Genomic DNA, 115,343 nt, shown 5'->3' with positions numbered 1-115,343 from the left:
GCAACAAACAGCAATAGGCCAGAACCAGAATGCCAATGGTATTATAAGGCGTTATCGGCAACCACGGCTGGTTCCACGCCAGGATAAGCCCCACGGCAACCACAACACCGGGAATGGTGTTGGGCATCAGGGTTAAAAAATCGAGGATGCGCGATGAAACCGTGCGCTGACGCACCACGACATAGGCGGTCATGGTGCCCAATATGCCGGTAATTAACGCAGCACCCAGCCCCAGTAACAGGCTGGTGCCCAGGGCTTCCATCGCGCCGCCGGAATTGGCAAAAATTTCGGCGAAATTATCGGTCGAAAAGTTATCTGCCGCCAATCCGCCGGAAATGGTCCGGGTGGAGGCCGTTAAAACCACCGACAGGATTGGCATTGCCGCGCTCAAAAAGCCAATCACGGCAAAAAATACCACCACCGGTATCCGCCATGCGCCCAGTTCAGCCGGTCGCATGGCTCCGGGTTTGCCCGAAACGGTTTGAAAATCGCGGCGCGAAACAATGCGGTTTTGCACCATAAATGCCACCATCGCGATTAAAACCAGAATAACCGACAATAACGACGCACCGGGCAAATCAATTGGATAATCCGACAGGCGTTGTTCAATGCCAGTCACCAGCACCAAAAAACCGCTGCGCGCCGCCAGGGCCGCCGGGGTGCCAAATTCTTCAATCGCCATGGCAAAAACCAGAAGCAGACTGGCGGCAATAGCAGGCGTGGTCAGCGGCAGCGTAATGCGCCAAAAGGACCGCATCGGCGGGCAGCCCGCCACACGGGCCGCCTCAAGGTAGCGCCCGCCAATGGACGCCACCATGCGCGACACAGCAAAATAAACAACGGGAAAAACATTCAGCGTCATAACAAACACGACGCCCCAGAATGAAAAAAGAAAACCGCCGAAATTAATGCCGGTTATCTGTTCCAGATAGCCGCGTGGCTGCAACGCCATGATCCAGCCAAGGGCGGCAATATAGGGCGGGATGGTAAAGGGCACCAGAAACACCACATCCCACAGCCCGGCAAAGGGAATGCGAAACAGGCCGCGTAAAACCCCCAAAGGCACGGCGACAAGGGCCGAAACCAGCACCACGCTGCCACCCAGCATCAAGGTGTTCAGCGTCCAGTGGAACAGATGTTTGTCAAACAGGGTTTCAACAAACCGCGAAAACGGGTTGGCAAAAATGCCCCGTGCAATATCGGGAAAAACAGCCTGCAAAATGACAAAAAGCAGCGGAAACGCCACCAATACGGCCAAAACAGGGGCAACGGCGGCAAATATCATGCCGCCGTTGCCAAATACCCGTGCTGTAAGATGTTTCAGGCGCACAACAGGCCTTTATTCCATGCCAAAAGTTTTGGCGAAGTGATCGAGAACCGCTTTACGGTCGGTTTTCGGATCGACTTCCAGAATTTTCAGATCAGCAATCAAAGGGCGATCTGCTTTGACATCGGAACGGGCCGGCATCAACTGGGTTTTTGCCACCAAGGCTTGACCGGCATCGGACAAAACATAATCGATGAATTTTTTAGCTTCGTCCTGATGGGCCGATGTTTTCAAAATCATCATCGGGCGCGGGGCAATCACGGTGCCACTTTTCGGGAACACTACTTCGATTGACTCACCCTTGGCCGCCTGCGCCAGACCAATATAATCAACCGCACCAAAAACAACGGCCTTGGCACCCTGCAAAACCGGGTTCAACGCCTGGGCATTGGCACCAGGAACAATCATTTTGTTTGCCGCCAAACCATCAAACAGTTTCCAGCCCAGATCCGGCTGTGATGTCAGCGCGGCGACCAGTTCATAGGCCGAGCCGGACTGTGCCGGGTCGGGCATCGTGATCAGATCTTTATATTCCGGCTTGGTCAGATCGGTCCAGTCTTCGGGTTTCGGCGTGCCACTTTTCGGGTTCCAGGCAATCGCCAGGGCCGAAATGCCCTGTGCCACATACCCCGGACCTTTCAGAAAGTCGGGAACGTTTTTGGCGTTGGCACTGGTGTAATCGAGCAGCATGTCTTTTTTGGCAAAGCTGGTCGCGGTTTTCCACGATGCCGAAACAACCACATCGGCCATCGGGTTGGATGATTCAGCTTCCAGACGGGCCATCACCTTGCCGGTGGTTGCCTGAAACACATTTACATCAATGCCGCTTTCATCCTTGAAACCAGCGGCCAGCTTTTCAATCAGGCTTCCGGGACCGGCGGTGTAAACCGTCACACTTTGCGCCATGGCCGTGCCGGAAAGGGCCAGACAGGCAAAGCCTGCCAGCAGAACAGTCTTAAAGCTTTTCATCGTAGATATCCCCATTTTACGAGTTATGTGTAGGGTGGGTCTGCACGTCTTCGTGCGGGTACCAAAAGGCCCGGTCCCACGAAATATCGAGGTCGTGAATAGTGCCCTCGCCAAGGCGGGTGGTGCTGAACATTTCCAGCGCAATATCGTGGTCAAACCGCATTTGAACGGCATAACCGTCACCGCGAAACATGCTGTGAACAACGGTACCGCTAATCGCATTGCCGCTGGCAACCCCGCCGCCCGTGCCCGATGCGACAAGGGCCGAACGCGGCAAAAACAAATCGCCCGTGCGGCTGCCATTAACCAGCCCGGCGGGCGGGCTTAACCGATGCATCCCCCCCCGGATCACCAGATCGCCATTGCTGACTTCAGCAGGCAAAACCAGCCCCAGCTTTAAAAAATCAACAACGATGGGCGAGGACGGATTGCCCACCAGTTGTTCCGGCGCATCGATTTGCAAAATGTTACCGCTGTGCAAAATCGCCACCCGGTCGGCAATGGCAAAGGCTTCGCCATGATCATGGGTGACATACACCGCCGTCATGCCCAGTTTGCGCAGCAAAGACGCAATATCGACCACCAGGCTTTCGCGCAATTCGCGATCCAGGTTGGATAAGGGTTCGTCAAATAAAACAAGGCGCGGACGCGATACAATGGCACGCGCCAGTGCCACGCGTTGCTGCTGCCCGCCCGATAACGTTCCCGGTTGCCGGTCAGCCAAATGACCAAGGCCAACCAGACCCAAAGCCTCGGCAATGCGGCTGTCGCGTTCGGCCCGGCCAATGCCCTGCATTTCCAATGGAAAGCCCACATTTTGCGCCACTGTCATATGCGGCCACAGGGCATAATCCTGAAACACCATGCCAATCGACCGGCGTTCGGGCGGCACAAACGCACCACCGCGGGCATCGGCCACCAGTTGATCGCCAATATGGATTGACCCGGTGGTCGGGCGCGATAACCCGGCCAGCAGGCGCAATAATGTGGTCTTGCCACAGCCCGACGGCCCCAAAAGGGCAACCACTTCGCCCGGTGCAACCCGCAGATCAATGGTTTTAAGCACGGTATTGCTGCCGAAACGTTGGGAAACGCCGGTCGCAATCACCGGTGAACCGGTTTGCAAGGTGGAATTTTCAGCACTGACCATGGGGGCGATACGGACTTTTTTGTTTAATAACCGCCCAAGGATTTATCATGCCGAAATTGTTTCAATTTTTAATATTCAGTTGCATTTTGATTGCAGATTTATGTCAACCCCGCCCGCGGGCGCACAACTGCACAGCATTTGAGCAGCCCTGTATATTGGCGGGTTGAACAATCGTGAATTTGGCCCTGTTTTAGCCCCTTAATATTGTTATGCTGTGCCCCCGTTTACCCCTGTGTACCCCCGACCAAGGCACGCCAACCATGACCGACAGCGTAAAGCAGACCCCGCCCCTGGCAAACGCAGACAAACCTGCCACACGGGCGGAGCCACCACGCTGCCAATGGGCCTTAACCCATATCGATAAGCCGTTTTATGTTGCCTATCATGATCACGAATGGGGAAGCCCGGTGCATGATGACCGGCATTTTTTTGAAATGCTGATATTGGAAGGCGCACAGGCGGGGCTAAGCTGGCTGACAGTGTTATCGCGCCGCGATCAATACCGCGCTGCTTATGATAACTTCGATGTGCAAAAAGTCGCTGCCTATGACGATGCCAAACAGGCCGAACTGCTGGCCAATCCCGGCATCATTCGCAACCGGCTGAAGGTTGCCAGCAGTGTGGGCAATGCCAAGGTATTCCTGCAAATTGTCGCGGAATTTGGCAGCTTTGATGCTTATGTCTGGCGCTTTGTCGGCGGGGCGCCCATCATCAATCACTGGCCTGGGCACAACGATGTTCCGATCACCACCGATGTTAGCGATGCGCTATCGAAAGACCTAAAAAAACGCGGCATGCGGTTTGTTGGGTCCACCATCATCTATTCGTTTTTGCAGGCAACCGGGCTGATCATGGATCACACCACCAATTGTTACCGGTATCGCGACCTAAGCACCTGAAATCAGCCCTGTCATCCTAGAGCATATTTCCTTTAATAAGACCCGTTCTGCCCGCGCATTCTGCTGCTCGACAAGGAGAAGTCCGCAGGGCGTAACGGGATTACGAACAAGGATTTCGACGTAGCCGTGCAGCAGAATGCGCGGGCCCATAGGGTTTAATTTTGACGGCATTTGGCGGCGTTACACCGCTTGCGCGATGCGCCGCATCGCGCGGCACGCTGTGCCTTGCCAAACGGCACGTCAAAATCAAACAAAATGGGCCTTATTAAAGGAAACATGCTCTAGCCCCAATGCCAATGCACCGGCGGCATTCCGGCAACAGGGGAGCGAAAGCTGGCAATTTTTCCGTCATGAAGGCAGCCCAGATAAACCGTTCGCAAATCAGGCCCGCCAAATGCCACGCTGGAAACATTGGCAAGGAAACGCCCCCGCGATTCTGACATGTGCTCAGGCCCAAAACGACCGGCAAGGAATTCCTCCTCGACGAACTCAACCCGTTCAGGATCACTGTCTTCGAGCAAAATTTGCGGCTCCTCACCGGGGACGACCCGGATCAGCCGGTTGCTGATCACACTGGTCAGCCAGATCGCCCCGGTACTGTCAAAGGTCAAACCATCGGGGAAGGTCCCATGGCCAAAACTTGCCACAACCTCGCGCGTGCCTAACGTACCATCGGCGCGCAATGCCAACCGCGTCAGGCGACGGCCAAACGTTTCATTCACATAAAGCCATTCCCCTGCCGGATCGATGGCGACCTCGTTGGTAAACCCGAAACCATCCGCCACGATCCGGGTGCCGTGCTGGTCGGCGACAAAAACAAAGCCGTCATCGGCATCAAGCCGATTGGCGCGCGTGCGTGGCTGTAACCGGGTGCTAACCGTGCCCCAAATCCGGCCTTGCGCATCAACGGCGACAAAATTACACGGCAACAGGGGTTCGCCATCGGCCTCGGTAATAAAAGGCGTTGCCTGCCCGTCCGGGGTCATCCGCCAGATGCCGCCGCTATCGGCCAGATTAGCCGCAAGGAACGACCCGTCGTGCATCAGGGCAATGCCGTTTGGCAACAGCGCGGACGTGCCCGGTGCTTTTGGCACGCCAATAAAGGATTGCTGACCATCCGCGCCCAATCGGACGATCCCGCCGCGCCAGTCACATACAAAGACGGATCCCGACGCCGTGGCCAAAACGCATTCCGGGCGTTCAAGCCCTGAGCCAAGATAGGTTAAACGGGACGGATCGATTGGAAATGACATGGTTCGGGTAACCTCGCAAAATTCACGCAAAGAATTGAGGACAAAATGACACGCAGTGAAAGTGTTTTAACTAGCGCCTAACGATACAAAGCCGTTGGCAGCCACATTGAAAATTGCGGCACAAAAGTTACCAGCATCAGCACGATCAACAGCGGAACAAGGAAGGGCATGGTGGCACGCGCCGATTGCTCGAAGGTGACGTTAGAGACCTTGGCAAGCACATAAAGCACCATGCCAACTGGCGGGGTTAACAGGCCGATCATTAAATTTAGCACCATGATCACGCCGAACTGCACCGGATCCACGCCAACGCCAACCGCAAGCGGCAACAAGACCGGCACCAGAATTGTGATTGCCGCCACCGTTTCCATGAAACAGCCCACCACAAACAAAATCAGGTTGATCAGCAGCAAGACCGCGATCTTGTTGTCGGTCGTCATCGAAATCATATGCGCAAATTGCTCGGGCACGCGATTTTCGGTCAAAATCCACGAAAAGATCGACGCGCTGGCGACAACAAACAAAATAACAACGGTGGTTTCCATCGATTCCCGGCTGACCGCGACAAAGCTTTTCCAGCTCAGATTGCGATAAACCACGGTCCCCAGAAACAAGGCCCAGGCAACGGCGGCAATTGCGGCTTCGGTCGGGGTGAAAATACCCAGCAAAATGCCGCCCACAATCAGCAATGGCGTAATCAGCGACAGGAACGCGCGCGAAAAACTATGGGCCAAAAGGCGCAAGGCAAACTTGTTGGCCGGGGTATAACCACGCTTTCGCGCATACCACGCGACCATAACCATCAGGGCTGCGGCCATCAAAAGGCCCGGCACCATGCCTGCGGCAAAAAGCTGCCCGATCGAGGCCGAGGCCAGAACCCCGTAAATCACCATTGGCAAACTGGGCGGAATAAGCGGCCCTATTGTCGAGGATGAGGCGGTGATCCCGATTGAAAAGTCGGTATCATAGCCGGCATCGCGCATCGCCTTGATCTCGATTGCCCCAAGGCCGCCGGCATCGGCAACCGCTGCCCCTGACATGCCGGCGAACAAAACCGATGCCCCGACATTCACATGCCCCAACCCGCCGCGCATCCAGCCCACGACGGCGGTTGCAAATCCAAAAATCCGCTCGGTAATCCCGGTCGAATTCATCAGATTACCCGCCAGAATGAAAAACGGCACAGCCAGCAAGGGAAAGGAATCAACACCGCCGACCATCCGGTGAATAACCACCAGCCCCGGAATATGTCCGGAAACCAGAATATAAATCAGCGACGATCCCGCCAATGACAGGCCAATGGGCAAGCCCAGAAAAATGAACACCGCCAACGCAGCAAACAAAAGAATAATCAACGGAAGGTCTCCCGAAAAGCGTGGCGTGGTTCAGCGTTCGCTGTAGCGTTGCCTGATATTGCGGCGCGCGATAACAAGGGTCCGCACGGTCATCGCGCCAATGCCGACAGCAACTGCCCAATAAACGATCCCCATCGACATATTGATGGACGTCATGGGCTGGTTGCCCATCGCATTGGCCAGCTTGATCGCGAAATAGGTCAGCGCCCCAAGAATGACGATGCTGATCAGGTCAATCAGCGCGTGCATCACACGGCGGACCGGGGCGGCAACAATCGTATGAAAATAGGTCATGTTGACATGGGCATGACGCCTGACCGCCGCTGCCGCCCCGATAAAGGTCATGCCGATCAAAAGATAGCGGCCAATTTCCTCGGTCCAGCCAAAGGAATCGTTTAAGACATAGCGGGTAAAGAACTGCAAAAAAATGACCGCCCCGGTCGCCCAGAAAAGCCCCAGCCCCACCATATCCTCAACCCCGAGGCGGGGTTGTGGCGCATCCTGACCAGCGTCCATTCCGTCTGTTTCACCCGATATCGCAAATGGCGGTTCGGGGTGCCCCCGCTCCAGGAGCGAGGACACAGGCGTGCTTTTTTTGTCGTCCATTTCCATTACCCCGGCACATTCCCAAAAGATCTCGCACCATTGACCGCCATAATCAGGTGATCAACTGCACTTTTTCATAATCGGACTTGCTCCACGGCACGTTATCGCCGGTCAGTTCCGGGATCATCTTTTTGCGGAAGGCTTCGCGATCAACGTCATCAACCGAAACATTGTATTTTGTCTTGAAGTCGTTAATCAGCGACATTTCGGTGGCACGCACCTCGTCGGTGCATTTCGCCATCGCTTCATCGAAAACCTGCGAAAATATCTGCTTGTCTTCGTCTGAAAGCTGCGACCACAACGAAGAACTCGTCATCGCGACCAGCGTATCAATCATATGGCCGGTTAGCGCGATATGCTTTTGAACTTCATAGAATTTCTGGGCAAAAATCGTTGGTAACGGGTTTTCCTGACCATCGACCACACCTTGTTGCAGGGCCAGATAAACCTCGGAAAAAGCAATCGGGGTCGGGTTGGCACTGACCGAGCGCGGAAAAAGCAGGTAAAGCGGCACATTGGGAACGCGGAGCTTCAGCCCCTTCATGTCATCGGGTTCGACGATTTTCTTGTTCGATGTGACATGGCGTAACCCGTAATAAACCGTGCCAACAACATTCAGGTTCGAGCGGGTGTTAAATTCGGCCGTTACCTGTTTGCGCATGTCGCTGTCGCGATAGGCGGCCCAATGATCGAAATCGCGGAACATATAAGGCCCGCTGATCAGAGCCATCGGCCCATAGGCACGGCTGGCCGTCGGGCTGCCGGTAAAGCCCATATCAATCGTGCCAAGGGTCAAACCTTGATAAATCTCAACCTCGCCGCCGAGCGAGGATGACGGGAACACATTGATTTTGTAACGACCCCGGGTTTTCTCAAGAATTTGATCGGACGCCCACAACACCCATTTATGGAAGGGTTGGCTATCATTAAAGATATGGGCGAATTTTACTTCCTGGGCTGCGGCAAAGGCCCGGGTGCTGAAGCTGCTCGCGGCAAAGGTTGCCGCCGCCGCCATCCCGGCCCCTTTTAAAAACTGACGCCGCCCGACGCCCCAAACAGACCCGTTCCGGTTTTCTTTAGACATGAATTCCTCCTGTGTTATTTTTTACCTGCGTCATACTTCTTGTATTTTTCGCATGTCCCTCTGGTTTACCAGCGGTGTTTGAGGTACACTAACAGCGACCTATCAGATAGGTCAACAGGCAAAAAGAAGAGACCTGAAGGTTTGATATGAAAACACGCAGACAACCGAAGATGAATGAAGCGGCTTCTGCTTCTGGCAAGGCATTGCCGGAACGTCGGGTCAAGCGCCAACGCCTGCACGAGCAGGTCGCCTTGCAAATCGAAGACATCATTCGCGACAATTACAAACCGGGTGATCCGCTGCCATCCGAACGGGAATTCATGGAGTTGTTCGATGTCGGGCGCTCTGCCGTGCGCGAGGCGCTGACCTTGCTATCGCGCATGGGGCTGGTTGTGGTGCGCAACGGCGAAAAGGCGCGGGTTGCAGAACCAACGGCCAAGGCCATGATCGACGATTTATCGGGGGTGGCGCGCCTGCTGCTTGCCGATGCCGAGGGCATCCATCATTTTCAGGAAGCGCGTGCCTTACTGGAAATCGGGCTGGTCCGAATTGCCGCACAGCAAGCCAGCGACAAGGATTTGCAGGTTTTGCGCGCATTGCTAGATGACAATCGCGATTCCCAGGACGATTCCGAAGCCTTCCTGCGCAGCGACGAAGCCTTCCATATTGCGATTGCCAAAATCGGGGGCAACCCCATTTTTACCGCCGTTTATACCGGGGTCGTCGAATGGCTTGATGATCAGCGTAATATTTCGGCCAAATCGCTGGACGGCAACCGGACGGCATATCAGGCGCATGAAAAAATCTATGCGGCAATTGCCGCCCACGACCCGGTCACAGCCGAACAGGCAATGGAAGACCACCTGACCGCCGTTGCCGAACGCTATTGGCGAATGAAGGCAATTATCGAAGCATAAAAGCACGATTTGATGAAGGACGACAGGGCACGCATGGCGGGTTGATCAACCGCCCTGCTGTCAAGAAGCAGGGGTGTCTGTGCTGCTGCCACGAACCAGCAACCGGGTTTTTAACAAAACCGGTTCTGCCACATTTTCGCCCGCCAGCGCCAGTTCGGCAGCAATCCGGCCTTTTTCAACCGAATTTTGCGCTACACTGGTTAGCGGCGGCGTGGTGCGGGCACCGCGCGCAACACCATCAATCCCGACCACCCGCACCTGGCCTGGCACGGCACAGCCAATATCGGCCAGTCCTTCCAGAGCGCCAATGGCAATGACATCAGACATTGCCAGAATACCGTCTATGTCGGGAAATTCGGCCATCATTGCCACCACCTGCGAACGCACATTTTCCGACAGGTTTTCACATTCAATATGCACAATATCGGCAACCGATAGCCCGGCATCGCGTAACACGGCGTGATATCCCGCCAGCCGTTCGCGCACCACCCGATGGCTGACCGAGCCGCGCCTGCGCGCATCCATCAGGCCAAACTGGCCTGCCTCATCGGCCTGAAGCGACAAAATGGCAAATTTGCGCGCCCCGCATTCCAGCAAATGCCGGGCCGCAGTTGCCGCCCCTTCAAAATCGTCCAGCACCACCGTCGCCGTGGCCCCGACAATGTCGGTATCAATGCCAACCATGGGCAAATTACGCCGCCGAATGGCGGAAATAATGTCGTTATCATCCGAATAACAATGCACTAAAAACGCATCTACCGCCGCATTGTTGACTGCCGAAACCGCCTGTTCATGGTTTTCGGCCGAAATGATCATCATATTGACCGCCTGGCGGGCACATTCGCGACCAATGCCACGCAGAAGCTCGATCGCAACCGGGTCGCTAAAAGCATATTCAAGGTTATCGGGGAAAACCACACCCAGCGCGCCCGCCTTGCCAGTGCGCAACATGCGCGCCATAACATGCGGCCCGCGATAGCCCAGCTCGCTGGCGACGGCCAATATCTTTTCGCGCAATTCATCGCGCACCAGTTGCGGTTTGCCAAAGGCATTCGACGCTGTTCCCTGGGATACACCCGCAGCCCTGGCGACATCCACCAACCGAACCCGTTTGCCCATATGCCGATATTCTCCCGGTTTATGATCGTCGCTTTGCAACAAAACGATAGCACATTCGATGACATTTTTTTGAATCGGTTCATCATGATATTGACAGATGCCACTTTGCACCGCCACACCACATTCATTGAATCGATTCATTCCGGTTCAAACAGGCAGTTTTCCCCTTCGCAATTTGCCGATACACAATTTGCCCACCCGCGCGCTGGTTGGTGTTTGCGGTTTTCCCGGCAATTTTATATTGCACTTCGATATCCTGCCGCCCCGCTATATGGGGCATTTTTTTTTGCGCTGCGATGCTGATAAAGCAGCCCTCGGGAAGCGCACACCCTGCACCATAATCACTTGCGCCATCACCACAGGCAAAGCGCCCTAACCGCGACGATCCGCGATGGTCTGGCGGAAGGTAAGATTAATGCGCGGTGCGACCGGGCGGGCGGTTTTGGGAATTTGATGAACCCAGTGATGCTGGGTCGGCCCGGCCATAACCAGCAACGAGTTATGGGGAAGATCAATGCTGACCCGCTCGCCATTTATTTTATGGCGCATATGAAAACGCCGTTCCCCGCCAAAGGACAAACTGGCAATAACGGGGTTTTCGCCCAGCACGTCTTCATCATCGGCATGCCACGCCACACTGTCGCGTCCGTCGCGATAAAGGTTGAGCAACACTGTGTTAAACATATGGGCGGATTTTTCCTCGGCCAGTTGGCGCAAGGGTACCAGCACCTTGGGAAACGGGGCCGCCGGGTGATAAACCCCGCTATAACGATAGGCAACTTCGCCATACCACGATGTCAAACGCGGCACCGCCACATCGCGCCCCATAATAAACGCGGTTTCCTGTTGCCAGTTCAGGGCGGCGTGCAACCGGTCAAACACCCGGTCGGCATCAGTGGCTGGCAAGACATCACGGTACAGCCATGCCTCGCCATCACAGGGCAAAATATTTTGCGGCGGCTGGTCTGCAAACAGATCGCGTATCATCCCGTTCTTTCCTGACTGGAATGGGCAACTTCTATTTCAATGGTTTAGGGGGTTTTGGCGCAAATTTGAAGCATCGAGACATCTTCCTACCCTATCGAGGGTGACGTTCTTCATATTGCAACGCAATAAATATTACAGCAAACAGGTGTGCAAGCCGCGTACAGATTGCGGTCGAAATGTTGCTGCGACCACACCAAAGCCCGCCCTGTTGCCTGCCTTTCTGCTCCTAACCGTCTCACCAAAAAATAAAAACGTTATCGTTCATTGGCTTATAAACAGGGTTTGTTAAAACCGTGGTCTGTTTACGTTATGTAACCGGTAAAACCCCCGCAGCGATTGCAATGCGACTCCTTACACTGCGTCGCGAAAACGATTCGACAAACACTTAAACCGCGCGTGTTGGTTTTGGCATAGGAATCGCCCATTTTTATTGTACTAAAGTATATATAAACAGACCATTTTTCACCATACACACCGCCTGTTTGGTATAGTCTTCACACCCATTTTTCTTTTCCAATTGATATCGCGACCAAAATCCCGCGACATACAGGCGCTGGTACGTAATTTATGACTTTGGATGCCACGAAGCAGGCAGGGGTTCCGGGGGAGCGTACACAGACGGTCGGCTGACACTATCGCGACCGGAGATTCTAACAGGGGGAATAAAATGTTTCTGTCGAAACGCAACCAGATTGCCGAAAACCAGGCCGCCCTTTCGCAGGTGCAGGCCCAGCAGCAAGAAGAAGCGCTGCTTTACAAACATATTCTCAATGCCATTCCCAGCCGCCTGCTTGCCTGCGACCTGGACGGGGTTGTGCGTTATATGTCCTATGGTTTTGGTGAACTGATTTATTCAGGACGCGGCGAAGTGGCAGCATCTGCCAAAGGCAAACGTATCAACGACCTGCACCGGGTTTTAGGACAGGACAAATTCCGCAATATTGGCCGTTCGCTTAACCGTTTGCCGCTTGAATACCGGGTCCGCATCGAAGAAGACACCATCCTGATTGCCATCACCGTTATGAAAAGTGACGATGGCGCGCCCAACGGCTTTGCCCTTTCTGCCGACATCATCACCGATGAAGTTGCGCTGGAAAAAAGCTGCGTTGATCTTTCCGGCGAAGTCAGCAATTCGGCAATTGCGCTTAAAAAGCTGTCGGGTGAACTCACCCAGACATCGGCCACCAGTGCCGATCTTTCCGGTTCGGTGCGCAGTGCGGCAGACAACACCGCCGTTACCGCCCAGCGCGTTGCCTCGGCATCCGAAGAAATGACCCAGTCGATCAACGAAATTTCCAGCCAGATCGGCCGTTTAACCGAAATCGCCAATCGCGCGGTCAAGGAAATGGACCATACCGGGACGGTGATGAACCAGCTAAGCGAAGCGGTTGATGAAATTGGCTCGGTTGTGAAAATTATTCAGGACATCGCCAGCCAGACCAACCTTTTGGCCCTGAATGCCACCATCGAAGCCGCGCGTGCCGGTGATGCAGGCAAAGGTTTTGCCGTGGTTGCCAACGAAGTTAAAACGCTGGCGACACAAACGGCGCGTTCAACCCGGGAAATCACCGATCGCATCAGCGCCATTCGCGACAATACCAGCCGCGTTGTAAACGAACTGGGCGATACCCGCACCGTGATCGAGGAAAACGAGGAGATTGCCGGTAATCTGGGCGCGGTTGTTGAACAGCAGCGCTCGGCATCGCAGGAAATTACGGTTAATATTCAGGAAGTCGCCAATGGCGTGCATGTCATTTCACGCGACCTTGGCAATCTTGATGCGCTGGCCGATCAGGCATCGGATCAGGCTGGCCGCCTTGCCAGCTTCTCGTCCGATTTGTCAGGCCATTCCGAGACTCTTTATAGCCAGGTTAAGAGTTTGCTAAAGAACGCCGAGTAATCTTTAGCCATCAAACTCGCCCCTATGCGAACCCCGCCAATGTTTTCGTTGGCGGGGTTCGTAGTTTTAAGGCCCCCTTCGGTGCCACCGGCACCGGCACCGGCACCTGCCCCCACATCCCTGCACCCGACATAGGCCAACCGCCAAACTTCCCGTGCTACCGGCATTTTTAAAAAAGCATCTTGCCAGCGTGTCCATATGTCCATATTATTGGACATATGGACACGAATGAAATCATTGATGCCTTTACGGCCCTGTCACAGATCACCCGGCTGGACGCCTTTCGTCTGCTGGTGCGCAATGAACCAGACGGCCTGCCTGCGGGCGAGCTGGCCCGGCTGCTTGATGTGCCCCACAACACAATGTCATCGCATCTGGGGGTGTTATCGCGCTCAGGGCTGATCGTCTCGAAACGTCAGGGCCGCTCAATCATTTACCGCGCCAGTCTTGCCCGAATGAACGACATGCTGGGCTTTATGGTCAATGACTGCTGTGCGGGCCACCCCGAACTCTGCCACCCCCTGTTGCAGGAATTATCCCCTGCCCCTTCCTGTAAAACGGACCCGAAAACATGATCACGCTGATTTATCACAACCCCGAGTGCGGCACATCGCGCAACACCTTGGCCATGATGCGCCAGTCCGGTGAAGAACCCCATGTTATCGAATATTTAAAAACACCGCCAACACGCGAAAAGCTGGTGGAACTGATTGCCGCCATGCACATCACCCCGCGCGATCTGCTGCGCCGCAAAGGAACCCCCTATGACGCGCTGGGGCTAGATGATAGCAAAACCGATGCCGAGCTGATTGATGCCATGCTGGCCCACCCCATCCTGATCAACCGGCCCATCGTGGTGACCGAAATGGGCACGCGCCTGTGTCGCCCGTCGGAACTGGTGCTGGGCCTTTTGCCCAACCCAATCACAACATTTACCAAGGAAGACGGTGAAACGGTCTCCCTTAACGCGCCGACCTTATAATGTCAGACAGCGCTTTAACCGATCTTCCCAATATCGAGGCCGCGAACATGCAGCCGGTTGATTTTTCGTCCCTTGCCGGGGCCGATGGCCCCCGCCATGCGCCGCGCATCCTCGTTCTTTATGGCTCATTGCGCGACCGGTCCTATTCCCGGCTGGTAGCCGAGGAAGCAACCCGTTTGCTGCAATGGTTTGGCTGCGACGTTAAAACCTTTAACCCCACCGGCCTGCCGCTGCCCGATGATGCCGGTGCCGACCACCCCAAGGTGCATGAATTGCGCGGACTTGCCGAATGGTCCGAAGGCATGGTCTGGGTCAGCCCGGAACGCCACGGGGCCATCACATCGGTAATGAAAGCGCAAATCGACTGGATCCCGCTATCGTTGGGCGGGGTGCGGCCAACACAGGGTAAAACACTGGCGATCATGCAGGTTTCTGGCGGCAGCCAAAGCTTTAACACCGTCAACCAGTTGCGCATTCTTGGTCGCTGGATGCGGATGGTAACCATCCCCAATCAATCTTCAGTGCCCAAGGCGTTTAACGAATTTGACGAAAATGGCCGGATGAAACCCTCCCCGCTTTATAACCGTATTGTCGATGTGTGCGAGGAACTGGTCAAATTCACCTGGTTGACACGCCACCGCACCCCTTACCTGACCGACCGTTATTCCGAACGGGTTGAAACCGCCGAAGAACTTTCGCGCCGGGTTAATCAACCCTCCCTCTGATCAAGGAACAATCATGCTTGCGCTGCTGATTTTTGCGGTCACGCTTACGCTGGTGATCTGGCAACCCCGTGGCCTTGGCATTGGCTGGAGTGCGATGGCCGGTGCCATCGTGGCCCTGGCGCTGGGTGTTGTAAACTGGGGCGATGTCGCCATTGTCTGGGATATTGTCTGGGATGCGACATTCACCTTTGTCGCGCTGATCATTATCTCGCTTATTCTGGACGAAGCAGGCTTTTTTGCCTGGGCGGCCTTGCATATTGCCCGCTGGGGCAAGGGCAGCGGGCGGTTGTTATTTCCGCTCATTATCATTCTGGGTGCCGCAATTTCGGCGTTTTTTGCCAATGACGGGGCGGCATTGCTGCTAACCCCTATTGTGCTTGCCATTTTAACCCGGCTGGAATTTAGCGAAAAATCCGCACTGGCCTTTATCATCGCCACCGGTTTTGTTGCCGATTCAACCAGTTTGCCGCTGGTGATTTCCAATCTGGTCAATATCGTCAGCGCCAATTTCTTCGATGTCAGTTTTTCGCGTTATGCCCAGGTCATGGTGCCGGTCGATATTGTTTCCTTGCTGGCTACCTTGCTGGTTTTATGGCTGTATTTCCGCCGCGATATTCCGCAAAGCTACGCCCTGAACCGGTTGGAAAAACCCGGCCACGCCATTCGCGACCATCAGGTTTTTTATGCGGCCTTTCCCATTATTGCGATTTTGCTGGTGGCCCTGTTTGTCACCGCGCACTGGGATATTCCCATTTCGCTAGTCATGGGCCTTGCCGCGCTGATCCTGATCGCCATAGCCGGGCGCTGGTTCACCCGCAAACAAAAAGCGGTTATTTCCCTGCCACATGTTCTTAAAAATGCGCCGTGGCAAATTGTGCTGTTTTCACTGGGCATGTATCTGGTGGTTTACGGGCTGGGTCAGGCGTGGCTAACCAGTTGGGCATCGGGCATTCTGGCAATGCTGGGAACACAGGGCAACGTGGTTGCCACCATCGGCACCGGCTTTGCCGCTGCCGTTTTGGCATCGATCATGAACAATATGCCCGCCACCCTGATCGGCGCGCTGGCGATTGATCAGGTTCATGTCCCGCAATTAACCCAACAGCTGATGGTTTACGCCAATGTCATTGGCAATGATCTGGGGCCAAAATTTACCCCCATCGGCAGCCTTGCAACCTTGTTATGGTTGCATGTATTGGCGGGCAAAGGCCACAAAATCAGTTGGGGCCATTACATGAAAGTCGGCGCTGTCATCACAACACCGGTGCTGTTTGTTACGCTGCTGGCACTGGCGGTCTGGCTGCCAATGATATCCGCCCCTTAATGGCGAATGTCGATTTCGCGTTACCCGGCAACATCATGTGTTGCCGGGGACGATGATGTTGGGCTGCGCTGGGCGGCAGCCCGCGCTGGCGTAACAAAAAACGGGTCAAACGGCGCGCTATCGCGGTTCGTTGTTTCCGCCATTTTGTCCACTTGCTCGGCATCCATCCCGACGGCGGAATAAAGATTAATGGTTTCAATTTCCAGACTGGTCTGGGCATCGGCCAGATCCTGTTCCGATTTGGTCAGGGTCCGTTGGGCGTCTAGCACATCTAGGAAATTCGACAGGCCTTGCGTATAACGCACCCGCGATTGTTCAAACGCCTGACGATGATGGGCGACCGCCAATATCAGGCTGTCGCGCTGCGACACCGCGCCGACATACCCAAATATTGCCGATTCAACATCGCTGATCGCAGCCAGCAAGGTTTGGCGATATTGGTAAAACGCCTGCTGGGCGCGTTCTTCAGCCACGGTGATGTTGGCCTTGCGCACCCCGCCATCGTAAAGGGTGGCATCAATCACCGCACTGATCGCGGCCAGGGCGGTACGCACAATTGGCCCGGTGCCAAACCCGGTTGCCGCCATCGACAGGCTGCCTTGCAAGGTAAGTTCCGGGTAAAGGTCTGCTGTTTGCACCCCAATTTCGGCAGTTGCCGAAATCAGGCCCAGTTCGGCCGCACGCACATCGGGGCGACGACGCAGCAAATCGGCGGGCACACCAATTGGCGGGGCGCTGTCAAATTCAGGCAAAACATCGGCCCGGCTTAATACATCGCGATACGTGCCGGGCTGAGCACCGGTTAAAATGGCAATCGCATTGATCGAGCGGTCGATGCTGGTTTGCAATACCGGCAAGGTCGCCTCGATATCGGCGACCTCGGCCCGTGCGCGCGAAAGGTCCAGATCAGACGCCAGGCCAGATTGCGCGCGCAAGTCAACAATGTCGCGGGTCTGGCGCTGCAAATCGAGCGAATTACGCAGCAAAAGCTGGCGTTGCTGGGTCCCACGGAGCGTGATGTAATTCCGGATAATATCGGCAATGACGATGCGATATACATCTTCACGCAGGTAAACCTGCTGCAAAATATCGGCCTCGGCCACTTGGCCTTCGCGCGCCTGCCCGCCCCACAAATCCGCCGTCCAAGACAGGTTTAATCCCGCATTTGCGCCAAAATCATCCTGATAATTACCATCTTCCTTGGTCGACCATTGCCGTTCGGCACTGCCCCCGCCCGATGCGGTCACCTTGGGGCCATTATCGCCGCGCACACCCCGGGCAACGGCGCGGGCCTCGGCAATGCGGCTGGCGGCAATTTTAAGGTCGATATTGTTGTTAATCCCGTCTTTTACCAACTGGCTTAAAACCGGGTCCGATGTGCTTTGCCACCACCGCGTCAGATCGGGTTTATGGTCCGCTATTTGTGGCACCTGTGGGCTATAGGTGGCCTTTAAGTCAAATTGCGGCGCTTCATATTCCGGCCCGCTGGTGACACAGCCCGCAAGAACCAAAAGCGACAATCCCAAAACCGGGCTTAACATCAAAACTGAACGCATCCGCATCACCCGGCACTCCCTTCATATTCATCCTTGTCGGGAATGGATTGGGCAATGCGCAGTTCGTCTTCCAGTTTTTGGCCGCCATCGGCACGGGCTGCCACCAGCGGGGCCAGCAACAAATACAAAACCGGGGTTAAAAACAGGGTAAACACCGTGGCAAAACCCAGCCCGCCAAAAATAACCCAGCCGATGGCAGCGCGGGCTTCGGCCCCGGCACCCGTGCCCAAAACCAGCGGCAACCCGCCCAGCACGGTTGAAATCATCGTCATCATAATCGGTCGCAAACGGATCATGGCGGCATCATGAATGGCATCACGCACCGATTTTCCCTGATCGCGCAACTGGTCGGCAAACTCCACCACCAGAATCCCGTTTTTCGCCATCAGCCCCACCAGCATCACAAGCCCGATCTGGCTATAGATATTGATTGATGTATGGCTGATCACCAGCGCAAAAATGGCGGCCGCCAAACCAAATGGCACCGTTAACACCACAACCGATGCCGACATGAAACTTTCAAACTGGGCGGCCAGCACCAGCAACACCACCAGCACGGCAACCAGAAACGTAATCACAACATCATGTGATGTTTCGCCAAGGGCCGCCGCATCGCCCAGAAACAGCAAACCTGTTCCGGTGGGCACCACGGTTTTGGCGGCATTTTGAATATCAATCACCGCCTGTTGCAGGGTGTAACCCGGCGTCATATTGGCCGTTATCGTTACGGCACGTTGCTGTCCTTCACGGTCCAGCTGCGATGCCACCGCTTCTTCATCAAGATGAATGATCGATGATAGCGGCAATATCCGCCCGTTTTTGCCCGGCACAAACAGATTATCAAGATCCGACGGGTCGTTAATGGCCCCGGCACTGCTGCGCAATTTCACCGGCACCGTCGTGTCATCGACCGAAAGATCGGTCACTTCGTAGCCGTCAATCATGGCGCGAAGCGTGGTATCCAAACTGTCAATCGACACGCCAAGGTCAAAGGCGCGCTGCCGGTCGATATTCACCAGCAACTGCGGCTGGGTGGTTTGATACCCCACCCGAATACCGGTAATATTGGGATAGTTCTTTTCCAGTTCCTTTTGCATTGCCTGGGCATTGGCCGCCAGATTGTGATAATTGGTCCCGGTCAGGGCAAATTCCAGGCTTTCACCCGAACTGCTGCCACGCAACCCCAATGAATTGGGCTGATAGACAAAGGCCTGCACACCGGGCAGGGCATTTAATTGCCCCCGGATCGATGCCGTAATTTCCTGCTGGCTACGATCGCGTTCTTCCCAAGGCGAAAGACTGGCAATAACCAGGGCGCGGTTATTATCGCGAAACCCGACAATGGTATAAATGTTCTGCGCTTCGCCCCGGTTTACAATCGGCCGCAAAATGTTTTCAACCGCTTCAACCTGGCGGTCCATATAATCAATACCAACACCGTCCGGCCCACGCAGCGACACCAGCAACCGGCCCCGGTCTTCATCGGGCAGCAATTCCTGCTTTACCAGTTTGAACGCCCCAATCGCCAGCACTGCCACAATGATCGAGGCAATCACCGTCATCACTGGAAATTTAAGCACCAGGTCGAGAATGCGTTTATACAGCCCGAAAAAAAAGTCGCCGGTCCGATCCAGCAAATGAAGTTTGCCATCGCCTTTTTTCGGCGCTTCCGGGTCTATATGCTTCAGGCGCGATGCCAAAAGCGGGCACAGCGACAGCGCCACAAAGGACGAAATCGCCACCGAAACCGCCAACACAAAGCCAAATTCGCGAAACAGGCGGCCCGCCGTGCTGGGCAAAAACGAAATCGGCACAAAAACCGACATCAATGTCAGTGTGGTGGCAACAACGGCAAAAAACACCTGCCGTGTGCCCAACACCGCCGCGGCAAGTGATCCCAAACCCTGATGCCGTCGCCGCTGGATATTTTCCAGCACCACAATCGCGTCATCGACAATCATGCCGGTGGATAAAACCAATGCCAGCAAGGTTAGAATATTGATCGAAAACCCCAGCATCCAGACCGCGGCCACCGTGCCAATCAACGCAATGGGGATGGTCACGGTTGGAATTAATGTTGCGGTGAAGGACCGTAAAAACAGGTACAAAACCCCGATCACGATCACAACCGCCAGCACAAGGCTGCGAACCACTTCCCACAGTGCCCCTTCGATAAAAACGGCATCGTCGGAATTAACCAGCACGTTAACCCCGTCAAGCTGGGTATTGAGCTTTTCGGCGGTCGCGCGCACGCCCTTGGAAATTGAAATGGTGTTCGATTGCGCCTGGCGCACAATACCAAGGCCAATCACCGCCCGGCCATCAAGCCGCACATAGGATGTGGCATCATCAGGGCCATAATAAATATCGGCGACATCGCCCAAACGCACGCCATCGCGCACGAAAATCGCTTTGATGTCTTCGGGTTTCCACACCGATGCGTTGGCGCGCACAAACAGGTTCTGATCATTGGAATCAAAACTGCCGGCCGGAATATCGAATTTGGCGGTTTCAAGAACACTGGCAATATCGTCAATCGAAAAGCCGTGGCTGGCAAGGCGCAGCGGGTCCACCCGCACATGCAACACTTTTTCGCGGTCGCCGTTTTCGTTCACCTCGGCCACACCGGGTACTGATAACAGGGCCGGTATCACCTGGTCTTCAACCACATTTGCCAACTCGTCTTCGGTCAAACGGCTGCTAACCACGGCCAGCCGCATGATCGGGCTGGCATCGGAATCCGCCTTGACCACACGAATATCGTCAACCTCGTCGGGCAGGCTGCGCTGTGCGCGGCTTACGGCTTCGCGAATGTCGTTAGCGGCATCGTTAATTTCGACATCGGGCGAAAATTCAATACGAACCCGCGAACTGCCTTCTTCGCTGGTCGAGCTGATATCCTGCACGCCGCTAACGCGCGATGCCGCCCCTTCGATCACGCTAGTAACTTCGGTATCCACCGTTTCGGGCGAAGCGCCGGTATAGGTCGCCGATATGGTAACAACAGGCCGGTCAATATCGGGCAGTTCGCGAATTTCCACCCCGGTCATCGCGGCCAGCCCGGCCAGAATGATCAGCAATGAAATCACAATAATCAGGATTGGTCGTCGCACACTTAGCGACGCAATGTCGTTATTTGCCGACATATCAGGAGCCCCCGTCTGAAGACTCGCTTCGTTGAGCAATGCCCTGCTGGTCGTCTCCGCGAATGGTGGCGGCAACGTTCCGCCCCGGGCGCAGTCGCTGCACCCCTTCCACCACAATCAGGTCTCCTTGCGAAACGGGGCCATCGAGCAAGATGCGACCATTGGTCCGTTTGACCACACGCACCGGCACCCGGCTGGCTTTTTCGCCTTCGATCCGCCAGACATAAGTCCCGCCATCGCCCCACAAAACCGAAATTTCCGGCACCGATGGATAGGACTTGCCCGCGATATCGATATAAACCGCAAATGACATGCCCGAACGTAACCGGCCACTGGGGTTGGGGATACGGGCGCGCACGCTAAATGTCCGGCTTTCGGGGTCTACCCGGCTGCCAATGGCATCAACCACACCTTCGAATTTTTCGCCAGGCAGGCTCCATGTTTCGACGCGCAAGGACTGGCCTGGTTGCACATCACGAAACCGGGTTTCTGAAACTTCAAAATCGACCAGCACACTATCAACGTTATCAAGTGTGGCGATCATGGTGGTTTTATCGATCCGGTCCCCGACTTCGACAGCGGGAATACCCATCATGCCATCAAAGGGTGCCAGAATGGTGCGATCATCGAGATCAACCCCGGCCTGATCCAGACGAATGCGCGCTTCGGCCAGGGCTGCACGGGCGGAATCCACTTCACTGTCGGAAACGGCCCCTTTGGGGCGGGCCTTTTCATAGCGGTCCAGCATCTGTTTGGTGTCGCGCACCTGCACCGCGGCAAGGTCGCGCGCCAGTTTTTCACGCGCGGAATCAAGGATCAGCAACACCTGACCGGTTTTCACCTGGTCGCCCGCACGCACCAGCACATCCTTCACTTCGCCCGCCACCGGCGGATAAAGCTGCACACCCATGGCAGACCGACCGGTGCCCACGGCTTCGACCACGGTATTATCCGGGGTTAAAACCGCATGTTCGGCAATCACAGGCAAGGCCGGTCCCGACATTGCCGATTTACCAGATTTGGCGGCACCACTGCCCGGGTCATTCTGAATAATAATCGGCCCGTCACCAGACAGAAATGGCAGCTTCCCCGCGCGATAGGCCATCAACCCGCCGCCAATAACCACCGCCACTACTAAAATTATAACCAGCCTAACCATTCGTGACATCGAATGTCCCGTTCCCTGAATTCAATTCGTGAAAAGCCCCTCAACCGGTTTGAAAGGACTTCAAAACCCGCTGTCCGGTTTTTAAACCGCCCTTGAATTTACACTGCCATTGGCGGCGAAAATGTACGAGGTCAAAATTGTACGTCATTGTATCAAAACGTACGAAACATCCGTTTTTGCGCCTCACACCACCATGATGTATATGTCAAAATGCCAACCTCTATACGACCAGCCATAAAAATGGCCGGGAAACGACCATATCGTTTCCCGGCCAGATAGGTGCGTGAAAGAAAAAGAATGTCCTGCCGGGGGTTAACCGGCAATCAGACGCGGTTCGATGGACGAATCGCTGGCACCCTCAACAACGCCCCGACAAGCAATGGAAGCCCGCCTGTTGCCGCCGTTCAAGATGGTTGAACACGCCAGCAGCGATCACGTTTCATCCGTCAAACTTGACCAGATCCTTAAAGATCAGTTGCCCCCAACTATTTCCGCGCGCCTGCACAAGCAACCCGCCTTCCGAAAGCCCGCCAAGTTTGATCGGCGAGAAACCAAGATTTTCCGCAAGCGCGCCAATCTCGGTTGCGGCACCGTCATCATCGCTCGCCAGAAACACAACTCTCCTGCCACCATGCACAGCGGGATCCTGGTCAAGAACAGCAGCAGCCAAATGGTTAAAGCCCCTGACCAGTTTTCCACCCGTAAAGGCCTGTGCGACGACCCGGGAAGACGGCTGTCCGCCCAGTTCCTCGGGGGACACGCCGTAGGCATTGGTCACATCGATGATGATCTTTCCCTTCCAGTTCGGCAGCGCCTTGGCGACATCGCGGTGTGATTCGTAACGGACCGCCAAAAAGATAATGTCCGCCTTGACGGCTTGCGCCAATGTTTTGGGCATGATCTCGGGGCCGATCGCAGCCGCCGCGGACGCGAAGCTTTCCGGGTCGCGCGTGGTTGCAACCGATACTTCGATGCCGCTTCGCGCAAACGCCTTGGCCAGAGCCTGACCGATATTGCCGAAACCGATAATTGCGTAGCTCATGTTTTTCTCCTTGGGTTTACCCCGCCGTGGCGCGCTCCGAACAATCGAATAATCGAACGGAGCGCCTGGGTTTATCCGGGCTTAAGGCGTTTGAGGTGGGCGTCAGAGTTGCGCAAGGCCGCCATCAACGGCAAGTTCGCTAGCGGTCATAAAGCTGCTGTCCGACGACGCAAGAAAAGCAGCTGCCGCCCCGATCTCGGCCGGATCGGCCATGCGCTGGAGCGGGTTCATCGCGGCAAAGACCTTCATGCCCTCCTCGCCCAGCGCTGCCTTGGCAAGATCAGTCGCCGTTCCGCCGGGCGATAGCACGTTTACCCGGATGCCGGTGCCCTTCAGGTCTTCCGCCCAGGTCCGCGCAAGATTGCGCACGGCTGCCTTGCTCGCACTATAGGTGGTCATTGCCGGGGCGCCCGTGGTGCCCGCACTCGATCCGGTCAGGATGATCGAACCGCCCTCGCCCATCAGCGGCAGCGCCTTTTGCACCGTAAAGATCGTGCCCTTCACGTTGGTGTCGAAGGTTTCGTCAATATGCTCGGCGGTGATCTGGCCAAGTGCAAGCTGGCTTCCCACCCCGGCATTGGCGAAAACGATGTCGAGGGTTCCACGCTCGGCCTTCACCGCCGCGTAAAGCCGGTCAAGGTCGGACAGATCGGAGACCGAGCCCTTCACCGCGCGGGCATTGGGCCCAAGCTCGGCCACAGCGGCATCAAGCGCTTCCTGCCGGCGGCCAAAGATAAAGACAAAAGCGCCCTCCTCGATGAAGCGCTTTGCTGCGGCGCGGCCAATACCGGTGGCACCACCGGTGATTACGGCGGTCTTTCCAATTAGTCTATTCATGTCATGCATCCTTTGTTGGGTTTGGAAGGGAGCAGGGAACTGCTTGTGGTCAGTAAGCGCTTATGCTAACTTCAGGTCAAGTATGCACCTTTTGGTAAGTATCAAAAATGACAACACCTCCTGAAGTCTGCGGCACGACCGGCTTCTCCTGCGGGCTCGATGCCACGCTCCGTATCATCTCGGGCAAGTGGAAACCGCTGGTCCTGTTTTTCCTGCGCGACGGGCCCAAGCGCTATGGCGAGCTCAAGCGCCTGATCCAGGGCGTCAGCGACAAGGTGCTGATCCAGCAATTGAAGGATCTGGAGGCCCACCGCGTGCTGGCGCGAACCGACTATAAGGAGGTACCGCCGCGCGTGGACTACACGCTGACACCGCTTGGTCGCAGCTTGGCCGACGCGATCGTTCCGCTATGTACCTGGGGAACCGAAAACATGACGGAAATGGTAAGTATTTTTGGCAAGCGCGACACTTTGGCCGAGCAGGATACTGAAGAACTGAAGAACTGAAGAACCGGGGTTAGATGCCCGGCCATAAAAATGGCCGGGGAACGACCATATCGTTTCCCGGCCAGATAGTTGCGTGAATGAAAAAGGATGTCCTGCCGGGCTTAACCGGCAATCAGGCGCGGTTCGATAAACGAATCGTTGGCGACCTCGGCGCGCAAACGGTCTTCGTCATCAAGAATGATATTGGCTTCGGTCAGGTGTTTTTGCCACATGCGGGCAACAAACAGCACAAGGTCGCCACGTTGTTCCAGCGGGTCGGTAAATTTGAGGCGCATTTTCGGGGCGTCAAGGCCCCGGCGGCTCATAACTTCAACGTTATAACGGCCCTTAAGCCCCACAATTTCGACCGTCATTTTGCGGCCCCGTTCCCAGTTTTGCGACGGGGTCACCGAAATTCCGCCAATCGACAGATCATACAAACTGGTTTGTATGCGCTCGCCCTGATCATCAAATGTGACGCTAATATCACGCCCGGCCAATACCCTGGGGTCTTTGCCTTTGTTGTCGTCTTTGTCGGCGGCATCGCGTACCGCCCGGTTAAGCGACAGGGTCAGTTCGCTCACATGGGCGGTCACATCATCGGCATGGCCGGTCAAATCCTGGCTCAGGCTGCGGGTATGGTCAATGTCGCGCGATACTTCCAATATGGCATCACCGACATTTTTTGCCGCATCACTGGCGGCCCGAATGGCGACCGAAATTTCCTCGGTCTCGCGGCGCTGCTGTTTAACGTCCCCCGCCACCTCGTCGGAAATTGCCATCATGTCGCGTACGGTAACACCCACATTTTCCATTGCCGAAACACAACGGTCCGTCACATTGCCCATGGCCCCCACATGCGATGTAATCTGTTCAGTGGCCTCGGCGGTTTGACCGGCAAGGTTTTTGACCTCGGCGGCAACCACGGCAAAACCGCGCCCGGCATCACCGGCACGGGCGGCTTCGATGGTGGCATTCATTGCCAGCATGTTGGTTTGCGCGGCAATACCACGAATAAGGTCCACCATCTGTTCAATGCTGCTGGCAACCTTGCGCAAATCATCGACCGCGGCAGCAGATTCGCGCGTACTATCAACAGCGGATTGCGCAATGGTGCGTTGGCGCTCCACCCGCCCGGCAATGGAACCAATGGCACCCGAAAGCCGGGTTGCGGCATCGCTGATCGATTGTGCATGTTCGCGGCTTTGATCGGCCGCGGTTGTGGCGGTTTCAGTCTGACCATTCACGCGGTCGGCAGCGGCGGCAACTTCGCCCACCGCATCGCGCATCCGGTTCACCTGGCGCGAAACGGATTCAACCAGCCCCGATGTTTCGCCTTCAATGGTTTCGGCCATGCCGCCCAGCGAGGCCCGGCGTTTTTCTTCTTCCTGGCGTTGCAGTTCAATGCGGTCTTCGGCCATGGTTTCAATTTTCAGGGCATTATCGCGGAAAATTGAAACCGTGCGCGCCATCGCGCCAAATTCGTCGCGGCGGTTAATATCAACCAGGTCAATATTGGTATCGTTGGTGGCAAGGCGGGTCATATCGCCATTCACCCGGCGCAGCGGCCGCAAAATGCTGGTTGCGGTGCCCGCTGCCAGCACAATGGCAATTAACGCCCCCACCATGGCAACCACCATATTGGTCATGGCCGAGCTTTCCGATTTGCCATGAACCGCTTCCACCAGCGCATTTTGCCCGGCAATGGCTTCGGCGCGGATTTGCCCGGTAATTTTTTGTACTTCGCGCACCGCTGCCTTAAAATCACTCATCGACTGGCTAAAGCCGCTAAACGATCCTTCAAGCTGGTTGGCCCCTTGTTTAAGCAAATCATTGTCGCGGGTGGCATAGGAAAACAGCTTTTTATCCGCCCGCTTTAACGACCCCATCGCCGTTTTGATTTCTTCATGCAAATCTGTCAGCGACGATGTGGCATTGCGCGCCACGTCCAGTGCTTCCGGGCTATGAACAATCGCATATTCCAGATTGCTGACAATGGCGGTCAAATTATCCTTCGACAGGCGAGCCCCGTATTTATCGGCAATTTCAGGGTCGCGTTTATTGATAAACGTCACCAGATCCGACGATGACCCGCCCATCTGGTTGGCACCCAACAAAATCGTATCGGCCGATGCGGTCATGTTTTCAGCGCGCAAAACCAATGGTTCCAGTGTTGCGATGTATTTTTCGGCCAGCACCTTTAAATCATTGGCCTTGTCGTCATCGCCAATCGCAATCAGCGCATCGGTCAGTGCCTTGCGGCTGGTAATGGCGTTATCCTGAATGGTGGCAATTTCGCCACGCACTTCGGGGTCCACGGTTTGCGCATACAGCAACACCTGGTTGGAAAGCCGTTCCAGTTTCAGGGCATAATCATTGGCAAGTCCCACCAGTTCCGTTCGCTTGGCAATACGGTCGGCATCCCCGGCAAAGCCCTGTAAATACCATGACGACAGCGCACTTAACCCCAGCAACATCAGCACCAGAATTAAAAAGCCCGCGTAAATGCGATGGCCAATACGAATACGGTCAAACAACATAACGGCTCCGAAGGTTCGGTAAAAAATCGTTCAGGTTGCTGACTTACAGCCAAACAGACGCCGGTTTTGTAACACTTCGATGAAGATCATGTTTCAGCCGCTTTATGGCGACAACGACCAGCGGCAAAACATCAAACGAACATTTAGCGCGCTAAAAACGCATCATATGAACCCGCCCTTAAGGATAGTCAGGCCGTTTTCGCTCAAATCTGCCCTGCGCGCTGGCGACTCGGCAATTCAGTGCCGATGTCATGAAAATTACCACCATTCTCATCGTTCTGGCCGCCACGCCGGGCAAGATTGTATGGCATCAATATTGTGCAAGCTGGCACCCGATATCCGCGTTATACTGGCACCATGCGCCATTCAAACATCCCATCCCGGGCGGGCGGACGCCCCCGTGAACATGCCCGCCACTGGCGGGTAGCGGATGGTATTGATTTGTTTGAAGCCGACTATAAACGCTTCACTTTCCCCAAACACAGCCACGATTATTATGCCTTTGGCACCATCCTTAATGGTGCCGAACAATTCATAACCCGTGGCACCCGCCACGTTGCCCGGCGGGGTCAGCTGTTATTAATGAACCCGATGCAGGTTCATGATGGCGGCCCGGCCTGTGATGATGGCTATCACTATCAAATCATGTTCATTGCACCGCAAATCTTTGCCGATCTGGTCGATGAAATATCGCCCAAAAGCAAAGGCCTGCCGTTTTTCAGCCAACATGTCATCGACGACCCGGCCCTGCATTTGCAACTGCAAAAACTGCATCGCCTGTTTTTGCCCGAATCCCGGCATTTGGCCAGCAACCTTGAACGCGACAGCCAGCTTCTATACAGCGCGGCACGTTTGGCCTTGCGCCACGCCGATGCCCCGCCGTTTGAATTTCACCCCGGTGCCGAGGACAAACGCATTCGCAAGGTGATCGATTACATGATGGCCCATCAGGATGAAAATATATCGCTGGAAACGCTGGCGACGCTGACCGGGTTAAGCCGGTTTCACCTGTTGCGCGTGTTTAGCAACGCCACAGGGTTACCGCCCCATACCTACCTGAGCCACATGCGCCTGCGCCGGGCAAAACGCATGCTGTTTGACGGCCACAGCATTGCCGATACCGCAGCGGCCACCGGGTTTTCCGATCAAAGCCATTTAAACCGGCATTTCAAAACCATGTGGGGGGTTAGCCCCGGCATTTTTATTGCCAATACGCGATAACCGCAATTTCATCCAATATTGGAGCGGACCAAAACCGGCATAATCATTCCCAATCATAAATGCCTTTAGAAAATATCGGGAAAACGTCATGTCGTCCGCTCCGCATTTTACCGCCACCTCCCTTCGACGCGGTGCCATTGCCTGCCTGCCGCTGTTGCCCAGCACCCTTATTTTTGGCGCGGTTCTGGGCGTGCTTGCCACCCAGCGCGGTCTTAGCCTGGGCGAGCTTTTATTCATGAGCCTGACCGTCTTTGCCGGATCAGCGCAGTTTGTCTCGGTCGATTTATGGCGCGACACCATTCCCTCACTCACCATCATTGTCGCCACCATTGTGATTAACCTGCGCTATGTGCTGATCGGGGCGTCGCTGCGCCCGGTTTTTCGCGAACGCCCGCTATGGGTTAAAATTTGCGGCATGCACATGGTGGCCGACGAAAACTGGGCCATGACCATGGCGCAAAAGGAAACGCCCATACCGGGCTTTCTTTTGGGCGGCGGCATTTTTCTCGCCATTGTCTGGGGTACGGGCAATACGCTGGGTTATTTGCTGGCAGGGGGCATTCCCGACCCCAATGTTTATGCGCTCGATTTTGCCTTTACCGCCATTTTTGCTGCGTTAACGGTGGGCATGTGGAAAGGCAAGGCCGACCTTCTGCCATGGATCGCAGCCGCCATTGGCTCGATTATCGGTCATTACCTGTTGCCCGGCACTTGGTCCATTCTGGCCGGTGCGGGCGCCGGTGTTTTGGTGTCCGCCCTGACATGGCCGGGCGACAAAGCAACCCCCAAAAACGATGCCATCCCCCCGCAATCAGAGCTTTCGCCGCCCACCACCCCCTATTCCCCGCCTGCAGGACAATAACATGATCGATTTCATGACCTTCACCCCCGAAGCGATCCTGACCATTCTGGGCATGGCGGTTGTTACCTATGGCATGCGGTTGGGCGGGCTTTTAATGGCGGACCGTTTACCGCAATCAGGGCGCTGGGCCCATGTGCTTGAACGGTTGCCCGGTGCGGTTTTAATTTCGGTCTGGGTGCCAAGTGCGCTGTCGTCCGGGGCCATTGGCATCGCCGGCGCGGTTGCCACCCTGGTGGCCATGGTCGCCACCCGCAACCTGTTTGCCGCAATGATCGCGGGCATGGGTTTGGTTGCCCTTGGCCGTTATTTTATCGGAGCCTGAAGCTCAACCCGGATGGTTCCGACCTGTCGCGGGAAACTGCGACACAAAAGCCGCCAGTTCGCAAAAACTGGCGGCTTTTGCTTTTTTTGTGCCACGAACACGCCCTAACCCAAAGTTTTCAAGCGCCATCATCAACTGCTCGGCCCAACAATACCCTGCAAGGCACGCTTCCCGTGTGAAGCCATCATTAAAACTGCCAAACAACCGCTGTTCTCAACATCAGACAGGAGGTTACATCATGGCCCATCAAGATATTGGCCCCAATCAGCACGTCACAATCCGCGATGCGGTTCGAATCACTTTGTCTCTACAGACAGGCAACGAAGCGACCATAACAGCACAGCAAAACAATCATTCCAAACAATATAGCCTGTCACTCCAGCACAAGACTGATGTCATCCAAACAGACGAAGCGGGTCCGATTGAGGTAAGCATGGCGGCCGAATTTGGCAGCCCACAAGTGCGCGTTGCGTGGTAAACCGCCAAAACTTGCTGCTCATATTAAAAAAGCCGCCCGGAATTTTCCGGACGGCTTTTGACATCTTTTGGCAAATCCGCCTTAACCAGCGACAACCATATTTTGCTCGCGCGTTGCCTCGAACCGGCATTTCGGCCAGTCGCGCTGTGCTGTTTCCAGATGCCAGGCGTTGCGCGCAATGAAAACCAGGGTTTTGTCGTGGTCTTCAAACAGGGCGGACTGGTTGGTGTCGCGGAACTTTTTAAGTTCCAGCGGGTCATCACACATCACCCAGCGCGCGGCATAGGCCGGTGTCTGTTCGAAATGAACCTTGATGCCATATTCCGCTGAAATGCGTTCTTTCAGCACTTCAAACTGAAGTTGCCCCACCACACCGACAATCCAGTCGGCCCCCATCATCGGCTTGAACACCTGTGATGCGCCTTCTTCGGCCAGCTGTTCCAGCGCACGTTGCAGATGTTTGCCTTTTAACGGGTCATCCAGGCGTACTTTTTGCAGCAATTCAGGCGCAAAAGCCGGAACACCCCGGAAGCGTAAATCTTCGCCCTCGGTCAGGGTATCGCCAATGCGCAAGGTGCCGTGGTTGGGAATACCAATGATATCGCCCGGCCACGCTTCTTCGGCAATGTCGCGTTCGTTGGCAAAAAACAGCATCGGGTTATGCACCGCCATCTGTTTGCCTGCGCGCACATGTTTTAATTTCATGCCGCGTCTGAAATGGCCCGAACACAAACGAATAAACGCAATACGGTCGCGGTGGTTAGGGTCGATATTGGCCTGCACTTTAAACACAAAGCCCGAAACCTTGGTTTCGCTGGCTTCTACCGTGCGGGTGGCGGCTTCTTGCGGGCGCGGGGTTGGCGCGTTTTCGGCAATCCCGCGCAGCAATTCGCGCACACCAAAATTATTAATGGCGGACCCGAAAAACACCGGGGTCAAATGACCTTCGCGATACGATTCAATGTCGAAAGGCGGGCACATCTGGCGCACCATTTCCACATCCTCGCGCAATTGCGCGACCAGGTAATCAGGTACCAGTTCATCAAGCTTCGGATCATCCAGACCTTTAATCTGGATGGCTTCCTTAACGACGTTGCCGCCCTTTTCCATGAACAAAACCTGATCATTGACCAGATCAAAACAGCCGCGAAAATCGCGGCCCGACCCGATCGGCCAGGTCACCGGGGTGACATCCAGCGCCAGATCCTGTTCGATCTGGTCCAGCAGTTCAAAGAAATCGCGGGTTTCGCGGTCCAGCTTGTTAATAAAGGTCGTGATCGGCACATCGCGCAGGCGACACACTTCAAACAGCTTGCGCGTCTGGGCTTCAATGCCCTTCGCGGCGTCAATCACCATCACTGCACTGTCAACGGCGGTCAGCACGCGATAGGTATCTTCGGAAAAATCTTCGTGGCCTGGCGTATCAAGCAGGTTGAAGATGTTATCTTCAAACTCGAACGTCATCACAGCCGAAGATACCGAAATACCACGGTCCTGTTCGATCTTCATAAAGTCCGACCGTGCGCCGCGCTGTTCCTTTTTTGCCTTCACGGCACCGGCCATCTGAATAGCACCGCCAAACAGCAGCAGCTTTTCCGTCAGCGTGGTTTTACCCGCATCGGGATGCGAGATGATGGCAAAGGTCCGGCGGCGCGAGACCTGATGGTCGATCGACGACATAGTGGTTCCAATAATACTGAGACATTCAATTGCGGCGCACTGTACTGATTTTTAGCCATGATACCACAATGAAATCGTCATATCGGGCATGTAGCAAGCGGTTCAGGGCGAAAAATACGGCGTGGCCCCGCAACGCCGCGTGCGACACGGCAACATACATCGGCAAAACCGGTTAAAATTGGTTTGTTGCCCGGTAAATCGCCCCTTCAATATCGCAGTGAAGCAATTTTTTTGTTCGCAGTTGCAAGATAAACATTTGAAAACAGGGGTTTTGCGAATTCATTCAAATTTAACAATGCAAAAATAGGTGACAAGCCCCGATAAGCAAGCGTAGGATTCTTGTGTTCGGTCGTGAACCGAACTTAAAAGGGGACAAACGAGTGCCGCAAATCAGCGTCTCACATCGTATCTTTTCTCCCCCCGGACCGCAGATGCGAAATGCATCGGGGCCCGGCGCAATCCCTAGCCGTCCTCTTATTTACAAGATGAAGAATGTTCGCGCGCCTTTCCAACACTGGAATGGCGCGTTTTGCTTTTTTGCACAACGTAAGTCAAAAACCGCCGAAATTTCATGTGTTTTGGCCGGTTGCGACTTCAAATCGCGAGGTGATCATCATGGGTAAGCGCGCAGCACGCCGTCGGAGCCATCCGCAGCCGTCAGATGGCAACATCCACGAACTGTTCGATGAAAACAAATCCAACTGGGACCCGCTGGCAGAGCCGGGCCAGGCCATGCCCCCCACACATCGCGATCAAAGTTTCCGCCGTCATATCCGGCCCAAAAGCGAAAATCAGGCGGCCCTGATGGAAGCCATCGACAATTTTAATCTGGTACTGGCCCTGGGCCCGGCAGGCACGGGTAAAACCTATATCGCGGTTTCCAAGGCGGTCGAAGCCCTTGATGCTGGCGATATTGGCCGCATTGTTCTGGCCCGCCCGGCGGTTGAAGCGGGCGAAAATATCGGCTTTCTGCCCGGCGATGTCGAAGCCAAAATGGCACCGTATTTGCGCCCGCTTTACGATGCGCTGAACGACCGGCTGGGCAATAAACGCCTGCGCACCTATCTATCAGACGGCACCATCGAAATTGCCCCGATTGGCTATATGCGCGGTCGCACGCTTAACAATGCCTTTGTCGTGATCGACGAGGCCCAAAACTGCACCTATGTGCAACTTAAAATGCTGGTCACCCGTCTGGGCTGGAATTCCACCATGATCCTGACCGGCGACCCCGACCAGACCGACCTGTTGCCCGAGCTTTCCGGTCTCGCAGAAATGTCGGATCGCCTTCAACAAGTTGACGACATTGCCTGTGTTCAGCTGCGCGACAAGGATATTGTCCGTCACCCGCTGGTCGCAAGCATGCTGACCGTGCTTTAACGTCGCATAACGGTTAAAAACGACACCGGGGGCTGCATCTGCGGCCCCCGCTTTTTTATTCGGTTATCTGATGCTGATCGCACATCGATCCAACCCGACCGACTTAACGCCCGGTAGCAAGCTCGCTGTTGGAGGCGGGAATATCATCCAGCCCCACCTTGCGCGCCCGTGCGGCATGCCAAAATTCGGGGTCTTCAGTATAACCGCTAAATTCATCAAGATGAATGTCTTCGGGCGGTTCGGGGTGAATGGTAATATCAAGGTCGGGATATTCCCCACGAATGCTGTCCATTACCTGGTGGCAAATGGTGTGCGCTTCGCGCATCAGCATCCCGCCATCCATAATCAGTTCGATCTCGGCAAAGCGATGCACACCCGATGACCGGGTGCGCAAGCGGTGAATGCCGATCACGGATTTGTGTTTCATCGTCAGTTCGATGATGCGCTGGCTGTCGGGTTCGGGCAATTCCCGATCCATCAGCACGGCCACCGCATCACGTCCAACCTTGGCTGCCGAATACAGCAGGAAAATCGCAACAATGCCGCCAATCACCGGGTCGGCCCACAAAAAGCCCGATCCCACCAGCAACAGGGCAATAATCACCGCCGCATTGGCCAGAATGTCGGAACTGTAATGTAGCGAGTCGGCCTCGACCGCCATAGAGCCAGACATGCGCATGGCCTTGCGTTGCAGCAAAACCAGCCCCACCGTCATCACCAGCGACACCACCATGATATAGATGGCTTCATTGGCAAGGCGCATTGGTTGCGGGTCCATCATCCGCGACGATGCCTCGGCCAGAACCAGAATGGCAGCACCCAGCATAAACGCAGACTGAAACAGCCCGGCGAGCGGTTCGGCCTTGCCATGACCAAAGCGGTGGTCGTGGTCTGCCGGGCGCCAGGCACTGCGTACCGCCATGAAATTGATCACGGACGTACCGATATCAAGCATGCTATCAATCATCGAGGACAGAAGGCTGACCGAATCGGTCATGAACCACCCGACCGCCTTTAAGGCAATCAGGGTCGCAGCAATGATAATGGAGGCGGTCGTCGCACGACGGGCCCACATTTCTCGCTGTGCAATGTCGATAACCGGACATTGGTTCATTTCACGACCCTTTGGTATGTCTGACTGTGCGCTGGAACAGGGTGTATATAATAATTCTATTTAATGCGCCCGTGCAAATAGCGCAAATTTGATATTCCGCAAGGTTTCCAAACTTTGCATCGCACATTATATCGGCTCGAACCTGTATATAAAAGGACTCGCAAGCCCCCATGATCGTTGAACTCGGACACTATGCCCTCGTATTGGCGCTGGCGATGGCGTTTGCCCAATCCACTGTGCCGTTTCTCGCCGCTGCGCGCAACGATCGTGCGTTGCTGCGGGTGGCCCCGCGCACCGCGATTGCCACCTTTGTGCTGATCGCCTTTTCGTTTGGCGCCCTGACATACGCCTATGTCACGTCCGACTTCTCGGTTTTAAATGTGGTGGAAAACAGCCACACCGCCAAGCCATTGATTTATAAAATCACCGGTGTCTGGGCCAATCACGAAGGATCAATGCTGTTATGGGTTATGATCCTGTCGCTGTTTGGCGCGGCGGTTTCGGCCTTTGGCCGTAATTTACCGCCCAGCCTGCTTGCCCGGGTGGTCGGGGTTATGGGGCTGATCGCGGTTGGTTTCCTGTTGTTTATCTTGCTAACGTCAAACCCGTTTGACCGCATTGCCAACCCGCCCCTTAACGGTCAGGGCATGAACCCGTTATTGCAAGACCCCGGCATCGCCATTCATCCGCCCTTTCTGTATCTGGGTTATGTCGGCTTTTCGGTTGCCTTTGCCTTTGCTGTTGCCGCCCTGATCGAAGGCCGGGTTGACCCGGCATGGGCCCGCTGGGTTCGCCCATGGACGCTGGCGGCCTGGGTATTTCTCACCGCAGGCATCGGCCTTGGGTCGTGGTGGTCCTATTACGAACTGGGCTGGGGCGGCTGGTGGTTTTGGGATCCGGTTGAAAACGCATCCTTCATGCCGTGGCTGGCCGGTACCGCGCTTTTGCATTCGGCCATTGTGGTTGAAAAACGCGACGCCCTTAAAAGCTGGACCATCTTTCTTGCCATTATCGCGTTTTCGTTTTCGCTGCTGGGCACGTTTCTGGTGCGTTCGGGGGCGCTAACATCGGTTCATGCCTTCGCGACCGACCCCAAACGCGGCATTTTCATTCTGATTTTGCTGGCAATATCGGTTGGCGGGTCCTTTGCGCTTTATGCCTGGCGCGCACCAACCCTTAAGGGCGGCGGGCTGTTTCAGCCGATATCGCGCGAAGGGGCACTGGTTTTTAACAATGTGCTGCTGTCGATTGCGGCGGCAATGGTGTTTATGGGCACGCTTTACCCGCTGTTTTTGGAAACCCTGACCGGGGAAAAAATCTCGGTCGGTGCGCCGTTTTTTGATGCCACCTTTGTGCCGATCATGACGCCGCTGATCATTGCCATGGCCATCGGCCCGTTTTTGTCGTGGAAACGTGCCGATCTGTTGGCCGCCATTGGCAAACTGAAACTCGCCATCGCCATTGTTGTGGTGGCGGTTCTGGTTACCTACTGGCTGTCGGGTGGTCCGGCCTTTGCCCTGTTTGGCATGGGGTTGGCGGTGTGGCTGTTTGTTGGCTCCATTCTGGAATGGTCCGGGCGGATCAAGCTGTTTCGCGCCCCGCTGGCCAACAGTTTTCGCCGCATGCGCAATTTGCCGCGCTCCGCCCACGGCATGACACTGGCCCATGCCGGTGTAGCCATTGTCATAGCCGGGATTACCGGCTCGCAAGCGTGGACCACCGAAGCCGTTCAATCGATGGCGATCGGCGATAGTGTTCAGGTCGGGGCCTATAATTTCACCTTGAACGATATCAAGGAAATTCAGGGGCCAAACTATATGGCCCGCCGGGCCCACATCACGGTTCAACATCCCGGCGATAAAACAACCATTCTGGCCCCGGAAAAACGCATTTACACCGTTGAAGGCCGCCCCACCACCGAAGCCGCCATTCAGTCATCGATTACCGGTGACGTTTATGCCGTTTTGGGCGACCCCGACGAAAACAATAACTGGGTCACCCGGTTTTACATCAAACCGATGATCCCGTGGATGTGGGTTGGCGGTTTGGTGATGGTGTTTGGCGGGCTGATGTCGCTGTCTGACCGGCGCTACCGCGTTGGCGCACCGAACCGGTCACGCAAAAAAGCCCCCAAATCCGGCCACACCGCCCAACCGGCCGAATAAACGGCAAAAACGAGAACACAGGATACCCCTACTGATGACTGTCTGGATTGTTTTTGCCCTCGTTACCGTTGCTGTTGCAGGGTATGTCCTGTGGCCGCTTTTAACGGGCAGCCCCGAAACCGCCCCTGCCACCCCCGATGCTGGCACCCCCGATGCTGGCACCTCCGACGATGGCCAGTCGATCACGGGCCCGCAAAGTGCCGCGCAAATGGCAGCGGCCCATACTGCCGAACTGGTCGATCAGGATGAATTGCAACGCGATTTAACGGTCTATCGCGACCAGTTATCCGAAATTACCCGCGACATTGACCGCGGTGTTTTAAACGCCGAACAGGCCGAGGCCGCCCGGACCGAAGTGCAACGCCGCATTCTTGCCACCGATCAGCGTATTCAGGCACGTGCAGCACGGCGCATTGGCAAAACCAGTGGCACATATACCCGCCCGGTCGCCGTTGCCCTGATTTTGATCGGCATTATCGCAGGACTGGGATTGTATCTTGATATTGGCCACCCGACCCTGCCCGACCGGCCCATTGCCCAACGCACCGATGAAATAATGGCCGCGCGCAATGCCCAGAACCATAATCAGGACCGCGACCGTGCGCTTCGCAATGCCGTTGCTGACCTTTCCAACAAACTGATCGCAAACCCCGAAAACCTGCAAAACTGGGAATTGCTGGGCAACAGCCTGCTGGCACTCAACCGCCCGCAAGAAGCCCAGACCGCCTTTCTGGAAGCCGTCAAACTTTCCAATCGTGACGGGGCCTATCTGGCGATGTATGCCGAAGCCATCATTCGCGCCAGCGACGGGCAGGTTACCGCCCCGGCCCGTGGTGCCCTGGAAGAAGCTGCCAAATCGGGCAATGATAATCCGCGCATCGGGTTTTATCTTGGTGTTGCCGATTTGCAGCAAGGCCACGCCAAAGCTGCCATCGAACGCTGGATCACACTGGCCAATTCGGCCCCGGCCGATGCATCATGGGCGCCGATGGTGGTGCGCCAAATTCAGCAAACCGCCCAAGCCGAAGGCATTGATATTACCGGGCGTTTAAAACCGGCCACCACCGCCAATGGCCCCGCCATTGCAGGTAATGTCGGCCCCAGCCAGCAAGACATGAAAGCCGCCGCCGACCTTACCCCCGAAGAACGCCGGCAAATGATTGAAGGCATGGTCGGGCGTCTGGCATCGAAGCTGGCCGAAAACCCGCAAGACCCCGATGGCTGGGCCCGCCTGATGCGCGCCTATATGGTGATGGGGATGAAAGACAAGGCACAGGAAAGCTATCAGCAAGCCCAAACAGCCCTTAAGGACGATAAAACCGCCCTTGACCAGCTTGCTGTCATCGCGGGCCAGGCGGGAATTGCAACCCAATAACCCGGACCGGAAATGCTATCCTTTGGCGTCGCATAAAACGACTTTATCGCGACTCCATTAAGGCGGTTCTAAAATGTCCGGTTGCAAACCAAAAATTTGGCCTGTTTGGAACCTGTTAGCGAAAAAAATCGCCCTTTATTGGATTTGTTCCGGCGAATCAGCCCGAAAAATCGAAAAAATGTCGGTTTTTGCCCGTAAAAAGCTAAATTGAAAACGACAATCAAAAACCAGTCATCTATAAACAGTCAGGAATGCTATAATCAAGTTTAGTATGATGCTAGCTAACTGGGGTGCCACCCCTGTCCTTAAGAATAATGGAGCTTGGTGGAGATGTCAGCGGTAAAGACGGCCAGCCATTTATTGCTGATTGAAGATAACCCGGGCGATGCAAGGCTTGTTGAAGAAGCCTTAAAAGAATTTTCCCGTCCGGTGAACCTCCACCATGTCAAAGACGGCATTACCGCCCTTCAGTTTCTGCAGCAAGACGGACAGTACCGTAATGCGCCGCGCCCCAAACTGATATTGCTGGACCTGAACATGCCGCGCAAGGATGGCCGCGAAATGCTGCGTGATATTCGCAGCGACCCGGTATGTGCCAGCATTCCGGTGATCGTGCTGACCACCTCTGGCGCCGAACGCGATGTTGATTTGTGTTATGCGGCCGGGGCCAATTGTTATTTGCGCAAACCGGTCGATGTGGTTGAGTTTATCGATCTGATGAAAATGATCGAAACCTTCTGGCTTGATACGGCTCTAACGCCCTCTCACTAACAGCCTGCAATCCCAAGGCAATATCATCGCCGCACCCCCGGTGCCCGGCAGCACTGTATATGTTTGGCAGTTCCGTACATACCCGTTTTGCCGCCTCCGTTTTATCGACCCGTGCCGCGCCTTAAAATCGCGCCGTCGCCTTCATCACATCAATAAACGCCCGCAAGCCCGACGGCACATGGCGATGGCCGGGATAATACAAAAACAGCCCGGCAATTGGCGGGCACCAGTCATCCAGCACCGTCCTCAAACGCCCGTCGGTTAACGCATCGGTTACGCAATGCTGGGGAACATAGGCAATGCCAAGCCCGGCAATCGCTGCCTTTGCCATCATACCGGGATGATCCAGCGTCAGGCTGCCGGGCACATCAATGTTTATTTCCTGACCATGACGTTCAAATTCCCAATGATACGGTTTGCCGCTGGGTAAACGACACCGGATGCATAAATGCTGTTTTAAATCTTCCGGGCTTTGCGGCACCGTCCGACCGTTAAAATAATCCGGGGCGGCGACAGCAACAAACCGGGCGTCTGCGCCAAAGCGCACGGCGATCATGTCTTGCGGAATGGCTTCACCCAACCGGATGCCGGCATCAAACCCCTCGGCCACAATATCCACCAGCCGCCCGTCTGTGACCAGATCCAGCGACATATCGGGATATTGCGCCAAAAAGGCCGGCACCACATCGTCAAGCAGCATGGATGCGGCAATTTCGTTGGTGTTGAGCCGCAACATCCCGCTGGGTCGGGTGCGAAAGCTGTTAACTTCCTCAAGGGCAAAATCCAGATCGCGCAACACTGGCTGCAAACGCGACAACAGCTTTTCGCCCGCTTGGGTCAGGGCAACACTGCGCGTGGTGCGATGAAACAACCGCACCCCCATATTTTCTTCCAACGTGCGAATAACATGACTGAGCGTTGAGGGGGCCACCCCCAGCTCGTCGGCGGCCTTGCGAAAACTTTGCCAGGCCGCAATGCAGGCAAAGGCTTTCAAATCATTCAGGCTGGGGATGTAATTCATGGGTTTTTACCATCAAGTCATGCCAATTATTTAGCATAGCCCCATTAAAGCAAAAATCTATAGTCGCTTCATGTTCCCCCAACCTACGAGGCACGCATGACCCGCACATGGTTTATTACTGGCACATCTTCCGGCCTTGGTCTGGAAATGACCAAAATTCTGCTCCAACACGGCGACACGGTTATCGCAACAGTCCGCAAAGCCGATGCTTTGTCCCATCTGGCCGCGCAATATGGCAAACAGCTTTGCGTGATGCAGCTTGATGTTACCGATACGGCGCAAGTTCGCGATGTCATTGACCAGGCATTTGCCCTTCGGCCGATTGATGTCATTGTCAACAACGCGGGTTATGGCCTGTTTGGTGCCGCCGAAGAACTGACCGACGACCAGATCATTCATCAGATCAACACCAATATCATCGGATCCATTCAGGTTATCCGCGCCGCCCTGCCCCATTTGCGCGCGCAAAAACACGGGCGCATTTTACAGGTATCCTCCGAAGGCGGGCAAATCTCTTATCCGAATTTCAGCCTGTATCACACCACCAAATGGGGAATTGAAGGCTTTGTCGAGGCCGTCCGTCAGGAAGTATCGACCTTTGGCATTGAATTTACGATCATCGAACCTGGCCCCACCCGCACCCGCTTTGGCGCGGGCTTAATCAGCCCGGCACCGATGGATGCTTATAAGCATACCGCCGCCCACCAGGTGCGTAACGCCATTGCCAACGGCGATTTTGCGATTAAAGGTGATGCTGTAAAAACGGCACAGGCCATGATTAATTCCGTCGATGTTAAACCGGCCCCGGTCCGGGTCACACTGGGCAGCACAGCCTATCATTCCGTCCACGCGGCGTTAACCGAACGCCTGCACGCCCTTGAGGCCCAAAAGGACATCGCCTTTTCGGCGGACGGTGACGAGGGTTTGAGCCAATAACCAGCCGTTAATTCTGGTCTGCCATACGGATATGGGGCGGGCAGTGAACCAAAGCCCGCCAACGGCTTGTCGGTTTGCAGGCGGATGCCCCGGGCCGGTAATCTGGCATCCAAGCTACCCCAGCCAATGGCATTAACCGCACAAGAACGGTTATCTGGCAAATACCGTGGGCAAACAAACAAAAAGGGCCGCTATCCGAATGGGATAGCGGCCCTTTTACCGTGACATTTCTGTCAGATCAGTTGGTCAAAGCGGCAATCTGCGCGGCGGCAATCGCGACTTCACGTTCGGCATTCACCTTTTCGTGGGTCGATTTTGCGGCGTCGAAAGCAGCCTTGGCTGCTTCCAGACGGGCTTGCGCGACGTCGGCTTTGATGTCGGCAACAGGAATTGCTTCTTCTGCCAGAATGGTGCAGCGCTCGGGGTTAACCTCGGCAACACCACCAGCCACAAAAATGCGTTCTGAAACCGAACCACCTTTATAGATGTCAATGACGCCCGGACGGATGGTCGAGATCAGCGGTGCGTGCTTGGGCAGCACACCAAAGTTCCCTTCCGTGCCCGGAACAACAACCATCTCGACCGGCTCGGATTTGAGCAGGGCAGACGGTGAAACAAGTTCCAGTACAGTCGTATCAGTCATGACAGTCCTCGCTCCTTACCCGGAGGGGGACCGAAACTGCCTTAGGCAGCTTCGGCCATCTTCTTGGCTTTTTCGATAGCTTCTTCGATGGTGCCGACCATGTAGAATGCCTGTTCGGGCATGTGGTCATATTCACCATCGCAGATAGCGGCGAATGCCTTGAGGGTGTCTTCAAGCTGAACGAACACGCCCGGCGTACCGGTAAACACTTCTGCAACGTGGAACGGCTGTGACAGGAAACGCTGGATTTTACGGGCACGTGCCACGACCAGTTTGTCTTCTTCCGACAGTTCGTCCATGCCGAGAATTGCGATGATGTCCTGAAGACCTTTATAGGTCTGCAAAACACGCTGCACTTCACGGGCCGTTTTATAGTGCAAGTCACCAACGACACTCGGATCAAGCGCACGCGAGGTCGAGTCAAGCGGATCCACAGCCGGATAGATGCCAAGTTCGGCAATCTGACGGTTCAGGGTTGTGGTCGCATCAAGGTGAGCAAACGAAGTTGCCGGTGCCGGGTCGGTCAAGTCATCGGCAGGGACGTAAATGGCCTGGACCGAGGTAATAGAACCTTTTTTGGTCGAGGTAATACGTTCCTGAAGCGCGCCCATGTCGGTTGCCAGCGTCGGCTGATAACCCACAGCTGACGGAATACGACCGAGAAGAGCTGACACTTCCGAACCCGCCTGGGTGAAGCGGAAAATGTTATCAACGAAGAACAACACGTCCTGGCCTTCTTCATCACGGAAATATTCCGCGAGGGTCAGACCGGTCAAAGCAACACGGGCACGGGCTCCGGGGGGCTCGTTCATCTGGCCGTACACAAGTGCGGCCTTTGACGTGCCTTCAAGGTTGATAACGCCCGAGTCCATCATTTCGTGATACAGATCGTTGCCTTCACGGGTACGTTCACCCACACCGGCAAAAACCGAATAACCACCATGGCCTTTGGCCACGTTGTTGATCAATTCCATGATGAGAACGGTTTTACCCACGCCCGCACCACCGAACAGACCAATTTTACCACCCTTGGTGTACGGTGCGATCAGGTCGATGACCTTGATGCCCGTAACAAGAATTTCGGTTTCGGTCGACTGATCCACGAAAGACGGTGCTTCGCGGTGGATCGGCAACTTCATCTTGGCATTGACCGGGCCCCGTTCGTCAACCGGCTCGCCGATGACGTTAAGGATACGGCCAAGGGTTTCCGGTCCGACCGGAACCAGGATCGCATCGCCGGTATCGACGACTTCCTGACCACGGCGCAGACCTTCGGTGGTGTCCATAGCAATCGTACGGACAGCACTTTCACCAAGATGCTGTGCAACTTCGAGAACCAGACGCTGGCCGTTGTTGTCAACAGTCAGCGCGTTCAGAATGGGCGGCAGTTCGCCGTCGAATTTAACGTCGACGACGGCGCCCATTACCTGGGAAATTTTCCCCGCCTTCTTGTTCGCCATAGGTATTGTCTCCTGCTCGGACAAATCTATCCGTTAGTTCCTGCGACCCGCTTACAAAGCCTCGGCGCCGGAAATGATTTCAATCAGTTCGTTGGTGATCTGCGCCTGACGTGAGCGGTTGTACTGGATGCTCAGTCGGTCGATCATGTCGCCGGCATTGCGGGTTGCGTTATCCATAGCGGACATTCGCGCACCGTGCTCGGAAGCACTGCTTTCCAGCATCGCTCCGAAAATCTGGACACCGACATTACGCGGCAGCAAATCTGCCAGGATGGCTTCTTCGGACGGTTCATATTCGTAAACCGCAGAAGCACCATTTCCGGCAGTTTCCGGTTCGTCTTCCACAGCTTCCGCTGCAAAGGGAACCAGTTGCTGTTCGGTCACAATCTGTGAAATCGCCGACACGAATTTGTTGTAAAATACCGTGCAAACGTCGAAATCACCTGCTTCGAACAGCTCCAGAATTTTGTCAGCTACCGAAGTCGCCTCGGAGAAGTTAATCCCCCTTTTGCCTTCGATACCGGTATAGCGCGCCACAATCGCATCACCATGTTCGCGCTTGAGGGCATCTGCCCCCTTACGACCAACACAAATGATTTTAACTGTCTTGCCCTGGGCTTTCAGCGCACGGATCTTGTTGCGCGCAGCCTTGACAATAGAAGCATTGAAACCGCCGCACAAACCACGATCGGCAGTAAAGACAACAAGCAGATGCACGTTGTCTTTGCCGGTCCCGGCCAGAAGTTTCGGTGCCCCTTGCGTGCTACCAACCGCAGTAGCAAGCCGACCCAGCATCGTCCCCATGCGATCTGCATAGGGACGGGCTGCTTCAGCAGCATCCTGCGAGCGACGGAGCTTGGACGCGGCCACCATCTTCATCGCCGAAGTAATTTTCTTCGTCGATTTGACGCTGGCAATGCGCGAGCGCAAGTCCTTTAAACTAGCCATTGCGTTTCCTCCTTCGCCTAAAGTTCAGACTTTTACGCGAAGGTTTTCGCGAACTTGTCGAGGAAAGCTTTCAGTTTAGCTTCGGTATCAGCCGACAGAACCTTCTCGGTGCGGATCGCATCAAGAATATCTGCGCCAGACGAACCGATATCCGAAAGGAACTGTTCTTCAAAAGCGCGGATTTTCGAGATGGCGATGCCGTCAAGATAGCCCTTAACACCGGCATAGATCACGACGACCTGTTCTTCAATCTTCAACGGCGAGTACTGCGGCTGCTTGAGCAGCTCGGTCAGACGCGCGCCGCGTGCCAGAAGCTTCTGGGTGGCCGGATCAAGATCCGATGCGAACTGGGCAAAAGATTCCATTTCACGATACTGGGCAAGTTCCAGCTTGATCGAACCGGCAACCTGTTTCATTGCCTTGATCTGGGCTGAAGACCCCACACGCGAAACCGACAAACCAACGTTCACAGCCGGGCGAACGCCCTTGTAGAACAGATCGGTTTCAAGGAAAATCTGACCATCGGTGATCGAAATAACGTTGGTCGGAATAAAGGCCGACACGTCGTTACCCTGGGTTTCAATAACCGGCAAAGCGGTCAGCGAACCAGCACCATGATCGTCATTCATTTTCGCCGCACGTTCCAGAAGACGGGAGTGCAGATAGAAAACGTCGCCCGGGAATGCTTCACGTCCCGGGGGACGGCGAAGCAGCAGGGACATCTGACGATAGGCAACAGCCTGTTTGGTCAAATCATCATAAAAGATGGTGGCATGCATGCCATTGTCACGGAAATATTCGCCCATGGCACATGCAACAAACGGCGCCAGGAACTGCATCGGTGCCGGATCAGAAGCGGTCGCGGCAACAATAATGGTGTTTTCCATCGCACCGCGTTCTTCAAGAACCTTGACAACCTGGGCTACGGTCGAGCGTTTCTGACCGATCGCAACATAGATGCAGAACATCTTGTCGCTGTCTGAAGCAGCGGCATCGTTTACCGGCTTCTGGTTCAAAATGGTGTCGATGATGATCGCGGTTTTACCGGTCTGACGGTCACCAATGATCAGCTCGCGCTGGCCACGCCCGATCGGGATCAGCGAGTCAATTGACTTGATGCCGGTCTGAACAGGTTCGTGAACCGATTTACGCGGGATAATGCCCGGTGCCTTAACATCGGCAAGACGGCGCTGGGTGGTTTTAACATCGCCCTTGCCGTCAATCGGATTGCCCAGCGCGTCAACGACGCGGCCCAGCAGTTCCTTGCCAACCGGCACGTCAACGATGGAACCGGTACGCTTGACCTGGTCGCCTTCTTTAATCGTGCGGTCAGAACCGAAAATAACGATACCGACATTGTCTTCTTCAAGGTTCAGGGCCATGCCCTTGATCCCGCCGGGAAAGTCTACCAGCTCACCAGCCTGAACATTGTCAAGGCCATGAACACGGGCAATACCGTCACCAACAGAAAGAACCTGACCGACTTCGGCCACTTCGGCTTCAGCGCCAAAATTGGCAATCTGATCCTTGAGAATAGCGGAGATCTCCGCGGCGCGGATTTCCATCACGCAACCCCTTTCATAGCGAGCTCGAGCTTCTGCAATTTGGTACGAAGCGAGGCATCAAAAACCCGGGAACCGACCTTGACGACAAGGCCGCCAAGAACCGCCGGGTCGACATTCAGGTCCACCTTGACAGTGGCACCGACGACTTCCTTAAGAGTGCCGGTTACGGCTTCGATCTGCTCTTCACTTAACGCGGCAGCAGAAGTCACCTGTGCGGTTACTTCACCACGATGCGCGGAGAGCATGGAAAGGTAGGCTTTGATTACGCCCGGCAGGACGAACAGGCGCCGTTTATGACACAGAAGGCCAACCGTTTTCTTGGTCAATTCGGAAACCCCGAATTTATCAAGAAGGGCTGCCATAGCATTGGCCTGCACATCCCGGGAAATCACGGGACTACGGAGCACATTACGCAGATCATCGCTTTCGACGATGGCCTGGTCGAGCAATTCAAGATCGCTTTTAACCACATCAAGCTGGTCAGCCGAATTGGCCAACTCAAACAGTGCGGTGGCGTAACGCCCTTGCAGCCCGGTCGCGGCAGTATTTTGGGACACCGGTGAAAGCCCTCAATTCTGGTTATGAGAACGACTCGGATACATATAAAAAAATGATCCCCCGAAGAGATAGCCCTCCGGGAAGCGAGCGTTTGGTAGCACATGTCCCAGAAAGGAGCAACCCCCGCGCAACCGCAATTGTGTCGAGTTTGGCTACTGTCTGCGATGTAGGGCCACCATCCTTGAAAAATCGCGGCTTTTTGCGCCTTGGCACAGCTTACCTGCCCCCACGGAAACGGCCCTTTTTTGCCCTGCACCTTGTAAAAACATCGCGAATCTTGAAGATTCAGGCAAAATTATGCCGCCCCGCCCGTTCAACCGGGACGCAACTGTGAACCAGCACACAAGAAGCCCAACCCGAACGGGAAAAAGTATCCACGCACAAGAACCTTTGGTCGATTCTTTTTTTAGACGAAAATAAAGCCGCTCGTTCGTCACCAAACAGGGTCGGCCAGCCTGGCAGGCACCACCCCGCCCAAATCAGCATCAATGCCTGCGGATTCCTGCAATCTGGCAACAACGCACCCCGGAGAAAGACGCCACCGCATGTCAAACATGCGATCCGGTGCCATCGCCCTTGACCTGCCATGTGCGGTTTCGGTTGATGGTCATTTTGGCATCGGTTTCGTGATGCAAATCCAGCCCGAATTGCGCCACCAGCCGATGCAGCAAAATCACCACATCGGCACTTTCTTTGCCAATTTCACCGATATCGCGCGTTTTCACGGCGTCGCGCAGTTCGTTCATTTCCAGCATCGCCCGGTCCACCAGCGCAACCGGGTCGCCAACCGGCCCAAATGTTTGTTCGGCCCACGCACAGATACGCGCCTGATTTTCCATGCTCATCCCCCTTGTGGTATTGTTGTGATATGGTCGCGATATTGTCTTGGTAAATTCTTGTAGATAATGACCTCCGTTCATATAGAATTATTCAAAAGGGGTCGCTACGTACTGGAGAACACAATGACGCTGGGCAGCAAAGCTGTCTGCCGCCGGTTCGTTAGCCTGTTTATCGGGCTGCTGGTGCTATTGCCCGGCCCCTTGCTCGCCCGTCCCCTGATCATTGAAGGTTTAAGCGAAGCCCCGCTTAAATGGCAGGATGGCGCAAATATTCGCGGTATCGATATCGACATTATGAAAGCGGTTCTCGCCGAAATGCAAATTTCGGAATTTGAGTTCCGCCTGGTCCCCAGCGGCAATCGCCTGCTTTATAATGCCCGCAGCGGGGCCAGCGACATTGTGCTGTCGCTATCACAATCGCCCGAACGCAAAGAATTTCTCGATTACCCCGAAGAAGCCCACCTGCTGCTGGACTGGCGTTTCGCCATTCGCAAGGCCGACCATGACCGGATTTCGTTTAACGAATTTTCCGATCTGGCCGGATTGCATATCGGGGCGGCAGCCAGCTTTTCCTATACCCCGGCTTTTTGGGAGAGCGGGCTGGATATCGAAACCGTTGCCAAAAACAACCTGCTGATTCCGATGCTGCTGCGCAGACGGTTTGATATTGTTCCACTTAATTATATGACATCGCTGTATGAAGCGCGCCAGGCCGGGGTTGCCGACGAACTGTTATTTTTATACCCGCCCATTCGTCAGGCCGCCTATTATAATGTCTGGTCCAAGGCATCGCGCTATCGCGGCAAGCAGGCCTTTCAAAAACGCTATGACGCCATTATCCGCAAAATGCAGCAAGACGGCAGCATCGCGGCGATTATCGAAAGCTATCTTGGTCCGCAAAACGATCCCAAACAGCGCTATTCCCAGTAAGACCCGAAGCGACCAAGCCCCGCGCTACATAAAGCTGTAGGGATCAATATCGATCTGTACGCGCACGCTGCCCGGTGTTTTCACCCGTGCCAGCCATTCCTGAATCACCGCCTGCACCTTTACCGATTTATCGGTGCGCAGCAAAAACCGCCGCCGAAACCGCCCGCGCAACAGCGAAAGCGGGGCGGGGGCGGGGCCCAAAACCACAATCCCGTCGCCGCGCGGGGCCGCCCGGCCAATGCGCCATGCGGCTTCATCAACCTCATTTTCCTTTTTGCCCGATACAATCAGGGCCGCCAGTCGCCCATGCGGCGGCATGCCGTATTTCATCCGTTCTGAAAGCTCGACCTGATCAAACGCATCGCGGTCGCCTGCGGCAATCGCCTTGATCACGCGGTTGGTGGGGTCGGCTGTTTGCAACAATACCGTACCGGGGCGTTCCCCGCGCCCGGCGCGCCCTGCAACCTGGGTTAATAACTGATAACTGCGTTCTGCCGCGCGCAAATCGCCCCCGGCCAGCCCCAGATCGGCATCGATCACCCCCACCAGTGTCAGCATGGGAAAATGATAACCCTTGGCCAGAATTTGCGTACCGATCAGCAAATCCACCTCGTGGTTATGCACCCGGTCCACCAGAGCGGCGGCCGCCTTGGGGCCAGAGATATTATCCGATGTGGCAACTTCAATTTTTAAATCGGGAAATGTCTGGATCGCTTCTTCATACAGCCGTTCCACACCGGGACCACAAGGTGCGAGCTTTTCCTCGGCCCCGCAGGCCGGGCAGGTATCGGGGATTTTGGCGGTATAACCGCAATGGTGGCATTGCAATTTGCCCCACGCCCGATGTTCGACCAGCCATGCCGTGCAATTGGGGCACTGAAACCGGTGCCCACAAGCCCGGCACAGGGTTAACGGGGCATAGCCACGGCGGTTTAAAAACAGCATCGCCTGTTCACCGGCGGCAAATGTTTCTATCAGCCGTTTTTTCAGGGTCGGGGTAATCCAGCGTAACCGTTCGGGTTTATCCACCCGGATATCGACAATTTCGACACTGGGCAAAACCGCCACCCCGTGCCGCTGCCCCAAAACCACCCGTTCATAGCGCCCGGCTTCAACATTGGCCAAGGTTTCCAGCGACGGGGTAGCCGATGCCAGCATAACGGGGAACCCGCCCAGATGCCCACGCGCCACCGCCATATCGCGGGCATGATAAATAACGCCTTCTTCCTGTTTAAAGGCATGTTCGTGTTCTTCATCGACCACGATCAGCCCCAGGTTTTTATAGGGCAAAAACAATGCCGATCGCGCGCCGACAACCAGTTGTGCACTGCCGTCGGCCACCGCCCGCCAGGTTTCGCGCCGGCGGGCCTGCCCCACCTCGGAATGCCACAGGGCCGGTTCCACCCCGAACCGGTCGCGAAAGCGCTGCAACCATTGCGCCGACAGGGCAATTTCCGGCAGCAACACCATGACCTGGCGCCCCAGCGACAAAGCCATCCGAACGGCTTCGAAATAAACCTCGGTCTTGCCCGACCCGGTCACACCATCAATCAATATCGTTGAAAATCGGCTGGCTTCGACCTTTTCACACAAAAAATCGGCTGCCGTTTCCTGATCTGGCGACAGATCAGGGCGACCGATTGTCAAATCCGGGGGACTGAACGGCGATGGCGGTGCCATTTGCTCGCGCTTGACCAGCCCGGCATCAACCAGCCCTTTTAGCACGCTGGGCCCGGTGCCGCTTTCGCGCAGGATATCGGCCTGATCCATGAAGGGATGATCGCGCAAAAATCCAAGAATGCGTTTTCGCGCCGGTGTCAGGCGAACGGCGTGATCCGACTCGGTAATGCCCCGCGCCAAACCAAAGCGAAAAACCGGTTTTGGCGCATCAAGGGCGTCAACCACACTCATGCCCATGCGTAAAACTGCACCTTGCGGACTTAATGTGTAGGCCGAAACCCAGTCGATAAACCGGCGCGCAACCGCGCCCATCGGCGGCACTGGCAGCACGCCATAGATCTCGCGCAGCTTGGCCGGGTCGACATCGCCCCTGGCATCACCCCACACAACACCACGCTGGGTTTGACGTCCTAGCGGAATTTCGACAAAATCACCTGGTTCAATATCAAGGCCGTCGGGAACGACATAGTCATACGGCCCCGCCAAAGGCAGGGGGGGCAGCACCGAAACAGTGCGGCGTTCAAACAGATTTCCCGTTATGGCCTTTGCGGCGCACATATATTATAAACCCCGTCACGATAGGCTGGCGTGATCCGAACCGTTCGCGGTCCGGTTACCCGGCACGAAACGGTCCCACAGCCAATAGCAGTAATCTGCGTCATCGAACAACGGTCTTCATCAGCAGGAATTACAATGAAGTTCTTCATCGACACCGCCGACATCGACGCCATCCGCGAACTCGCCAAATCTGGCCTGGTAGACGGCGTCACCACCAATCCGTCGCTGGTTGCCAAGGCTGGCCGCCCGTTTATCGACCTGATCAAGGAAATTTGCGACGTCATTGACGGCCCGGTTAGCGCCGAAGTTGCCGCCACCGATTATGACACCATGATCGCCGAAGGCCGCAAGCTTGCCGCGATTGCCGACAATGTGGTCGTTAAATTGCCGCTGACACCCGATGGGCTCAAAGCCTGCCGTACCTTCACCGATGAAGGTATCAAAACCAACGTCACGCTGTGCTTCTCGGTTGGTCAGGCCATTCTGGCTGCCAAAGCCGGCGCCACCTTTGTATCGCCCTTCGTTGGCCGCCTTGACGATATCTCCAGCGACGGCATACAGCTGATTGCCGATATTGTTGAAGTTTACAACAACTACCCGAACTGGGAAACCGAAGTGCTGGTCGCATCCGCCCGTGGCCCGCAGCATGTTGTCGATTCGGCCCGCCTTGGCGCCGATGTCGTCACCATCCCGCCGCAGGTTCTGGGGCAGTTGTTTAAACATCCGCTGACCGAAAAAGGCCTGGAAACCTTCCTGGCCGATTGGCAGAAAACCGGCCAGTCGATTCTTTAAGGCGTTTTTGCGCCGTCCTTAATCAGCATTTAACCCGGTTGCCTCCATTCTGGCAGCCGGGTTTTTTAATATGACAACAGATTGCCGGGACCAATGGAACAAACTGCTTTGCACGCCGAAGACATCGCAACATATCTTGCGGACAACCCAGATTTTTTCAAACATCGCCACGAACTTCTCGACAGTCTGGAAATGCCGGTGCGTCATCATGGCTCTGGCGTTGCCGATATGCAGCAATATGTGGTCGAACGCCTGCGCGCCGAAAGCAACCGTTTGCGCGGTGCCACCAGCGAACTGATCAATATTTCCAAATCCAACCTCGAAACCCAGCAGCGCATTCATCGTGCCGTTTTGGCCCTGCTGAATGCACGCGGCTTTGAAACCTTTGTCGAAGCCCTGCAAGATCTGCTTCCTGACCTGCTGGATCTGGACTGCATCGCGATTTGTTTTGAAGAACATCCCGAAAACCCGATCCCGCGCTGTGGTGGCCGGGTCCGCCGCCTTACCCACGGGGCGGTTGATCAGGTGCTGGGCGAGGATCACGATGTGTGGATGGTGTCCGAACATGCGGGTGACGAAGCCATTTTTGGCCCCAAGGCCGATATCGTTAATTCAGCCGCCCTTGTGCGTCTGGCCCCGTTTTATGGTGATCCGGTTGGGCTGGTGGCCTTTGGCGTTGCCGAACCCGGATATTTCAGCCCGGCACAAGGCAATGATCTGATCATGTTCCTGTCTTCCGTGATTGAATTTGGTGTGCGTCGATGGCTGACAAACCCGGCATAATCCCCTCAAGCGCATTAACCGCCCTTTCCCTGCCCGCAGACACCCGCAAGGCAGTTGATGACTGGCTGCAATGGTTGCGCAGCGAACGGCGGGCATCTGCCCACACCACCGAAAACTATCTGGTCGATCTTTATGCCTTTCTGGCATTTACCGACCAGCATTGTGGCGGTGCGCCCGCTTTGGCGACCTTATTGTCGTTAAGCCCGCGCGATTTTCGCAGTTGGCTGGCCCATCGCAATGATCTGAACATGGCCAAATCATCCACCGCACGGGCATTGTCGACCCTGCGCAATTTTTACCGTTTTCTTGATCGCACCGGGCGCGGGCAAAATGCCGCCATTACCACCATCCGCAATCCGCGCCTGCCGCAATCGGTGCCCAAACCGCTGTCGCCCGAAGACGCCATGGCCGTAATCGACAATGCCGGTGCCTTTCAGGATGACCCCTGGCTTGCCAAACGCAACCTGGCGCTGTTTACCCTGCTCTATGGCTGTGGCTTGCGGATTGCCGAGGCGCTGAACCTGAATGCCGAACAACGCCCGCAAAGCACCTCGCTGATTATTACCGGCAAGGGCAACAAGCAACGCCTCGTGCCCGTCCTGCCCGTGGTGATCGAGGCAATCAATGATTATCTGGCCACCTGCCCCTATAACCCCACCGGCGCTGAACCGTTATTTTTAGGGGCACGCGGCAAACGCCTGATTGCGCAGGTGGCCCAGCGCGAAATGCGCCGCATTCGCGCCTTGCTCAACCTGCCCGAAACCGCCACCCCGCACGCCATGCGCCACAGCTTTGCCACCCACCTTTTGGCCGGCGGCGGCGATTTGCGCACCATTCAGGATTTGCTCGGCCATGTGTCGCTGTCCACAACCCAGCGCTATACCTCGGTCGATAGCGAACGGTTAATGGCGGTTTATCGCGGTGCTCATCCGCGCGCGCGATAACCAGGCAGGCGGCAATATTGTTCAATATTACCGGCAATTTCATACCTTAATTTTGCAAATGCCATAAAATCAACAGTTTGACGAAACATTCACGGGGTAACCGCGTTGCAATGCAAAGCGCATTCCCTCTACAGGAGCCTCCCCGTGAAACTGTTTCGGACCCGCCGTTTTGACCAGACCCACCGCCATCGCGAAATTTACAGCCTTTATGAACTGATTTATTCCGCCGTCGACCTTTTGGCGGCCGTTGCCTTTATCATCGGCAGCATCCTGTTTTTTTACAAATCGCTAATGGAAGCTGGCACCTGGCTGTTTTTAATCGGCAGTATCTTTTTTGCCCTGCGCCCTACCGTTCGCATGTTGCGCGAACTGCACCTTGCCGCCCTGTCACGCAACGACCCCGAGGAAGCCGAAACCAGTTCGGGTTTTCAGGGCTAACCCCCGAGAGCGACAGCATCAAACATCGCTAAAAATTTGGTTTTCATCGCACCGCCTTTTACCCTTACACTGCGCCAATAAATTGTTCTGGCACAGAAAGGCCATCTGATGATTGTTCGTAGTTCTGTCCCCTCGCCCTTTGGTCGCAAGGTCAAAATGGTGGCGAAATATCTGGGCGTGTATAACGCCCTGACCATTGAAACCGCCGACACCAACAACCCCGACGACACCTTGCGCCAGCAAAACCCGCTGGGTAAAATTCCGGTCCTGATCCTGGATGACGGTCGTAAATATTACGATTCGCGCGTCATTTGCGAATTTCTCGATTCCAAAGCCGATGGCCGCACCCTGCACCCGACCGAAAGTGATGCCCGCTGGGAAGCCCTGACCCTTCAGGCGCTGGGCGATGGCATTGTCGATGCCTCGATCCTGCAAGTGTACGAAAAACGCATGCGCCCGGAAGACAAACGCCATCAGGATTGGGTCGATTATCAGGCTGAAAAGGTTCGTCGCGCCCTTGATGACCTTGCCGCCACCCCGCCCAGCCTGACCGGCGATTTGACGATTGGCCATTTTGCCGTTGCCTGTGCGCTGGGGTATCTTGACTTCCGTTTTGATGGCGCATGGCGGGCCAAATACCCGGCCCTTGTCACCTGGCTGGATGCTTTTCGCAATCTGGTCCCCGCCTTTGATGCCACCGCCCCCGACGCCTGAGCACCCTGCACCGTGATCAACGGCTTAAACCACATCACCCTTGCCACCCGTGATGTCACCGCAAGCTTTGCCTTTTATACCGATGTGCTGGGGGCCAAACCCCTGGCACGTTGGAAAGATGGTGCTTATCTGGTGCTGGGTGATATCTGGTTATGTCTTAGCCTTGATCGTGATGCACCGCCGCCTGCGGCCAATTACACCCATATCGCGTGGGGCGTTGATGGCGGCACATTCGCCGCCATGTGTAAAAAACTGCGCACGGCAGGCGTGATTGAATGGAAAACAAACAACAGCGAAGGCGCGTCGTTTTATTTCATGGATACCGACGGCCACCGTCTGGAACTTCATGAGGGCGATTGGCGCAGCCGCCTGGGCCATTACCGCCAAAACCCGCCACCTGGCATGGTGTTTTACCCGGCAGCCGATGACAATGCCGATGTAGATACCGATGCAGATGTCAAACCCACCCGCCCCGAAACGCCCCGATCGGAGAATTAAACGATGTCCCGTCTCAACAGTGTTATCCGCCGTCTGCAAGCCCAGCGCGATTGCCTCAATGCATCCGCAGTCATGATTGATGGCCTGGAAGGCATCGTTCTGGAAATTGGTCTTGGCAATGGCCGCACGTTCGACCATCTGCGCGAAATTATGCCCGACCGCGAAATTTACGTGTTTGACCGCCAGATCAACGCCCACCCCAAATGCATCCCCGCCGACGACCATTTGTTTTTAGGCGACATTTTTGAAACCCTGCCCAAGGCCTGCGAACAGTTCAAAGGCAAAGTTGCGCTGGTTCATTCCGATGTTGGCACCGGTGACGAGGCCCTGAATGCCAAAATCGCCTCCTTTATCGGCAACACCTTGCCCCTGGCCCTGATCAAGGGCGCCATTGTGGCCTCGGATCAAAAAATTGATGTGCCGGGCACCATTGCCGAACCGCTGCCCGAAGGTGTGCCGCAGGACCGTTATTTCTTCCGCCGTTTTCAGGGTTAAAAAGATGAACAGAAACACAGAAATTGCTCCAACCGGTGCCAACCTTGCCGAAGCCTTGGCATTTCTGGAAAAATATCCCGATGTGCAGGCCATTGATGTGTTTCTGACCGACTGCCACGGCATTGGTCGCGGCAAAACCATTCGCCGCCACGAACTTGAAGGGCTTTTCACCAGTGGCCGCGCCCTGCCCATGTCGCTGTTCGGGCAGGATGTGGCGGGCATTGATGTTGATGCCTCCGGCCTTGTTTTAACCGAAGGTGGCGGCGACAAACGCTGCTGGCCGATCCCCGGCACGCTGGGTTATTTGCCCCATGCCCATCGCGGGCAAATGCTGATTACCATGTATCATGACAACAACACCCCGGTGGAAGGCGAACCACGCCCGGCGCTGGTCCGTCAAATCAACCGGGCCAAGGCCGCTGGCTTTACCCCGATGGGCGCGTTTGAACTGGAATTTTACCTGATCGACCCGCAACGATTGCCCGACGGGCGCTATCAACCCGCCCCCTATGTTCTGACCAAACGGCGCAGCGGCCAGCGCAACACCATGTCGGTTGATGAACTCGACGAAATGTCGCCCCTGTTTGATGCGATTTACGAGGGGGCAAGCCATTTGGGACTGACACTGGAAACGTTGATTTCCGAATATGCACCGGGCCAATACGAACTGACCATTCGCTATCGCGATCTGCTTCATGCCGCCGATGACGTGATCATTGCCAAACGCCTGATCCGCACCTGTGCCCGGCGTTTCGGGATCGAGGCCTGCTTTATGCCCAAACCCTTTGGCAATGAAGCCGGGTCTGGCATGCACTTGCACCTGTCGCTGGCCGATGAAAACGGCAACAACCTGTTTGCCGACCAGAAGGACGGTTCGTTAAGCCCCCTGATGCTCAACGCCATTGGCGGGCTGCGCCAAACGGTGGGCGAAACAATGCTGGTTCTCGCCCCGTTTATGAACAGCTGGCGGCGCTTTGCCTCCAGCGTTTATTCGCCCGCATCCCATGACTGGGGCGTTGAAAACCGCAATGTCGCCATTCGGGTCCCCGGCCATCCTGGCAAAACCCGCCATTTTGAACATCGTGTGGCCGGGGTCGATGCCAACCCCTATCTGGTCGCCACCGTTACCCTTGCCGCCGCCCTTGACGGCATTGAAACCAGGGCCGATCCGGGCGCACCCTGCATCGATGAAATGAATGCCCTCAAAAACCCGACCGACCTGCCGCGCAGCTGGCTTGAAGCGATTGACCGGTTCGATCAATCCACCTTCGCCCGCCATGCGCTGGGCGATTGCCTGCATACCGCCTTTGGGGCGATTAAACGGGCCGAATACGAACGCATGGCGCTTGAAGTGACCCAGGCTGAATGGGATCTGTACGGGTTTACGGTTTGAAATTGACCAAACCAATACCCCCTTTTTAACTCCAGTCATGCACCGGGCTATCTTGATCACAGCCCGAACCAATGGCAAAATTATTGACAATCGGGTCAATACTACTTACAAAAAACATCGAGACGCATTTATGGAAACATATATGCTCTCTTTCCGAGACCCATGCCATGTGCATGGGTTTTCGTGTATCTGGGGGACCGGGCAGATTATGACGCTTTTCAATGTCTATCTTGACGAGTTTGGTCACATCGGCCCTTATCTTTCTAGGAAGCATCCAAAATACAAAGAAAGCCCTGTTTTCGGGTTAGCCGGGTTTATTATTCCGACCCACGAAATACGCGGCTTCAGTACCTGGTTCTACCAACAAAAATGCCGATTACTTGATTTTGAAATTAAACGCTCTCATGCACATCCTGCGACTTGGGAAAAGAAAGGATCGGCTCTTTACACGGTACATAATGTCGAAAAATACCGGGAACTGAGAAATTTCACCAACCGGCTATTCAATAAAATTGACCGGCTGGGAGGCCACTTGTTTTATGTCGGACTTCGAAAAACCTCTCCGATAGAAGAACATAATCCTAAAAGCCTTTACCTTGCTGTGCTTCGTGAAGCCATCAAACGTCTCAACAGCTTTTGCGAAGAAGATTGTCAGGACAGTGCGTTATTCACCCTCATCATGGACGAGCATGAACAACGGCTTCAATTTGTAACGGAAGCCGCCCGAGCAATGTTCAATGCTAACGAACCACGCAGATGCCTTGTTGAACCGCCTTTTCAAGTAGAAAGCCACCTGTACCAAACCGTACAGGCCGCGGACTGGATTGCGGGCCTCGTAGGACGTATGGGATGTCATTGGCAGGCGCACGAAGAATATCCGGATTTTGAAATATTTAGCACTTACTTCGAAGCAAGACTGAACGCAGCCTCGGTCAGAAGCGGCATCAGATCAGATCCCAAAAATATACCGGGCTTCATCTCTGACGCCTCTTTGGACTAAATGCCCCATTCCCTTGCCATCCCGGGCCAATAGCGATATTGAGGTTTCATACAGTCATTAACTTGCAACATCGGGTCCCGCTGACTATTTCCGGGTTGCAACTAGGCGAGATGAGACAACGCCATGAACCAGATTACCACCATTGCCGAGGCGCGTGCCGGTGCAATGTCTGAAACCCAGATCGATCCGACGCTTGATCTTGAGGCAGAAATTCAGCGCCTTAAGAAAGAGAAAAACGCCATCATTCTGGCGCACTATTATCAGGATGGTGAAATTCAGGATTTGGCCGATTTTGTCGGCGATTCGCTGGATTTATCGCGCAAGGCCGCGGCAACCGATGCCGACGTAATTGTGTTTTGCGGTGTGCGTTTTATGGCCGAGGTCGCCAAAATCCTCAGCCCGGAAAAAACCGTGCTGCTGCCCGATTCAAAAGCGGGTTGCTCGCTTGAGGATTCTTGCCAGCCCGAAGCCTTTCGCAAGTTTCGCGAACAGCATCCGGACCATGTGTCGATCACGTATATCAATTGCTCGGCCGAGGTAAAGGCTGCGTCTGACATCATCGTCACATCGTCAAATGCGGCTGAAATTATCGATCAAATTCCGCTGGATCAGCCCATTTTATGGGCACCTGATCGCCATCTCGGCAGCTATCTTGCCAAGAAAACCGGTCGGGATATGGTTTTGTGGCAGGGATCGTGCATTGTGCATGAACAGTTTTCCGAACGCGAATTAATCCGTTTGAAAACCCAACATCCCGATGCCAAGGTCGCAGCCCACCCGGAATGCCACGAAGGCATTTTGCGCCATGCCGACCAGATCGGCTCGACCCGCGCCATTCTGGAATATGTGATTGACGGACCGGATCAGAAATTTCTGATCGCGACCGAACCCCACATCATCCACCAGATGGAAAAGGCCGCCCCGCACAAAACCTTTATCCCCGTGCCCGGTGCCGATGGCAGCTGTGCGTGCAACAATTGCCCGTTCATGGAACTTAATACGCTGGAAAAGCTCTATCTGTGTCTGGTCAATAACGGCCCGCAGATCGTGATGCCGGAAGAATTGCGGCTTAACGCCGTCAAACCGCTGGAACGGATGCTGGAATTGTCAAAAGGCATTCCGCTGAAGAAAGAAGCCTCGGCCGTAAACGCCGCCTGATCGGAAACATTCAGGCCCTGCACATAGGCTGCGGGGCCTGTTTTTTCTGTGCCATACGTGTCCCTTCACGTTACAGCCTCCCATCCCTGTTTCAACAAACCGGCGCATTCCACCATGACCGAATTGACCCAAAGCGAAATTTCCGACTTTATCGACCTTGCCTTTATCGAAGATATCGGCCCCGGCGATATCACATCAGACAATGTCATCCCAAAAGATGCCCGCCTGCGCGTTGCCCTGGAAACCCGCGAAAGCATTGTGGTCGCCGGGCTGGATATTGCGCTGGAATGTTTTCGCAAGCTGGTGCCCGATGCCAAAATCGACAAAAAATGCAATGACGGCGACACGTTAAACCCGCAATCGGTTCTGGCTGTAATTGAAGGATCAGCGCGCGGCATTCTAACCGCCGAACGCACCGCCCTTAACACCTTGCAGCATCTTTCGGGTATTGCCACCACCACTTGCGCCTATGTGCAAGCCATGGGCAAAACATCGGCTAAGCTGCTTGATACCCGCAAAACCCTGCCGGGCTGGCGCAAGATGGAAAAATACGCCACCCGCATGGGCGGCGCACAAAACCACCGCATGGGCCTGTATGATGGTGTCATGATCAAGGACAACCATATTGGCGTTGTCGGATCGATTACCAAATGCGTGGAAATGGCCAAGGCCGCCAACCTGCCCAAGATCGAGGTCGAATGCGATACCCTTGATCAGGTGCGCGAGGCGGTTGATGCCGGTGCCGATATTGTCCTGCTTGATAATATGGCCCCCGATATGCTGCGCGAAGCCGTGACCCTTGTGGCGGGCCGTTGCAAAACCGAGGCATCGGGCGGTGTACGCCTTGATACCATTGGCGACATTGCCGCCACCGGTGTGGATTACGTATCGGCTGGCCGCATCACCCAAAGTGCGCCTGCTGTCGATATCGGGCTGGATGTTGCCATTCTTTAAAATTCCGGTTCACGCCCTCAGGCTTTTGTCAGGGTCTGTCGTTTTCGGCAGGCCCTTTTTCGTGGCAAAATTCACAAATTCCACTCCCGCACGAGATAGCTAGGCATTGGTATAATTCGGACCGATACCTTTTTCAGCCCGTCAATCCTCCGGGCGGGCTACTACTTAATTGCTGATAACATTAATTTTTCTGCCATCTTGCCAAGAGAATCGACATACCCGGCATAGTAAAAAAGATTCTGTCGATAAATGCGCACCTCCCTTACGAATAGTATAGTAAACATACGCAAGAATAACTATCTCAATACGACAGCAATTGTTAGGATTTTCAACTTTACCGCAAAATTTGCGGTTTTCTGGCATTTCATGCAATTCAGGACATGGACGCCAGCACATATTTGCTCATCTTATAAATAATTGATTTTAAACTAAATTTATGATTACCGAGAACAAATCATGTCCAGTTGGGCAGGTTTTTTCAGCGTATATATTTCGCGACTATATTAACCGAATCTAATGTAATTTTACTCGACACCAAAAACTATTCATTCGTATTGCATCCCATAAAAGAGAAAAAATGACTCATCACTTCTACCTATGATGATGCAAAATCCGGCCCTCTTACCTCGCCATAGTTATGGAACCATAAAAAACAGAAGATTAACTTCTTACTGCTGATGGGATTATTGCCCTAACCAACCAAGCCAAAAAATCCTCATTGGCAACATGCCCGTCACCTAACTGATACTCTCACAAGCACAGGAAGGGAATTAACTGACATGTTTCGGGGGAACCATGAAGTCAATTGAACAAGACGCAACTCAACATGTTGCGGTCGTGCATCCCGGCAGTTTAATGCGCCACGCATTGACAACAATTCTGGGAGAATTTCGTAATCTTTCCATTACCAGTGTGCCTTCACTCGAAGAACTGCGCGAAGACATCGACAACGACACACCAACCGATATCGTCCTGGTCAGCATTGACGACGTACAACAAGATATAGCCAATTTGACAATGCTGCGAGACCACAATCCCGCCCTTAAAATTCTGGCTTTGTCCCATCATTACGAACTTGAAGACCTGTTTGCCCTTTTCAAAATCAATATTGACGGGGCATTGCTGGACGACGTTTCCCAAAACACGCTGAAACTGGCATTTCGGATGCTCAAAGAAGGGCAAAAACTGTTTCCATCAAACCTGGCCCAAGTGCTGATGGCGCGCATCGATAACCCTTGTATGCCATTTCCGACAGACATCCCAGATGATGAGGTCGACCTGACACATCGCGAACAGGAAATTCTGCAATGCCTGGAAAATGGTGAATCCAACAAGCGCATCGCCATTCGGCTCGATATCACCGAAGCCACCGTCAAGGTGCATGTCAAAAGCATCTTGCGCAAAATCGGTGTCGATAACAGAACGCAGGCAGCAATCTGGTCGCTGCGTCAACGGACACGTCCAATGACGCACAAATATTTTCCGGCAGCCCCGTGCGCGGTGCCCCGCTGCCTTCACCCGTCGGCGTAAGTGAGACTATATGAAACCTCTGCCTGAAACCTCTATCGACAAACAACTCGAAAGAACAAAGCAAAACACAAACAAGGTACGTTCCCTGCTGGGCTCGCAAAAAGGCGAGCCCTTTTTATTGGGCCCTGCCTCCACATCGCTATTACACAAGAATTTATCCAATGTTCGCAAGCCCCCCGTCAAAATCAGTGCAGCACCCCATAATAGTTACCCGTAATAGATAACAAATGAACTTGCACTACCCCCACTGGAGAATAGATTTGAGAACACTTGCTAGCTATCCTGATCTTGAAGGCACGGGGTAACAATCCGGAACGCAGTCATTTTACTCGTAAGATTGAAATGATTAACCATTCCGGTTGAGTTTTCTTTTCCAAAAGAGAGTATCCCCGTAAATCAGAAAACAGCAAATACAGGGATAACGACAATGCGGACGTCAAGGAACTCTGCAGAAATAATCGTAGCGGTAGTGCATTCCAGCCTCTTATTGCGTACCGGTCTAACCACTTTGTTGGCTCACACCAAAAATGCAGAAATTATCAATGCGCCTACTCTGGATGATTTGATTTCTGTCACCCCGGTCGATCAGAAAATCGATGTCGTCCTGGTCAGCATCGATAATTTCCAAACCCAGATGACCTCGCTGGCAACCTTTCGCGAAAACAATCCCGGCGTCCGGATCATCACCCTCGCCCATGAATATGATGCCGAAAGCCTGTTTGCCCTGTTTAACCTTGGCGTAAACGGTGCCTTGCTTGACGATGTCTCGCAAACGGCCATCGAACTGGCATTCCAGCTGATTACCGAGGGTGAAAAAATTTACCCCTCCAACCTTGCCGCCATCATGATGGAACGCTTTCATTTCATGTCCTCGTTCGAACTCGACACGATCGATATGCTTGAAATTGAACTATCGCCCCGCGAACATGAAATCCTCGAATGCCTGGCCAGCGGCGATTCAAACAAGCGCATTGCCATCCGGCTCAATATTTCCGAAGCCACCGTCAAAGTGCATGTCAAAAGCATTCTGCGTAAAATCAAGGTAGATAACAGAACCCAGGCTGCCATCTGGGCCCTGCGCAGCCAACCACGTAGCCCCGGCTACGCAGCATCCTATACCTGATCGACACCTGATAACCCGGTGCCGGCACCACAACAATATCTGGCCCCTCGTGCGCCCGGCCCATATTGAAAGCATCCAGCCATTTTGAACCAACAACGATATTTTCGACCAAACCCGCGCCCAACTCCGGTTTGCGCGCTGGCTCAACAAGTCTCATTTGACACCTTTTAACGCCCCGTCAATGTTTGACGGGGCGTTTTTTCTGGTGAGAAAAAGCCTCAGAAGCCCGCCGCCATCCAGGTCCAGCCATCCACCGGCGACGCTGTGACCGGCGGGATTACAGTGCGGCCATCTTGCGATAGCAAATTGATCCAGCCATTAATAGTATATGTTGCTGCCATGCTTTGAACCGGTGCGTACCATCGGCCACTGTCTGCCGCCATGAAATACGCATTGAACACCCCTACCGACATCCCCCCGACCGAAATGGAAGTTCCCCTGAAACCGGGTAAAACTTCTCCATCTGCGGTGCGTACAATGGCCGTGCCACCTTTGCTTTTTTCAATAGACAACAACGCCCCGGATGAATCGCGCATCATGTTTTGTGGTCGGCTGTCATAAAGCTGGTCATTTATAATCGCCTGCCGTGCCGCAGTGCTCATGCCAGGTGCCCCGGTCGGCGTATTAAACGAATAGGGTTTGTTGTTAAACTGGGCCTGCCCGACGGTCGAAAACCCGGCAACACAAATCACCCCCGCCAGTACCGGTACCCCGTAGCGCGCTATTTTTTTCAAATCTGCAAACCAGGTCATCATGTCCTCGTCCTTTTATGAAGATTGCATTCCATAAACCGCATATGGTCTGTTTTTCTGGCGAAGTCAGTCTCAAAAACATCTGTAATACCCATGCCCTGCGGCTAATCACACTGGTATGGGCATATCTGTTTTCCGCATTTTGCGGCCCGGCAGCCCAAAGCCGGTTATTGGCGATACCCGCCCTTGTTCAGGGCGACGGCCGGCTGGAATGTTGCTCGATAAAATGAGCAACGATCGCGGCCTGGGTGCGCGTGGTAACTTCCAGGCTGTTAAATATCTCAAACAGCCAGCTTTTGATTTCCGGCACACTACGATTGGCATAGCGGGCAATTTCAGCATTACTTTTGCCCTTCTGTATTTCGCGCAGCAAATACCAGTCACGCACCGTCAACCGGTTTGCCTTTGCATCGGCACTATCGCCTAACAGCAATGACACACCGTCAATGTCCCCGGGCAGCAACCAGTAATCCTCGTCGGCGAGCAGGCATATTTCATCAAGCAAACCGGTGGTCGATGAAAACATCAGCGCATTGCTGCCGCAGTCAAACCGCTGCCCGACAATATGGTGCCCGTCCGCCACAAACGTAATCAGCGGAATCTTGCGGGCCACCCGGAAAAGATAACGAATCTGCAAATGGCTTAACAATTCGGTTTGCCGCTGACCAATCAGCGCGGCACAAAACCGGCCTTCGTCACGCGCTGCCAAACGAAAATCGGGGTCCGCAACCGGTATCCAGCCCATATCATCGCCAAACAAGGCATCAATTTCAGACGGGCGAAAACCGATAACCAGCACCCGACGGTCGGCTTTTTGCGTGTTGATGAAAGGGGTCATGTCAGCATCTTTTCTGGCAAGGAATAAGACGCTTGATTCAAAACGCTTTTTTCACATAACGCAATATGCCCTATAGCATATTCCTATTAAAAAAGGAGTATTCAACAATGATTACTCAAATAACCAAAAATATTTTATAAATAAAATTTGAATAAATTACGTAACCATCTTTAACCATCAAGTAATCACTTATGTGACTTAGAATAAATACTCGGCTGTGGCATATTTAACTCAAGCAAACGGCAACTAAAAAATTGCAGGTTGCGCTTTTGGGGAAAGAACTCAGCAGGGATTGGAAAAATGTTTCGTAAAATAGCAGCAACCGCACTGACCGTTACAAGTCTGGCGGCGTGCGCTCCGGGGCCGGCGTCTTATTCGCAAAACCGCATCGACCCGATGATATCTTTTCCGGTTACAGATAACGAAACACCTTACAGCGCCTGCCTGCGTCTGTTGAAAGATGTGCCGGCCAACCGGCTTCCCATCTTTGCCGTGGGCGAGGTCGCCGACAAGACCGGCCAGCTGAATTACGACGAAAATGGCCATGCGGTTTCCCAGGGCGTCAGCGAAATGGTGATGAGCGCGCTTTACAAATCGGGCCGCGCCAACCTGGTTGAACGGTTTGACCTGCGCATTCCCCTTGCCGAAGTCCGCCTTTCAGAACAAGGCCGCCTCACCCGTTCCATTGATCAATACGGAAAAATTCCCGCCTCCGACTTCATCCTCGTCGGGGCCGTAACCGAACTTAACTACAACATCCTCAGCGAAGGCGCGCAGCTTTACGTCCGGGGCATTGGCGGCGGTGGCAGAACTGTCGTGATCAATGTCGCCATGGATTTGCGTGTCATCGATTCAAAAAGTTTCGCCGTCCGCTATGTCAGCTCATTGCAAAAGCAAATCATGGGCTACGAAGTCAGCGCCGGTGTCTTTCGTTTCTTCGGAATCAATCTTGTCGAATTTGACGCCGGGCGCATCCGGAACGAGCCGCTACAGCTTGGCGTCAGAGCGGTTGCAGAAATGGGGGTCTATCAAATCATGACAGATTTCTTGGGGCTGCCGCAAACACCGGAATGCGAGCTTAGCAAAGCAAATGACATGAGCGCGCATCTAGAGCGGTTTTCTTCTCTTTCCAAAACGGAAAAAAGCAATCAACAGGAGTAACCAAAATGCTTAAGACCAAACTGTTGCTGGGCACCATCATCACTGCTGGTGTACTTGTAATCGGGGGCCCTGCCTTTGCGTTCGACAATGTTGAATGGTCATGGGATGGCGATGTCGACACCAATGTCAGTGTTGATCTTAACATTGACGATCCGGCAGAATTTTCAATGGTGGAAATTTTGCAGGAAAAGCTCGGCGGCACGTCGGCCACGTCAAACGTACACGGTATTCACAACAACCAGCCGCTCATGACCGAAACCTCGGGGACCTTTACCTTTGAAGGCGAAGCCTGGTCGAACGGATCATCGACAAGCCTCGACCCCGATGTTGCAGATTTCAGCGAAACCACATCTGGCAATGTTGACGGCATCGCCGCTGGTCAGGGCACCAACCCGTCCTCGTTTGGTATTGCAGATGGTCCGGCAGGCAACAGCCCGGATTCCGAAGGGGGCATTGCCTCTGCCGGTGGCGCATTTGACGGCGCAAACATCACCGTTACCGGTGCTGTAACCGACCCGTTCGCCGAAGATGGTGTGGGTAACGGCGAAACCGATGGTGTTATCTTCACTGTCAGTGTCGACAACATTCAGCCCACCGGCAGCTATGACGCAGCAACCGAACTGCCTTCGCTTAATGCCACTGCAACTGCCCTTGCCAACAATGCATCGGTTGCGGGCGAAGGGGTTGTTAATGTTCACGCCGGCCAGTTTGCCTTTGATGCGGCCAGTGGCGAACAGGGTCCTTCGGGTGGTGGCGATGCCTCTTCCTCCAGCTTCAATATGGGGAACCAGACCAGCCCGAACACCAACCTTTCCGGTGCCATGGGCCTGACCTTGCTGGCCTTGAATGGTGATATTTCTCCATCCAGTGTAACAGCCACTTCGAATGTGAGTGACATTGACAATTACGCTGTCGATGCCAGCGCGATGGCCCTTGCCAACAACATGAATATCTCGGTGCAATCGGTATCGGCAGAAGCCACCCCGGTTGACGAAGACCCGGTTGACGGCGACGCACAATCCATTTCGTCGGCCTTCCGTTATGGTGGCAGTGGTGGCAGTGGCGGCAGCGGCGGTGGCAACACCGATGTTGACGGCATCACCCCTGACGTTGCGCTGATTTCTGACGTTACCCAGTTTGCTTACGCCAATGTTTCTGCCGTCAGCAGTGTCTATGACGTCAATCTCAGCAACTATTCCGGCCTTGGTTCGGTTGACCAGCCGGTCATCAATGGCTCCGCGACCGCCATCGGCAACAACCTGTCGATCAAGGTTGGCGCACCCGCCATCAACGACTAACCCGGCACAAAAGAAGGAGGAGCCCGTCTCCTCCTTCTTCCTTGCCCAGCCCGACGAAAGGAAAATCTGATGTTTTCGCCTTCCCGGTCCCAACCCGCCCGTCGCTGTCACAAACCCGTCCTGCGAGGCACGCGCATCCTTGCGATCGCGGCAATTATGTGTGCATCAGGCTCCCTTTCGGCGACGGCCCAAATGTTTGAAAAACCCTGGTCTGCGCCCGATCAAAACCGCGCTTCGCTTGCTGTCGTCATGAAACAGGCTGAATCCGGACTGCTTAGCGGGTCTGGCAGCGCCACAACCTCTTCTGGCACCAGCAGCCTGACCCAGCTGGTCTGCGGCGGTGGCGGCGGGACAGCCAGCTCAACAGCCAACTCGGCCTGCGTTATTCTTAATAATTCCAGCGGTTCTGTTGATACCGGCCAGGATTCCACCGGGGATCAAACCGCCGATTCAAATACGCAAACAACCACAACAAATTTGAGCGATGCGCTCGAAAACTTGTCCGGCACACAATAATCAATCAATTAATTATTGCCGGTCGCCGCCTCACCCCAAACGTCCCAGGGCGGCAGTCCTGCACGTTCTGACCCCAATCAAGAACGCTTTCCCGGCCCGCACAACTCCCCAACACCCCCGGGCCGGGGCTTTTTTTTCGGGGCCAAGGCACCTTCGCTCTGGCAAGTTGCCCGCAGGCAAAACAACCAAACAGCATTGCCCGCGACACCCATTGACACCTGATGGCATCAATCGAGAGTAAAATTGTCGCACGCCAGCCCCGAGCCCAGTTGCCCACAACGATCCCCCATATAAAACAAAATCCTGCACCCCGACCGCGTGATAACACGGCCACAGCACAGGATTTGTCATTCATCAGCTCAAACAGGCAAAGCCGGGTCTAGCGGTCGCCGTCGGGCAGGTCGCGTGTAGCCGGTGTGGCCGTTGCCGGGCTGTCCTGGGTTTTGGGCTGGTCATATCGGGTCGTATCGGGGTTTTCTTCTTCCGGTTTGGCACTGGAGGGCTGGGAAACAATTTCACCTGTTTCGCGATATTTGCCGTTTTCCTCTCCGGCATTGTCAACCGTGTCACCATCGCCAGACAGGGTTGGTTTTCGGCCAGCCCGCTCGCCCGAAAGGCTGCGAATGGCGGCCTCAAGGCGGTCCATATCACGCAAATTAACATCGCGCTGCGGGAACGGAATTTCGATACCTTCTTCGCGAAACTGCTCTAACAATTCAAACCGGATCGCACTGGCAACGGTAAGAACATCGCCAATATCGCGCAGGAAATAACGCAATTCGAAATCCAGCGAACTGTCGCCAAAGCCCAAAAACACCACCTGAGGGGCCGGATAACTTAAAATTTCACGGCGTTTGTCGGCCAAAGCCAGCAAAATATCGCGCACTTTATTGGCATCCGACCCATAGGAAACGCCGATTGGAATAATCCCCCGGCCCGAGCGTTCTTTCAGGGTCCAGTTCAGCACCCGGTTGGAAATCAGCTCCGAATTGGGGATCACCACCGATGCCCGGTCAAAGGTTTCAATTTCGGTGGCCCGCACCCGGATGTCTTTGACAAAGCCCTGATCGGCACCAACCACAATCCAGTCACCAACCTTGATCGGGCGTTCGATTAGCAAAATCAGCCCCGAGACAAAGTTATTCACAATACTTTGCATCCCGAAACCGATACCGACCGAAATGGCACCGGCGATAATCGCCAGGTTCGATAAATCAACCCCCGCCGCCGACACCGCAATTATAATTGCCAGGCCAATACCGACATAGCCGAAAATCGCCGAAACCGAATGCTGCAACCCCTGATCGAGCTTGGTATTGGGTAAAACCCGGCTGTTGAGCATGCGCTGGAAAAACCGCATCAGGCTTAACAGCAGCAAAAACAGGAAAACACCAATCAGAATGGCGCGCAGCGAGATGTTGATACTGCCGATCTGAATACCGATGAAAGCCGTTTCAACAGCCCCGATCAAGTCGGCCCAGGCAATGTCGGTAAACACCATGATCGCGGTTGGAAAGGCCACAATCATCATTGTCGCGTCGATCGTCACCCGTAACCAGAAATACAACGTGCCATGTACCGCGTCGCTGGTGGTTTCATCCGTGGCGGCTTCGGGTTTAACCAGATAGGTATGAATAAGGGCGCGCAGAAATTCGCGGACAAGCCAGTAACTGGTGGCAAATGCCAGTGCCAGCATCATGTTTTCCAGCACAAACCGCGCCAGCGCCACATAACCGATAAACGACAGAATAGGCAGCAACACCGATATAAATAAAACCGCCCGGCGACAGCGACGTTCAATTTTGCGCCACCAGCTTTGTTGCTCGTCAACCGCGTCGTGTTCCCACCATGTGCCAAGGGCGGCCACAAACATCACCGCACAAATCAGGGTGATATTGCTAAGGCTTTGTACCAGTGCCAGATCAAGCGACGCACCAATGGTGGTCGCTCCTTGCAACAAAACAATGTCGGAAGCAAAAATCAGTGCGGCAAAAAGGGCCGAAAACCCAACCACCCGCGCCCCGGTAATTGTCGTCCCGGCCGAGCGCATTTGCGGGGCAAAGGGCGAAAACACACTGCGGATCGACGCGCCAACAAACATCAAAAACAAGGCGGCAAAAAAGCACTGGTTAATCAGTTCGCCGCCACTGCCCACCATCAGGTCATCTTGCGATACCAGAATGCGATAAATGACAAACAGCAGCAAACCCGGCACAATTGCCGTCAGGGTAAATCGCGTGCCCGATATCAGGGCCATTCGGTCTTCGTCCGACGCACTGCGCCACCGGACGGGCAAGAACCGAAACACCAGCACCTCGCCACCAATCAGGGCCGATGCAATGGCAAACAGCAAAAATACCAGTTCCGGCGCCACATCTTCCAGACGGTCGCCGATATGGTCGGCCAGATTAATATCCGAATACCGGCTGCGCACCACTTCGGGCAGGCGCATCGCCTCGGCCCAGCTGTTTTGCCACACAGCAGGTTCCCACGGCACATCTGCGCGGCTAAAAATACGTCGGGTAAAACGCTCGCGCGATAACCGGCCAACCTGGTCAAGCAATTCACCGGCGCGAAACGCGGCCAGTTCACCCTGTTTCTGAATGCCGCTTACGCGCGAAATTTCCTTGTTCAGGCGGTCGCGTTCAACCGTCACAGCCGGGACTTCGCCGGCATCGCCTTCGGGTTTGGGGCCCAGCTTGCCAAGGGCGGCATTTAACCGTTCCAGCTTGGTCTGTGCCAGGGCTTCAAGGTCGCGTGTTTCGTCGATCGCCTTTTCCAGCGCGTGGCGGCTGTCGGCCAGCTCGCGCCCGCTGACCCCGGAGCCGCCAAGCTGCTTTTCGACATTGTCGAAAATCTTGTTCCAGCGTTTCAGGGTCTTTTGCGAATTTTCAAGGACGTTCTCATCAACGCCATCAACATTGCTTTGGGCATGCCCTGCCCCGGGCGTTCCCACGGCCATAAACAGCCCGAAAAGAACCAGCAACATAACATGACGAAACTTTTTCATATTTACCCGAACCACCGTGAATTTTTCTTTGCCCCCTGCGGAGCATCTGTTTTGTGCCCGATTTATCTCACCAGATCAAACGATCCGGCGCAGCTAACGTTCCCGTATCGAATAACGGGCATCATTTTGATGGCATCGCCCCATACAAGCCCCATAAATATAGACATTCACACCCATGATTATCAGAATGCCACATAACTGCGTTTAAACACTTATCATGCCAGGGCCACATCCTGGCCCCGTTTTCGATATCCCGTTTAAAACATCACGGACAATAACCAATGACGCCACAAGCACTGATCAATGCCTTTCGAATTGATAATAACGGCAAAGGCGTTGCCTTGTCCTGGGACGACTTTGCCACATCATTTCCTTGCGTCGGGGACGGGGAATTTATCTGGGTTCATCTGGACTGGATGGAACCCGGTGTTGCAACCTGGCTTACCGCGCAAGCAGGCCTTGAAGCCAGCATTGTTGATACGCTGGCCACCCGCGGCACCCGGCCATCGGTTCTGTTTTATGATCATGGCTATTCAATGAATTTGCGCGGGGTTAACCTGAACAAGGAATTTGACCCCGCCGATATGATTTCGGTGCGCATCTGGTGCAGCGACAAACTGGTGATTACGCTGCGCAACCAGCATATGCGCGCCTTTGACGATATCCGCGCCAGCATTGCCGAAAACGCCGCCCCCACCAGCAGCGATGCCTTTGTCCTGACGCTGGCCGAACGGCTGGTATTTCGCATCGACGGCGAAATTCGCAATCTTGAAGAAAACCTCGATGACCTTGAAGACCTGATCGAAGACGTTCCCGAAAGCAAAACCCTGCCTTTGCGCCGCAAAACCGCCGACATGCGCCATCGCCTGTCGCGGTTGCGCCGCCACATTGCTCCGCAACGCGATGCGATGGCAAAATATGTTGAACAAAAACCGGGCTGGAGCGACAAAATCCACAAACGCCGCGCGCGCACCCTGACCGACCGCGTCACCCGGCTGGTCGAAGAACTCGATAGTTTGCGCGAACGCACCCAGATTGCCAATGACAGCCTGATGGCGGTTGAAACCGAACGCATGAACCGCACCATGTACTGGCTCACCGTCATTGCCGGGCTGTTCTTGCCAATCAGTTTTGTCACCGGGCTTTTGGGCGTTAATGTTGGCGGCATTCCTGCCGCGAACAGTTCCTGGGGTTTTTTGGGGGTCTCCCTTATTCTTGCCGCTGTGGTCGGGTTTGAAGTCTGGCTGTTTAAAAAAATGCGCCTTATCTAAGGCTGGCCTTTTGAATACAACGCGCACGACAACTGCGGCGAAAACAAAGCAGCATCACGCATATTGCATTGCACGATGACACTATTTTATGTCTTCTTATTCCAAATGGCCTGAATGACTGCCGGGATGTTTTCGGGATCGACAGTCATTCAGGCCAAAATTGTGCCCGGGCCCTGCCTGCAGGCATGCTGCGTCTCCATTGTCTGAGTGTCCACTGTCTGAAAGTAATCGAATGTCTGACGGCCCTCTTGCCCGATATCGCAAAAAAATTGCCGATGGCGCCCTTAGCCACGATGCCATGCAGGAACTTTGCGCTGAAAAGCTGCAAAGCCTGTTTAACGCATTGCGCGACTATCGCCCCAATAACGGCAAGGGCACCTGGTATGAACGTTTTGGCCTGACCAAACGCCGCAACGACCCGGAACCACCCCAGGGCCTGTATATTTACGGGGAAGTCGGGCGCGGCAAATCGATGCTGATGGATCTGTTTTATGAAACAGCCCCGGTTGAACATAAACGCCGGGTTCATTTCCATGATTTCATGCAAGATGTGCATGAAAGACTGCATAAATTTCGCAAAACCCGCACCAGCGAAGAATCCGATCCGATTCCGCCCATTGCCAAAGATCTGGCCGATCAGGCATGGCTGCTGTGTTTTGACGAAATGCAAATCACCGACATTACCGATGCCATGATTGTTGGCCGCCTGTTTGAACAATTGTTTGATCTGGGCGTGGTGGTGGTGACCACATCAAACCGCGTGCCCGATGATTTGTACAAGGATGGCCTGCAACGCCAGAATTTCCTGCCCTTCATTGGCATGATCAAGGAAAAGCTGGATGTTCTTGAACTTGCCAGCCGCACCGATTACCGCATGCGCAACCTGACGGCGGCCGATGTGTTTGTGTACCCGGCGGATGATAAAACCCCGGCCCGGATCGACGAATTATTTGCCAAAGTCACCGAAGGCGCACGGGTTGGCCCCGACAGCCTGCGTGTTAAAGGCCGCGATATCGCCGTTCGCGCCGCCGGTGCCGGTGTCGCGCGTTTCAGCTTTGAAGAACTTTGCACCCGTCCGCTTGGCCCCGGCGATTATATTGCCCTGGCAACCCATTTTCACACCATCGTCATTGATCTGATTCCGCAAATAGACAGCGCGCGCAGTGACTGGGCCAAACGGTTCAACACCTTGATCGATGCGATGTATGAACACAAAACCAACCTGATTTGCGCCATGGAAACCAGCCCCGAAGACCTTTACACGGCGGGTGACTTTTCATTTGAATTTCAACGCACCGTCTCGCGGCTTACCGAAATGCGCAGTCAGGAATATCTCGATCAACCTCACCTGACATAACCCGCCCCGTAAACTGACCTGTTATGATCTGATGCGATGTCGTCTTACCTGATCTGACGCAGGCTGACAGGCGACAAGCACCCCTGTTTATCGCACCGCTTTATCGCTGCTGCGAGATTGCCGATCGGCGTGGCCCTCGCCCCGCCCCTTCCCCGCAACACGACCGGGAACAGTGCAATTAGCGGCCCTGTCAACCGTGCCTTGCCGTAATCACAGGCCCTGCCCGCGCCGACTCCAAGACGGGCAGATGTGTGCAATGCGACATTATTCAACCTGTGAATGATCAGACCGAAACATAATCTTGCGCAAATACGGGCATGCGAGGTCTGAAACCGCAGAATATTTTATCAGACCGGTTGAAATAACGTCCCGCTGATCGCATGGCTGATCCCCAATTCGCGCAAACCTTGGAGTTTTTAAAAGGTAAACTGCTGCAATTTTGCACGACTGCCAAACTGTTAGGCAGTGCCAAGCCACATACATAGCGAGAGTTTGCCACGCCTTTGGCTTGTTTCGCAGTCGCAACATGATCGGTTTTTAAGCGTTTAGACAATAGTTGCAACAAACCCCGAACTGGCGGTTTTCCGCGTCAAAACAACGGCGTTTCCCCTTGTAAAACGGGACGAATCGGTTTACCACACACGATGTTTGCGAACGATTGTTTCGCGCTCACAGGTTTACATTTTCAATCGCGCTCCCCAGTTAAGTTTCAACGCCCCGGAAGCGCAATAGGGAAGAAGGTAACGGAATGGCCCGCAACAAGATCGCGCTCGTCGGCGCTGGCAATATCGGTGGAACTCTGGCCCACCTCGCTGGCCTCAAAGAGCTTGGCGACGTCGTCCTTTTCGACATCGTTGATGGCATGCCGCAGGGCAAATCGCTTGATATTGCTGAATCCTCACCCGTCGACATGTTTGATGCCGACCTCAAGGGTACCAGTGACTATGCCGGTATCGCCGGTGCCGATGTTGTCATCGTCACCGCAGGTGTCGCCCGCAAGCCGGGCATGAGCCGTGATGATCTGATCGGCATCAACACCAAAGTCATGACCCAGGTTGGTCAGGGCATTAAAGAACATGCCCCGGACGCCTTTGTTATTGTTATCACCAACCCGCTTGATGCGATGGTTTGGGTGATGCAGCAGGCAACCGGCTTTGATCCGAAAAAAGTCGTCGGCATGGCCGGCGTTCTGGACTCTGCCCGTTTCCGTTATTTCCTTGCCGAAGAATTCAAGGTTTCGGTCAAAGACGTCACCGCATTCGTGCTGGGCGGCCACGGCGACACCATGGTGCCGTCGATCCGTTATTCGACCGTTGCCGGCGTTCCGATCCCCGATCTGATCAAAATGGGTTGGACCACGCAGGAAAAGATCGACCAGATCGTTCAGCGCACCCGTGATGGCGGTGCCGAAATCGTTGGCCTGCTGAAAACCGGTTCGGCATTCTATGCCCCGGCAGCATCAGCGATTTCGATGGCTGAAAGCTATTTGAAAGACCAAAAGCGCGTCATGCCGGTTGCTGCTTATCTTAGCGGCGAATATGGCGTTGACGGCATCTATGTCGGTGTTCCGGTTGTTCTTGGCGCTGGTGGCGTCGAGCGCATTGTCGAGGTTAACCTCGATGCAGACGAACAAGAGAACTTCAACAAGTCCGTGGCGGCCGTTCGCGGCCTTGTCGATGCCGCCAAGGGCATGCTGTAAGAAACGCGGAGCGGGCCGGTTTTAAACTGGCCCGTTTTTCTGTCATTGCTCCAGCCTTTTTATCGGAGCTTTGGCCGCGCGGATCGCAACAACGTCCCTGTACTGCTCGCGGGACATTGAAACCACGATTTCTGACCCACAGGAAATCGTACGGAAGGCAAGAAAGCGACCGAACATGAACATTCATGAGTACCAGGCGAAAGAGATTCTTCGCAAATACGGTGTGACCGTGCCTAACGGCAAGGTTGCCTATACCGCACAGGAAGCCACTGAAGCAGCCCAGTCCCTTGCTGGCCCCATCTATGTCGTCAAGTCCCAGATCCATGCTGGTGGCCGCGGCAAAGGGTCCTTCAAGGAAGCAACTGCCGGTGACAAAGGCGGCGTTCGCGTCGTTAAAAGTGTCGAAGAAGTCGGCACCAATGCCGGCCAGATGCTGGGCGCGACCCTGGTTACCCACCAGACCGGGCCGGATGGCAAGGAAGTCAAACGCGTCTATATCGAAGAAGGTTGCGACATTGCGCGCGAACTTTATCTTTCGATCCTTGTAGACCGCGCGTCATCACGCGTCATCTTCATGGCCTCCACCGAAGGTGGCATGGACATTGAAGAAGTTGCCGAAGCCACCCCGGAAAAGATCGTCACCTGTGACATCGATCCGGCATCGGGCTTTTCGGGCTTCCACGGTCGCAAGCTGGCATTCGCCCTGGGCCTCGAAGGCAAGCAGGTTTCCAAGGCCGTCAAATTCATGACCGCCATGTATAAATGCTTCCTCGAAACCGATGCAGCCATGGTTGAAATCAACCCGCTGGTCGTGACCGGCGACGGCGACATCATCGCACTCGATTGCAAAATGAACTTCGACGACAACGCATTGTTCCGCCATGCTGACATCGAAGAACTGCGCGACGAAGACGAAGAAAACCCGGCCGAACTCGAAGCAGCAAAACACAGCCTGAACTACATCAAACTTGACGGCAAAATTGGCTGCATGGTCAACGGCGCCGGTCTGGCCATGGCAACCATGGACATCATCAAGCTTTATGGCGGTTCGCCGGCAAACTTCCTTGACGTTGGCGGCGGTGCGACCAAAGAACGTGTAACCACGGCTTTCAAACTGATCCTGTCTGACCCGAATGTCGAAGGCATTCTGGTTAACATTTTCGGTGGCATCATGCGCTGCGACGTTATTGCTGAAGGCGTTATTGCCGCAGCACGCGAAGTCAGCCTGAATGTCCCGCTGGTTGTGCGCCTTGAAGGCACCAACGTTGATCTTGGCAAGAAGATCCTTGAAGAATCCGGTCTGCCGATCGTTTCGGCTGACAATCTTGCCGACGCCGCCGAAAAGGTGGTCAAAGCTGTGAAGGAGGCCGCGTAACCATGGCTGTTCTCGTCGATAAAAACACCAAAGTTATCTGCCAGGGTTTCACCGGTTCGCAGGGCACCTTCCACAGCGAACAGGCCATTGCCTATGGCACCAAAATGGTTGGTGGCGTTACCCCGGGTAAAGGCGGCGCCAAGCACCTTGACCTGCCGGTTTTCAACACCGTTGATGAAGCTGTTCATGTTACCGGTGCCAATGCATCGGTGATCTATGTTCCGCCTCCCTTCGCGGCTGATGCCATCCTTGAAGCAATCGATGCCGGTATCGAACTGGCTGTTTGCATCACCGAAGGCATTCCTGTTGCCGACATGGTGCGCGTCAAGCGCGCCCTTGATGGCACCAAAACCCGCCTGATCGGCCCGAACTGCCCGGGTGTTATCACCCCGGACGAATGCAAGATCGGCATTATGCCCGGTCACATTCACCGTCGCGGTAAAATCGGTATCGTTTCACGTTCCGGTACATTGACCTACGAAGCAGTTGCCCAGACCACGGCAGCCGGCCTTGGCCAGTCAACCTGTATCGGTATCGGCGGCGACCCCGTTAACGGCACCAACTTCATCGATTGCCTTGACCTGTTCCTGCGGGATCCGGAAACCGAAGGCATCATCATGATTGGTGAAATTGGCGGTTCTGCCGAAGAAGAAGCTTGCGAATTCCTGCGGGCATCCAAAATTAAAAAGCCTGTTGCCGGTTTCATCGCCGGTGTAACAGCACCTCCTGGAAAACGCATGGGCCATGCCGGTGCGATTATTTCCGGTGGTAAAGGGACTGCGGATGCTAAAATGGAAGCAATGCGCAGCGCGGGTATTCTTGTTGCCGATTCCCCGGCAAGCCTTGGCTCGACCATGCTCAAGGCTCTGAAAGGGTAATCTGGGTAATCAGAGGAAAGGCAAAGGAAGGCGTAACCCCGTCGGGGTTATCGCCTTCCACGACCACAAATGAAACCTCAAGATCTTGACACGATTCTAACCGAGTCGAATGCAACCTATATCGCGGAACTTTACGCCCGGTACCTGGAAAACCCCCAGTCGGTAGACCAGAACTGGGCCGAGTTTTTTGCAGGGTTGCAGGACGACGCATCCGACCTCCTCGCTGAAATGCGCGGGCCGACCTGGCAGCCACGGGAAACCAAGGTTGTCGGCGGTATGGAAGGTTACGACGTATCCCAGGGATACAGCGAACGTCCGGTCAATGGCGGTTACGCCCCGGTTGCGGCATCGTCCGCATCCCAGGCGGCGACCGTTAATTCCGATGTCATCCGGGCGGCCGCAAATGATTCAATTCGCGCCCTGATGCTGATCCGCTCCTATCGCGTGCGCGGCCATCTGGAAGCCAATCTTGATCCGCTGGGCCTTGCCCCGCGTGATCCCCATCCGGAACTGCACCCGAAAACCTATGGCTTCACCGAAGCCGACATGGATCGTCCGGTTTTCATTGCCAATGTTCTTGGCCTTGAATCGGCAACCATTCGCCAGATCGTATCGATGGCACGCAAAACCTATTGCGGCTCCATCGGTATTGAATTCATGCATATTCAGGAACCTGATCAGAAAGCATGGATTCAGCAGCGCATCGAAACCATCGGCAATCAGACCGAATTTACCAAGCGTGGCAAAGAAGCCATTCTGGATCGCCTGATCGAAGCCGAAGGATTTGAAAACTATCTTCACACCAAATATGTCGGCACCAAACGTTTTGGTATCGATGGTGGCGAAGCCCTGATCCCGGCCCTTGAGCAGATCCTGAAACGCGGCAGCCAGCTTGGCATCCGTGAAGTTGTGTTTGGCATGCCCCACCGTGGCCGTCTGAACGTTCTGGCCAATGTTATGGCCAAGCCATTCCAGGCGATCTTCTCGGAATTTATGGGCAATCCGTCCAAACCCGACGATGTTATGGGTTCTGGCGACGTTAAATATCACCTTGGCACCTCTGCTGACCGTGAATTTGACGGCAATGTTGTTCACCTGTCGCTGACCGCGAACCCCTCGCACCTTGAAGCGGTTGATACCGTTGTCCTGGGCAAGGTTCGCGCCAAACAGGCACAGCGCAAGGACACCGCGCGCGAACAGGTTATGGGTATTTTGATGCATGGTGACGCGGCTTTTGCCGGTCAGGGCCTTGTTGCAGAAACCTTCGATCTGTCGCATCTGAAAGGCTACCGCACCGGCGGCACCATTCATTTCGTGGTCAACAACCAGATCGGCTTTACCACCAAACCGTCGGACTCGCGTTCTTCGCCCTATTGCTCCGACATTGCCAAAGTGGTTCAGGCCCCGATCATTCACGTCAATGGCGACGATCCTGAAGCCGTGGTCCATGCCGCCCGCATCGCCACCGAATTCCGCCAGGAATTCAAACAGGATGTCGTGATCGACATGTTCTGCTATCGCCGCTTTGGTCACAACGAAAGCGACGAACCGGCATTTACCCAGCCCAAGATGTATGACGTGATCGGCAAACACCCGACCACCAAAGACATCTATGCTCAAAAGCTGGTCAAGGAAGGCATGTTCACCGACGAACAGGTCAAGGAACGCCATGAAAAATTCCACGCCCATCTGGACGAGGAATTCAAGGCATCAGAAAACTATCGTCCGAACAAGGCCGACTGGCTAGAAGGCAAATGGTCGGGTATGGCATCAAGCCACGGCGAAGATGCAGACTGGATTGGTGAAACCGGGGTTGAAGAAACCCTGTTACGCGAAGTTGGCCGTGCTCTTTCGACAGCGCCCAGCGACTATGACATCAACCGGAAAATCCTGCGCCAGCTTAAAGCCAAGGCCAAAATGTTCGAGACCGGCGAAGGGATCGACTGGGCCACGGCCGAAGCACTGGCATTTGGAACCTTGATGTGCGAAGGCACCCCCGTTCGTCTGTCCGGTCAGGACAGCCAGCGCGGAACGTTTTCACAGCGTCATTCCAAACTGGTTGATCAGACCACCGAGGCCAAATACACCCCGCTCAACAACATCCGTACCGGTCAGGCCGAGCTTGAAGTTCTCAACTCGCCCCTGTCCGAAGCCGGTGTTCTCGGGTTTGAATATGGCATCACCCTGGCAGAACCGCATTCACTGGTTCTGTGGGAAGCACAGTTTGGCGATTTCGCCAACGGTGCCCAGGTGATCATTGACCAGTTCATCAGTTCGGGCGAAGCCAAATGGCTGCGTATGTCCGGTCTGGTGATGTTGCTGCCGCATGGCTTTGAAGGTCAGGGACCGGAACACAGCTCGGCCCGTCTGGAACGGTATTTGCAGCTTTGTGGTGAAAACAACATGCAGGTGGCGAACTGTACCACCCCTGCAAACTATTATCACATCCTGCGCCGCCAGATCCGCCGCAGCTTCCGCAAGCCGTTGATCCTGATGACGCCGAAATCGCTGCTGCGTCACAAGCAGTGCGTATCAAACCTGTCCGAATTTGCAGCCGGCACGACCTTCCAGCCTGTTCTGGCCGAAACCGCCAAACTGGTTGACGACAAAAAGGTCAAACGTGTCGTTCTGTGCTCGGGCAAGGTTTATTACGACCTGCTGGCCGAACGCGAAAACCGCGGTATCGAGGATGTCGCCATTGTCCGTGTCGAACAGCTTTACCCGTTCCCCGAAAAGGAACTGGGTGCCCAGCTTTCGCGCTACAGCAATGCCGACGTGATCTGGTGTCAGGAAGAACCCGAAAACATGGGTTCATGGTACTTTGTTGATCGTCGTATCGAAAAAGTCCTGACCGGCATCAAGCACAAAACCTCCCGTCCGGTATATGTCGGCCGTTCCACGGCAGCATCTCCGGCGACCGGTCTTCTCAAGATTCACCTGCGCGAGCAGGCCGAACTTGTTGATGCCGCACTTAGCGTCAAATGATTTAACAGACAGGCAGGGGCAACTCCCTGCCTGTCTGGCCTGATCTGGTCACAACATATTTTTATTTGAAATCGGCAGACCCACACTGCCTTTTTAAAAACGGTCGAGGAAAAAATGGCGACTGAAGTTAAAGTTCCCGCGTTGGGCGAATCCGTTAGCGAAGCCACCATTGCCAAATGGTACAAAAAAGTCGGCGACGCTGTTGCTGCTGACGAACCGATTGTTGAACTTGAAACCGACAAGGTTACGGTTGAAGTCAATTCTCCGGTCGCTGGTGCCATTGCCGAACTGGTTGTTGGTGAAGGTGACGAAGTTGAAGTTGGCGCCCTGATCGCCATGATCACTGAAGGCGCTGCCGGAACGTCGGCCAAGGAAGAAGCTCCGGCTGAAGCCAAAGCCCCGGCCAAGGAAGAAGCAGCCCCGGCACCCAGGGAAGAAGCCAAACCGGCGGCTCCGGTCGCGGCGGCTGCTCCGGCAACCCAGACAGCCAATGCCGACCACCCGCTGGCACCCGCTGTGCGCAAACTGGTCGAAGACAACAATCTTGATGCCTCGAAAATTTCGGCATCGGGCAAAGACGGCCGCCTGACCAAAGGCGATGTTCTCGATTATCTTGAAGGCGGCAAACCGGCCCCGCGTGCTGCAGCAACGGCCCCGGCAGCCCCTGCTGGTCCGAAACCGCAGCGGAACCTGCGTGACGGCGAAGAACGCGTCAAAATGTCCAAGCTGCGCCAGACGATCGCGCGCCGCCTGAAAGAAGCCCAGAACACCGCTGCCATGTTGACGACCTATAACGAAGTCGACATGACCAATCTTCTGGCCTGCCGCAATCTCTACAAGGTCGGCTTTGAAAAGAAACACGGTGTGAAACTTGGTTTCATGTCCTTCTTCATCAAGGCTTGCACCACCGCACTGAACGAATGGCCCGCAGTGAATGCCGAAATCGACGGCGATTCTTTCATCTACAAAAACTTCTGCGACATCGGCGTTGCCGTTGGCACCCCGCAGGGTCTTGTGGTGCCGGTGATCCGTTCGGCTGAAAAGAAAACCTTCTCCGAGCTGGAAAGCACCATTGTCGATTTCGGCAAGCGTGCGCGTGACGGCAAGCTGGGCATGGACGAAATGAGTGGCGGTTCCTTCACCATCTCCAACGGCGGTGTTTTTGGGTCCCTGCTGTCATCGCCGATCCTCAATGCGCCGCAGTCCGGTATTCTCGGCATGCATAAAACCCAGATGCGTCCGGTTGCCATTGATGGCAAGGTTGAAATCCGTCCGATGATGTATCTGGCCCTGTCTTACGATCACCGTGTCATTGACGGTCGCGAAGCTGTTTCGTTCCTCGTACGCGTTAAAGAATGCATCGAGAACCCGGAACGCATCCTGCTCGACATCTGATCAGACAAAAGGATCACAGACTCATGAGCGAGAACTACGACATTGTCGTGATCGGTGGCGGACCTGGCGGTTATGTATGCGCCATCCGCGCCGCACAGCTTGGTCTCAAGGTTGCCTGCGTTGAAAAACGCGGTGCCTTGGGCGGCACCTGCCTGAATGTCGGGTGCATCCCGTCAAAGGCACTGCTGCATTCGTCGCACCTGTTTGAAGAAGCCGACAAGCATTTCGACACCCACGGCATCGAAATCAACACCCCGAAGGTCAATCTTGCAAAGATGATGGCCCGTAAGGACAAAGTTGTTGATTCCAACGTCAAGGGCATCGAATTCCTGTTCAAGAAAAACAAGGTTACCTATGTCAAGGGTGCAGGCGAAATCGTCTCTGCAACCGAGGTTAAGGTTGCCCTGCTTGATGGCGGCGAAGAAACCCTGAACGCTAAAAACATCGTCATTGCCACCGGCTCGGAAGTTACCCCGCTGCCCGGCGTCGAGATTGATGAAAAGCAGATCGTTTCTTCGACCGGTGCTTTGGAACTCTCATCTGTTCCCAGGAAACTGGTTGTCATTGGTGCCGGTGTTATCGGCCTCGAACTGGGGTCGGTCTGGCGTCGTCTGGGCTCGGACGTTACGGTTATCGAATATCTTGACCGTATCCTGCCTGGCATGGACGGTGAGCTGGCCAAACAAACCCAGCGCATTTTCGCCAAACAGGGCCTGGATTTCAAGCTGGGTCACAAAGTGACCGGTGCAAAAACCGCCAAGGGCGGGGTTAAGCTCTCGGTTGAGCCCTCCAAGGGTGGTGACGCCGAAGAAATCAAGGCTGACGTTGTTCTGGTTGCCATCGGACGTCGTCCGTTTGTCACCGGCCTTGGCCTTGATAAGCTTGGTGTTGAGCTGGATGATCGCGGTCGTGTTAAGACCGACGAATATTTCCAGACCAACATCCAGGGCATTTTCGCCGTTGGTGATGCCATTGCCGGTCCGATGCTGGCCCACAAGGCCGAAGAAGACGGCGTGGCCCTTGCTGAAATGATCGCAGGCGAAGCTGGCCATGTCGATTACGGCAAAGTCCCTGGCGTTGTTTACACCTGGCCCGAAGTTGCCTCGGTTGGTAAAACCGAAGAACAGCTTAAGGACGAAGGTGTCGACTATTCGGTTGGCAAATTCCCCTTCACCGCCAATGCCCGTGCCAAGGCGATGGAAAGCACTGAAGGTTTCGTCAAAATCCTGGAAGACAAAAAAACGCACCGCGTCGTCGGTTGCCACATTGTCGGCCCGGCTGCGGGCGACCTGATTGCCGAAGTTGTTCTGGCAATGGAATATGGCGCATCTGCCGAAGACATCGCACGCACCTGCCATGCCCACCCGGCACTGGGTGAGTCAGTCAAGGAAGCCGCGATGGCTGCCGATGGCCGCGCTATCCATATGTAATTTCTGACGGTTTTCTGTCACGCAAACGGCCGCTCCCTGTGAGCGGCCGTTTTGTTTTAAACAAACCCGCGTGACCCCACCCCGTCTTCATGGTTAATATCACGGACGTTGATTAACAGAAGTTATCTGTCTATGCCGACAAAGGAACAAACCATGTCAATATCCGTCGGACTTGTTGCCCATGATCGCCGTAAACCTGAAATGGCCGACTGGCTGGCTCAGCATATTGACGAATTTACCCACTATAAAATATTCGCCACCGGCACCACTGGCCGTGTGTTGCAAGAACGCTTTCCCCATCTTGATATTGTGGCGTTAAAAAGCGGGCCATTTGGCGGTGACCAGCAATTGGGATCCATGATTGCCCATGGGCAGTTACAGGCAATGTTCTTTTTTACCGATCCGATGACCCCCCAACCTCACGATGTCGATGTGCGCGCCCTCATCCGCCTTGCGAATATGTATGAAGTGCCCATTGCGTGTAACCGCAGCACCGCCGACCTTCTGATCAGCAATCCGCGCTTTCTCGAAATCTGCGAACAATATCGCGGGCATTCGCCGGAACAGATTTTTGCTGAATATACCGAGCGGAAAATCTGATCACGGCATGTCGATCGCGCCATCTTCGGGCAATAATCCGGCATAAAGGCGCGTTTTTGCCGATCTTTGATTATCCCCGATAACGCAACATAACTGCCCCAAACGGCCCTGTAAGCACCTGTTATGGATATTGTCGCCCCCTTGCCGGGCACAGGTTAAGCATGCAAAAACGGGCAGCCGGGATGTTGTTTTTACACCATGCGTTGCCGTGCAATATCAGGCAGTATGATCCGGCGCACCATCACAACGCCATATTGTCACGGCGGTTGTGCCCGCTTCACCACACAGGCCCGCCCCAGACCATGTCTTTTGCCTATACCCTGATCGCTGCCATTTTCCCGATCTTTGCCGCCATCATCGTTGGCGCAATCCTGAAAAAATACCTGATCCAAAGCAGCGAGGTTTGGGCCGGGATCGACCGGCTGACATATTATTTGCTGTTACCCGCCCTGTTAATGATCGGCATTTACCATGCCGATTTCAGCACCGGTCATGCGGGCACAGCCGTTATCATCACCATGGCGGCAACACTGGTGCTAGCGGCGGTCATGCTGATATTTCGGCGGGTCATCACCAAAAACACACCGCTTTTCACATCGATATTTCAGGGATCGGTGCGCTATAACAGCTATGTGTTACTAGCCGTGGCCGAAGCCCTGTTTGGCAGCGACGGGTTGGCACTGGCGATTGTGTTTATTGCCGTAATGGTAATTGTGACCAACATTCTGGCCGTGGTGGTGCTTAATGCGCTGAATGGCCGGGGGGGCAATTTTAAACGCATTGCTATTGGCCTGGCCAAGAACCCTATCATTCTGGCGGCCGGGGCCGGGGCAATCATGAATGTCGCGAACATTCACATCCCGTTGCCAATTGAAAACACCGCATCGCTGCTTAAAACTGCGGCGCTGCCGCTCAGCCTGCTGTCGGTTGGCGCGGGGCTTAAATTTGTGCTCGATCGTCACGAACTGGGGGCGATTGCCTTTAGCAACGTGGTCAAACTGGCAATATTACCGCTGATCACGGGCATCGCCCTGCACCTTGCCGGAATTAACGGCATGGTGCTGGCAATGGGGGTTTTATATGCGGGCATGCCGTGCGCGGGGAATGCCTATATTCTGGCGCGCCAACTGGGCGGCGATGCCGATGTCATGGCCTCAATCGTCACCATCGAAACCTTGCTCTCCGCGCTCAGCATCTCCGTTATCGCCGCTATATTGACTGTCAATTGAGGCACGGTGCGGGGCAAAATCCCCGTCATAGCCACACGCGATCAGCGCATCGCGCATCAATTCGGGCGGCGGGGCATCAACCACAACCGGCTCGCGCTCCGCATGAAACGGCACCACAATCCGGCGCGATAACAAATGCAAGGTGGGTGGCGCACCAAAAACCGGATCCTTGCCCGTGCCATAAAACGGGTCACCAATAACAGGGAAGCCGATATGGTCCAGATGCACGCGTAACTGGTGGGTCCGCCCGGTATGGGGGACCAGTTCCAGCCATGTCATGCCCTCGGCCCGGCCCAGCACCCGGTATTCGGTGCGCGATTCCTGGCCGCTATCATCAACCACCATGCGCCAGCCGCTTTCATCATTAAACTTGGCAATCGGCGCATCAATAAAGCCGTGATCATCGGGCATATCCCCGCGCACCACCGCCCAATAGGCCTTGTCGATTTTCTTCTCGGTAAATAACCGTGTGATCTTTTTTGATGATTTGGCATGGCGGCACAACAGCAAACATCCTGCTGTATCACGGTCCAGCCGATGGGCGAGCGTGGGGATAGACGCAATGCCAAATGTCAGATCGGGCAAATAGGCATCGACATGAAAATAGGTTTTCGGCCCCCCGTGCGATGCCAGCCCCGGCGGTTTGTTAAGGATAATCACATTTGAATCGCGGTGTAAAACACAGGCGATCAGGTCTTCGGCAATGGGATGGGCCATAAAACGGTCACTTCCTGACGGGGCTAACAACGGGCAAACGAATGACAAAACGGATCATGCGGCAACACCCCTGATCCGATATCACTGAAACTGCGTAGGGAATATATGGATTATGTCACAATAACAACAGCGCCTGGGGCCAAAACAATGAAAGGGCGTATCGATCATAGCGACCCGACGTCGCAAAAATCACCCTCGTTCCTCGCAATCTGGCAGCGCTTTTTCGTTATTCTGGCAATGGCCAGCGTTTTGCCGGGCTTTTGTTTTTTTACCGCCGCCCATGCCGCCACCTCTTCACCCCTGCCTGCTGCGGCCTGCACCGATATAAACCCTGTCGAACTTTATGGCGGCACTGAATGGAATTTTCAGATCCGGCGGGAAGGATCACCGGTGGGCACGCACAAACTGCAATTTCATGCGGGTAAAGACGGGCTACAGGTGATTGCCGAAAGCAAAATTGAAATTTCATTTCTGGGTTTTTCCGCCTACCGGTTTGATTACCGATCTGAAAGCCTGTGGCAAAACAACCAGTTGATGAAACTTGCCGTTCATGTGAACGATGATGGCGAAAAAACCAGCCTGACGGCCCGCTATGACAAAAAAACCAACATGCTGGTGGCAACTGGCCCCGATGGCGAAATTACACTTCCCGCTGGCACATTTCCCACCAATCACTGGCATTGCGGCGTTTTGGCCCAAACACTGGTTTTAAACACCATCACCGGCCAACCCAACAATGTCAGCATTCGTAATTTGGGCGTGGAAAAAATTGTTGCAGGGAATGGTGGTACAAACCACATCTTTGCAACCCATATGCAGTATGACGGCGAATTGCGCACCGACGCCTGGTACGATGCCAACGGGCGCTGGGTCCGGCTGGCCTTCAAGGCGCGCGATGGTTCGCAAATTGTCTATCGCTGTTTAACCTGCACCCAAATTACAAAGGCCCTGCAATGAAAAACAAAAACTGGCAAAATATTTGGGTGATCGGGGCATCGTCAGGCATTGGTGCTGCCATCGTGCAAAAATTTATCGCCGAAACCGATGAATCTCATGAATCTAACGAAGCGGGCCAAACCACCCCCCGGCACATTACAATTTCTGCCCGGTCGCACGAGACATTACAAAAAATGGCGCTGGCAAGCCCGTGCATTTCGGCAGTCCCCTGTGATGTAACAGCCCCGGCATCGGTGGATCAGGCGATCGACCTGATCGAAAGCGAACATGGCCTGCCCGATCTGGTCATTTATTGCGCCGGGTTTTATAACCCGATGCCCGTCGACGAATTTTCGCGCGATATCATTGCCCATCATATTGCAGTGAATTATCAGGGCGCGGTGAATTGCCTGGAGCCATTATTGCGCAAAATGCGCGCCCGTGGGCATGGCGAAATTGCCATTACCGCCTCGGTGGTGGGCTATCGCGGCTTGCCGAAAGCGGGGGCTTATGGCCCCACCAAGGCCGCCTTGATCAGTTTATGTGAAACCCTGCGTGAAGAACTGACCGGCAGCGGCGTGGTTATGCGGGTGATTAATCCCGGGTTTGTTAAAACCCCGATGACCGATCAAAACGATTTTAACATGCCCTATTTACAAACACCCGAACAGGCGGCCGATTTTATCTATTACGGGCTTCGTAAAAATGATGATTTTGAAATTGCCTTTCCCCCGGTCTTTGTCCGCCAGCTTAAACTGGCCCGCATCCTGCCTTACCGCTGGTACTTCAAATTAATTGAACGGATGATACAAAAATGAATAATCCCACCCCGGATGATCCCCGGATTACCGCCCTGCAAAACTATGCCGATGTTTATGCCCGTTTAACGCCCGAAACGCTTAACGCCCTGCGCGATGTGACCACGCCCGACATCTGCTTCACCGACCCTTTCACCACCCTGAACGGCCAGAATGCCCTGTGTGCCTATATGGGAAAGATGTTTGAAGACGCCGAGGATGCCAGATTCATCATCAGCCATCACATGCTCAGTACCGATATGGGGTTTTTGCGCTGGCATTTTTCGGCAAAGGTGCCGGTCATTGGCCAATGGAACTTTATTGGCATGTCGGAAGTTACCTTTAACGCCGACGGCACATTGATCGCCAGCCATACCGACCATTGGGATTCCGGCAGTAAATTTTATGCCCGCATCCCGGTTCTGGGCTGGGTCATTCGGCGGCTTGCGAAAAAAGTGGCGCAGTAGGCTTGGCAAAAAACAGCGAAATTTCGCCAATTTCCACACCCCATTTACGCACCCGCGCACGATTAACCAAAACGCCATTGGGCTGCAAAAACATCCAGTCATCAAAGCTGACGCGCCAGGTGCCATCGCCAACCTTTAAATCCATGTCATAGTTCCAGTGCAGGGCATTGCCATATTGCACGCCCTTGGCAATGCCGACAATTTCGTCAAACGTGCCGTCATATTCATGATCGGCAGTTTTGCGAATTTTCCACACCCGCTGGTCCTTTTCGCCGTCGTCATAAACAAAATCTTCTCTCAGGGTTAAAACCCCGTCCTTGACCGTGCCGGTAATATCAACGGTAAACTGGCGGCGCAGGGTACCGAACCGGTCTTCAAAAATGCCCCAGGCGCGGCTGTGGCCCTGAAAATAGGAAAACACATCAAAAACCGGTTCTTTATGAGCAAAATCCTGTGGTTTCATCGCCCCGCACCCACTGACAAAAACAACCATTAAAAAAGCCAGCCCCAACCGCAGCATGCCGTTATTCCCTTTGATAAAGTCGCAAAGATTAAAACATGCGACGGGCCAAACGCCGACGCAGCGCGGATTGATGACGTGCCCCCAATGGAAACCGCCACATCATGACAACCGCGATCATCTTCAATACGATGGGGATCACGGCATAGATCACCAACAGCATGAATAGGGCCTGCGCGTGCGGATCGGAAACATCACCCGCCGCCACGTCCACCCCGCCCGTTTTGGTCAGCCCCAAATACCCCAAAACCGGAAACGCCACCCCCGCCGCAATTGCCATCGCCAGTTTGTTGGTCATGTTCCAAAGCGCAAATAAAAGGCCGGTGCGACGAATACCAAACCGGTAACGATCCCAATCGTCAACATCGGCCTGAATGGCAGGCGGCAAAGCCAAATCCGCGCCCAATGCCGCCCCGGTCAGCGCGCAAATAACCGCAAAGCCGACAAAATCGCCATTTCCCAGAACCGGCACAAAGGCAAAGGCAGCAATCGCCATGACCATGGCACCACACCACACACGGTGCTTGCCAACCCGCCCGCTTGCAATCACCCAAACCGGCATCGCCACCACCGCACAGGCAAAATAAAGCAGGATCAAAACGTTTTGGTCCCTTTGCCCCAACCCCAAACCATATTTCACAAACAATGGAAAACACACCGCAGGCACCCCGTTGGCCAGCCCGTTAATCAACCACGCCGCCAACAGCCGCACAAACAGGCGGTTTTGCCACAGCCCCGCCCATTGCGACGGCGCAGGAAGGGCCACAGGCCGATCACGGGGCGCAGGTGCAGCGGATGACACGGATGACACAGGGCAAGCAACAACCCGGCCCGATTGCACCACCACGTTGCGCAACACATCAGGCACAAACACAATAATCAGCGGCACCGTTATCGCGCCCAGAACAATGGTAACGGTTGCCAGCAGGCTGGTTTGCTCCAAGGGTCCGTTTACGGAAAACAGGACCGGCAAACCGCCAGCAAACAAAATGCCGATCAACCCGGCCCCTTCGCGCAGGGCCGTAATCCGGCTGCGTTGTTTATAATCGCCCGAAAGTTCGGCCCCCCAGGCCAGATAAGGCACCTGAAACATCGTCCAGCCAACAAACAGTACAGTGGCCCAGCCAAACAGATAAAAGGCCGACGGCAAAAGCGGCGGATTAAACAAAAACCAGATGCCAATACCGGCAATAACCGCACCGCCCGCCACCCAGGGTTTGCGCGACTGGCTGCGATCCGACAAATACCCCACCAGCGGGTCCGTGATCATATCGATCACGCGGACGGCAAAAAACACCAACCCGGTCAGGGTTAACCCCAAACCCAAGGTATCGCCATACAGACTGGGCAGTAAAACATAGGCCGGGATGGTGGGAATGGCCGCAGCAAGCGCGGGTAACGCATAGATAAAAGCCGAAAACAGGCGGTTTTGTTGCGTCATTTAAACTGCCCCTTGTCCCAGCCGGTTATTGCCCCAGCAATTTCAGGCGTTTTCCCCGTCATGGGTGATCACGAACAGGCCGACATCAATGGTTCCGGCTTCAAACCCGGTCTGGCAATAGGACAGGTAATATTCCCACATCCGTTTGAAACGCAGATCAAACCCTTGCTGGGTGATGGCTTCCCAATTGTGTTGAAAATCGCGCTGCCATTCGGCCAGGGTCCGGGCATAGGATTGCCCGGAAAATTCCGAATGCTGCACCTTTAACCCCGCAGCAAAAACCGCTTCTTTCAACGCGGTTGGCGATGGCAGCATGCCACCGGGAAAAATATAACGCTGGATAAAATCAGCCCCTTCGCGGTAGCCGTCAAACCGGTCTTCGTCGATGGTAATGATTTGCAAAACAGCCTTGCCACCGGGGCGTAGCCGCTGGCGGATCATGTCAAAATAGGCGGGCCAATGTTCTTCACCAACGGCTTCAAACATTTCAATGGATACCAGCTTGTCATACTGGCCGTCCTGATGGCGGTAATCGCGCAACATCATGTTGGTTTTTCCGGCCAGCCCGGCCCTTTTCAGGCGTGTTTCGGCATAGGAAAGCTGTTCTTGCGACAGGGTTAAACCCTCCACGTCGCAGCCATAATTTTGCGCTGCCATCTGCGCAAATCCGCCCCAGCCACAGCCCACTTCCAGCACCTTTTCACCGGGCACCAATTCGGCCAATTCACAAATGCGGGCATATTTGGCGGTTTGCGCATCGGCCAGCGACTGGTCATCATGTTCATACAACGCCGATGAATATGTCATGCCGGGGTCCAGCCACAGGCGGTAAAATTCATTTCCCAAATCATAGTGATAGGAAATATTGCGCCGGGATCCTTCGATCGTGTTGGCATTGCGCAAATGGGCCAGACGATGCACCAGACGCGAAATCATCCCGGCGGCAAACCGGGCCTGCACAATCGGTTCGTTCAAAATGGCAAGCTGCATCAAACGGGTTAAATCCGGGCTGCGCCAGTCGCCGTCAATATAGGCTTCGGCAAAGGCCAGATCGCCGCCGGTGGCCAGTTTGCGAATGGCGCGCCAATGGCGCACATCAAGCACGGCATGCAACTCAAGCCGTTCGCGCCCGGTGAAATTTAACGTTCGCCCGTCGGGCAACACCAGTGCCAAACGCCCGTAATGCAAATGCGATAATACCCGCACCAGCATGCGTTCCAGCATCGGTTTGGGCCGCACAACACTGCTGATCAGCGGTAAAATACGGTCGCGCAAAGAACGGGCAAGTGTTGAATTGGGCCGGGAACGATCAGGCATGGCTTTTACCTTTTTCCTGCATCAGGGACGATAGACGGGCCGGGGGTAATAAACGTAATACGGTGCAGCGGCGGGGTTGGACGTTTGTGAAAGGTAAATCCCTTGCGCCACAAATGCAGGGCCTCCCAATGAATGCCGGCAACGACCTTTAAGGTCATCAGCGGATAACGCATGAAGACGGAAAGCAGGTTACGGTCCGTCAGTTTCGTGCGATCCCCGGTGAAGGCGGCGTTTAAAAACAGGCCGTCCGCGTCACTTTCGGCAATCGAAACCGCAACTCGGTCTTGCGGCGGTTTAATGCGAAAGCGGTAATCGGCCTTCATGCCAATAAACGGCGATACATACAGCTCCTTGGCGCATTTTTGATGCACAATGCCTTTGGCATCCCGGCAATCCGATGAAACGGGGATCAAATACCCGTGGCGCTCGCCAAATGTGTTGGACACATCATGCAAAATCGCCCCCAGTTCGCCATTTTTGCGGTAACAAAAATAAACGCTTAGCGGATTAAAAACAAAACCGAGGATGCGCGGATAACACAAAACAACAATCTTTGTCGCACAGTCCGCCAGATCGTTTTCGCGCAGCATTTGCGTAATGCGGGTGCGGATAGTGCCGCCACTTTCATCGCTACCGTCCCGATCAACGCTGCCAAAATCGCGATCGTGAAACGAAAACAGGTTAAACCTGTTGCGGCTAAACAGTTTTAACCGCGCGCTTAAACCGTCTATTTCGTCGAGATCAAACAGAAACGACACCACACGATAGCGCAACCGGTGCTGACGCGGACGCAAGCGATGGTGGGTTACCACCCCCTCATACAGGGCCGAACCCTGGTAATCTTCATCGCTATGATCTGCCCCAGGCCCTGCCATTTATGCCGCCACGCTATCATCACGCGGGCAGGTGGAAAGCGGGGACACATGAATACGCCCGCTTTCATTTTCCACATCCCACGGGCGGCGCACACTGCCCACGGCCTCGGCCACTGCCAGGCCCGATTGAATGCCGTCTTCGTGAAAGCCATAGCCAAAATAGCTGCCGCAATACCAGATATTTTGCGTCCCCTGAATGTTCCACAACATGCGCTGGGCGGCCATGGCCCCGTTATCAAACACCGGGTGATCATACAAAAACGACCGGATAACCGAGCCCTCACGCGGGGCAAAAGGCGGGTTTAGCGTCACAAAAAGCGGCTGGTTTTCGTCAATATGCTGCAACCGGTTCATCCAGTAGGAAACACAAACTTTTTCCTCGGTGCCAACTGTTTGGCGCAGGTAATTCCAGCTTGACCAGACCTTGGGGTTTTTCGGCATCAAGGCCGGGTCATTGTGCAAAATCGCCAGATTGCGTTCATAGCGAAACGCGCCCAGCAACCGGGCAACGGCGGCATCTGGCGTGCTTTGCATCGCCAGTGCCTGATCCGCATGGCAGGCCAGAATAACATGGTCATATTCTTCGCGCTGACCATAACGGTCCTGCACAAACGCCCCCGTGGCGGTTGGCCCCACTTCGGCCACCGCACGGTCCAGCACCACATTGCCAATGCTTGCCATCATGCGCGCAACATACTGGCGCGATCCGCCCACAACCGTGCGCCATTGCGGGCGGTCCTTAATTTGCAGCAGGCCATGATTATCGCAAAATCGCACAAAGGCCGCGACGGGATAAGCCAGCATCATATCAACCGGGGTGGACCAGATGGCAGCACCCATGGGTAATAAATGATCATTGATGAAGGCTTTGCTATAACGGTTGGCCGCCAGATAATCGCCCAGGCTTTGCGCCCCGGCATCGGCATCTTGCAAAACCGCCGGGGCCTCGCGGTAAAACCGTAAAATATCGCGGATCATGGCCCAGAAACCGGGCCGCAACAAATTGCGTTTTTGCGCACACAGGCTGGCAAGGTCGCTGCCGCCATATTCCACCCGCCCATGATCCAGCGAGGCTGCGAACGACATTTCGGTCGCGGTTGTTGGCACGTTCAAATGGTCAAACAGGGCACATAAATTGGGGTAGCTGGCGGTGTTATAAACGATAAACCCGGTATCAACCGGGGTGCCGCCGGCATCCACCGTATTGGAATGGCCACCGGGGCGGTCGTCTTTTTCATACAGGGTGACGTCATGCTGTTTTGATAAAAGCCACGCTGCGGACAGGCCCGAAATACCGGAACCGACAATCGCAATTTTCATTCTCGAACCGGTGCCATTCATTCTTTGTGCCTGCTTGCAGTTTGTTGCTATAGATTACATATGACTACGAGCAGCACGTTTATCCGGATCAAAAAAATGCGATGCCCCGCAATTAATTAGGGGCCGATGATCAAATCTTTCAACCCGGATGATCCAACCAATAACAAAGACCGTATCTCGACATATGATGCACAATGTCGTGGTTCGGTCCGATGAAGGGCCAGGGAAACATATGAACGGCACAGCGACAAACCGACGCGCCCCGGCCAACCCGGAACAAGCCCGTCAGTATGCCGACTGGATCGTCGCGGTTGCGGCCTCTCGCGACCGGGCGGCGTTTGCCCGGCTGTTCGCCCATTTCGGGCCGCGGGTAAAGGCCTATATGTTTCGCTTTGCCGGCACCCAGGAAATGGCCGAGGAACTTGCACAGGAATCAATGATGCAGGTTTGGCGCAAGGCCCATTTGTTTGACCCGCAAAAAGCCGCGGCCAGCACATGGATTTTCACCATTGCCCGTAACCTGCGGATCGACCGGTTACGCCAACGCAAACATATCGAAGTGGATGATAGCGACCCGACGCTGATTATTGACGAAAGCCCGATTGCGGACGAACTCGTTAATCAAAGCGAACAGGCGGCCCTGATACAGGCGGCCCTGGGCGAACTTCCACAGGATCAAAGAGTGGTCGTAGAATTGTCGTTTTTTGAAGAAATATCGCATAGCGAAATTGCCGAGCGGCTGAAAATTCCGCTGGGCACGGTAAAGTCACGCTTGCGACTGGCGCTGGGCAAAATGCGCGGCGGACTGGAAGGTGTGGCATGAATATCAAACATCACCCGACCGATGAAACGCTGTTGGCCTATGCCGGTGGCGCGTTATCGCAGGCCATGGAACTGGTTGTTGCCACCCATATGACCTTGTGCCCGTTGTGCCGCGACAAGGTTGCCGAATTTGAAGCCTGCGGCGGGGCCATGCTAAACGTTAATCAAAGCCTGAGCATGGATAGCGATGCGCTGGACCATGTTATGGCAATGATCGAGCAGGAAAGTGCCAATGAAAACGCCCGCGTAACACCGGCAGAAATGCCGCGCCGGGTGGCCGTTGGCGGCAGCATCACCGGCAGTGCCGTGCCGTCGCTTCCCACCCCGCTGGCAAGCCTGTTGCCCGATAACATTTTATCACTCGAAGATATTCCGTGGCGCACACTGGCACCGGGGGTAAAGCATTTTCCGTTAAAATCGGTGCAAACCAAAGGCACGGTGCGGCTGCTTAAAATTGCGCCAGGTGTTAGCATTCCCGATCACGGACATGGCGGGCATGAAATGACCCTGCTGCTTAAGGGCTCTTATATTGATGATGTGGGCCGTTTTCGTGCCGGTGACGTTGCCGATCTGGCCGATGACATTGACCATCAGCCGATTGCCGACACCGCCGAGGATTGCATTTGCCTGATCGCGACCGACGCACCGCTTAAATTCAACGGTATTTTGCCCAAATTGCTGCAACCCTTTATCGGGATGTAACGCGCCAGTTTGGCCTATGACAGTTTACTTGCCGACTGCACCAGCCCTACAATATCATGGGCTGGTGCTTTTTTATTGGGCCTTCACCAGCCAGTCCTGAAAATGCACGCCAGGGCCGGGCAAATCGACCACATCACGCAGCCAGTCGCCAATGTTGGCCAGTTGTTCGTCCAGTTGATAGGGCGGGTTAACAATTAACAGGCCAGAGCCCAGCATCCGCCCCTTGCCACCGCCGTGGCTGGCGGCAATTTCACTGCATAATACGCCGCCGGTCGCCGGGATCTGGCTGAACATATCGTGCAATTCAAGGTCAAACCCGTCTTCCAGAATAGGATACCACAACATGTATGTTGCCGTGGCCCAACGCCGGTGCGCCGCAATAATCGACCGTGCCGCACGCACATAATCCTGCTTCACATCGTAACTGGGGTCCATCAAAACCAGTCCGCGGCGAATGGCGGGGGGCACCATCGCCACCAATCCTTCATATCCATCGCGTTTTTGCAGGGTTACGCGGCGGTCATGGTATAGTCGACGGTCCAGCGTTTCATATTCGCGCGGATGCAATTCCATCACTGTCAAATGGTCGTCTTCGCGCAGCATTTTTTGCACAATAAACGGCGAACCGGGATAATAAAGCGGCGGCACCGATGGCTCATCACCATTCGACCCGTCTTCAGAACCCGCCCCGAACCCACGGTTATCAGGGACAAAATCGTCAATCAGGTCCAGATACGGCACCATCGCCAAAGGCACTTGCGCTTCACGCTGCACCGCAGCAATTCCACCTTGCCATTCACCGGTTTTTTGCGCCTGAACGCTGGATAAATCATACCAGCCCGCCCCGGCATGGGTATCAATCACGCTAAACGGTTTGGCCTTTTTTTGCAGGTGCGCCAAAATCAGCACCAGTGCCGAATGTTTGTGAACATCGGCAAAATTTCCGGCGTGAAACCCGTGCAAATAACTTAACATTATGGATTAATCCTTTACCGGGCGACGACGGTTAAACGGCCGCCCCGTCGAACCTGATGATGAATCTGTTGAAACATTTTTAGGGCCTCGCCGGGCGGCACCGGTCGGTTTTGCATCAGGCCGCTTCGCCCCCTTTGCCAAACCCTGCCCGCCTTCGCGGTTGGAAAATGGTGGTTTTTTCGCCGTGCGCCCCCGCTCCTCACGCACATCAGCCCCGTCGCCAGACCGCGACACGGGGCGCGAGGATGGCCGCGACGACGAACGTGATGCGGGGCGCGCTGAGGACCCGGCCGAGGATGCCTGCCCCTTGGGGGCCGCAACTTCTATTTCGCGCCATTGGCCAGGTGCCAGCCCATCCAGCGTCCAGTCGCCAATGGCATAGCGCACCAGCCGTAAGGTGGGAAACCCCACCGCCGCCGTCATGCGGCGCACCTGGCGGTTACGGCCTTCCGATATGGTCAGTTCCAGCCAGCTCGTCGGAATTAATTTGCGAAACCTTACCGGCGGGTCGCGTTCCCACAAACCGGCGGGCTCATCCATCCGGCGCACGTTGGCAGGTAATGTCATGCCATCTTTAAGCATCACGCCGTTGCGCAATGCATTCAGGGCGGCGTCGTCGGGCTCGCCGTCTACCTGTACCCAATAGGTTTTGGTTTTTTTGTATTTGGGATGGGCGATTTGCGCATTTAACGGCCCGTTATCGGTTAACAATAACAAGCCTTCGCTATCGCGATCCAGTCTTCCGGCGGCATAAACCCCGGGTAAATTGACATAGTCAGCCAAGGTCCGCCGCCCGTTTTCACGGTCGGTAAACTGGGTCAGAACCCCATAGGGTTTATTAAGTAAAATCAAGCGCGCCATAATCGCCGCATAAAACCGCTTTTTACCGACAAGTCAATCCGGGCGATAAAACTTTACGCCCGGCCCACCCCCGATTGCCAGTGTAAACGGGCCGGGCGATATCCGGGCGCAAAATGGATCAACCAAGCCCACCGAACACGGAACGCCTAGTCTTCGAGCAGATATTCCATCGTTGTGACAACCCGCACGGTTTTATTGATCTGGTTAGATTCCTGCATGTTCGGCGCACCATCGGCAGCCAGAATTTGAAACAGGCCCTGTGTCGCCCGGCGAATGCCGCCCAGTTTACCCCCAGAATCCTTGGCAAATTGCTGCCCGCTTTCGCGCGCATTCGCCGTTGCTTTGGCGATCATTTCCGGTTTGATGTCGTTTAATTTGGTAAACATATAACTGGGCCCGGCGTTATAGCCCTGCCCGCCTAAAACGATGCCCTGTTGCAGCAATTTACCAATATCTTGCGACGCCTTGGCCACCGCATCAACATCGTCGGATCGCACCTGAACCGTTTGGCTGACGATATAACGGCTTTGAACCGGGCCAGAACGATAACTTTGCGCCAGCTGGTCGGTGACCTGCAAGTTTTGCAGTTCGGTCTGATCGCGTTTAATGCCGTGATCCTCAAGAAATTTGCGCAAAATTTCGGTATCGTCATCAATTTTCTTTTGGGCGGTTTGCAATACATCATTGGTGGCAACAAAGGTAATCGGCCACACAGCACGATCGGCCATTACATTCTGTTCGGCCAACCCCTTAACGGTGACATACCGATCCAGCGCACGCATATTAACAATGCCCTGCCCAACCAAAGCCCCGGCACCAATAAGCCCGGCCGCCACAAATAATGCGGCGATAACGACGGAAATTTTACCCATAGTATTGTCCGTTTCCTGTTTTGCCCAAAGCCACAAGGCCCGGAATACTTATTACCACCCACCGGCGACCATGGTGGAGCCTGTTGGCATCCGGTGCCCGGTGTTTGTCCATTATAGTCACCAGACCCAACAATGATGGTCAAATTTTGTTTGCAGGCTTTTAATCCTTGAATGCATTCAAATTCTCGTCGCACAAATGCGTTGGTCATGTTAAAACCACGCATCTTTTTACGGATGATGCCGCCCGAAACGGCCATCCCGTGTCGCACAACAAACTTCGGGGGAATGCCCTTATGCGCCGGTCAGAAATCAACGCCTGCATCAATCACGCCAAGGAACTTTACAATTCCATTTCGTTTCGCCTGCCCGAGTGGGCGCATTTTTCGCCCGAGGAATGGGACAAACAACCTGATCTGGCGAAATGGTGCAACACCCACCAAATGGGCTGGGATGTTACCGATTACGGCGAAGGCCGCTTTGCCGAACGCGGGTTGATCCTGTTTTGCCTGCGCAACGGCATTTTGCGCCAGCCGGGCGAAGTCCCCTATGCCGAAAAAATCATGATTGTCGGCGAAAATCAGGAATGCCCGTGGCACTACCACAAAGTCAAAATGGAAGACATCATTGTGCGCGGCGGCGGCAACCTGGTGGTGGAACTTTATAACCTGACCACAGACGGCGAGATGGACAAGGAAAGCGATGTTCACGTACGCACCGATGGCAAACTGAACATTTTGCCTGCGGGCGGCAAAGTTGTGCTGGAACCGGGGCAAAGCGTTACCCTGCCGCGCACCATGGTGCATCGTTTTTACGGCGAAGAAGGCAAGGGCGACGTCATTGTCGGTGAAGTGTCACAGGTCAATGATGATCTGGCCGATAACTATTTCTTCGATACCGATGCCCGCTTCACCCAAATCACCGAAGACGAAGCCCCGATCCACCCGCTGTGGAACGAACTGGGTAAATAATCGCCCGTTTGCTTTAATCGGACAGCAACGCAAAACACCACCAGGAGCATGTCCTGGTGGTGTTTTTTTTCAGGGTCAATTGGCCGGAAAAACAAAATCACTCTGCCGGGCGCACCCCGTCGCTTTCGCTACGCGGGCCCAGTATGTCGGCAAATTCGGCCATGTCGCGCAGGCTTTCAAATTCCACTTCCGACCAAGCCGGTTGGCGCATGGCGTCGGATAATTCAACAGCGCGGTGCAAATCTGCCAGGGCGGCCTCGCGAAAGCCAAGCCCGGCATTGGCACAGGCGCGCTGATAATGGCCATTGGCACTTTCGGGGGCTTCGGCCAACAGCCGGTTACAGAGGCTAAGCGCCCAGTCGCGTTCGCCCAGCATCAGGGCCGCATCGGCCTTATAGGCCATGACTTCGGGGTCGCCGGGCGACATTTCCAGCATCCGGTCATAAATCTCGATCTTGGCGCGCGGGTTGGTCACCTGGTTGGCTTGCAGCCAATAGGCATGCAGGCTTTGGGTGCGTTCAATCTCGCGCTGGTTTTCGTTAATCACCTGGCTTTTCAGGCGCAGTTCTTCTTCCAGCGCGCTTAAACGTGTTTCAAATTCTTCCGACAGGCGGCGCAGCTCCGTATGGGCCAGCGAGCGCACACTGGATTTAAGCTCGCGGAGCGACTGCCAGCCCAGCATGGTAAGCAGCGCGCCCACCGCAGCCACAAAATAGAAAAAATACGTGACGGTGTTTGACGAATAGCTGATTGCCTTGTCGATGGCTTCAAGCTGGCGGTTAACCACCTCGCGCATCAAATCGGTCCGCATCCCCTGCATATCGGTGCGCAGCGATTTAATTTCATCCAGCAAATAGCGCTCCATCAGGGGCGGCAGATTGCTGCGTTCTTCGGCCGTAACTTTGCGCAAATCGACAATTTTCGGTGTGGAGTCGCCCGTTGGGTTTTCGCCGTTTTGCTGGGCCAGAACCGGGCCAGACACCACCAATCCGATCAACGTTAACAAAGCCATTCGTTTGGCGCGCAAAGGTAATGCCACCACAGTCCTCCCGGTTGTTTTTATCATTTTTAGCGTTGTGCCAGAACCGTCTCGCCAAGCCTATAGTTGCCTAAATTTTAAACAGTTTAAAGCTTTTCGGCCCACTTGACCCACATCAAAACAAAACCCACCCCCTATAACCTATACAAAGGATGGGAAATACTATATCTGTGAGCATGAATTCTGTGTGCTCCCGTGCTGGCAACCGTATCGTAATTTGGCCCCGTTGACCCGGGAAGGTTTCTTGAATGTGGGCTTGTGATACAGCAACCGCGGCCGTTATCCAATCATGCAGCAACACCCTGGGCGACATCATTAATGACTGACCATGGCGAAGCATTAAAACAGGCACGAAAGATTGCACGGGAAACCGTTGCACTGCTTTCAAGCTTGGATATAGCGCCGACCCCGTCAAATTATGCCCTGTTTTATCATTATCTGTCAGGCACCAGCGCAGAACTCACCCAGACCATCGATATTTTGCGCTCCAATCATCAGGAATTTGACCCGCTGCGGTGTCATTACCTCTATGAGCGTTTTTTCGGGTCCCAGGCCTTTACCCCGACACCAACCCCGACCAGCCATGTCCCCGGCATTTTGCAACATCCGCCGCTGCATTCGCGCCTGATTGACGCCCCGCCGCCCCATATGACCAATGATGCGAGCCCCGGCCACGCCAACAGCGACGGCGGACTGGATAATACCGCAATCACCAGTTTCGCCCTTGACGATCATGAAGACGGGGACAAGGTATCGTCTGAAATTTCGCGCCTGCGCCAGGATCTTGAGGCCATGCGCCGCGAAGCAATGACCGACCCGCTGACCGGCATTGCCAACCGCAAAATGTTTGACCAGCAATTGCGCAACCGCGCCATGGAGGCCATGGAAAGCGGCACGCCTTTGTGTTTGCTTATGATCGACGTTGATCACTTCAAACAGTTTAACGATACCTATGGCCACCAGATTGGCGATCAGGTTATTCGGCTGATGGCGCAAACCCTGTGCAATAATATCAAGGGTCGCGACACAGCCGCACGGTATGGCGGCGAGGAATTTGCCGTGATCCTGCCGCGCACCGACATGGAAAATGCCCGCCGACTGGCCGAGATTATTCGCGAGAATGTCCGAAAAAAAGCTGTTATCAGTGAATCAGATGGCTCGTCACTGGACCAGATCACGGTTTCCATCGGTATTGGCTGTTTTGATTACGGCGAACCACTGGGCCAGTTGATCCAGCGGGCCGACCGGGCCTTGTATCTGGCCAAGGAAACGGGGCGTGACCGGGTTGCTACCGAAAATGATCTGGTTGAAACCACCGCCGCATCGGCCCCCGCGATCCGCGACAATTCCCGCTTGCATCACATCCGTGATGCCCAGGATGCCCCCCACCGCCCGCAGGAACCCAACCTGTCACGCGACGACGATTTACCGGAAGCGAAAAGCATTCCGGCCTGATCAATATTGCCGGTGTTTTAACCAGGCATGTCACGATCAATTCGTCTGGGGCGTTGGCAAAGGCTGACAGGGCGACGTTTTAGCCCTATAAACGGCCCGTTTCCATTTATGTCATGACAGAAAAGAATCGAGCGGCTGTGAAAAACCTGGATGTAATCGTTATTGGCGCCGGTGCCGCCGGCCTGATGTGTGCCATCGAGGCCGGTAATCGGGGCCGGTCGGTAATGGTGATCGATCATGCCGACCAACCGGCGGAAAAAATCCGGATTTCCGGGGGCGGGCGCTGCAATTTTACCAATCTGCATGCCAAACCGGAAAACTACATTTCACAAAACAAACGGTTCTGCGTATCAGCGCTGAAACGCTATACCCAGCACGATTTTATTGCCCTGGTTGATCGCTATAATATCGACTGGCATGAAAAAACCCTTGGTCAGCTGTTCTGTGACGAAAGCGCATTTCAAATCATCGATATGCTGCTTAATGAATGTGACGATGTGGATGTGGACATCAAACTGTCCACCAGCATCAAGGAAATTGAAGCCGCACCCGAGGGCGGGTATTTTGTAACATCGCTTAGCGGCGCGCGCTGGCATTGTCAGTCGCTGGTGGTGGCATGTGGCGGTTTGTCGATCCCGAAAATCGGGGCGACCGGCTTTGGCTATCAAATCGCGCGGCAATTTGGTCTGGAAATTATTCCCACCCGCGCCGCCCTTGTCCCACTTACATTTGACCCTGACACCCGGGCGGATCTGGGCCAGATGGCCGGTATTTCGGTCGATGCGGTTGTGGCGCATCAGAAAACCCGTTTTCGCGAAGGCTTGCTGTTTACCCATCGCGGGTTAAGCGGCCCGTCGATTTTGCAAATATCATCCTATTGGCGCGAAGCCGAAACCATCCAGATCAACCTGAACCCGGAACAGGATGCGTTTGATTTGTTAAAATCGGCCAAGGAAGAAACGCCAAAACAGATGGTGCATAACGTGCTGTCACGTATGTTGCCCAACCGCCTGGCGCAATATATTACCGCCAAACATGGCCTTGAACGCCCGATTGGCGAAACCGGCGACAAGGCCCTGCGCAAACTGGCAAGCGATGTTAATCAATGGCAAATTGCTCCGCAAGGCAGCGAAGGATATCGCACCGCCGAGGTCACACTGGGCGGGGTTGATACCCGCGAATTATCGTCGCAGACCATGGAAAGCCGCAAGGCACCAGGCCTTTATTTCATTGGCGAGGTGGTCGATGTTACCGGCCATCTGGGCGGGTTTAACTTTCAATGGGCATGGTCTTCGGGCTGGTGTGCCGGGCAAGTGGTTTAACAACAAACCCGGCCCGTCTTTTATGCCTGGCTAACCGCCCTGCCGGGATTCACAACCGGTTTCTCCCTTTTTCTGACAAAGAGAAAAGTCTATTGCGCCAACCTGCCTACAAGGCCCTGATCTTTTAAAAACCCGAAATATTGAAGCGGGAACATTACCCGTTAACCGGCGTTTCATTGTTAATTGGCAAATAGCCGACGGTGGAAACACCACCTTTTAAACAACAAACGAGGTTGGGTCATGACAGGATTTGGCGGTGTTTTAGGCATTATCATTTTAATCGCCGACATTTGGGCGATTATTAATGTGTTCGGCAGTGGCGCAAGCTTAGGTGCGAAAATCTTGTGGACAATCCTTATTCTTGTCCTGCCGGTACTTGGCCTGATTATCTGGTTTTTCGCCGGTCCGCGCAGCGGTCGGGTATAGTTTAACCAGCCCGGCGATAATACATTTTCCTCCCAAGGAAAAGACGGCCGCTGTAACAGGCGACCGTCTTTTTTATTTTGTCTGTTTTCAGCTGCCGCTACAGGCCAAAGGCAAAAACCACCAGCCCCCCGGCCACCACCAGCGACAAACGTGTCAGCCACGGGCGGGCAGATATAATACCATAGGAAATAGCGCCCAAACCAACCGCAACCTTTAATGTTGCCGCCACCGCCAAGACCGGATGGCTGGCCAACGCAATCAGGGACGGGTTGGCGACCATGGCAAGTGGCACCAGATAAAGGCCAACGCCGAGCGACATGGCGGTTCCGGCGACCTTAAGCCAGTTTTCCTCGACCATCCCGGCGGCAATAAACACCGCCCCGCACACTGGCGGCGTAATGGTCGATAACAGCGCAAACCAGAAGACAAACAAATGCGCCTGCAACGGGTCCAGCCCCAGTTCGCCAAGGGCAGGCCCGGCAACGGATACGCAAATCACATAGGCCGCCGTGGTCGGCACTTCCATGCCCAGCACCAGACAGGCAATGGCGGTTAACACCAAAGCAGGCCACAACATGCCGCCCGACCCTGATAGCAATAACGAGGTGATTTTCACCCCCAGTCCGGTCAGGCCTAAAACGCCAATCACGATGGAGGCACATAAAATGATCGAGGCGATCATGGAAATTTGCCGCCCGGCATTCAGGCATACATCGATGTAGCGGTCGCGGGTGCGCCGTAAATCAAAGGTCAGCCCGGCATCAAAAAACAGCAAGATCGCCCCGGCCAAAAGGGCAATACAGGCGGCGTATTGCGGTGTATAACCACCGCCAAACATGCCCCACAACAGCACCGTGAACGGCACCAGAAAAAAGGCCGAGGTAATAACAACCGCCCGCATTGCCGGCCGGTCTTCATCAGGCAAGCCCGGCAGGTCATAACGCCCGGCATAGGCGTTAATGCCAATCCAGACGGCCAGAAAATACAAAAACGCTGGCGGCAATGCCGCCACCATAATTTCGGAATAGGGATGCCCGGTAAGCTCCACCATCACAAACGCACCGGCCCCCATCAAAGGTGGCATGATCTGCCCGCCCGATGATGCCACCGCCTCAACCGCCGCGGCCAACCGTTTGGGATAGCCCAGCCGCGTCATGGCAGGCAGCGTAATTGCCCCGGTTGAGGCGACATTGGCCGACGCCGAGCCCGATATTGAACCAAACAAAGCCGATGAAATAACCGAAACCTTGGCCGCGCCGCCGCGCAAGCGCCCGGCAGCAGCCCCGGCAACATTCATAAAGCCCTGCCCGGCTTCACCGGCATTTAAAACCGCGCCAAAAATCACAAAAATCGCAACAATGCTAACCGAAACACCGGTCAGGCTGCCCCAAAGACCCCCTTCGGCAATGGTCAGTGTGCCCAGCATGCTTTCAACCGGCAATCCGCCATGGCCAAATTCGCCGGGAATATATTGCCCCCAAAAGCCATAAGCCAGGGCCAGCGAGGCCACCATCGGCAACGGCCAGCCAATGGCACGGCGCGCCATTTCCAGCACAATTCCCAATAATGCCAGTGACAAAACAATCTGGAAATTATCGGCCAAAAACCCGTATTGGTCGGAAAGTTCGCTGTGATGCCACGCGATCCAGCCGCATCCAAACAGACCAATGGCGGCAAGAACCATGCCGCTTGTTTTTTGTGCCGGTGTTTTGGCCACAAAAACCAGCGCCCACGGCAAAGCCAGCGCCATATGCAACGGGCGACTTACCAGATTGGGAACAAGGCCGGAAAAAATCAGCCACAGGTGAAAAACAATGGATACGGCCCCAAGGGCGATCCAGACCGGGCGGGCAAGGCCCGGATGGGAAGCAGATTGCATGACATTCCTGAAACAGAAGGCCCGGCACGACACAAACGGACATACCGGGCCACAAGGGCAGATGACGTCAAGGACGCTTATTTTTGATCATCGCGGACCGGAAAACCGGCTTCGGCATAATAACGCAAGGCACCCGGATGGATTTTGCCTTTGATATTTGCCAGCATTTCCGGTGTTACACCTTTCCACCACTGGGCATCCTGGCCCATTTTGGCTTTCTGGCCCCAATAGGTTTTGGTCAGGGCATAGGCGGTATCGTCATCCATGGCGGTGGTGGCATAGGCAATAACCGACAGGGATGATGTGTGAATGTCATCGGTCTGGCCGCTATAAGTACCTGCCGGAATAACCGCAAGGTCACGCCCGGTTTTTGCAATCTGGTCATCGCTTAACGACAGAACTTTAACATCCATGCCTGCAGCAGCCTCGATCACGTTCGGCGCAGGCCACGAACCTGCGGTCACAAACGCATCAATCTGGCCGTTTTTAAGGGCAGAAACGGCGTTGGACAATTCGGCACTGGCCAGCTTGACCTTGTCATTCAGGCCAAACAATTCCAGATATTTTTCGCCTTCTTTGGCCCCGAAAGACCCCTTGCCCAGCAAAACGGTTTTACCTTCAAGGTCGGCAAAACTGTTAATCCCGCGATCGGCACGGGCAACAAAATGCATGGTCAGCGACGGAATGGGAAACAGCGCGCGAACATCGGCAAATTTATCGGTCGGGCGCCCTTTGAACGGGCCAGTCCCCGCCTGCGCGGATGCAACCAGAGCGGGCGGAGATGTAAACATATAGTTGCCTGGCCGGACCGACGCTTCCATCACGTTCTGAACCGAGCCCTGGCTTTCTTCGACCGTGACAATAATATCGCCCTTGGTGCCGGTTTTTGTGGCTTCGGCAAACTGGGCCGCCATCTGATAATAGGATGACGCCGATTTGGCCGATTTAAGGGTCACGCGGGTTTCGGCCTGTGCCGTTGTTCCCCATGCGCCCAACAGGCCCAAACCTGCTGCCAAAACACCGATTGTACGTAAAACTTTCAAGATATCCTCCCGTTTTTCGGCCAGCCCCATAATCTTCTATCTGGCCGTTTACCGTTCAATTGCGCAAAATTCCACCCGCTATGTGGCAAATCCTCGCAAATTTCAACCAATTCCAGATCATAGAAGGCATCGGGCGCGCAAAGGTCAAGTAACTTGTCGATCCAAAAATTACCCGCCGCAACGCAGCATTTTGATCGCTATCAGTCTGTCCTCGCATTGCTGTAAATCGATGGCCAACCCGCAATTGAACAACGCCCGTTTGGTGTGGCATTGCTGTCATGTTTGTTTTCGTGTCATGGTTGCGAATTGAATGCTGGTATTTCGGGGGAAAATGCCCTATGTGCGGCAATCTCGTCAGGGTGTCGGGGATATGTTCCCCGATGCTGCCGGGAACACCCCGGGATGAAATACGTTCCTGAAAACCATACACGTTTTACCCTTGGCAGATTGACAGCCCCGCTGTCGATCCGGCAGGGTATTTGCATAAATCCTGCAACGCCCTGAGGTTGGCCATGCCGCGTTCGCCTATTGCGATGATTATTGCCCTGTCGGCGACCCTTTTTGCTGCCTTCACCCTTAATTCCGGGTCATCGCTGCAATCATCGCTGCTGGCGTTGCGGGCGTCCTCCGAAGGGTTTGCGCCGATCTATACCGGTATCATTATGGCGTCCTATTATTCCGGCTTTGTTGGCGGGATCATATGGGGTGCATCTTTGGTAAACCGGGTCGGTCATATCCGCACCTTTGCCGCCCTGGCATCGACCGGCTCGGCCATTACCTTGCTGCATGCCGTGTTTGTCGACCCCATTACATGGTCGCTGTTTCGCGCCATGACCGGGCTTTGCCTATCGGGTCTGTATCTGGTGGTGGAAAGCTGGTTAAACGAACAGGTCGATAATAATTCACGCGGCGCGATGATGGCGGCCTATATGACCGTTTCGCTGGGCGGGCTGGCCCTGGGCCAGTTAATGCTCAACCTGTCGCCCATTTCGGGGTTTGAACTGTTCACCCTGGCCTCGGTTCTGTTATCGCTATCGCTGGTGCCAATTGCCCTGACCCGCCAGCCGCCCCCGGCGGCGGTCAGTCGTGAACGCATGAAATTGCGCCGGTTGTTCACTATTTCGCCACTTGGTTTTATCGGCGCGGCGGGTAGCGGTGTTTTTTCGGGGGCCATTTACGGTGTCGGCCCGGTTTTTGCCGCCGATCTGGGCTTGCCCACCGCCGAGATCGCCACCTTTATGTTTTTTGTCATTCTGGGCGGCATGGTTTTGCAATGGCCGATTGGCCGGGCATCGGACATGGTGCCTCGCCAGTATGTTCTGATTGGCTTGTTGCTTGGCCTGATCATAACCGGCCTTGTTCCCTATGCCATGCCCGACGTAATCCGGGCCAATCTGTCATTGTGGGGGGCGTTGCTCGGTGTGTTTACCATGCCGGTCTATGCCATTTCAGTGGCCTATGTGAATGACTATCTGACCCCGGATGATTTTGTCCCCGCCAGTGGCGCACTTTTAATTGTCTATGGCGGCTCGGCGGCCTTTGGCCCGATTGTCGGTTCCATGTTCCTTGATTATTTCGGCCCTTGGGGCCTGCCATTACTGTTTTCGATCGTTGGCTGTGCCATGGCGATTTTTGCCATCTATCGGGCCGGTTTCGGGCGTCGCATCACGCTGGAAGAACAGGGGACATTCGTGGCCGTACCGCGCACGACCCCCATGGTCACCGAATTATCCCCGCTGGGTGACGAAATTGCCGCCGACGAGGAAGCAACTGCCGCACAGGCCGACGAGGACAACAACAACAACGACACCAGCATCCTCACCCGCGAAATATCATCCCCGCCCAAGGGGCACTAACGCCTGCAACGCTATCTTTGCCTGACTACCGGGTCAGACAGCCCCGTAACGAACCGGTCGCCAGATTTGTGGCGCCCGGCACGGATCATTTCGCCAGATCAAACGTTTTCCATAATGCGGAAAACATCCCACGGATTTGAAAGCTGTGGTGGACCGGGGATGGTGCAGCCCCTTATGCTGTGTTCAGACAACGGGGCATGCTAACAAGCACCCGGTTATACATGATCACTGGCGAGAGGAAACATGACCCAAAGAATCAGCAAAGGTAGCCTGCAGGTTGCAACCGTGTTGCATGATCTGGTGGCAAACGAAGTCCTTCCGGGCACCGGGGTGGATGCAGATGCGTTCTGGGCATCTTTTGAAAAGCTGGTGACCGAACTGGGCCCGCGCAACCGCGCCCTTCTGGCCAAACGCGATGACTTGCAGGCGCAGATTGACGACTGGCATCTGTCGCGCCGCGATCAGGCCCGCGATCCTGCCGCCTACAAGGAGTTTTTGGCCGAAATCGGTTATTTGCTGCCCGAAGGCGATGACTTTTACATTACCACCACCAATGTTGACGCCGAAATTGCCCGCGTGGCCGGGCCGCAGCTGGTGGTGCCGGTCATGAATGCGCGTTATGCCCTTAATGCGGCCAATGCCCGTTGGGGCAGCCTTTATGATGCGCTTTATGGCACCGACGTCATTGATGATGAAGACGGCAAGGCAAAAGGCAAATCCTTTAACCCCGAACGCGGCGCTGCCGTGGTCGCCTATGCCGCCGATTTTCTCGATCACGCGGCGCCCCTGGCCAATGGCGCACATGCTGATGTGGTTAAGTATGAAGTCCGCGATAATGGCGCGGGCTGGTGGGCGCTTCAGGCAACATTGGCAGACGGCACCGAAACTGCGCTGGCTCAACCCTCGCAATTTATCGGCTTTAACGAAAAAGACGATGCCGTCAGCGCGATTTTGCTGCGCAATCATGGCCTGCATGTCGAAATCTCAATCGATCCCACCCATTTCATTGGCAAGGACCACCCCGCCGGTGTTGCCGGTGTGATTATGGAATCGGCCCTGACCACCATTCAGGATTGCGAAGATTCAATTGCCGCAGTTGATGCCGACGACAAGGTTCTGGTGTATCGCAACCTTTTGGGCCTGATGAAAGGCACACTGGAAGAACAGTTTGAAAAAGGCGGCAAAACCCTGACCCGGCGGCTCAACCCGGATCGGACCTATCAGGGCTTTGATGGTCAGGAAGTCACCCTGCCCGGTCGCAGCCTGATGCTGGTGCGCAATGTTGGCCACCTCATGACCAGTGATGCCATCCTCGATGGCGATGGCAACGAAGTGCCCGAAGGCTTCATGGATGCCATGATGACAGCGGTTATCGGCAAACACGATATTGACGGCAATAGCAGTGTTTCAAATTCGCGCGCGGGCAGCATTTACATTGTAAAACCCAAAATGCACGGGCCGGAAGAAGTCGCCCTTACCAGCGAGCTGTTTGCTTTCGCCGAGGAAGCCGCCGGTCTTGCGGCCCATACCCTTAAAGTCGGCATCATGGACGAGGAACGCCGCACCACGGTCAACCTCAAGGAATGCATTCGCGCGGCACAGGACCGGGTTGTGTTTATCAATACCGGGTTTCTGGATCGTACTGGCGATGAAATCCATACCAGCATGGAAGCAGGCCCCGTGGTCCGCAAGGAAGCCATGAAGGACCAATACTGGATTCAGGCTTACGAAAACTGGAATGTCGATATCGGCCTTGAATGCGGCATGAAGGGCATTGCCCAGATTGGCAAGGGCATGTGGGCGAAACCCGACCGCATGGCCGAAATGATGGAAGCCAAAATTGGCCATCCCAAAGCCGGTGCCAATTGTGCGTGGGTACCATCCCCCACGGCTGCCACCCTGCACGCGATGCATTATCACAAGGTCGATGTGCGCGCCGTTCAGGATGAAATTGGCAAGCGTGATCGCGCCAGCCTCGATGATATCCTTGCCATCCCCCGTCTGGGCGACCAGCACCCGATGCGCAGCGAAATTCAGGCAGAGCTGGACAATAACGCCCAGGGTATTCTCGGCTATGTCGTGCGCTGGATTGACGCCGGGGTGGGCTGCTCCAAGGTGCCCGATATCAACAATGTCGGCCTGATGGAAGACCGTGCCACCTTGCGCATTTCCAGCCAGCACATTGCCAACTGGCTGCATCATGGCCTGTGTGACAAAGAACAGGTGATGGAAACCCTGAAACGCATGGCCGCCGTGGTGGACCAGCAAAATGCCGGTGATGCCGATTACCGCAACATGGCCCCCAATTTTGACGACAGCGTTGCCTTTCAGGCCGCCTGTGATCTGGTGTTCAAGGGCCGCGAACAGCCCAACGGCTATACCGAACCGGTCCTGCATGCGCGCCGCCGCGAAGCCAAGGCAAAATACGGGGCCTGATCACCCCAGCCAGACCAACCCTTATTGGGCCCGACCGGCCCATAAGGGTTTGGTCGGCAGTTGTCCGTCAAAAAAACCAACCCTGCCCGGTGGTGCAACAAGCTTTACCGGGCTTTAAATACCAACAAACCCCGCCCTTTCGTGGCGGGGTTTGTTGTATCCGGCGCTCAACACCCAGCCCCAAAGACGCATTTACCATCCAAGCAGGCCCCATGCAGTATTTTTTGCAATGACACAATAAAATAAACAATAACTGCAAGTTGAATTATATAAATAAGTGTATTTTTAATTTTGTCAGTAATATTACTTAAATTATCGAGCGATTTATCGATCCAAAAACAGAAATTTTTTCTTTTATACTCAATAACCACTTTCCAATAATTTGAAATTTTTCCCAATTTTTGAAAATTATTTATATTAGACATTTTTTTATTTACTTACTATGGTGGTGAAACTTCATCGTCACTTCGTAATGACACACAAAATGGGAATGCTGTTGTCCTTCAGGGACAACCATAATGCATTCCGCCAATCAGCACTTCAGGAGGCTACAAATGAAAAACATCTTTCGAAAACTTGCGCCTGCCGCTGCCATGCTTGCCATGGCAACAATGGCTTCGGCCAATGCGCAGGCAGAAACTTTAACCGCCGGGGTCGAAGCAGCCTTTCCGCCCTGGGCCTATGTTGAAGACGGCAAATACAAAGGCATTGCCATTGATGCCATGCGCGCAATTGCCAAAGATCAGGGCCTGGAAGTGAAATTCAAGGACCTTCCGTGGCCATCGCTGATCCCCGCCCTGGTCAAAGGGCGTATTGATCTTCTCGTCACCGGGCTCAACGTGACACCGGAACGCGCCAAGGCGCTCGATTTCACCATCCCGTGGTGGGAAAATGACGACGAAATTCTCGTCCCCAAAGATTCCGACAAAAATTTGATCACAGCCATGTGCTGTGGCGCGACAATTGGCGCGCAGGGCGGTGCAACCCAGTTCAAATGGCTGGAAGATAATCTGGCGTCAAATGACAAGGTCGGCGTAACCCTGCGCGGTTACGAAGACTATGTTACCGCAATCGCCGACATGCTTGCCGGACGACTGGATGCTGTTGTGACCTCAACCGATACCGCCGAGGACTTCATTGCCAAAGGACGCCCGATCAAGATCGTGGGGACCATTCAGCAAAACCAGCCCCAGGCACTTGCCGTTCAAAAGGGTGATCCGAAAAAATTGCTCGGCAAAATCAATGCAGGGATCATGAACATCTATAAATCCGGTCAATGGGCCGAAATTGTCCATTCCTATGCGCCGCAATCGACCATTCGCGATATCCCGACGTCGATGCCTGCCTATGTTGATACCTATCAGGGCGACATTCCCGGTTACACGAAGTAACTGATGGCTGGCCGTATTGCTGCCCCGCCACAGGTGCGGCAATACGGCATTCCTTTCCGTTCCAACGAGCATGAAAACATGATTTTCGAAACGTTGTTAAGCCAGATGCCATATCTGGTACACGGCCTTACAGTCGCAATCGGGTTACTTGTTTGCCTGTTATCACTGGGGCTGGCTTTGGGGTTAGTGCTTGCGATCCTTGAAGTTTACGGTCATTGGACCTTACGATTGGTCTGCGTGCTATTCGAACGCGTTTTTCGCGGCATTCCGGCAATTGTGTTGCTGCTGCTGTTTTATTATGGCGTCACCGATTACATTGAAATGGGGTCGTTTACGGCGGCCGTTCTGGCATTGGGGTTACGCTCGGCGGCCTATCAGTCACAAATCTTTCGCGGCGCGTTTCTGTCTGTGCCCAACGGGCAAATGATGGCCGCGCGCGCCATGGGCATGAACAAGTTACAAGCGATCCGCGATATCATTATTCCCCAGGCTTTGCGCATGTCTATCGGGCCATGGACCAATGAATTTTCCAGTGAATTAAAGGCCACATCCCTTGCCTATGTCATTGGCGTCGTGGAACTCACCCGTCAGGCCAAGTACATTATTTCCAATACACAGGGCAATATCCTGGTCGTTTTTGGTGTGGTTGCGCTGATGTATTTCGTCGTCAATCGTGCAGGAAACTGGGCCCTGTACCGGTTAGAGAACCGTCTTTCTCTTCCGGGCTTTGAACACAGGGGAGACGCATAATGCTGCTGCGTGTTGAAAATATTCATAAAAGCTATGGTGCTGCTGAAATCCTCAAGGGTGTTTCATTTGACATGGCACCGGGTCAGTCAAAAGTCATCATGGGCCCCTCGGGCACCGGTAAATCAACACTTCTTCGCTGCATCAACCATCTCACCCCGCCCGATAAGGGGCGGATTTTTGTCGACGGCGAAGAACTTACGGCAAAAAACCTGAACACAATGCGCCAGAAGGTCGCCTTTGTATTTCAGGATTTCAACCTGTTCACACACTTGCGCACGGTCGAAAATGTTGCCATCGGGCCGCGTAAATTACGCGGTTTTGGCAAAAAGGCCGCCCTTGATCTGGCGTATAAAGAACTCGAACGTGTCGGGCTGTCGGATCGGGCGGATGCTTATCCCGCCGAGCTTTCAGGCGGGCAACAACAGCGCGCCTCGATTGCGCGCGCTCTTGCGATGGAACCCAAACTGATCCTGTTTGACGAGCCGACCAGCGCACTTGACCCGGAACTGACCGGCGAAGTGGTTTCGGTGATGAACAAGCTGGCATCCGAAGGCATGACGATGCTTGTGGTCAGCCACGAAATTGGTTTTGCTCGCAAGGCGGCCGATGAAATCATCTTCATGGAAGGTGGCAAAATCATTGAACAGGGGCCGCCGTCGCAAATTTTCAATGCCCCCCAACAGGACCGGACCCGTGCCTTCCTCAACGTGATTGAACACGGAGACGATGCATGAGCGCGTGGTTCGATTTCGCAATTGAACATTTGCCCTATGTCCTTCTGGGCGTTCCGACCACGTTGGGGTTGTGGGTATCGGCCATGACGATCGGTGCGATGCTGGGGCTTGTTCTGGCGTGGGCGCGCATTTACGGCAACCGGCCAATCTATGTGATTGCCACCATCTATGTGGAAATCTTTCGTGGCACCCCGATGCTGGTACAGATGTTTTTCATCTATCTGGGCTTGCCGGAAATTGGCATTGTCTTTGACCCGTTAACCGCTGCCGTTATCGCCATTGGCCTCAATACAGCGGCCTATCAGGCCGAATACTTGCGCGGCGCTGTTCGGTCCGTTCCCATGGGACAGATGACGGCGGCCCGTGCCCTTGGCATGGGAAAGTTTCAGGGCTTTGTGAACATCATCCTGCCCCAGGCCTTGCGCCGTGTTATTCCGCAGTGGTCGAACGAGGCTATTCTAGAGCTTAAATATACCTCGATCGCCTATGCCATCGGGGTCACCGAGATCACCGCGCGTGCCGAAAAAATCGGGTACGAGACGTTTCAGTTTTTCGAAGTCTTTTTATTGATCGCCGCAATATATGTCGTCATGACCAGTATCGTCGCACAACTGCTGCTGTTGTTGGAAAAGAAGGTCTCTGTCCCCGGGCTTTGAACGGTTTTCAAAACGCACTCACGGCGATCAGGCTGATATGATCACCAGTGCCACGCGCAAACTCCGCCTTCATATGGCGGGGTTTGTCGGCATCTGGTCTCAAGTCAGAATTTCATAGCCCTTGGCCGTAACCACAATGCTGTGTTCGTATTGCACCGTGGGCGCACCGGTATCGGCATACAGGGTCCAGCCATCGTCCTTGTCTTCGGTGGCCCATTCGGACCCCAGCGACAAAAACGGTTCAATGGTTATGACCTGGCCCTTTTTAAGGGTGCGACGTTCACGCGGGTCATCCCATGTGGCGATGGTGGCGGGCTCTTCATGCAAAGACCGGCCAACACCGTGACTGGCCAGATTACGGATCAGGGTATAGCCGTTTTTACGCGCGAAATTTTCCACCGTCAGGCCAATTTCGCGCAGTGGTGTGCCGTGGCGCACAGTGCGCACCGCCCGCATCATCACCTTGCGCCCGTCTTCGCACAGCTTTTTAATCTCGGGCCGGGATGCTTCAAACCCGCCTAGAACAAAGCTGGCACCGGTATCGGCGAAATAACCGTTTAGCGATGCCGAAACATCGACATTAACCAGATCGCCGGTTTGCAACACGCGCGGCCCGGGAATGCCATGGGCAACCACTTCGTTGACACTAATACAGGTCGCACCGGGAAAGCCATATTCCCCTTCAGGCGCCGAAATCGCCCCGGCGGCATCAAGCATGGCCCGGCCCATATCATCAAGCTCGGCCGTGGTCATGCCCGGCTCGGCGGCGGCGCACATGGCATCGCGTATATCGCCGCACAATCGCCCGATACGGCGCATGGCAACAAGGTCTGCTTCATTTTTAATTGTCATGCAAAGGCTATGCGATTTTCGCCAGCCAAAGTCAAGATTGCAGCACAACGCGAGAGGGTGCAAGGCCCCGCGCACGCCTACTTTATGCCGCTGCCCAGTGGCTTTAGAATAGGCCACGGCCGAAACAAACGGCACGAATTTAGACGCACGAATACGTGCCAATACTGGCATATCGCGCGCACGTGTGACATGCCCTTGTGTGCCATAACGGAACGCTTTGATACGTATAGACCCTTGCGAAAATCACGCTGGCGGATTATGCCGTGCCCGGTATGCTAAAAATGCGAAACGCCCTTATCAATCTGGCAATGGACGATCAAAATGACCATGACCGACATGACCTATTGGCTGGAACTGACCGGCGTTGCCGTTTTTGCCGTCACCGGGGCGCTTGAAGCATCGCGCCGGCAAATGGACATTGTCGGCTTTGTCCTGATCGCCACCTTTACCGGCATTGGTGGCGGCACGGTGCGCGATGTCATTACCGGTGAAACCCCGGTTTTCTGGATCCGCGACCCGGCCTGGATCATTACCTGCATTGCCAGTGCGGTGGTGGTTTATTTTACCGCCCACCTTTTGGAACGGCGTTATGTTGCGCTGATCTGGCTTGATGCGCTGGGGCTGGCGATGTTTGGCGTTACCGGGGCGGCGATTGGCCTTAACCTTCATCTTTCACCCCTGGTGGCGATTATTCTGGGCATGATCAGCGCCACCTTTGGCGGCATGGTCCGCGATGTGGTATGTAATGAGCTGCCGCTTATTTTACGCCCGGAAATCTATATTACCTCGGCGTTGTTAGGTGCCACCATTTACACGGTGGGAACCGCCATGCTGGAACTGCCCAAACAGCCCGTCGCACTGGCGGCATTTTTATGCGCTTTTGCCTTGCGCGCAGCCGCAATTAAATACCGGCTCAGTTTTCCGGTTTATCGCGCACGACCGGGCCGCGAATATTAAAATCCCTTGGTACGGGGACCAAACCAGCCCGAAACTGTTCGCGTAAGATTATCGGTCAATCCCAATTCATTAGCGGGAAAAATACCGCAATGTGACTGCAGCGTTCTCTTTGCAAAAATGATTCGGTATTTTATTGATAAAACACATTTTCCATGTTGTAGTCGCATTCACATTTTGCCTGCCTCCTGATAAGGTCTGGTTATGACCCGGCACGCCCCTCGATATTCACAACAATAACAGGCCAGTTTAATGCTTGAACATGCGATGAACGCCCAGGATATTTTGCCACAAGATTCCGAAACCGCCGTGCTGATTGGCCGGGTCTGGGACCCGCGCGTCAGCGGCCCGACCCCGGTTTTGATCGCGAATGGTACTTTGCGCGATATCAGCGCATTGGGTGCCACCACCAGCCAGCTTCTTGAACGTAGCGATCTGGTGGCAAAACTGCGCAACCCCAACGATTTTGCCATTCTCGGCACGCTTGACGATGCACTGGCCAACAGCACACCCGATGCCCACCTTGGCAAATTGCATATTCTGGCCCCCAACGATGTCCAGGCCGTCAAAGCCAGTGGCGTTACCTTTGTTTCCAGCTTGCTCGAACGTGTGATCGAGGAACAGGCGCGTGGCGATTCCTCGCGCGCCGACCAGATCCGCCGCGAAATTACCGACATTATCGGTGAAGACCTGTCGCAAATTCAGCCCGGCTCGCAAAAGGCCGCCGACATTAAAAAAGTGCTGTTGGAAAAAGGCGCCTGGTCGCAATATCTCGAAGTCGGTATTGGGCCCGATGCCGAAATTTTCACCAAGGCCCCGCCGATGTCATCGGTTGGCCATGGGGCCAATGTTGGCCTGCACCCGATTTCGCATTGGAACAACCCGGAACCTGAACTGGTGCTGGCCGTAACTTCAACCGGGCGCATTGTTGGTGCGACCTTGGGCAATGATGTAAACTTGCGCGATGTTGAAGGCCGCTCGGCCCTGTTGCTGGGCAAGGCAAAGGATAATAACGGGTCGTGTTCAATCGGCCCGTTCATTCGCCTGTTTGATGGTGATTTCACGCTGGAAAACGTCAAATCCGCCGATATTGCCCTGACCATTGACGGCGAAGACGGCTTCCACCTTGAAGGCGGCAGCTCGATGAGCAAAATCAGCCGCTCGCCGGAAAGCCTTGTCGGGCAGGCGATTGGCAAACATCACCAATATCCCGATGGCTTCATGCTGTTTTTGGGCACCATGTTTGCCCCGGTGCAGGATCGCGGTGCCAAGGGGGCTGGCTTTACCCATGAAACCGGCGATATCGTTAAAATATCGACCCCGCAACTCGGCACCCTGATCAACCGTGTCGACCGATCCGATAAAATTACCCCGTGGTCGTTTGGCATTACCGCCCTGATGGGCAATCTGGCCGCACGCGGCTTGCTGTAAACGGCGAGTTCGAAGCAGACACAGGGAATAAACAAA

101 protein-coding genes and 1 pseudogene (1 of these 102 running past the window's edge) are annotated in these 115,343 nt (G+C 54.7%); 61 read left to right on the top strand and 41 right to left on the bottom strand.

All coding sequences use genetic code 11. The annotated features are described in order from the left end of the window. The 3 genes in view from TMES_RS04890 to TMES_RS04880 are tightly spaced (at most 16 nt apart) and all read right to left on the bottom strand, a layout consistent with a single transcriptional unit that may run on beyond the window. On the bottom strand, nt 1-1,330 hold the 5' portion of the coding sequence (locus tag TMES_RS04890) for an ABC transporter permease (protein WP_211275873.1). It extends 362 nt beyond the left edge of the window; only the first 1,330 of its 1,692 coding nucleotides appear in the window; it begins with the start codon at nt 1,328-1,330; its stop codon lies off the left edge, out of view. Nucleotides 1,331-1,339: 9 nt separating this feature from the next. Then, complete coding sequence (locus tag TMES_RS04885; RefSeq protein ID WP_085580102.1) at nt 1,340-2,296, bottom strand: ABC transporter substrate-binding protein; 957 nt, start codon at nt 2,294-2,296, stop codon at nt 1,340-1,342. A gap of 16 nt (nt 2,297-2,312) precedes the next feature. Next, a complete protein-coding gene (locus TMES_RS04880; protein ID WP_085580100.1) occupies nt 2,313-3,446 on the bottom strand; it encodes an ABC transporter ATP-binding protein in 1,134 nt (377 codons plus the stop codon). A 260-nt stretch (nt 3,447-3,706) separates the two neighbouring features. Between TMES_RS04880 and TMES_RS04875 the strand changes: the two genes are divergently transcribed. Beyond that, nucleotides 3,707-4,345 (top strand): DNA-3-methyladenine glycosylase I, encoded by a 639-nt coding sequence (locus tag TMES_RS04875; RefSeq protein ID WP_085580098.1) that lies wholly within the window; start codon nt 3,707-3,709, stop codon nt 4,343-4,345. Nucleotides 4,346-4,626: 281 nt separating this feature from the next. On the opposite strand, the gene TMES_RS04870 is transcribed toward TMES_RS04875, so the two are convergent. From TMES_RS04870 to TMES_RS04855, 4 genes are all read right to left on the bottom strand, one after another. Beyond that, a complete protein-coding gene (locus TMES_RS04870) occupies nt 4,627-5,598 on the bottom strand; it encodes an SMP-30/gluconolactonase/LRE family protein (RefSeq protein ID WP_085580096.1) in 972 nt (323 codons plus the stop codon). A 77-nt stretch (nt 5,599-5,675) separates the two neighbouring features. After that, on the bottom strand, nt 5,676-6,953 hold the full coding sequence (locus TMES_RS04865; protein ID WP_169718834.1) for a TRAP transporter large permease: 1,278 nt from the start codon (nt 6,951-6,953) through the stop codon (nt 5,676-5,678). Between the two features lie 30 nt (nt 6,954-6,983). Continuing rightward, nucleotides 6,984-7,559: a TRAP transporter small permease gene (locus tag TMES_RS04860; RefSeq protein ID WP_158091193.1), complete on the bottom strand. Its 576-nt coding sequence runs from the start codon at nt 7,557-7,559 to the stop codon at nt 6,984-6,986. Nucleotides 7,560-7,611: 52 nt separating this feature from the next. Next, nucleotides 7,612-8,643 (bottom strand): sialic acid TRAP transporter substrate-binding protein SiaP, encoded by a 1,032-nt coding sequence (locus TMES_RS04855; protein WP_085580092.1) that lies wholly within the window; start codon nt 8,641-8,643, stop codon nt 7,612-7,614. 146 nt (nt 8,644-8,789) lie between these two features. Between TMES_RS04855 and TMES_RS04850 the strand changes: the two genes are divergently transcribed. Continuing rightward, nucleotides 8,790-9,560 carry an FCD domain-containing protein gene (locus tag TMES_RS04850; protein WP_143589540.1) on the top strand — a complete coding sequence of 257 codons (771 nt, stop codon included), beginning with the start codon at nt 8,790-8,792 and terminating at the stop codon, nt 9,558-9,560. Between the two features lie 60 nt (nt 9,561-9,620). On the opposite strand, the gene TMES_RS04845 is transcribed toward TMES_RS04850, so the two are convergent. Continuing rightward, complete coding sequence (locus TMES_RS04845; protein ID WP_085581155.1) at nt 9,621-10,679, bottom strand: LacI family DNA-binding transcriptional regulator; 1,059 nt, start codon at nt 10,677-10,679, stop codon at nt 9,621-9,623. Nucleotides 10,680-11,051: 372 nt separating this feature from the next. After that, the gene (locus TMES_RS04835; protein WP_085580086.1) at nt 11,052-11,666 is read right to left on the bottom strand and encodes an alpha-ketoglutarate-dependent dioxygenase AlkB family protein; all 615 of its coding nucleotides are present in this window, start codon (nt 11,664-11,666) and stop codon (nt 11,052-11,054) included. 667 nt (nt 11,667-12,333) lie between these two features. On the opposite strand from TMES_RS04835, the gene TMES_RS04830 reads away from it, so the two are divergent. The 5 genes from TMES_RS04830 (at nt 12,334) to TMES_RS04805 (ending at nt 16,597) form a co-directional block, all read left to right on the top strand. Continuing rightward, nucleotides 12,334-13,566 carry a methyl-accepting chemotaxis protein gene (locus TMES_RS04830; RefSeq protein WP_158091192.1) on the top strand — a complete coding sequence of 411 codons (1,233 nt, stop codon included), beginning with the start codon at nt 12,334-12,336 and terminating at the stop codon, nt 13,564-13,566. A 218-nt stretch (nt 13,567-13,784) separates the two neighbouring features. Beyond that, nucleotides 13,785-14,141 carry an ArsR/SmtB family transcription factor gene (locus TMES_RS04820; RefSeq protein ID WP_085580080.1) on the top strand — a complete coding sequence of 119 codons (357 nt, stop codon included), beginning with the start codon at nt 13,785-13,787 and terminating at the stop codon, nt 14,139-14,141. After that, nucleotides 14,138-14,548 carry an arsenate reductase (glutaredoxin) gene (arsC, locus tag TMES_RS04815; RefSeq protein WP_085580078.1) on the top strand — a complete coding sequence of 137 codons (411 nt, stop codon included), beginning with the start codon at nt 14,138-14,140 and terminating at the stop codon, nt 14,546-14,548. The genes TMES_RS04820 and arsC overlap by 4 nt, the downstream gene beginning before the upstream one ends. Beyond that, on the top strand, nt 14,548-15,273 hold the full coding sequence (gene arsH, locus TMES_RS04810; RefSeq protein WP_085580076.1) for an arsenical resistance protein ArsH: 726 nt from the start codon (nt 14,548-14,550) through the stop codon (nt 15,271-15,273). The genes arsC and arsH overlap by 1 nt, the downstream gene beginning before the upstream one ends. A 13-nt stretch (nt 15,274-15,286) precedes the next feature. After that, a complete protein-coding gene (locus TMES_RS04805; protein WP_085580074.1) occupies nt 15,287-16,597 on the top strand; it encodes an arsenic transporter in 1,311 nt (436 codons plus the stop codon). Between the two features lie 20 nt (nt 16,598-16,617). Here TMES_RS04805 and TMES_RS04800 read toward each other — a convergent pair whose 3' ends face one another. The 5 genes from TMES_RS04800 to TMES_RS04780 all read right to left on the bottom strand — a co-directional run bounded on the left by TMES_RS04800 (nt 16,618) and on the right by TMES_RS04780 (nt 24,346). After that, nucleotides 16,618-18,159, bottom strand: coding sequence for an efflux transporter outer membrane subunit (locus TMES_RS04800; RefSeq protein ID WP_245835213.1), 1,542 nt, complete (start codon nt 18,157-18,159; stop codon nt 16,618-16,620). Continuing rightward, nucleotides 18,159-21,299 carry an efflux RND transporter permease subunit gene (locus TMES_RS04795; protein ID WP_085580072.1) on the bottom strand — a complete coding sequence of 1,047 codons (3,141 nt, stop codon included), beginning with the start codon at nt 21,297-21,299 and terminating at the stop codon, nt 18,159-18,161. The genes TMES_RS04800 and TMES_RS04795 overlap by 1 nt, the downstream gene beginning before the upstream one ends. A gap of 1 nt (nt 21,300) precedes the next feature. Next, entirely contained in the window at nt 21,301-22,467 is a 1,167-nt protein-coding gene (locus tag TMES_RS04790; protein WP_245835212.1) for an efflux RND transporter periplasmic adaptor subunit, read from the bottom strand. A 439-nt stretch (nt 22,468-22,906) separates the two neighbouring features. Then, nucleotides 22,907-23,509: an NADPH-dependent F420 reductase gene (locus tag TMES_RS04785; RefSeq protein WP_085580070.1), complete on the bottom strand. Its 603-nt coding sequence runs from the start codon at nt 23,507-23,509 to the stop codon at nt 22,907-22,909. Between the two features lie 102 nt (nt 23,510-23,611). Further along, nucleotides 23,612-24,346: an SDR family NAD(P)-dependent oxidoreductase gene (locus TMES_RS04780; protein WP_085580068.1), complete on the bottom strand. Its 735-nt coding sequence runs from the start codon at nt 24,344-24,346 to the stop codon at nt 23,612-23,614. A 107-nt stretch (nt 24,347-24,453) separates the two neighbouring features. On the opposite strand from TMES_RS04780, the gene TMES_RS04775 reads away from it, so the two are divergent. Continuing rightward, entirely contained in the window at nt 24,454-24,852 is a 399-nt protein-coding gene (locus TMES_RS04775) for a winged helix-turn-helix transcriptional regulator (protein ID WP_085580066.1), read from the top strand. A gap of 101 nt (nt 24,853-24,953) precedes the next feature. Here TMES_RS04775 and TMES_RS04770 read toward each other — a convergent pair whose 3' ends face one another. Further along, entirely contained in the window at nt 24,954-27,371 is a 2,418-nt protein-coding gene (locus TMES_RS04770) for a methyl-accepting chemotaxis protein (RefSeq protein WP_085580064.1), read from the bottom strand. 300 nt (nt 27,372-27,671) lie between these two features. Here TMES_RS04770 and TMES_RS04765 point away from each other — a divergent pair, with 300 nt between their 5' ends. The 4 genes from TMES_RS04765 to TMES_RS04750 all read left to right on the top strand — a co-directional run bounded on the left by TMES_RS04765 (nt 27,672) and on the right by TMES_RS04750 (nt 30,254). Continuing rightward, nucleotides 27,672-28,592, top strand: a complete 921-nt coding sequence (locus TMES_RS04765) for an AraC family transcriptional regulator (protein ID WP_245835211.1) — start codon at nt 27,672-27,674, stop codon at nt 28,590-28,592. An 88-nt stretch (nt 28,593-28,680) separates the two neighbouring features. Then, a complete protein-coding gene (locus TMES_RS04760; protein ID WP_085580062.1) occupies nt 28,681-29,454 on the top strand; it encodes an AzlC family ABC transporter permease in 774 nt (257 codons plus the stop codon). Nucleotide 29,455: 1 nt separating this feature from the next. Next, nucleotides 29,456-29,776, top strand: coding sequence for an AzlD family protein (locus tag TMES_RS04755; RefSeq protein ID WP_085580061.1), 321 nt, complete (start codon nt 29,456-29,458; stop codon nt 29,774-29,776). A 238-nt stretch (nt 29,777-30,014) separates the two neighbouring features. After that, nucleotides 30,015-30,254, top strand: a complete 240-nt coding sequence (locus tag TMES_RS04750; protein ID WP_085580059.1) for a hypothetical protein — start codon at nt 30,015-30,017, stop codon at nt 30,252-30,254. Between the two features lie 81 nt (nt 30,255-30,335). Here TMES_RS04750 and TMES_RS04745 read toward each other — a convergent pair whose 3' ends face one another. Beyond that, on the bottom strand, nt 30,336-31,934 hold the full coding sequence (locus tag TMES_RS04745; protein ID WP_085580057.1) for a peptide chain release factor 3: 1,599 nt from the start codon (nt 31,932-31,934) through the stop codon (nt 30,336-30,338). 615 nt (nt 31,935-32,549) lie between these two features. Between TMES_RS04745 and TMES_RS04740 the strand changes: the two genes are divergently transcribed. Then, nucleotides 32,550-33,314 carry a PhoH family protein gene (locus tag TMES_RS04740; protein ID WP_085581148.1) on the top strand — a complete coding sequence of 255 codons (765 nt, stop codon included), beginning with the start codon at nt 32,550-32,552 and terminating at the stop codon, nt 33,312-33,314. Nucleotides 33,315-33,417: 103 nt separating this feature from the next. Here TMES_RS04740 and TMES_RS04735 read toward each other — a convergent pair whose 3' ends face one another. Continuing rightward, entirely contained in the window at nt 33,418-34,428 is a 1,011-nt protein-coding gene (locus TMES_RS04735) for a cation diffusion facilitator family transporter (RefSeq protein ID WP_085580055.1), read from the bottom strand. A 170-nt stretch (nt 34,429-34,598) separates the two neighbouring features. Here TMES_RS04735 and TMES_RS04730 point away from each other — a divergent pair, with 170 nt between their 5' ends. The 3 genes from TMES_RS04730 (at nt 34,599) to TMES_RS04720 (ending at nt 38,739) form a co-directional block, all read left to right on the top strand. Beyond that, nucleotides 34,599-36,593 (top strand): heme lyase CcmF/NrfE family subunit, encoded by a 1,995-nt coding sequence (locus TMES_RS04730; protein ID WP_085580053.1) that lies wholly within the window; start codon nt 34,599-34,601, stop codon nt 36,591-36,593. Nucleotides 36,594-36,627: 34 nt separating this feature from the next. Next, nucleotides 36,628-37,968, top strand: coding sequence for a c-type cytochrome biogenesis protein CcmI (ccmI, locus tag TMES_RS04725; RefSeq protein WP_085580051.1), 1,341 nt, complete (start codon nt 36,628-36,630; stop codon nt 37,966-37,968). A 330-nt stretch (nt 37,969-38,298) separates the two neighbouring features. Continuing rightward, nucleotides 38,299-38,739, top strand: coding sequence for a response regulator (locus TMES_RS04720; protein WP_085580049.1), 441 nt, complete (start codon nt 38,299-38,301; stop codon nt 38,737-38,739). Between the two features lie 121 nt (nt 38,740-38,860). On the opposite strand, the gene TMES_RS04715 is transcribed toward TMES_RS04720, so the two are convergent. Further along, nucleotides 38,861-39,760, bottom strand: coding sequence for a LysR family transcriptional regulator (locus TMES_RS04715; protein WP_085580047.1), 900 nt, complete (start codon nt 39,758-39,760; stop codon nt 38,861-38,863). A gap of 96 nt (nt 39,761-39,856) precedes the next feature. Here TMES_RS04715 and TMES_RS04710 point away from each other — a divergent pair, with 96 nt between their 5' ends. Continuing rightward, entirely contained in the window at nt 39,857-40,696 is an 840-nt protein-coding gene (locus tag TMES_RS04710) for an SDR family oxidoreductase (RefSeq protein WP_085580045.1), read from the top strand. A 238-nt stretch (nt 40,697-40,934) separates the two neighbouring features. Here TMES_RS04710 and atpC read toward each other — a convergent pair whose 3' ends face one another. The 6 genes from atpC to TMES_RS04680 form a co-directional block, all read right to left on the bottom strand. Continuing rightward, nucleotides 40,935-41,339 carry an ATP synthase F1 subunit epsilon gene (gene atpC, locus TMES_RS04705; protein WP_085580043.1) on the bottom strand — a complete coding sequence of 135 codons (405 nt, stop codon included), beginning with the start codon at nt 41,337-41,339 and terminating at the stop codon, nt 40,935-40,937. 41 nt (nt 41,340-41,380) lie between these two features. Further along, a complete protein-coding gene (atpD, locus tag TMES_RS04700; protein ID WP_085580041.1) occupies nt 41,381-42,799 on the bottom strand; it encodes a F0F1 ATP synthase subunit beta in 1,419 nt (472 codons plus the stop codon). Between the two features lie 51 nt (nt 42,800-42,850). Next, nucleotides 42,851-43,747: a F0F1 ATP synthase subunit gamma gene (locus TMES_RS04695; protein ID WP_085580039.1), complete on the bottom strand. Its 897-nt coding sequence runs from the start codon at nt 43,745-43,747 to the stop codon at nt 42,851-42,853. Nucleotides 43,748-43,779: 32 nt separating this feature from the next. Beyond that, the gene (gene atpA / locus TMES_RS04690) at nt 43,780-45,312 is read right to left on the bottom strand and encodes a F0F1 ATP synthase subunit alpha (RefSeq protein ID WP_085580037.1); all 1,533 of its coding nucleotides are present in this window, start codon (nt 45,310-45,312) and stop codon (nt 43,780-43,782) included. Beyond that, nucleotides 45,312-45,869 (bottom strand): F0F1 ATP synthase subunit delta, encoded by a 558-nt coding sequence (locus TMES_RS04685; RefSeq protein ID WP_085580035.1) that lies wholly within the window; start codon nt 45,867-45,869, stop codon nt 45,312-45,314. Before TMES_RS04685 ends, atpA begins: the two co-directional genes overlap by 1 nt. Nucleotides 45,870-46,418: 549 nt before the next feature. Further along, on the bottom strand, nt 46,419-46,709 hold the full coding sequence (locus TMES_RS04680; RefSeq protein WP_085580033.1) for a nucleoside triphosphate pyrophosphohydrolase family protein: 291 nt from the start codon (nt 46,707-46,709) through the stop codon (nt 46,419-46,421). A 123-nt stretch (nt 46,710-46,832) separates the two neighbouring features. Here TMES_RS04680 and TMES_RS04675 point away from each other — a divergent pair, with 123 nt between their 5' ends. Next, on the top strand, nt 46,833-47,639 hold the full coding sequence (locus TMES_RS04675; protein WP_085580031.1) for a substrate-binding periplasmic protein: 807 nt from the start codon (nt 46,833-46,835) through the stop codon (nt 47,637-47,639). Between the two features lie 24 nt (nt 47,640-47,663). On the opposite strand, the gene TMES_RS04670 is transcribed toward TMES_RS04675, so the two are convergent. After that, nucleotides 47,664-49,877: a primosomal protein N' gene (locus TMES_RS04670; RefSeq protein WP_085580029.1), complete on the bottom strand. Its 2,214-nt coding sequence runs from the start codon at nt 49,875-49,877 to the stop codon at nt 47,664-47,666. A 135-nt stretch (nt 49,878-50,012) separates the two neighbouring features. Here TMES_RS04670 and fsa point away from each other — a divergent pair, with 135 nt between their 5' ends. The 13 genes and pseudogenes from fsa to TMES_RS04605 all read left to right on the top strand — a co-directional run bounded on the left by fsa (nt 50,013) and on the right by TMES_RS04605 (nt 61,699). Then, entirely contained in the window at nt 50,013-50,669 is a 657-nt protein-coding gene (fsa, locus tag TMES_RS04665) for a fructose-6-phosphate aldolase (protein ID WP_085580027.1), read from the top strand. A gap of 93 nt (nt 50,670-50,762) precedes the next feature. After that, entirely contained in the window at nt 50,763-51,452 is a 690-nt protein-coding gene (locus TMES_RS04660; protein WP_085580025.1) for a DUF484 family protein, read from the top strand. Beyond that, nucleotides 51,431-52,396 carry a tyrosine recombinase XerC gene (locus TMES_RS04655; RefSeq protein WP_143589539.1) on the top strand — a complete coding sequence of 322 codons (966 nt, stop codon included), beginning with the start codon at nt 51,431-51,433 and terminating at the stop codon, nt 52,394-52,396. Before TMES_RS04660 ends, TMES_RS04655 begins: the two co-directional genes overlap by 22 nt. 144 nt (nt 52,397-52,540) lie before the next feature. Beyond that, complete coding sequence (locus TMES_RS04650) at nt 52,541-52,834, top strand: YrhK family protein (RefSeq protein ID WP_085580023.1); 294 nt, start codon at nt 52,541-52,543, stop codon at nt 52,832-52,834. Between the two features lie 108 nt (nt 52,835-52,942). Next, complete coding sequence (locus TMES_RS04645; RefSeq protein ID WP_085580021.1) at nt 52,943-53,548, top strand: glutathione S-transferase family protein; 606 nt, start codon at nt 52,943-52,945, stop codon at nt 53,546-53,548. 12 nt (nt 53,549-53,560) lie between these two features. Further along, nucleotides 53,561-53,959: pseudogene (locus TMES_RS04640) on the top strand (VOC family protein); the annotation flags it as partial. Between the two features lie 90 nt (nt 53,960-54,049). Continuing rightward, nucleotides 54,050-54,541 carry a class I SAM-dependent methyltransferase gene (locus TMES_RS04635; protein WP_085580017.1) on the top strand — a complete coding sequence of 164 codons (492 nt, stop codon included), beginning with the start codon at nt 54,050-54,052 and terminating at the stop codon, nt 54,539-54,541. 4 nt (nt 54,542-54,545) lie between these two features. Continuing rightward, nucleotides 54,546-55,934, top strand: a complete 1,389-nt coding sequence (locus tag TMES_RS04630; RefSeq protein ID WP_085580015.1) for a glutamine synthetase family protein — start codon at nt 54,546-54,548, stop codon at nt 55,932-55,934. A 208-nt stretch (nt 55,935-56,142) separates the two neighbouring features. Then, nucleotides 56,143-56,934 (top strand): DUF3800 domain-containing protein, encoded by a 792-nt coding sequence (locus TMES_RS04625; RefSeq protein ID WP_085580013.1) that lies wholly within the window; start codon nt 56,143-56,145, stop codon nt 56,932-56,934. A gap of 123 nt (nt 56,935-57,057) precedes the next feature. Then, the gene (gene nadA, locus TMES_RS04620) at nt 57,058-58,092 is read left to right on the top strand and encodes a quinolinate synthase NadA (RefSeq protein WP_085580011.1); all 1,035 of its coding nucleotides are present in this window, start codon (nt 57,058-57,060) and stop codon (nt 58,090-58,092) included. Nucleotides 58,093-58,206: 114 nt separating this feature from the next. After that, a complete protein-coding gene (gene nadC / locus TMES_RS04615) occupies nt 58,207-59,046 on the top strand; it encodes a carboxylating nicotinate-nucleotide diphosphorylase (RefSeq protein WP_085580008.1) in 840 nt (279 codons plus the stop codon). Between the two features lie 795 nt (nt 59,047-59,841). Continuing rightward, complete coding sequence (locus tag TMES_RS04610) at nt 59,842-60,576, top strand: LuxR C-terminal-related transcriptional regulator (protein WP_085580006.1); 735 nt, start codon at nt 59,842-59,844, stop codon at nt 60,574-60,576. Nucleotides 60,577-61,087: 511 nt separating this feature from the next. Then, on the top strand, nt 61,088-61,699 hold the full coding sequence (locus TMES_RS04605; RefSeq protein ID WP_211275871.1) for a response regulator transcription factor: 612 nt from the start codon (nt 61,088-61,090) through the stop codon (nt 61,697-61,699). 218 nt (nt 61,700-61,917) lie between these two features. Here TMES_RS04605 and TMES_RS04600 read toward each other — a convergent pair whose 3' ends face one another. After that, complete coding sequence (locus tag TMES_RS04600) at nt 61,918-62,454, bottom strand: hypothetical protein (protein ID WP_085580002.1); 537 nt, start codon at nt 62,452-62,454, stop codon at nt 61,918-61,920. Nucleotides 62,455-62,641: 187 nt separating this feature from the next. Next, nucleotides 62,642-63,289 (bottom strand): helix-turn-helix transcriptional regulator, encoded by a 648-nt coding sequence (locus tag TMES_RS04595; RefSeq protein ID WP_085580000.1) that lies wholly within the window; start codon nt 63,287-63,289, stop codon nt 62,642-62,644. A gap of 300 nt (nt 63,290-63,589) precedes the next feature. On the opposite strand from TMES_RS04595, the gene TMES_RS04590 reads away from it, so the two are divergent. The 3 genes from TMES_RS04590 to TMES_RS04580 all read left to right on the top strand — a co-directional run bounded on the left by TMES_RS04590 (nt 63,590) and on the right by TMES_RS04580 (nt 66,264). After that, on the top strand, nt 63,590-64,450 hold the full coding sequence (locus tag TMES_RS04590) for a CsgG/HfaB family protein (RefSeq protein ID WP_085579998.1): 861 nt from the start codon (nt 63,590-63,592) through the stop codon (nt 64,448-64,450). A gap of 5 nt (nt 64,451-64,455) precedes the next feature. Continuing rightward, nucleotides 64,456-65,748: a hypothetical protein gene (locus tag TMES_RS04585; RefSeq protein ID WP_085579996.1), complete on the top strand. Its 1,293-nt coding sequence runs from the start codon at nt 64,456-64,458 to the stop codon at nt 65,746-65,748. A 192-nt stretch (nt 65,749-65,940) separates the two neighbouring features. After that, entirely contained in the window at nt 65,941-66,264 is a 324-nt protein-coding gene (locus tag TMES_RS04580) for a hypothetical protein (protein WP_143589538.1), read from the top strand. Between the two features lie 379 nt (nt 66,265-66,643). Here TMES_RS04580 and TMES_RS04575 read toward each other — a convergent pair whose 3' ends face one another. After that, nucleotides 66,644-69,274, bottom strand: coding sequence for a DUF3772 domain-containing protein (locus tag TMES_RS04575; RefSeq protein WP_085579992.1), 2,631 nt, complete (start codon nt 69,272-69,274; stop codon nt 66,644-66,646). Nucleotides 69,275-69,555: 281 nt separating this feature from the next. On the opposite strand from TMES_RS04575, the gene TMES_RS04570 reads away from it, so the two are divergent. From TMES_RS04570 to TMES_RS04525, 10 genes are all read left to right on the top strand, one after another. Beyond that, nucleotides 69,556-70,545 carry a CorA family divalent cation transporter gene (locus TMES_RS04570; protein WP_085579990.1) on the top strand — a complete coding sequence of 330 codons (990 nt, stop codon included), beginning with the start codon at nt 69,556-69,558 and terminating at the stop codon, nt 70,543-70,545. A gap of 232 nt (nt 70,546-70,777) precedes the next feature. Further along, a complete protein-coding gene (zapE, locus tag TMES_RS04565; protein WP_085579988.1) occupies nt 70,778-71,902 on the top strand; it encodes a cell division protein ZapE in 1,125 nt (374 codons plus the stop codon). Nucleotides 71,903-72,650: 748 nt separating this feature from the next. Continuing rightward, the gene (gene mdh / locus TMES_RS04560; RefSeq protein WP_085579986.1) at nt 72,651-73,601 is read left to right on the top strand and encodes a malate dehydrogenase; all 951 of its coding nucleotides are present in this window, start codon (nt 72,651-72,653) and stop codon (nt 73,599-73,601) included. 145 nt (nt 73,602-73,746) lie between these two features. Next, a complete protein-coding gene (gene sucC, locus TMES_RS04555) occupies nt 73,747-74,976 on the top strand; it encodes an ADP-forming succinate--CoA ligase subunit beta (RefSeq protein WP_281253461.1) in 1,230 nt (409 codons plus the stop codon). Between the two features lie 2 nt (nt 74,977-74,978). Beyond that, nucleotides 74,979-75,854, top strand: coding sequence for a succinate--CoA ligase subunit alpha (sucD, locus tag TMES_RS04550; protein ID WP_085579982.1), 876 nt, complete (start codon nt 74,979-74,981; stop codon nt 75,852-75,854). A gap of 69 nt (nt 75,855-75,923) precedes the next feature. Further along, nucleotides 75,924-78,839: a 2-oxoglutarate dehydrogenase E1 component gene (locus tag TMES_RS04545; protein ID WP_085579980.1), complete on the top strand. Its 2,916-nt coding sequence runs from the start codon at nt 75,924-75,926 to the stop codon at nt 78,837-78,839. A 114-nt stretch (nt 78,840-78,953) separates the two neighbouring features. Continuing rightward, entirely contained in the window at nt 78,954-80,234 is a 1,281-nt protein-coding gene (gene odhB, locus TMES_RS04540; protein WP_085579978.1) for a 2-oxoglutarate dehydrogenase complex dihydrolipoyllysine-residue succinyltransferase, read from the top strand. Nucleotides 80,235-80,257: 23 nt separating this feature from the next. Next, a complete protein-coding gene (gene lpdA, locus TMES_RS04535) occupies nt 80,258-81,664 on the top strand; it encodes a dihydrolipoyl dehydrogenase (RefSeq protein WP_085579976.1) in 1,407 nt (468 codons plus the stop codon). A gap of 153 nt (nt 81,665-81,817) precedes the next feature. Beyond that, the gene (locus TMES_RS04530) at nt 81,818-82,264 is read left to right on the top strand and encodes a methylglyoxal synthase (RefSeq protein WP_085579974.1); all 447 of its coding nucleotides are present in this window, start codon (nt 81,818-81,820) and stop codon (nt 82,262-82,264) included. Between the two features lie 302 nt (nt 82,265-82,566). Then, complete coding sequence (locus TMES_RS04525) at nt 82,567-83,493, top strand: AEC family transporter (protein ID WP_085581144.1); 927 nt, start codon at nt 82,567-82,569, stop codon at nt 83,491-83,493. Here the strand turns inward: TMES_RS04525 and TMES_RS04520 are convergent. Further along, entirely contained in the window at nt 83,419-84,210 is a 792-nt protein-coding gene (locus tag TMES_RS04520; protein WP_085579972.1) for an RluA family pseudouridine synthase, read from the bottom strand. The genes TMES_RS04525 and TMES_RS04520 overlap by 75 nt on opposite strands. Nucleotides 84,211-84,357: 147 nt before the next feature. Between TMES_RS04520 and TMES_RS04515 the strand changes: the two genes are divergently transcribed. The 3 genes from TMES_RS04515 to TMES_RS04505 are packed head-to-tail and all read left to right on the top strand — an operon-like array spanning nt 84,358 to nt 86,410. After that, nucleotides 84,358-85,167, top strand: coding sequence for a DUF6134 family protein (locus TMES_RS04515; protein ID WP_143589537.1), 810 nt, complete (start codon nt 84,358-84,360; stop codon nt 85,165-85,167). Beyond that, on the top strand, nt 85,164-85,964 hold the full coding sequence (locus TMES_RS04510) for an SDR family NAD(P)-dependent oxidoreductase (protein ID WP_085579967.1): 801 nt from the start codon (nt 85,164-85,166) through the stop codon (nt 85,962-85,964). Before TMES_RS04515 ends, TMES_RS04510 begins: the two co-directional genes overlap by 4 nt. After that, the gene (locus TMES_RS04505) at nt 85,961-86,410 is read left to right on the top strand and encodes a nuclear transport factor 2 family protein (RefSeq protein WP_085579965.1); all 450 of its coding nucleotides are present in this window, start codon (nt 85,961-85,963) and stop codon (nt 86,408-86,410) included. The genes TMES_RS04510 and TMES_RS04505 overlap by 4 nt, the downstream gene beginning before the upstream one ends. On the opposite strand, the gene TMES_RS04500 is transcribed toward TMES_RS04505, so the two are convergent. From TMES_RS04500 to TMES_RS04480, 5 genes are read right to left on the bottom strand one after another with little or no spacing between them, the layout of a single operon-like run. Continuing rightward, nucleotides 86,376-86,930, bottom strand: coding sequence for a DUF3833 domain-containing protein (locus tag TMES_RS04500; RefSeq protein ID WP_085579963.1), 555 nt, complete (start codon nt 86,928-86,930; stop codon nt 86,376-86,378). The two genes, TMES_RS04505 and TMES_RS04500, sit on opposite strands and share 35 nt — an antisense overlap. 31 nt (nt 86,931-86,961) lie before the next feature. Continuing rightward, nucleotides 86,962-88,371: an MFS transporter gene (locus TMES_RS04495; protein ID WP_085579961.1), complete on the bottom strand. Its 1,410-nt coding sequence runs from the start codon at nt 88,369-88,371 to the stop codon at nt 86,962-86,964. Between the two features lie 42 nt (nt 88,372-88,413). Further along, a complete protein-coding gene (locus TMES_RS04490; RefSeq protein ID WP_085579959.1) occupies nt 88,414-89,688 on the bottom strand; it encodes an SAM-dependent methyltransferase in 1,275 nt (424 codons plus the stop codon). 5 nt (nt 89,689-89,693) lie between these two features. After that, nucleotides 89,694-90,563 carry a DUF1365 domain-containing protein gene (locus TMES_RS04485; RefSeq protein ID WP_085579957.1) on the bottom strand — a complete coding sequence of 290 codons (870 nt, stop codon included), beginning with the start codon at nt 90,561-90,563 and terminating at the stop codon, nt 89,694-89,696. After that, nucleotides 90,564-91,883, bottom strand: a complete 1,320-nt coding sequence (locus TMES_RS04480; protein WP_211275870.1) for an NAD(P)/FAD-dependent oxidoreductase — start codon at nt 91,881-91,883, stop codon at nt 90,564-90,566. Between the two features lie 232 nt (nt 91,884-92,115). On the opposite strand from TMES_RS04480, the gene TMES_RS04475 reads away from it, so the two are divergent. After that, complete coding sequence (locus tag TMES_RS04475; RefSeq protein ID WP_245835210.1) at nt 92,116-92,706, top strand: sigma-70 family RNA polymerase sigma factor; 591 nt, start codon at nt 92,116-92,118, stop codon at nt 92,704-92,706. Beyond that, nucleotides 92,703-93,407 carry a ChrR family anti-sigma-E factor gene (locus TMES_RS04470; protein ID WP_085579953.1) on the top strand — a complete coding sequence of 235 codons (705 nt, stop codon included), beginning with the start codon at nt 92,703-92,705 and terminating at the stop codon, nt 93,405-93,407. Before TMES_RS04475 ends, TMES_RS04470 begins: the two co-directional genes overlap by 4 nt. A gap of 72 nt (nt 93,408-93,479) precedes the next feature. Here the strand turns inward: TMES_RS04470 and TMES_RS04465 are convergent, their stop codons facing one another. The 3 genes from TMES_RS04465 to TMES_RS04455 form a co-directional block, all read right to left on the bottom strand. Continuing rightward, nucleotides 93,480-94,382, bottom strand: coding sequence for a 23S rRNA (adenine(2030)-N(6))-methyltransferase RlmJ (locus tag TMES_RS04465; RefSeq protein WP_085579951.1), 903 nt, complete (start codon nt 94,380-94,382; stop codon nt 93,480-93,482). 6 nt (nt 94,383-94,388) lie between these two features. Beyond that, nucleotides 94,389-95,243: an rRNA large subunit pseudouridine synthase E gene (locus TMES_RS23260; protein ID WP_085579949.1), complete on the bottom strand. Its 855-nt coding sequence runs from the start codon at nt 95,241-95,243 to the stop codon at nt 94,389-94,391. A 146-nt stretch (nt 95,244-95,389) separates the two neighbouring features. Next, complete coding sequence (locus TMES_RS04455) at nt 95,390-96,115, bottom strand: SIMPL domain-containing protein (protein ID WP_085579947.1); 726 nt, start codon at nt 96,113-96,115, stop codon at nt 95,390-95,392. Nucleotides 96,116-96,408: 293 nt separating this feature from the next. Between TMES_RS04455 and TMES_RS04450 the strand changes: the two genes are divergently transcribed. Continuing rightward, on the top strand, nt 96,409-97,083 hold the full coding sequence (locus TMES_RS04450) for a D-lyxose/D-mannose family sugar isomerase (RefSeq protein ID WP_085581140.1): 675 nt from the start codon (nt 96,409-96,411) through the stop codon (nt 97,081-97,083). A 97-nt stretch (nt 97,084-97,180) separates the two neighbouring features. On the opposite strand, the gene TMES_RS04445 is transcribed toward TMES_RS04450, so the two are convergent. Then, nucleotides 97,181-98,122, bottom strand: coding sequence for a TPR end-of-group domain-containing protein (locus tag TMES_RS04445; RefSeq protein WP_245835209.1), 942 nt, complete (start codon nt 98,120-98,122; stop codon nt 97,181-97,183). 318 nt (nt 98,123-98,440) lie between these two features. On the opposite strand from TMES_RS04445, the gene TMES_RS04440 reads away from it, so the two are divergent. From TMES_RS04440 to TMES_RS04430, 3 genes are all read left to right on the top strand, one after another. Further along, nucleotides 98,441-99,577: a GGDEF domain-containing protein gene (locus tag TMES_RS04440; protein WP_085579943.1), complete on the top strand. Its 1,137-nt coding sequence runs from the start codon at nt 98,441-98,443 to the stop codon at nt 99,575-99,577. Between the two features lie 137 nt (nt 99,578-99,714). Beyond that, nucleotides 99,715-100,899 (top strand): BaiN/RdsA family NAD(P)/FAD-dependent oxidoreductase, encoded by a 1,185-nt coding sequence (locus TMES_RS04435; RefSeq protein WP_085579941.1) that lies wholly within the window; start codon nt 99,715-99,717, stop codon nt 100,897-100,899. A 240-nt stretch (nt 100,900-101,139) separates the two neighbouring features. Continuing rightward, nucleotides 101,140-101,325 (top strand): PLDc N-terminal domain-containing protein, encoded by a 186-nt coding sequence (locus TMES_RS04430; RefSeq protein WP_085579939.1) that lies wholly within the window; start codon nt 101,140-101,142, stop codon nt 101,323-101,325. A 97-nt stretch (nt 101,326-101,422) separates the two neighbouring features. On the opposite strand, the gene TMES_RS04425 is transcribed toward TMES_RS04430, so the two are convergent. Both TMES_RS04425 and TMES_RS04420 read right to left on the bottom strand, forming a co-directional pair. Then, complete coding sequence (locus tag TMES_RS04425) at nt 101,423-103,204, bottom strand: TRAP transporter permease (RefSeq protein WP_085579937.1); 1,782 nt, start codon at nt 103,202-103,204, stop codon at nt 101,423-101,425. A gap of 77 nt (nt 103,205-103,281) precedes the next feature. Further along, nucleotides 103,282-104,247, bottom strand: a complete 966-nt coding sequence (locus tag TMES_RS04420; RefSeq protein WP_245835208.1) for a TAXI family TRAP transporter solute-binding subunit — start codon at nt 104,245-104,247, stop codon at nt 103,282-103,284. A 512-nt stretch (nt 104,248-104,759) separates the two neighbouring features. On the opposite strand from TMES_RS04420, the gene TMES_RS04415 reads away from it, so the two are divergent. From TMES_RS04415 to TMES_RS04385, 6 genes are all read left to right on the top strand, one after another. Next, on the top strand, nt 104,760-106,103 hold the full coding sequence (locus tag TMES_RS04415; protein ID WP_143589536.1) for an MFS transporter: 1,344 nt from the start codon (nt 104,760-104,762) through the stop codon (nt 106,101-106,103). A gap of 243 nt (nt 106,104-106,346) precedes the next feature. Further along, nucleotides 106,347-108,539, top strand: coding sequence for a malate synthase G (locus TMES_RS04410; protein ID WP_085579933.1), 2,193 nt, complete (start codon nt 106,347-106,349; stop codon nt 108,537-108,539). Nucleotides 108,540-109,093: 554 nt separating this feature from the next. Then, nucleotides 109,094-109,930 carry an ABC transporter substrate-binding protein gene (locus tag TMES_RS04400; RefSeq protein ID WP_158091191.1) on the top strand — a complete coding sequence of 279 codons (837 nt, stop codon included), beginning with the start codon at nt 109,094-109,096 and terminating at the stop codon, nt 109,928-109,930. Between the two features lie 3 nt (nt 109,931-109,933). Beyond that, nucleotides 109,934-110,680, top strand: a complete 747-nt coding sequence (locus TMES_RS04395) for an amino acid ABC transporter permease (RefSeq protein WP_211275868.1) — start codon at nt 109,934-109,936, stop codon at nt 110,678-110,680. Further along, on the top strand, nt 110,680-111,414 hold the full coding sequence (locus tag TMES_RS04390; RefSeq protein ID WP_085579928.1) for an amino acid ABC transporter ATP-binding protein: 735 nt from the start codon (nt 110,680-110,682) through the stop codon (nt 111,412-111,414). The genes TMES_RS04395 and TMES_RS04390 overlap by 1 nt, the downstream gene beginning before the upstream one ends. After that, on the top strand, nt 111,411-112,070 hold the full coding sequence (locus TMES_RS04385) for an amino acid ABC transporter permease (RefSeq protein WP_085579926.1): 660 nt from the start codon (nt 111,411-111,413) through the stop codon (nt 112,068-112,070). Before TMES_RS04390 ends, TMES_RS04385 begins: the two co-directional genes overlap by 4 nt. A 99-nt stretch (nt 112,071-112,169) precedes the next feature. Here the strand turns inward: TMES_RS04385 and map are convergent, their stop codons facing one another. After that, nucleotides 112,170-112,922 carry a type I methionyl aminopeptidase gene (gene map / locus TMES_RS04380; protein WP_085579924.1) on the bottom strand — a complete coding sequence of 251 codons (753 nt, stop codon included), beginning with the start codon at nt 112,920-112,922 and terminating at the stop codon, nt 112,170-112,172. A 321-nt stretch (nt 112,923-113,243) separates the two neighbouring features. On the opposite strand from map, the gene TMES_RS04375 reads away from it, so the two are divergent. Both TMES_RS04375 and TMES_RS04370 read left to right on the top strand, forming a co-directional pair. Then, a complete protein-coding gene (locus tag TMES_RS04375) occupies nt 113,244-113,879 on the top strand; it encodes a trimeric intracellular cation channel family protein (protein WP_085579922.1) in 636 nt (211 codons plus the stop codon). Nucleotides 113,880-114,128: 249 nt separating this feature from the next. Then, nucleotides 114,129-115,307, top strand: coding sequence for a fumarylacetoacetate hydrolase family protein (locus TMES_RS04370; RefSeq protein ID WP_085579920.1), 1,179 nt, complete (start codon nt 114,129-114,131; stop codon nt 115,305-115,307). The last annotated feature ends 36 nt before the right edge of the window (nt 115,308-115,343 follow it).

It is taken from the genome of Thalassospira mesophila, assembly GCF_002115755.1.
In the GTDB taxonomy this organism is placed as follows: Bacteria; Pseudomonadota; Alphaproteobacteria; order Rhodospirillales; family Thalassospiraceae; genus Thalassospira; species Thalassospira mesophila.
Note: the sequence above shows the minus strand (reverse complement) of the source record. Positions and strands in the feature narration are given on the sequence as shown.

Coding starts and splice junctions, on each gene's coding strand:
- TMES_RS04885 (WP_085580102.1), bottom strand. CDS start 2,296: ATGAAAAGCTTTAAGACTGTTCTGCTGGCAGGCTTTGCCTGTCTGGCC.
- TMES_RS04880 (WP_085580100.1), bottom strand. CDS start 3,446: ATGGTCAGTGCTGAAAATTCCACCTTGCAAACCGGTTCACCGGTGATT.
- TMES_RS04875 (WP_085580098.1), top strand. CDS start 3,707: ATGACCGACAGCGTAAAGCAGACCCCGCCCCTGGCAAACGCAGACAAA.
- TMES_RS04870 (WP_085580096.1), bottom strand. CDS start 5,598: ATGTCATTTCCAATCGATCCGTCCCGTTTAACCTATCTTGGCTCAGGG.
- TMES_RS04860 (WP_158091193.1), bottom strand. CDS start 7,559: ATGGACGACAAAAAAAGCACGCCTGTGTCCTCGCTCCTGGAGCGGGGG.
- TMES_RS04855 (WP_085580092.1), bottom strand. CDS start 8,643: ATGTCTAAAGAAAACCGGAACGGGTCTGTTTGGGGCGTCGGGCGGCGT.
- TMES_RS04850 (WP_143589540.1), top strand. CDS start 8,790: ATGAAAACACGCAGACAACCGAAGATGAATGAAGCGGCTTCTGCTTCT.
- TMES_RS04845 (WP_085581155.1), bottom strand. CDS start 10,679: ATGGGCAAACGGGTTCGGTTGGTGGATGTCGCCAGGGCTGCGGGTGTA.
- TMES_RS04835 (WP_085580086.1), bottom strand. CDS start 11,666: ATGATACGCGATCTGTTTGCAGACCAGCCGCCGCAAAATATTTTGCCC.
- TMES_RS04830 (WP_158091192.1), top strand. CDS start 12,334: ATGTTTCTGTCGAAACGCAACCAGATTGCCGAAAACCAGGCCGCCCTT.
- TMES_RS04820 (WP_085580080.1), top strand. CDS start 13,785: ATGGACACGAATGAAATCATTGATGCCTTTACGGCCCTGTCACAGATC.
- arsC (WP_085580078.1), top strand. CDS start 14,138: ATGATCACGCTGATTTATCACAACCCCGAGTGCGGCACATCGCGCAAC.
- arsH (WP_085580076.1), top strand. CDS start 14,548: ATGTCAGACAGCGCTTTAACCGATCTTCCCAATATCGAGGCCGCGAAC.
- TMES_RS04805 (WP_085580074.1), top strand. CDS start 15,287: ATGCTTGCGCTGCTGATTTTTGCGGTCACGCTTACGCTGGTGATCTGG.
- TMES_RS04800 (WP_245835213.1), bottom strand. CDS start 18,159: ATGCGGATGCGTTCAGTTTTGATGTTAAGCCCGGTTTTGGGATTGTCG.
- TMES_RS04795 (WP_085580072.1), bottom strand. CDS start 21,299: ATGTCGGCAAATAACGACATTGCGTCGCTAAGTGTGCGACGACCAATC.
- TMES_RS04790 (WP_245835212.1), bottom strand. CDS start 22,467: ATGTCACGAATGGTTAGGCTGGTTATAATTTTAGTAGTGGCGGTGGTT.
- TMES_RS04785 (WP_085580070.1), bottom strand. CDS start 23,509: ATGAGCTACGCAATTATCGGTTTCGGCAATATCGGTCAGGCTCTGGCC.
- TMES_RS04780 (WP_085580068.1), bottom strand. CDS start 24,346: ATGAATAGACTAATTGGAAAGACCGCCGTAATCACCGGTGGTGCCACC.
- TMES_RS04775 (WP_085580066.1), top strand. CDS start 24,454: ATGACAACACCTCCTGAAGTCTGCGGCACGACCGGCTTCTCCTGCGGG.
- TMES_RS04770 (WP_085580064.1), bottom strand. CDS start 27,371: ATGTTGTTTGACCGTATTCGTATTGGCCATCGCATTTACGCGGGCTTT.
- TMES_RS04760 (WP_085580062.1), top strand. CDS start 28,681: ATGTCGTCCGCTCCGCATTTTACCGCCACCTCCCTTCGACGCGGTGCC.
- TMES_RS04755 (WP_085580061.1), top strand. CDS start 29,456: ATGATCGATTTCATGACCTTCACCCCCGAAGCGATCCTGACCATTCTG.
- TMES_RS04750 (WP_085580059.1), top strand. CDS start 30,015: ATGGCCCATCAAGATATTGGCCCCAATCAGCACGTCACAATCCGCGAT.
- TMES_RS04745 (WP_085580057.1), bottom strand. CDS start 31,934: ATGTCGTCGATCGACCATCAGGTCTCGCGCCGCCGGACCTTTGCCATC.
- TMES_RS04740 (WP_085581148.1), top strand. CDS start 32,550: ATGGGTAAGCGCGCAGCACGCCGTCGGAGCCATCCGCAGCCGTCAGAT.
- TMES_RS04735 (WP_085580055.1), bottom strand. CDS start 34,428: ATGAACCAATGTCCGGTTATCGACATTGCACAGCGAGAAATGTGGGCC.
- TMES_RS04730 (WP_085580053.1), top strand. CDS start 34,599: ATGATCGTTGAACTCGGACACTATGCCCTCGTATTGGCGCTGGCGATG.
- ccmI (WP_085580051.1), top strand. CDS start 36,628: ATGACTGTCTGGATTGTTTTTGCCCTCGTTACCGTTGCTGTTGCAGGG.
- TMES_RS04720 (WP_085580049.1), top strand. CDS start 38,299: ATGTCAGCGGTAAAGACGGCCAGCCATTTATTGCTGATTGAAGATAAC.
- TMES_RS04715 (WP_085580047.1), bottom strand. CDS start 39,760: ATGAATTACATCCCCAGCCTGAATGATTTGAAAGCCTTTGCCTGCATT.
- TMES_RS04710 (WP_085580045.1), top strand. CDS start 39,857: ATGACCCGCACATGGTTTATTACTGGCACATCTTCCGGCCTTGGTCTG.
- atpC (WP_085580043.1), bottom strand. CDS start 41,339: ATGACTGATACGACTGTACTGGAACTTGTTTCACCGTCTGCCCTGCTC.
- atpD (WP_085580041.1), bottom strand. CDS start 42,799: ATGGCGAACAAGAAGGCGGGGAAAATTTCCCAGGTAATGGGCGCCGTC.
- TMES_RS04695 (WP_085580039.1), bottom strand. CDS start 43,747: ATGGCTAGTTTAAAGGACTTGCGCTCGCGCATTGCCAGCGTCAAATCG.
- atpA (WP_085580037.1), bottom strand. CDS start 45,312: ATGGAAATCCGCGCCGCGGAGATCTCCGCTATTCTCAAGGATCAGATT.
- TMES_RS04680 (WP_085580033.1), bottom strand. CDS start 46,709: ATGGAAAATCAGGCGCGTATCTGTGCGTGGGCCGAACAAACATTTGGG.
- TMES_RS04675 (WP_085580031.1), top strand. CDS start 46,833: ATGACGCTGGGCAGCAAAGCTGTCTGCCGCCGGTTCGTTAGCCTGTTT.
- TMES_RS04670 (WP_085580029.1), bottom strand. CDS start 49,877: ATGTGCGCCGCAAAGGCCATAACGGGAAATCTGTTTGAACGCCGCACT.
- fsa (WP_085580027.1), top strand. CDS start 50,013: ATGAAGTTCTTCATCGACACCGCCGACATCGACGCCATCCGCGAACTC.
- TMES_RS04660 (WP_085580025.1), top strand. CDS start 50,763: ATGGAACAAACTGCTTTGCACGCCGAAGACATCGCAACATATCTTGCG.
- TMES_RS04655 (WP_143589539.1), top strand. CDS start 51,431: ATGGCTGACAAACCCGGCATAATCCCCTCAAGCGCATTAACCGCCCTT.
- TMES_RS04645 (WP_085580021.1), top strand. CDS start 52,943: ATGATTGTTCGTAGTTCTGTCCCCTCGCCCTTTGGTCGCAAGGTCAAA.
- TMES_RS04635 (WP_085580017.1), top strand. CDS start 54,050: ATGTCCCGTCTCAACAGTGTTATCCGCCGTCTGCAAGCCCAGCGCGAT.
- TMES_RS04630 (WP_085580015.1), top strand. CDS start 54,546: ATGAACAGAAACACAGAAATTGCTCCAACCGGTGCCAACCTTGCCGAA.
- TMES_RS04625 (WP_085580013.1), top strand. CDS start 56,143: ATGACGCTTTTCAATGTCTATCTTGACGAGTTTGGTCACATCGGCCCT.
- nadA (WP_085580011.1), top strand. CDS start 57,058: ATGAACCAGATTACCACCATTGCCGAGGCGCGTGCCGGTGCAATGTCT.
- nadC (WP_085580008.1), top strand. CDS start 58,207: ATGACCGAATTGACCCAAAGCGAAATTTCCGACTTTATCGACCTTGCC.
- TMES_RS04610 (WP_085580006.1), top strand. CDS start 59,842: ATGAAGTCAATTGAACAAGACGCAACTCAACATGTTGCGGTCGTGCAT.
- TMES_RS04600 (WP_085580002.1), bottom strand. CDS start 62,454: ATGATGACCTGGTTTGCAGATTTGAAAAAAATAGCGCGCTACGGGGTA.
- TMES_RS04595 (WP_085580000.1), bottom strand. CDS start 63,289: ATGACCCCTTTCATCAACACGCAAAAAGCCGACCGTCGGGTGCTGGTT.
- TMES_RS04590 (WP_085579998.1), top strand. CDS start 63,590: ATGTTTCGTAAAATAGCAGCAACCGCACTGACCGTTACAAGTCTGGCG.
- TMES_RS04585 (WP_085579996.1), top strand. CDS start 64,456: ATGCTTAAGACCAAACTGTTGCTGGGCACCATCATCACTGCTGGTGTA.
- TMES_RS04580 (WP_143589538.1), top strand. CDS start 65,941: ATGTTTGAAAAACCCTGGTCTGCGCCCGATCAAAACCGCGCTTCGCTT.
- TMES_RS04575 (WP_085579992.1), bottom strand. CDS start 69,274: ATGAAAAAGTTTCGTCATGTTATGTTGCTGGTTCTTTTCGGGCTGTTT.
- TMES_RS04570 (WP_085579990.1), top strand. CDS start 69,556: ATGACGCCACAAGCACTGATCAATGCCTTTCGAATTGATAATAACGGC.
- zapE (WP_085579988.1), top strand. CDS start 70,778: ATGTCTGACGGCCCTCTTGCCCGATATCGCAAAAAAATTGCCGATGGC.
- mdh (WP_085579986.1), top strand. CDS start 72,651: ATGGCCCGCAACAAGATCGCGCTCGTCGGCGCTGGCAATATCGGTGGA.
- sucD (WP_085579982.1), top strand. CDS start 74,979: ATGGCTGTTCTCGTCGATAAAAACACCAAAGTTATCTGCCAGGGTTTC.
- TMES_RS04545 (WP_085579980.1), top strand. CDS start 75,924: ATGAAACCTCAAGATCTTGACACGATTCTAACCGAGTCGAATGCAACC.
- odhB (WP_085579978.1), top strand. CDS start 78,954: ATGGCGACTGAAGTTAAAGTTCCCGCGTTGGGCGAATCCGTTAGCGAA.
- lpdA (WP_085579976.1), top strand. CDS start 80,258: ATGAGCGAGAACTACGACATTGTCGTGATCGGTGGCGGACCTGGCGGT.
- TMES_RS04530 (WP_085579974.1), top strand. CDS start 81,818: ATGTCAATATCCGTCGGACTTGTTGCCCATGATCGCCGTAAACCTGAA.
- TMES_RS04525 (WP_085581144.1), top strand. CDS start 82,567: ATGTCTTTTGCCTATACCCTGATCGCTGCCATTTTCCCGATCTTTGCC.
- TMES_RS04520 (WP_085579972.1), bottom strand. CDS start 84,210: ATGGCCCATCCCATTGCCGAAGACCTGATCGCCTGTGTTTTACACCGC.
- TMES_RS04515 (WP_143589537.1), top strand. CDS start 84,358: ATGAAAGGGCGTATCGATCATAGCGACCCGACGTCGCAAAAATCACCC.
- TMES_RS04510 (WP_085579967.1), top strand. CDS start 85,164: ATGAAAAACAAAAACTGGCAAAATATTTGGGTGATCGGGGCATCGTCA.
- TMES_RS04505 (WP_085579965.1), top strand. CDS start 85,961: ATGAATAATCCCACCCCGGATGATCCCCGGATTACCGCCCTGCAAAAC.
- TMES_RS04500 (WP_085579963.1), bottom strand. CDS start 86,930: ATGCTGCGGTTGGGGCTGGCTTTTTTAATGGTTGTTTTTGTCAGTGGG.
- TMES_RS04495 (WP_085579961.1), bottom strand. CDS start 88,371: ATGACGCAACAAAACCGCCTGTTTTCGGCTTTTATCTATGCGTTACCC.
- TMES_RS04490 (WP_085579959.1), bottom strand. CDS start 89,688: ATGCCTGATCGTTCCCGGCCCAATTCAACACTTGCCCGTTCTTTGCGC.
- TMES_RS04485 (WP_085579957.1), bottom strand. CDS start 90,563: ATGGCAGGGCCTGGGGCAGATCATAGCGATGAAGATTACCAGGGTTCG.
- TMES_RS04480 (WP_211275870.1), bottom strand. CDS start 91,883: ATGAAAATTGCGATTGTCGGTTCCGGTATTTCGGGCCTGTCCGCAGCG.
- TMES_RS04475 (WP_245835210.1), top strand. CDS start 92,116: ATGAACGGCACAGCGACAAACCGACGCGCCCCGGCCAACCCGGAACAA.
- TMES_RS04470 (WP_085579953.1), top strand. CDS start 92,703: ATGAATATCAAACATCACCCGACCGATGAAACGCTGTTGGCCTATGCC.
- TMES_RS04465 (WP_085579951.1), bottom strand. CDS start 94,382: ATGTTAAGTTATTTGCACGGGTTTCACGCCGGAAATTTTGCCGATGTT.
- TMES_RS23260 (WP_085579949.1), bottom strand. CDS start 95,243: ATGGCGCGCTTGATTTTACTTAATAAACCCTATGGGGTTCTGACCCAG.
- TMES_RS04455 (WP_085579947.1), bottom strand. CDS start 96,115: ATGGGTAAAATTTCCGTCGTTATCGCCGCATTATTTGTGGCGGCCGGG.
- TMES_RS04450 (WP_085581140.1), top strand. CDS start 96,409: ATGCGCCGGTCAGAAATCAACGCCTGCATCAATCACGCCAAGGAACTT.
- TMES_RS04440 (WP_085579943.1), top strand. CDS start 98,441: ATGACTGACCATGGCGAAGCATTAAAACAGGCACGAAAGATTGCACGG.
- TMES_RS04430 (WP_085579939.1), top strand. CDS start 101,140: ATGACAGGATTTGGCGGTGTTTTAGGCATTATCATTTTAATCGCCGAC.
- TMES_RS04425 (WP_085579937.1), bottom strand. CDS start 103,204: ATGCAATCTGCTTCCCATCCGGGCCTTGCCCGCCCGGTCTGGATCGCC.
- TMES_RS04415 (WP_143589536.1), top strand. CDS start 104,760: ATGCCGCGTTCGCCTATTGCGATGATTATTGCCCTGTCGGCGACCCTT.
- TMES_RS04410 (WP_085579933.1), top strand. CDS start 106,347: ATGACCCAAAGAATCAGCAAAGGTAGCCTGCAGGTTGCAACCGTGTTG.
- TMES_RS04400 (WP_158091191.1), top strand. CDS start 109,094: ATGAAAAACATCTTTCGAAAACTTGCGCCTGCCGCTGCCATGCTTGCC.
- TMES_RS04395 (WP_211275868.1), top strand. CDS start 109,934: ATGGCTGGCCGTATTGCTGCCCCGCCACAGGTGCGGCAATACGGCATT.
- TMES_RS04390 (WP_085579928.1), top strand. CDS start 110,680: ATGCTGCTGCGTGTTGAAAATATTCATAAAAGCTATGGTGCTGCTGAA.
- TMES_RS04385 (WP_085579926.1), top strand. CDS start 111,411: ATGAGCGCGTGGTTCGATTTCGCAATTGAACATTTGCCCTATGTCCTT.
- map (WP_085579924.1), bottom strand. CDS start 112,922: ATGACAATTAAAAATGAAGCAGACCTTGTTGCCATGCGCCGTATCGGG.
- TMES_RS04375 (WP_085579922.1), top strand. CDS start 113,244: ATGACCATGACCGACATGACCTATTGGCTGGAACTGACCGGCGTTGCC.
- TMES_RS04370 (WP_085579920.1), top strand. CDS start 114,129: ATGCTTGAACATGCGATGAACGCCCAGGATATTTTGCCACAAGATTCC.